This is a genomic window from Sinorhizobium numidicum, from assembly GCF_029892045.1.
In the GTDB taxonomy this organism is placed as follows: domain Bacteria; phylum Pseudomonadota; class Alphaproteobacteria; order Rhizobiales; family Rhizobiaceae; genus Sinorhizobium; species Sinorhizobium numidicum.
Window position 1 is genome coordinate 2,544,839 of sequence record NZ_CP120368.1, and the last position, 115,343, is coordinate 2,660,181.

Sequence of the window (115,343 nt, forward strand, 5' to 3'; positions counted from 1 at the left end):
GCCACTGGCTAACGAGGATAGCGAGATAGAGGATATCCTTGATGAATGGGTTGACCTGCGAGTCCATCGCCCAGAAGAAGACGTTCCAGCCCTGCTTGGCGGCCTCGTCCATGTTCGGGATCATCAGCACGAAGGCGCAGAGCATGATGTAGCCGAAGAGTGCCGACCAGAGCACGGAGGATACCATGCCCCGCGGTACCGACTCGGCGGCCTTCACCGTTTCTTCCGAAGTATGGGCGGAGGCGTCGTAACCGGTGATCGTATAGATCGGCAGCAGCAGGCCGAGCAGGAAGACCCAGGTTCCGGAGGTCTGCGGCCAGACACTGCCGCCCGCTTCGCCCGAATAGTTCGAGAAGGTGAACAGCCGGCCGATTTCGTAGCTGTCCGCAGCCGCAAGGCAGACGATTGCGAGCAGGATAGCGGTTGCGAAGATCAGGTAGCCCGAGAAGTCGGTGAGCTTCGCCGTGAGCGCGATGCCCATATGATTTACGAGGGCCTGCGCGCCGGTGATGGTCGCCAGGAAGACGATACGGGTGGTCGTCGTATCTTCCAGGCCGAAATACGGCACACCGAACGAACCCATGAAGAAATAATAGGTGCCGACGTTGATGGCGCCGAGAACGGTCACCAGACCGAGCAGGTTGAACCATGCAGTCAGCCAGCCGGTGAAGCGATTGCCGAGAATTGAACCCCAATGATAGAGGCCGCCGGCAGTCGGATAGGCGGAGCTGATCTGCGCCATCGCGATGGCGAAGACCAGCGAGATGAAGCAGCCGAGCGGCCAGCCGATACCGATCGCAGCACCGCCGGCGCCGGACGTCGCCTGCGCCAACGAGTTGATGCCGCCGGACAGAATGCAAATGATCGAGAAGGACACGGCGAAATTCGAGAACTGACTCATTCGCCGCTCAAGTTCCTGGGCATAGCCCATAGAATGCAGGATGTGTAAATCCTGCTTCTTATCGACTTCGGTATAGTCTGACATCTTCTTCCCCTGTTTCTCCAGACCCGCCGCGCGATTGCGAAAGGTCACCATCACCCCTGTTTCCGAACTCGGAGCAGGACCCGCGGCTTCGCCGCTCCCCAGGTCTTTTATTTTGCCGGAAGGGCGGCTACGCCTTTGGCGAGCAGGCCTTCCAGATAATCAGCCATGACCCTTTGGCTGACCTCATCCCGAATGAGATCGTTTCTGATCTCGATCATCACGTTCGGCAATCCATAGCGGATGCCATATTCAATCAGGCTATGCGTCACCCCGTCGGCAGGCCCGTAGGGCTCGTTGCGGCGGATGTCATAAGCGACCTCTCCGGTCGTCGCGACCGCAAGCATGCGATCGGCGAGCCGGCTGTCGGCATCGTGCAGGATGCCGATTTCAACCGCGCGCGGCTTGCCGAAATAGACCGGCGTGAAGCTGTGCATGGTCACGAGCACGGGCCGCCTGCCCGCGGCCTTGCGGTCGCTGACGAACTGCGCCACGGCATCGTGAAACGGTAGATAGAGTTCATCCACGCGCGCCTGGCGCTCGGCGGCGGACATCGTTCTGTTGCCCGGCACCTCGTAGACTTCGCTCATGGCAGGCGTCGCCGCATCGGACTCCGGCGGCCTGTTGCAATCATAGGCGAGGCGTGAAAAGCGCTGATGGATGAGTGTGCCGTCGAGTTTCTCGGTGAGACGCTTGGCGACCGCAAGCGCGCCCGGATCCCAGGCGATGTGGCTCTCCAGTGCCTCCGGCGAAAGCCCCAGCGTTCCCAGTCGCTCCGGCAAGCGGCGCGACGCATGCTCGCAGACGAAAACGAACGGCCCCTTCGCGTCCGCATTCTCGATGGCGACCGGATCACCTTCCGCCTGCGTCAAAAGTCCCGTCAAAACCGGCTCCCTGCTGCCTCGGCAGACGACATTGTGAAAAGAATTCTTCAGGAATCAGCAGGTGTCAATCAGAATCTGAAACGATCTCTTCAAAATTGCGATTGACTCCAATTGTGACAGCGATGTTTAATTCGTTACAAGCTGGCGAAGACCAGCTAAGGGGCGCGACATTGAGCAGCAACACGGCATCGATGACAGTGTCGGATGTGATCAACGCACATTTCGCCGCGTTGACGCGCGCCGAAAAGCAATTGGCGGAGACACTTCTCGACAACTACCCGGTCTCCGGCCTCGGCTCCATCACCACAGTCGCCGAGAATGCCGGCGTTTCGACGCCGACAGTCGCGCGGATGGTGCAGAAGCTGGGCTTCCGCGGATTTCCGGACTTTCAGGCGAGGCTCCACCAGGAACTCGAGGCGACGCTTTCCAACCCGATCGCCAAGCATGACCGCTGGGCGGCAAGCGCGCCCGGCACGCATACGCTCAATCGCTTCGCCGACGCGGTGATGGGCAATATGCGCGCGACGCTGGCGCAGATCGAACCGCGCGAATTCGATGCGGCGGCGGCCCTCATCGCCGATCGCAGGCGCAACATCTATCTCGTTGGCGGGCGCATCACCCGCTCGATGGCCGATTATCTCTTCACCCATCTGCAGGTCATCCGCACCGGCGTCACGCAGATCGCCGCCAATCCGAGTTCCTGGCCGCATTACGTGCTCGACATGAAGCAGGGCGATGTCCTGATCCTGTTCGATATCCGCCGCTACGAGCAGGAGATGGAAACGCTCGCCCGCTTCGCCCGCAATCGCGGCGTCGAAATCATCCTCTTCACCGACCAATGGGGCTCGCCCGTCGCCAAGTCCTCTTCCAAGGTTTTTCGCGCGCAGATCGAAGTGCCCTCCGCCTGGGACAGTTCGGTCGTGCTGCTCTTCCTGGTCGAGGCGCTGATCGAAGCCGTGCAGAGCTCGAATTGGGATGAAACCCGGGATCGAATGAAGACGCTCGAAGGTCTGTTCGATTCGACGCGCATATTCCGCAAGCCGGTCTAGGAGGATCCGGCCGGAACTCGAGTGCAAATAGAGACTGTTAGGAGGCGCAAAATCCGGACCGCGCGTGCCTTGGAAGACGGACCATCCCGAAGCCGACATCTCGGCCGCGAACGGGACATGGCCTGTCACACAAGTTTCATCGCATCTCTTTAACAGCATCGCCGAAATTGACTGAAAACCCACAAGGAGAACACCAGTGATTTCAAAGACTCAACGCCTGCTCTCGCTCTCGACCGCCATGCTGCTGACAACGACGGCCCTCGCCGCTGCCGAGCCGAGCGAAGAGCTCATCGCAGCCGCCAAGAAGGAAGGCACGCTGACCACGATCGCGCTGCCGCACAGCTGGTGCGGCTATGGCGACGTGATCGCCGGCTTCAAGGCGAAGTACGGCCTCGAAGTCAACGAGCTGAACCCGGACGCAGGCTCCGGTGACGAGATCGAGGCGATCAAGGCCAACAAGGGCAATACCGGCCCGCAGGCGCCGGACGTGATCGACGTCGGCCTCTCCTTCGGCCCCTCGGCCAAGGCCGAGGGGCTGATCCAGCCCTACAAGGTCTCGACCTGGGACACGATCCCGGATAGCGCCAAGGATGCCGATGGCTATTGGTACGGCGATTACTACGGTGTTCTTTCCTTCGTCGTGAACACCGACATCGTCAAAGAAGTGCCGAAGGACTGGGCCGACCTCAAGAAGTCGGACTATGCGAACTCGGTCGCGCTCGCGGGCGATCCGCGCGCCTCGAACCAGGCTGTGCAGGCCGTCTATGCCGCCGGGCTTGCAGCCGGCGAAAAGGATCCGGTCAAGGCCGGCGAAGCGGGCCTCGCCTTCTTTGCCGAAGTCAACAAGGCCGGTAACTTCGTCCCGGTCATCGGCAAGTCCGCCTCGCTCGCCCAGGGCTCGACGCCGATCATCATCGCCTGGGATTACAACGGCCTCTCCTGGCGCGACAGCTTGAACGGCAACCCGCCGGTCGAAGTCGTCGTTCCGGCCTCCGGCGTCGTCGCCGGCGTCTACGTCCAGGCGATCTCGGCCTTTGCCCCGCATCCGAACGCCGCCAAGCTCTGGATGGAATATCTCTATTCGGACGAAGGCCAGCTTGGCTGGCTGAAGGGCTATTGCCACCCGATCCGCTTCAACGATCTCGTCAAGAACGGCAAGGTTCCGCAGGAAATGCTCGACAAGCTGCCGCCTGCCGCATCCTATGAGAAGGCCGTTTTCCCGACGCTCGAAGAGCAGGCCGCCGGCAAGGAGGCGATCACCACCAAGTGGGATAGCGTCGTCGGCGCCAACGTACAGTAGCCTCGCCATCGCCTCCCCGCCCGCCGTCCGGGCGGGGAGGCTCAGCCTTCTCGACGCTGGGACAGCCGAAAGCCTTCATGACAACGACGACAGCAACAGCACCTCTGATCAGCAAACGAACGATCATCGACTGGCTCGGCATCGCACCTTTCATGATTTTCGCGCTGATGTTCCTGGTCGTTCCGACGCTCTATCTCGTCACCGGCGCCTTTCTGACACCCGAGGGTGAGTTCACCTTCAAGAACATCGGCGATCTCTTCACGCCCTCGATCATCAGTGCCTATTGGATCTCGATCCGGGTATCGGTCGCCTCCTCGCTCGGCGGCGCGGTGATCGGCTTCTTTCTCGCCTGGGCGATCGTGCTCGGCGGCGTGCCGAGTTGGGTCCGTTCCGGCCTCCTCACCTTCTCCGGCGTCGCATCGAACTTCGCCGGCGTACCGCTCGCCTTCGCCTTTTTGGCAACGCTCGGCCGCACCGGTCTCGTCACCGTTTTCCTGCGCGAGTGGTTCGGCTTCAATCTCTATTCGACCGGCTTCAATCTCCTAAGCTTTTTCGGCCTCACCATTACCTACATGTATTTCCAGATACCGCTGATGGTGCTGATCCTGACGCCGGCGCTCGACGGCATGAAAAAGGAATGGCGCGAGGCCGCCGAAATCCTCGGCGCCTCGACCTGGCAGTACTGGCGTATGGTGGCGCTGCCGATTCTCTGGCCAAGCCTGCTCGGCACGACGCTCCTGCTTTTCGCCAACGCCTTCGGCGCGATCGCGACTGCCTATGCATTGACCGGCAGTTCGCTCAACATCGTTCCGATCCTCCTCTATGCGCAGATCCGCGGCGACGTCCTGCACAATCCGAACCTCGGTTATGCACTTGCGCTCGGGATGATCGTCATCACCGGCATTTCCAATATTCTCTACATCTGGCTGCGGATGCGCGCCGAACGGTGGCAGAAATGAAAGCACAACGCCTCGGCGCCTGGATCGCCATCGCCATCGGAGCGAGCTACTTCATCGTCCCGCTGCTCGGTACGCTGGAATTCTCGCTGCGCATGCGCCGTGGTGAATATTCCTTCGACGCCTACCGTTCCGTCTTCTCCGACATTCAGTTCCGAGAGACGTTCGGCTATTCGATAGTGATGGCGCTGCTGACGATCGTCTTCGGCATGCTGCTCGTGGTACCGACGGCATACTGGGTGCGGCTGCGCCTGCCACAGGTGCGTCCCGTCGTCGAATTCATCACGCTTCTGCCGCTCGTCATCCCGGCAATCGTCATCGTCTTCGGCTATCTGCGGCTCTATAATTCCTCATCGCTGCTGCCGCTGACCGGCTCGACCTCCGGCACCAACGCGCTTCTGATGTTTTCCTACATGACGCTGTCGCTTCCCTACATGTACCGCGCCGTCGATACCGCGATGCGGGCTATCGATGTCAGAACGTTGACGGAGGCCGCCGAGAGCCTCGGCGCCAAATGGCCGACGATCCTCTTCCGCTGCATCTTCCCCAACGTGATGAGCGGCGTTCTTTCCGGCTCCTTCATCACCTTCGCGATCGTCATGGGCGAGTTCACCATGGCGGCGCTGCTCAACCGACCGGCCTTCGGCCCCTATCTGCAGCTCGTCGGCGCCAACAAGGCCTACGAGCCTTCGGCGCTTGCCGTGATCGCATTTGCCATCACTTGGCTCAGCATGGGACTGATCCAGCTTGTCTCCCGCATCCAGAAATCCGCTCCGGCCAAGGCTTGATCACATGGCGTTCCTGAAACTGACGAGTATCCAGAAATCCTTCGGGCCGGTTCAGGTCGTGCATAATTTCGACATGGGCATCGACAAAGGCGAGTTCGTTTCCTTTCTCGGGCCGTCCGGCTGCGGCAAGACCACCATCCTGCGGATGATCGCCGGTTTCGAGACGCCCTCCGGCGGGTCGATCATCATCGACGGCAAGGACCAGGGTAGGCTGAAACCGAATCAGCGCAACATCGGCATGGTGTTCCAGGCCTATGCGCTTTTCCCGAACATGAACGTGCATGACAATGTTGCTTTCGGCCTCAAGGTCGCGGGCAATTCCAAAACGGAGATTGATAAACGGGTGAAGCAGATGCTCGGGCTCATCAAGCTCGCGCATTTGGCGGACCGCTTCCCCTATCAATTGTCCGGCGGCCAGCAGCAACGCGTGGCGCTTGCCCGCGCGCTTGCGGTCAAGCCGCAAGTGCTGCTGCTAGACGAGCCACTCTCCGCACTTGACGCGAAGATACGCGTTTCGCTGCGTGAAGAGATCCGGCAGATCCAGCAGCAGCTCGGCATCACCACCGTCTTCGTGACGCACGACCAGGAGGAGGCACTGTCGATCTCCGACCGAATCGTCGTCATGAATGCTGGCCGCGCCGACCAGATCGGCACTCCCTTCGAGATCTACAACACGCCGGCAAACCGCTTCGTCGCCTCTTTCGTCGGCACCCTCAACATCATCGAAGGCAAGGTGGCGGACCCCGCCACCGGCGCAGTCACGATCGGCGGCCACCGCATTTCGCTGAAAGAGCCTATCGCCGGTTTCAAGGGCGGCGACAGCATTTCGCTGGCGCTGCGGCCGGAGGCGGGCTCAATCGCCGAGGGCGCCAGGGGCGATACCGCGCTCCCAGGCGAAGTCGTCTCGAGGAGCTTCCTCGGCTCCGTCATACGCACCAAGCTGCGGATCGGCGACGACATCATCTCGTTCGACATGTTCAACGACCCAGGCATGACCCCGCCCGTTGCCGGCGAGACCGTCACGCTCCGCTTCGCCGCCAAGGACCTGCTCGTCATCCGCGAATAGACGTGGTCCGTCGCCGGAACGATTTGTCCCGGATCACGCCTTTTCCTGGAAAAATCTGTCGTGATTTCTCGCTTTTCCGTCGCTGCGCGCGTTTGACCGCGCGGGCGCGATCTATATAGTCGCACGCGTTCTCAGGGCGGGGTGAAATTCCCCACCGGCGGTAGCGAACACAGGGTCGAAAATGGTCCGTGGTCGAAGCCCGCGAGCGCTTCGCATTTCGTGCGAAGGTCAGCAGATCCGGTCGAAATCCGGAGCCGACGGTCACAGTCCGGATGGAAGAGAGCAAGCAGCAACGACGCCCTGCCCGGGGCTTTCGCGCATGCATGTTCGCCCGACGGGATCATTGGAAAAACGCCAACCCTGAAAGGCTTGAGACCATGACCATTCTTTCCCACCCCTCCACCAGGATCGCCGTTATTCGCGCCCGGTGGCACGCCGATATCGTCGACCAGTGCGTCGATGCTTTCGTTGCACAATGGATAAAACTCGGCGGCAATGCGGCCGATGTCGAAATCTTCGACGTTCCCGGTGCGCTCGAAATTCCGCTTCACGCACAGAGCCTCGCCAGGAGCGGCCGCTATTCGGCGATCCTCGGAACGGCCTTCGTCGTCAATGGCGGCATCTATCGCCATGACTTCGTCGCTGGCACGGTGCTCGATGGCATGATGCGCGTGCAACTCGACAGCGGCGTGCCGGTGCTCTCCGCTGTGCTGACGCCACACAACTTTCAGGAAAGCGAACCGCTGATCGCCTTCTTCCGCGATCATTTCGTCGTCAAGGGTGAGGAAGCCGCAAACGCCTGTGCCCAGCTCCTCGATGCGCGCGCCAAGCTGGCGCTGATCGACGCCTAAGCACATTTTTATAAGCAGAACATGCAGGAGGGCACGGCCGGCACCGGCCGTGCCCTCCTGCATTGGTTTCCCTTGTTGAAAATTCACGGGGGCTGCGGTAATAAACTTGACTATAAACTGAAAGATTTACGGCTGCATCCGGGCGCCCGAGAACGGCGCCCTCCCGGGAACGCGACAATGACATTTCAGCCGCGCATGCAAAACAAGATCAGCGGTTTTTCTGTCATAGGCGGCCTGCATCGCCGTGAGTGGAACGGCATCATCGCAGATGTGTGGGACGTTAAATGCGATCCGCACGCCGGCGGCTATTATGTTTCAGAAGACCCGCGCATGTTCATCGTGCTTGACGCCAAGGGTGCAGGCCATTGTGACATCAGACTTGCAGCGAAGGGCAAAGCCGAAGTTCAAAATGAGCATCGGCGCGCCCTCTCCTACATACCCGGTGGAACCGAAATCTGGGCTGACCTCGTGGGCGTCCAATATATCCGCCATCTCGATCTGCATTTTAACCTCGACGCGCTCAGCCGCCGTCTGATGGAAGATCTTGAGCCTAGCCGGTTCGCAACACCCCGACTCATGTTTCAGGATCAGCGTTTTCTCGGGCTCGCCGAGCTGATCGCCGCCGAATGCCTCAATCCTCAGCCGCGCCATGATCTCTATGGCGACGGGCTGACGCAGGCGTTCTTTATCGACCTGATGAAGATCGGCAAGAGCAAGCCGCGCAAACGCAGCCAATTGGCGGGCTGGCAATTGCGCCGCGCGGTCGACTTCATCGAGGAAAACAGCGCCCGGAACGTCCGGCTCGAGGAACTCGCGGGCCTCACCGGCCTCTCGCAATCCCACTTCAGCCATGCCTTCAAGGCCTCCACAGGAGTCGCGCCGCATCAATGGCAGATGAATGCGCGGGTCGTTCGCGCCAAGCAGCTCTTGCGCCAGAACGGCATGTCGCTGACGGCCGTTGCGGCGGAGACGGGTTTTTCCGACCAGGCGCATTTCACCCGTGTCTTCCGCAAGATCGTCGGCATCACGCCGGCACTGTGGAGAAAGAGCCGAGTGTCCTGACGAACCCCGAGGGAATATTGCCGTGTTGCAACGCGCAACTTTGCCCAGGATCGTTCAATTTCCACCGATCCCGACAAGCGATGCCGGAATAGTTGATATAAGCACTCATCTTATCGAAGTGGATAGCCGGTTGCGTTCCGCGGGGAGAAGAACGCGCGGCTGGATCGGGGCAACGATAAGATGCGATGCAGTGGAAATGGACCATGCTTGAAGGATCATCTACAGCGCCGTGCGTCTTTTCAGACGCACAAAGGTCGCTGTAGCACTTTGCATGGCTGCATGTTTTTATCCTTAAATCGGTTCCGATTAAGCAAACATACCGTAGCAAGCGGCGTGGCCCTCGCGGCGTTGATCCTGTCTGGAGCGGCACTCGCTCAAGATGGCGGCGCGACCGAACTTGACACGCTGGTGGTCGAGGGCGGCAGTGCGGCAAGCGCCACCGGGCCTATAGACGGCTATGTCGCCGAGGCAACCGGGACCGGATCGAAAACGGCTACGCCTCTCACCGACATTCCCCAATCGGTGTCGGTGATCGGCCGCCAGGAACTGGAAGACCGTGGCGTCGTCAACAAGATCGATGAAGCGCTACGCTATACGCCCGGCGTAACGACGGAGCCCTTCGGGACTGATCCCGACACGGACTGGTTTTACATCCGTGGTTTCGACGCGACGCAGACCGGCGTCTTCCTCGATGGCCTGACGCTCTTCAGCCAGGGCTTCGGCAACTTTCAGATCGACCCCTTCATGCTGGAGCGGGTAGAAGTGCTGAAGGGCCCCGCCTCCGTGCTCTACGGCGGCGCCAATCCGGGCGGAATCGTCAACCTGATCAGCAAGCGGCCGCTGGACGAGCCTCTCTATTATACGGAGATCGGCATCAACAGCGACGGCAACGCCTTTACCGGCTTCGATGTCAACGACACGCTGACTGATGATGGCACGGTGCGCTATCGTCTGACCGGCAAGATCGCCGGCGGCGACAATTACTCGGATTTTTCCGAAGACCTGCGTGGCTTTATCCTGCCGCAGGTGACCTACGCGCCCCACGACGCAACCAGCCTCACCGTCTATGGCCTGCTGCAGGGGCTTGACCAAGTGCGGGTCGGCAACGGCTTCCTGCCTTATGTCGGAACGGTGGTCGACGCCCCGTTCGGCAAGATCGATCGCGACGCTTTCTACGGCGAACCCGATCTCGACGAGGGAACCTACGCCCAACAGATGATCGGTTACGAAGCTAAACACGAGTTTGAAAGCGGCTGGACCTTCACTCAGAACGCCCGTTATGCCCACCTCCACAAGCATGAGCAGGGCCCCTATACCTACGGCTACGTTGGCGGCACGCCGACGGGACCCGACTACCTGCTGAACCGCATCGGTTTCGAGGCGACGTCGAAGGTCGATACCTTTTCGATCGACAATCGCGCGGAGAAAGAGTTCGACCTCGGCGGCACGAGCCACGCGTTCCTCACGGGCCTCGACTATAAGTATTACAGGCTCGATCACATACAGGCCTGCTGCGGCGCGACGCCGATCAGCGCGACAAATCCCGCCTATGGCGTGCCGCAGGGCGCGAACTTCGTTTATCTCGATCAGATCCTCACGCAACAGCAGCTCGGTGTCTACGTTCAGGACCAGATCCGCTTCGGTGGCGGCTGGCTCGTCACGCTCAATGGCCGCTACGACTACGTCGACACAGATTCCGACGCTGCTGTCGGAACGAGCTACAAATCGCACGACGGTGCCTTGAGCGGGCGCGCCGGCCTTGCTTACGAATTCGAGAACGGGGTGACGCCCTATGTCAGCGCCGCCACCTTCTTCAATCCGCTTGTCGGCACGCGGACGACCGATCCCGCGGACCCCACGAACCCGGCGAAGATGGCCGGGTTCGAACCCGAAGAGGGCTACCAGTACGAAGCCGGCGTGAAATACGCACCGTCCTTTATCGATGGCCTGTTCACCGCATCCCTCTTCCAGATTACCAAACAGAACGTCTCGGTTGCCGTGCCCGGTTCATTCGTCAATGCGCAGCTCGGCGAAGTCCGCTCCACCGGTATCGAGCTCGAAGGCAAGGTCAACATAAGCGCGGACTGGACGGTGATCGGCGCCTTCGCCCATACGGATCTCGAAGTCACGAAAGATCTCGACCGAAGCCTGATCGGCAAGTCGCCGGTCATCGTTCCCGAAACGCAGGCGTCGCTGTGGCTCGACTATACCGTTCCGAGCGGAGCATTCGAAGGCGTGAGCCTCGGCGCCGGCGTCAGATACCAGGGCGAGTCCTGGGCCGACGCGGCGAACACGGAGAAAGTGCCGGCCGCGACGCTGGTGGATGCCGCCGTCCGCTATGAAAGGAACGACTGGAGCGCGTCGCTCAACGTCGCCAACCTCTTCGACAAGGAATATGTCAAGGGATGCCAGGGCCTGTCGACCTGCGGCTACGGTGAAAGCCGGACGGTCACACTGAAGCTCAGCAGGAAGTGGTGACAGCGCGCGCCGAAGAACTGAATCACCTTGTGAAGAAGCTGAATCGGATTACCGGAAAGACCGGCCAAGCGCCTGATCCGATGCAACAATCAACGAGCAGAGACGGGACGCTGATCCGCTCACTGCTTCTCCCCGAGCGCATGCTCCAAAGCCCGCGCCCGGTGCCGGTGGCCCGCAACTTCATAGCCGACGATCGTCACGACCGGCGCCAGCATCAGGATGATGAGGCATACCGCCATGGGAATGCCCGCCATGGCCGCGGCAACGGATGCGGCCAGCACGAACGCCGTCCCAGCCAGAAGCCAGATATGGAGGCGGTCCGCACGGCGCAACAGATAGGCGTACATCACGTAGATCAGCGCTATGTAGGTCGCTGCGGGAAGGGCAACCGTCACCACCGTTGCCACCGAGGAAATATGCGCCTTGTGCTCGATGTAGTAGGCGGCAACATGCAGACCCGCACCGGTCGCAACGATCGCGGCGAAGATCGGTATGTGCCCATAGCCCCAGACAAAGCAGCGTTCGCGAAACCGGTGGAGGATCTCCGCGCTCGGAAGCATGAAATAGATCCACCACATGCCGAAGGTCAGTCCCGTTCCGGCGATGCAGACAAGAGCCACGTCAAGGTTCCAGCCGTGCCCTTCGACAACGGCCGTAACCGAGGCAACCGTCCCGACCACGCCTTCGCCGAGAGCGATAATGGCGAGCAGGCTGTAGCGCTCGGCGATATGGTGGGCATGCCAGGGTGTTCCTCCCTGCAATGATTCGGCGATCACCGGCCCCGTCATTTCCACCGCCGTCAGCACCACGACGAAAGCAAGGGTCACGAGCAGCGAGAAATCGATGAAGATCAGGATGATCCAACCAACCTGGGCGATGGAGACAGCCGTCGCATAGGTCGTGCAGGCCTTGCGGCGCAGCGGGTCTTGCCGTGCTGCTCGCAACCATTGAAATACCATGGCGACGCGCATCACCACATAGCCGAGCACCATGATAGCGGTGTTGAGATGTTCGCCTTTATCGATCGATTCAAACATCGGCGGCAGGCCGATTGCGAGGATCAGCACCCCTGCCATTTGCACCATCGTCACGCAGCGAAATACCCAATCGTCCGTATCGTAGGCGGATGCGAACCAGGAGAAATTTACCCAGGCCCAGCAGATCGCAAAGCTGGCAAAGCCGAAGCCGATCAGCCCGGCCTTAAAATGCCCCTCCGCCAGAAGGTGCGCGAGTTGCGCAGCAGCCAGGCTGAAGGCAATGACGAACGTCAGATCGAAAAGCAATTCGAGCGGCGTCGCTGCGCGGTGTCCCTCGTGCGGATCGCGCCCGCTCATCCTGGACAGGTGGTGGGCTCCCGATTGCGGCTTTGGTTGTGTGGTTTCGGACATGAGGTGATCCCGCTTGAAAGACGATTATCTTCAAATGTTTGCCGAAACTCCGTCAAGATGCGGTTTCCGGTCACCCGACAAACGAAAACACCCGGCATTGCTGCCGGGCGTCTCGCCGCAAACGCGCGAGGGAGGATCAACGTGCGCCGCGGAAACGGGTCTCCTTACTTGCCCGTGTCCAGCCGATCGATCGCCTGCACATTGGCGGCCGATGGGCCGTTCGGATCGAACTCGGAGGCGAGCCAGGTATCGACGATCGACTTCGCCAGTTCCGGCCCGATCACACGCGCGCCCATGGTGATGATCTGCGCATTGTTGGACTTTGCCGCCCGCTCGGCAGAATAGGTGTCATGCGTCAGCGCCGCACGTATGCCTGGCACTTTGTTGGCCGAGATGCAGACGCCGATGCCGGTGCCGCAGATGAGGATGCCGCGGTCGTTCTCGCCGGCGGTGATCGTCTGCGCCAGGTTTTGCGACAGGTCGGCATAATAGCCGGCTTGGCTCAGATCCCTCACTTCGAGGTCGCTTCTGGTGGCAAGATGCGCGGCAATGACGTCGAGCAAGGGCTTGCCTGCACTGTCAGCTCCGATGGCGATTTTCATGAGTTTTTCCTTCCGCTCTTGTTCAAAACCTTGGCCGCTAACAGGTCAGATCGCCCCGGCGACACGCTGCAAAATGTCGAGGTAGCCGCTGACGTCCCATGCGGAACGGCCGATGAAGAGGCCGTCGATATGGGGCTGGACGATCAGTTCCTCGCAGTTCTGAGGATTGACGCTGCCGCCGTAGAGCACAGGCACGGTCACGCCGACCGTCTCCTTGGCGACTTCGCCAATCAGCTTGTGCCGGGCATCGGCATAGTCAGCCGTCGCCGGAATTCCATTGACGCCGATCGCCCAGACCGGCTCGTAGGCGAGCAGGATCGGCGCGGTCTTGGCCGCCCCTTCGAGAAAGGCGAACGCCCCCTCGACCTGGCGCCGCAACACTGCGTCCGCCTCCCCCGCTTCCCGTTCGGCGAGCGTCTCACCGATGCAAATCAGCGGAACGAGACCGTGCTGCACCGCTGCCGCCGTTTTCAGCCCGACGGTCCGGTCTGTCTCGCCGAAATGTTCGCGACGCTCGCTGTGGCCGAGTTCGACGAGATCGACATTGCAGTCCTTGAGCATCACCGGCGAAATCTCGCCGGTCCAGGCGCCGGCATCTTCCCAATGCATGTTCTGTGCGCCGACCCTGACGCTCGTCGCCTTCAATCTCTCCTTCACCTGCCGGACCGCCGTGAACGGCGGAATGACGAAGCGCTGGATGCGGGCATCACGCTCAGCATCCGCCGCGGCGAGGCCCTCTGCGAAAGCCATCGCCTCGGCGAGCGTCTTATTCATTTTCCAGCTCGTGCCGACCCAGAGCCCAGAGTTGCTCATGCGTTCTCCGATATCTTTTCTTTGTTGACCCTGACCAGCTTGACGCCGGCTTCGCTAAGCGCCGCCGCGTGCTCGTCCGAAACCTCACTGCCGGTCAGGACCGCATCGAAAGCATCGAGATCCGTCAGGAAATGCAGTGCTGCTCGCCCGAATTTCTCGTGATCCACGAGCAAGTATTTGCGCGTGGCGGCTTTCACCATCTGCCGTTTGGTCTGGACGACCTCCTGGTCCTGGTGAAAGGCCGTCGTACCCTGGATCGCCGAGCTCGAGAGGAAAGCCACGTCGGCGCGAAGCGACCGCAGCGCCTCCTCGGTGATGATCCCGAAGAAGCCGTTGAACTTCTTGCTGTATTGGCCGCCGAGGGCGATGACGTTGATGCCCGGCGCACCTGAAAGCTCGGTGACGACGCCGAGATTATTGGTAATCACGGTGAGCGGGCGAATATCCTTGAGAAAGGCGGCAATCGCGCCGGCAGTCGAACTGTCATCGATGATAAGGCTCCCGCCAGGCTCGACGAGCGTCGCGGCATATTCGGCAATGCGGCGCTTTTCGCCCGCCGCGATCTTTTCGCGGTACCGAAAGTCGCTTTCGAATTGCGGGCTGGACTGGATCGATGCTCCACCATGGACTTTGCGCAGCAACCCAGCCTGCTCGAGATCATCGAGATCCCGGTGAACCGTCATCTTGCTGACGCCGAAGCGAAGCGCGAGATCCTCGATGGAGGCCGTGCCAGCCTCCATCAGCACGTCCATGATCGCCTCTCGCCTGTCTTCCGGTTTCATCGCCGTCCTTGGTCCGGTGCGGCTGGCCTCCGCACTCCTGCAGAGAAGATAACATATCGGTGTGATATTTCAACTCAACCATGATGTTTTGTTATGTTGTCATGTGATTTTCTGAACGTGATTGAAACCCGTGTCGATGTGCGGCTCCCAGAACTCCACCGATTCGCGGATCATTTCGACCACCAGATGATCAGTCGGCTCGCGCTCGCGGAACGAGAGTTCGAGGCAGATCTCGTTGTCAGTTCCGCCGCCCCGCCCGATGGCGTCGATAAGGCGTTCCGGGGTGATCCGGCCTTCCTTGTTGTAGGCAGCGGTGAAGGGCCAGTGGCCACCCTTGTTCATCGATGACTGTTTGATGTGGATGATCGGCGACTGCTTCGGAAAGGCCTCGGCCCAGGCGTAGGGATCGATATCGGCCGCATTCGGCGACGTGACGTCGCCATGGTCGATATCGACCATCATCTTCATCGGAACCGGCAGTTCGGCCGCCGCCAGCCGGCGGTCGAGCGCCCTGCACGCCTCGATCGTGTGGCCGAACTCGCGGCCGACCGACATCGGCTCCCAGAAGAGATAGGAAAGACCGGCGGCCCTCGCGTGCTCGGCGACCTCCCGCCAGCATTCGATGGCGATCGCCACCAGCTCTTCGCGGCGCACCGGATCGTCATAATCTCTGAGCGTGAGAATCGCGAATTGCGTGCCGATGCCGGATGCGCCGAGTTCGGCTGAGATGTCGGCGAAGGTCTTGAACCAGTCGATATAGTAGCGACGGACATCCTGGTCCGGATGGCCGAAATGGTTGAGCCGGCCATAGGGTCCGGTCATCCCGGAGGTGATCTTCACGCCTGTCCGGGCAAGCGCCGTGCGGAACTGCCGGATCGTCTTGTTGATCGTCGCCGCCGGCCAGCCGGGATTGACGAATTCATGGGTGAGTTGCACGTGGCCGATACGGATCTTCTCCGCGATCGTGTCGATCAGGTCATCCGGCTCGGCAAAACGATTGACGAGAGGATTGGTGTTGAGCGACAGCGTGAAGGCCATGGCCTGAGTTCCTTGTTACCAGAGAAATTTCGGGAGGATGAAATCCGGCGTGGCACCGTGTTTGACGAAGAGCTGCCGGCGTTCCTCTTCCGACTGCCGCTCCAGAATGCCCGTCGTCACCAGCACCGAGCCAAGCCCCGCCGCGGCCGCTCCGGCAACATCATGCTCGACGCTGTCGCCGATGGCGCAGACGCGCGACGGATCGGGTCGGCCGAGAAAATCCAGAGCGAAGTCGTAGATGTCTGGAAACGGCTTGCCGATCCAGCGCACGCTTCCGCCGAGTTCCTCATAGAGCTCGCCAATCCGCCCGGCCCCAAAGGCATGGCCCGTCTTCGTCAGCATCACCTTGTCCGGATTGGTGCAGAGGCACGGAACGCCGCGCCGGGCGGCCGGGCCGAGCAGATTTTCGTAATGGGCAAGCGAATGGACATCGCCTTCGCTCGCCGCCAGAAGCACGATTTCGGCATCCTCGCCGCTCTCGGTCCGAGTGAGATTCAGACCCGTGAGCGGCGAGAGATCGCCGTCCCGGCTGATCAGCAGGCATTTGCGTGGCGCGCCGCGCTGCTGTTCGTCTTCCCGGCTGAGCATCCGCCAGGCGACCTCGCCCGAGGTCAGTACCCAATCCCAGCTTCCGACCTCGAAGCCGAGCTCTGCGAGACGGCGGTTGTTTTCCGCCGAGCGTTTGCCCGAATTGGAAAGAATGATGATCCGCTTGCCTGCCTGCTTCAGGCGGACCAGCGTCTCAGGAGCAGCGGGATACGGTTCGCGCCCGTCCCTGAGCACACCGAACTGGTCGACGAGAAACGCATCATAGGCGTCAGCGATCGCCGAGATGCCGGATATCGCCCGGTAACCGCTCATAAGACACCCGCCTCCCTCGCCCCGGAAAGAGCAAGGCGCGCCGCGCCGGCTGCCGCCTCCTCCGAAAGGACGGGCAGGAACGGGACCGCGAGCTTCCGCGCGCGGATGGCCGCCCAGCCCGGGTTCTTCGCGCCGCCGCCGACGGTGCGGACCGAACGAAGAGCGGGACCGCCGAGCGATACCAGCCGTTGATAGGCGAGATGTTCGACACTCGCGATCCCCTCGAAGATCGCTTTCAGGAATTCCGCGTCGTCCGCCGGGCGCGGCTTCATGCGCGGCATGAGCTCAGGATCGGCGATAGGGAAGCGCTCGCCCGGCTTCGTCAGCGGATAATAATCGAGCCCGGTAGCTGTCTCCGGATCGATCCGAAGCGAGAGTTCAGCTATCCGCTCGGCAGTGAAATGCGCCGCAAGTACAGCGCCACCGGTATTGGAGGCGCCGCCCGCAAGCCACATGTCGCCGATCCGGTGACTGTAGAGCCCGTATTCCGGGGCAAACAGCGGCCGGTCGGACAGCATCTTCACCGTCAATGTCGTGCCAAGCGCGCTGACGCCATCGCCCGGCCTGTCGGCCCCCGTTGCAAGAAACGAGGCGCAACCGTCCGTCGTACCCGCGACGACGACAACATCGCTCGACAGGCCGAAGGCGTCGGCAGCAGCGGGCGAAATCGTTGCGACAGGCGCACCCGCCGCCAGAACGTCCGGCAGCAGATCGACGCGCGCGCCCGTCCGCTCGATCCAGTCAGGCCAGGAACGGGACACCGGGTCATAGCCGGTCTTCAGCGTGTTGTTCTCGTCGGAAACGTCATAAAGACCGGTGAAATGCCCGGCCAGCCAATCCGCCTGGTGGATGACACGGAAGACGCCCGGCAGCGCCTGGAACGTGAGAAGCTTTGCGAGGCCCGAGGTCGCGCCATGCGCGGCGCTCTCCTTCGGGGCATGCGTAGCGATGCCGTCCAGGACAGCGCGGTCCGCGACCGGATCGTTATACATCAGCGGCGTGGCGAGCGGCGCGCCGTCGGCGGCAACCGGCAGCATGGTACCGGACGTACCGTCGATGCTGATCGCCCGCACCCGAATGGGATCGATTGCCACAAGCACATCGCCAAGCGTCGCCTGCAGCGCCTTCCACCAGGCGAGCGGATCGCGATGATCATCGGAAAAGGCGCTAAGCTTGGCAGCACCGGACGCGACGATCTCGCCGGCCTCGTTCATCGCGACCGCGCGGGCACCCGACGTGCCGATATCGATACCGATAACGAGCGCGCTTTCCCCGCTCATTGCAGCACCTGCCCGGCGAGATTCAACTGCTGGCGATATTTCTCCGCATCCCAACCAAGGAGCTCGGCGTTTTCCGCATCAGTGAGATAGCGTAGCCGTGCGCCCGCCGGAATGCGCGCCGTCACGTCCGAAAGGCAGCGCGCCATGGCAAGCGCGCCGGCGGTAATCTCCTTGAGCACCAGAACCCCCTTGCCCGGGAAGAGAAGAACCGGCGGAAGGTTCTGGCCGGCATCGCGAAATCCCTTCTCCAGCGAGAGAGCGCTGTCCCCCGGAGCGCCGATGACGGAGCCCTTGCCGAGAAAGATCACATGGTCCGGGTAGAGACTTCCGCCCGCGGCGATCTTGCAGCTTTCGAGATCCGTGGCGGCATCATGCAGCCTTCCGTCATCAGGCAGCCGATAGGCGCTGTTGAGCGCAAGGCGCCCGAGCGCGGCAAGATCGGGAGCCGCTGCCTTGCGCGCAGGCGACGCAAAGCGGCGGGACACCTCAGCGAGAAGCCACGCCGCGTCCTCGACCGTCTCGGCGGCAACGGCAAGCCCATGATTGCCTAGGACCAGCACCGATGTATCCTCATCGATCCGCTCGGCTATCGCTTTGGCGAGCGGCAGACCGGGCCTGGCATAGGGCACGAAAGCATAGGGGATGCCCTGAAGCCTTTCCGCGGCGATCGCCGCAGCATCGGTCTGCACCGCAGACGCGATCGTCTCGACGCAATGCACATGGATCACCACCTTTTGCGGCATCAGCGCATGAACCGTCGTCTCGATCGACGGCCGCAAGCCGGAAGGATTGAGCTCCGTGATCACGAAATCCTGGGCCTTCTCGGTTGCGGGATCGTCCCGTTCCAGGGCGTCGAGCAACGGATCGAGCGCGACCGGCACCATGACGTCGCGCGTGCGGGCATGGGCAAGCCAGAGGCCCGAGGCCTTGATCCAGAGCGTGCCGCCTTCCTTGATCGAGGTGTTGCCGCCCGCCCCCTGGACAAGCTCTGGATCTGCGCCGACGCGCGCCGAGAGATCCAGAAGCGCTTCGAATTCGGAGCTTCGCAACATCGCCTGCTCCTTTCTCACGCGGCCGCCTGCTGGCGTTCGATCCAGCCGGTGAATGCCCGCTTCTCCGCCGCACTCATATGCAGGCCGTGCTTCGTGCGGCGTTCGATCAGGTCTTCCGCCGTGCGCGCCCATTCGTTCTCGATGAGAAAGCGGGCTTCCCGTTCATAGAAGAGCCGACTGAAACTCACGCCCAGATCCTCGAGCGACGTCGCGGCGCCAATCAGCTCATACGTCCGGGTGCCGTAGAGCCGCGCATAATGCTTGGCGAGATCGGCGGGCAGCCAGTGGCAACGGGCGCGCATATCCGCGAGGAATTGGTCGAAATCGGCGTCGGCCATGTCGCCGCCCGGCAGCTGGGCACGCGCCGTCCAGGCGCTCCCCATCTTCGGGAAGAAGGGTTTTAGCCGCTCCAGCGCATGTTCGGAAAGCTTGCGGAACGTGGTGATCTTTCCGCCGAACACGGATAGCAGCGGCGCCTCTCCATTCGCGGCATCCAGCTCGAAAATATAGTCGCGCGTCACCGCCGAGGGATTTTCGGCGTTGTCGTCATAGAGCGGGCGCACACCGGAGAAGCTGTGAAGGATGTCGTCTTCGGTGAGCTGCTGCTTGAAATAGCGGTTCACCGATTTCAGCAAATAGCTGATTTCGTTGCCGTCGGCCGCCACGTCCTCCGGCCGTCCCTCATAGGGGATGTCGGTGGTGCCGATCAGCGCCAGATCGTTCTGGTAGGGATTGATGAAGATCACGCGCTTGTCGGGATTCTGGACGAGATAGGCGTGCCTTCCCTCCCAGAATTTCGGCACGACGATATGGCTGCCCTTGACGAGGCGAACGCTGCGGTGCGAGTTCAGCCCGGCGATGCGGCCGATCACGTCATTGACCCAGGGGCCGGCCGTGTTCACCACGCAGCGCGCCTTGACCTCCGTCCTGGTCCCGGTTTGCGTGTCCGTCATCTCGACGTGCCAGAGACCCCCGCGGCGGCGAATGCTGCTGCAGGCGGTGCGGGTCAGGACCCGGGCACCCTTGTTCGCTGCATCGAGCGCGTTCAGCACCACGAGCCGGGCATCATCCACCCAACAATCGGAATATTCGAAAGCCTTGCCATAGCCCGGCTTGATCGCAGCGCCTTCAGGCGCCGTGCGTAAGTTGAGCGTCCGCGTCCCCGGCAGGCGCTTGCGGCCACCAAGGTGATCGTAGAGAAAGAGGCCGAGGCGGACCAGCCAGGCTGGCCGGTCGGCCGGATTGTGCGGCAGCACGAAGCGCATCGGCCAGATGATGTGCGGAGCGGTTTCAAGCAGCACTTCACGCTCGATCAGCGCCTCGCGCACCAGCCGGAACTCGTAATATTCAAGATAGCGCAGGCCCCCATGCACCAGCTTTCCCGAGCGCGAACTGGTGCCCTGCGCCAGGTCGTCCTTCTCGCAAAGAAGAACCGATAGCCCTCGCCCCGCCGCGTCGCGCGCAATGCCCGCACCGTTGATGCCGCCGCCGATGACGAAAAGATCGTATGTCCCGGTTTCGGTACTCACATGCTTGTCTCCTGTCCTCCTTGTCATGCGGCTGCGGCGCCCTCGGGCTTGCTCTGCAGGCCGTAGCTGGCAAAGCCCTCGATGACGCCGGCGATCTCCTGGTCCGGCAGGATCACCGGCCCGCCGATCAAGAGCGTGTGGTAATATTGCTTGGCGATCGTCTCGAGCTCGACCGCCGCCCACATTGCCTTTTCGAGGCTGGGGCCCGTCGCGATCATGCCGTGGTTCGCCATCAAACAGGCCGATCGGTCTTCGATCGCCTTCAGCACATTTTCGGAAAGCGTCGTGGTGCCATAGCGGGCGTAGTCCGCCACCCGGACATCGTGACCGCCGAAGGCGGCAATCATGTAATGGCAAGCCGGGATCGGCTTCCGCGCGATGGCGAGAATCGTCGAGAACATCGCGTGCGTATGCACGACCGCACCCACCTCCGGCCGCGCTCGCATGATGTCAAGGTGGAAGGGCCACTCGACCGAGGGCTTCTTCGGCCCGGACCAGGCGCCGTATTCGCCGCTGATCGGCATGGCGACAATCATGTCCGGCGTCATTTGGCCATAGGGAATGGCCGAGGGCGTGACCAGCATCGTGTCGCCATGGCGCACGCTGATATTGCCGGAGGTTCCCTGGTTAAGGCCGATGGCGTTCATGTGAAGGCAATGGTCGATGATCGACTGGCGCAACTGAAGCTCGCTCATAATCGTAACCTCAGCACGGATGGACCGGCGGCAGGCCGGCGATGAAGCGGCGCACTTCCTCCGCGGCCATTTCGGCGGCATAGGTGACGGTGCGCACCGAGGCGCCGGCGATATGCGGCGTCAGCGTCACGTTCGGAAGCTTCAAGAGCGGCCAGTCCTCCGGCACCGGCTCGACCGCAAAGGTTTCGAGCATGGCGCTCGAAAGATGGCCGCTGACGAGATTTTCGTAGAGAGCGTCATAATCGCAAAGCGGACCGCGCGCCGTGTTCACGAAGATCGCGCCCGGCTTCATCTTCGCGAAGGTCTCCGCATTCATCATGTTCCTCGTCTCTTCCGTCACCCGCGGATGCAGTGTCACAACATCGGCGCGCGCCAGGAGATCGTCGAAGGAGACGTGCTCGACGCCGGCGTTCCGGTCCTCGGCGCTGAGTTGCACATAGGGATCGTGAACGAGCACGTTGGTGCCGAAAGCGCGCAAAAGGCGCACCACCTTGGTGCCGATGTTGCCGTAGCCGACGACGCCGACGGTCATTTCCGACAGCTCACGCCCCGCGCGATCGGCACGATAGAGATCGCCGCGCCACTCACCCCTGCGCAGCGCCTCGTGACCGGTGCGGATCAGCCGGGTTTCGGCCAGAATGGCGCCGATCGTGAACTCGGCGACCGCACTTGCATTGCGGCCGGGCGTATTGACGACGCGTACCCCTGCATCCCGCGCGGCGTTCACATCGATATTGACCGGCCCGCCGCGCGAAACCGCGACAAGCTTCAGGTCCGGAAGCGCTGCCAGCATTTCTCGCGACAGCGGCGCAAGCTGCGTCACCAGGATTTCCGCGTCCCCAATGAAATCAACGATCTCCGCCGGCTTGCCGAGATATTCCTTGAGGCCGTCCATGCCTTCGATCGCATAACCGTGCTCCATCGGAACGTCCGGCCAGGGCTGTTCGAGCATCCGGATCTCGTGCCCATCGCCGCAGGCGTCGATGATCTTGTCGCGAAATACATCCGGCAGCATGAACCGGTCGCCGATGATGGCTATCTTCTTCATTTCGATCTTTCCTGTTGATCCGCCCCTGCGGCACCTTGGGAGAGTGCGTGCCAGACCGGCCTGAGCGCGAGGCGCGACTGCTGATAAGAGGGGAAGAGTCTGTCATAGCGACGGACGAGCCGCTCATCCGGCGCCTCTGCCGCGCGCTGATAGGGCGTTGCCCAGTCGCGAACACAGTCGGCCATGGAAGGGTAGATGCCGAGCGAAACGGCGGCGATCATTGCCGCTCCGGCAGCGCCCGCCTCTTCGCGTTCGCTGGTCTGGACGCTCGCGCCAAGCGCGCCCCCGAGGATTTGGCGCAATGCGGCGCTCCGGGCCGCACCGCCCGTCAGGCGGATGCGTCGCGGCAGCGGTCCCATCTCGGAGTAGCAATCCCGGGCGGCGAGCGCGAGGCCGTCGAAGACGGCGCGCACCATGTCGCCGAACCCGTGCGTCATCGAAAGCCCGACGAAGGACGCGCGCGCCGAAGCATCGACGAAGGGACCGCGCTCGCCGGCATCCGAGATATAGGGCTGAAAGAGAAGCGGCGTATCCTTGGCCTCCGCAAGCCAGCCGTCCACATGCGCGAGCAACTCGCCCTTGCTCTTTTCGATCCCCATGCCTTTGAGCACGCTAGCCGCGACCGAAAGAATCCAGTCGATATTGAGTGTTGCCGCCAGGTTCGACTGCATCTGCGTATAGGTGTTCGGGATCGGCATGCACATTGTGTAGCCTGTAAGATCGCTATTGAGCCGCACATCCTCGGCGCTCGTCGCAAGACGCATATGCATCCCCGTCGAGCCGATTATCGAGCAGCCGGTATCGGTTCCGGGGTCATAGAGACCGGCGCCGAGCGCCGTGCAGACCACGTCCACATAGCCGAGCACAACGGGCGTCCCGGCCGGTATTCCCGTAACAGCCGCGGCAGCCTTGGACAGAGCGTGATGCGAGGTGGCTCCATCGACGATTTCCGGCAGCAGGTGCTTCAGGCTTTCCAGGCCGAGAAAGGAGATGACTTCGTCGGAATACTGGCGCGTGCGGAAATCGCCGAAGGTGAAGTTCGCCTCCGAGGGATCGGTCGCGCGCTTTCCGGTGAGATTGAAATAGAGCCAATCCTTGCAGTGAAAGGCGGTCGCCGCGCCTTCGAGCATCTCGGGCGCCTTGTCCATCATCCAGCGCAGTTGCGGGCCTTGCTGGCAGGCGGCAAGCCCCGACCCCGTGCGCGAGAAACGCTCCGCGTCGCCGCTCTCGCCGCGCAGCCGCTCGACCGTTTCGCTCGCGCGCGCATCGAGCCAGAGCCAGCCCTTGCCGACCGGTTCGCCGTCGCGGTCGATCATCCAGGTGCCGTCTCCCTGACCGGTCACCGCGATGGCGGCAACACGGCCAGGGAGGTTCTCGATCCTGGCCGCAAGGTCGACCAAGGTTTTTACTGCATCCGTCCAGGTCCGCCGAAGGTCCTGAACGCTGCCGGTGCGGCCGGCCGCCTCATAGCTGTTGGGCACCGTCGCCATCGCGAGCTGCCGGCCGCCGAGGTCGAAGGCGACCGACTTGATGACCGACGTCCCCGCGTCAATGCCGATGAGGATGTCGCGCATCAGGCGAGCTCCTCTCCGTGCGAAATCGCCATGCCGCTATCGCCGTCGAAGACATGCAGGCTGGCGGGTTCGAGACGGATGCCGATCGGTTGTCCGATCTCGAGCTTCGTCCGGTCGTGTTCGACCAGAACCAACGTCCCGCCGGCGAAGTCCGCCGCGATATGCGTCTGGTCGCCCAGCCACTGATTGACCGCGACACGGCCGGTAACGCCATCGGCGCTGCGTCTGACAGCATAGGGCCGGACGCCCAGCACCACTTTCTGACGCTTCATCAGGGCATCGCGCACCGAGCGCGAGAAGTCGGAGGCCTGATATTCCAGCCGCACACCATCCTTGAGGCCGAAGGTTAGACGGCTGTCGGAGCCGCTGACGCTCGCCTCGAAGACATTCATTGGCGGCTCGCCGACAAAGGTGCCGGTGAAAAGGTTTGCCGGCCGTTCCTTGATCTTTCGCGGCGTGTCGAACTGCTGCAGCACGCCGCCCTCCATCACTGCGATCCGGTCGGCGAGTGCATTCGCCTCGGTCTGGTCGTGGGTGACGAGGATGGCCGTCAGCCCGCGTTCCTTGATGAAGTGCTTGATGCGGCCGCGCAGCACCGCGCGTAGCTGCGGCTCGAGCTGACCCATCGGCTCGTCGAGAAGGTGCAGGCTGGCATCGCGGATCAGCGCCCGCCCGAGCGAGGCCCGCTGCTGCTGGCCGCCGGAAATCGAGCTCGGATAGCGACCGAGAATGTCCTCGATCTCGAGCAGCTTGGCGATGCTCGCCACCTTCTCGTCGACGATATGCTGCGAGAGCCTCGAAGCCTTCAGCGCAAAGGCGATGTTCTCGCGCACCGTCAGCGGCGGGTAGAGCGAATAGCCCTCGAAGGCCATCGCGACGTTGCGGCGTACGGGTGCGAAGGTCTGCACCTGTCGACCCCCGAGCGAAATCGTGCCGCGCGACACCGGCTCGAAACCGGCGATCATGCGGAGAGTCGAGGTCTTGCCGCAGCCCGAGGAGCCGAGAAGCGCGATGATCTCGCCCTTCTGCACATCCAGGCTCAGTTTCTTCACGGCTTGAACGCCGTAGTCAATGGGACCGTAGAACTTGTCGACGTCCTTTAGCGAAAGAGCGGTGTCGGTCATGCCGCTTCTCCATTGCGCTTGGAGGTAAGCTCTGCCGGCCGCATGAGCCGGCCGCTTTCCTTATCGAACAGAAGTGCCGCGCGGCCATTGACTGCGATGTGAGCCGGCCCGGCGACTGGCCCCGGCGTTCCGGCCGGGCGAGAGACGAGAATTTCGCGGCCGCGCGCGGTAAGCGTCAGCGTCACAGTTTTTTCGTTGAGCGGCGTTTCGGCCTCCACCGTCACGGGAATAGCGCCCAGCGCAGAGGCTTCGGTGAAGGCGATGGTCTCGGGCCTAAGCCCGAGCACGCACGACTTTCCGACGATTTCGGCCCCGAAATTCGGAAGCCGGAAGCGGACGTTGGAAAGCTCTACAAAGGCGCCGTCCGGTCCCCGCTGCGGCACGACATCGAGCAGGTTGATGGTCGGATCGCCGAAAAGGCGGGCGATCTCGATGTCGGCCGGCGCGTTGTAGATGTCGCCCGGCGTGCCGATCTGGTGGATGCTGCCCTGCGACATGACCGCGATGCGGTCGCCGAGCGCCATCGCCTCCTTGTAGTCCTGCGTGACGTAGACGACAGTCGCGCCTTCGGAGGCCAGGAGCCGCGGCAGTTCCAGTCGCATTTCGAAGCGAAGCTTGGCGTCGACGTTGCGAAGCGGATCGTCGAGCAAAAGCAGCGGCGGCGAGCCGACCAGCGCGCGGGCAAGCGCCGTGCGCTGCTTCTGACCATTGGAGAGCGCTTTCGGATGATGGCTCAGCACGTGGTCGATCTTCAGGAGCTTCGCCACCTTCTGAACACCGGCGGCGATCGACTCCTTGGACGACTTCCGAGAGGTCAAGGCGCTCGCGATATTGTCGAAGGCGCTCATGTGCGGAAAGAGGGCGAAGTTCTGGAACGCCATGCCGACGCCGCGGTGTTCCGCGTCGACCTCCGTCATGTCCTCGCCGCCAATCAGCACCCTGCCCTCGTCCGGATCGATGACGCCGGCGACGAGCCGGAGGAGCACGGTCTTGCCCGCGCCCGAGGGTCCGAACAGCACCAGCCGTTCGCCGTCGGCGACATCGAGCGAGAGGTCGTCGAGAACCGTCTGACTCTTGTAGCGCTTGACGATGTTTTTCAGTTGCAGCGTGGTCATTACGATTATCCCTTCACCGCGCCGAGCGACAGGCCCTCGACGAGGTAGCGCTGGGCGTAGAGTGCAAGTGCAAGCGTCGGCGTAATCGACAGCACGATGGCCGCGGCGATCTGGCCGTACTGGATGCCGGAAGCCGTGACGAAGGCGAGCGCCCCGACCGTCACCGGCTGCTTGTCGGCGGACGCCAGCACCAGCGCGAAGACGAAGTTGTTCCAGGCGAAGATGAAGGCGAGCAGGCCGGCCGCTGCGATCCCTGGCCCCGCGAGCGGCAGGGCGATCTTGCGGAACGTCGCAAACCAGGAATGGCCGGCGATGCGATAGGCGTATTCGACGTCCGCCGAGATATCCTCGAAGTAACCGCGGACGATCCAGAGGATCAGCGGCAGGCAGATCAACTGGTAGATCCAGATGAGGCCGAAATAGGTATTCGAGAGGCCGAGCCACTGGAAGTACTGCGTCAGCGGGAGAAGCACGAGGAGCGGCGGCGCGAAACGGAACGAAAGCAGCGTGAAGGCGATATCTTCCGACCCTCTGAACTTGTGTCGCGCGAACGCGTAAGCCGCCGGGACGCCGAGCAGCAACGCCACCGCGACGGAGACGACCGACAGGAACACCGAGTTGCCGAGATTGCGCATGAAGGCGATGTCGAGCGTGCCGGCGGCGGTCTGCAGCCGGCCGGTGATCAGCGCCGCATAGTTTTCCAGCGTCGGCGTGAAGATCACCGACGGCGGAATCCTGAGGATCGTCTCGTTCGTCTGGAAGGACATGAGGAATATCCAGACGATCGGGAACATGAAGAAGACGACGACCAGCGTCAGAGCGATGCCGCGCAGGAGTCTTTCGATCGGAGACATGGTTTCCATGGGTGATCCTCCTTACGCTTCGCCACGGGCGCGTTCGCGCAGCCGGAGCCAGTTCTTGATGAAGACGTTCGAGAGAATGTAGGTGATCGCCCACAGGATGATCAGCAGCGCGGCGGAGCGGCCCACATTGGTCGACTGGAAGAAGTTGAGATAGGCCTCGACCTGGAAGACGGTCAGTGTGTCGCCGGGTCCGCCCTGCGTCATCGCATAGATGATGTCGAACTGCTGGATCGAGTCGAGTAGCCGGAAGAGCGTCGCCGTCAGGATATAGGGCGTCAGCATCGGCAGCGTGATCCGGAAGAAGACGAAGGTGCGCGGCACGCCGTCGAGTGCGGCCGCTTCGAACGGCTGGGTCGGCAGGGATCTGAGGCCGGCGAGCAGCAGGATCATGATGAACGGCGTGTAGACCCAGATATCGACGAGCACGACCGTCAGCAGCGCGGTGTCGGGAGACGATGCCCAGCGGAAATTCTCAAGACCGATGAGGCTCGCGAAGTAGCTCAGGATGCCGAAGCCGGGATTGGTCATGAGCTTCCACATCAGCGCTGCCAGCGCCGGTGCCGTCATCAGCGGCAGAAGGAGCATGATCGAAATGAAATTGTTGATGGTCGAGCGGCGCTGCAGGAGGAGCGCGATGCCGAGCCCGAGCAGCAACTCGAGGCCCACGGTGACGCCCGCATAAAGCAGCGAGATCCTCAGCGTGTTCCAGAAGCCCGGATCGGTGAAGAAGTTCAGGTAGTTCTCACCCCAATTGAACTGGCGTGCCCAGGGCTGGCTTAGCCGGTAGCGCTGGAAAGAGTAGACCACCGCCGTGAAAAACGGGATCAGAATACCGATGCAGACAAGAAGTGCCGGCAGGGAAAGCACATAGGGAAGAACCCTCTTGCTGATCCTGAAACCGCCGGTCCTTGCACCCGGTTGCGTCACAGAAGCCATGGCCAGCTCCGTTCAAAATGCCTGTGTCGATGACAACAAAGGGGTCGGCCGCGGCCGGCGCAGCCAGACCCCCTCCTCGTTTGCTTGTTCACGCTATCGATGCGCCGACCGCCAGGGGCGAGCCGGCGCCACTACAGCGCCGTGCGTCTTTTCAGACGCACAAGGTCGATCAGCCGAGCCCGGCTTCCGCCAGCTGGCGGTTGATGCTTTCGGCGAGCTTGTCGAGCCCCTCGTCGACCGGCACTTCCTTCGCCACCATCTTCTGCAGCGTCGCCGCCCATTCGGTGGTGAGATCGAAGAACAGCGGCTGGGCCGTGAAGTGGATCTTGGCGCCCGGTGCGGAAATGTCGTGCATTTCCACATAACCCGGATAGCTCTTGTTCAGCCGCTCACGGAACATTTCGTCCTTCCAGACCGAAGCGCGGACCGGGTTGACGAAGTCCATCTTCGTTGCGCCGAAGATGGCGTGCTCGAGGCCCGTCGCCCACTGCAGGAAGTACCAGGTCGCGTCCTTGTCGGCGGAGAAGTTGGACATAGCGAGCGCCCAGATCCAGATGTTCGGCGTCGGTGCGGAAGCCGCCGGATTGGCGGCAAAGGGCGCATAGGCGAGCTTGCCGGCCATTTTGTTGTCGCCGCCGTTCATGAAATAGCCGAGAATATCGGCGTCGTAGATCATGGCGGAGGCGCCGGCGCCGAGGTCGGTGCCGACCTGGTACCAGGTATAGGTCGACCAATCCTTCGGGCCGCTTTCCTGGATCATCTGCACCCACTTGGCGTGGAATGCCTTGGACTCGGGCGTACTCATCGCGGCCGAAAGCTTGCCGTCTGCAGAAACGTTCAAATCCTTCTGACCGAAATTCGCGTATCCCGAGAGGAAGCCCGGATGGATGGTGGCCCAGGAACGCGAGCCGCGCACGCCGATACCGTAGACGCCGCCGCCGACGTCCTTGGTGAGCTTCGCCGCGACCACGAGGAGCTCGTCGAGGTTTTTCGGAACGCTGACGCCGACCTTGTCGAACATCTCCTTGTTGTACGAAAGGTTGTTCTGCTCGTAACCCCACGGAATGCACCATTGCTTGGCGTCTTCCGAACCAAGGGCTCCGCCTGGCTGCCCGTTCCAGGCGCAGGAGGCTTTGACGCCCGGCAGGAAGTCGTCCCAGCCATATTGCGGGTTAGTCTTCGCCGGATCCTTGATCCACTCGTTAAGGTCGGTGATCCAGCCGGCCGGACCATAGGTCCAGGTCATGTAGGCGCCGGTCATGAAGGCGTCGTATTCCGTCGAGCTTGACGACAGAGCTGCGGTCACCTTGTCGAAATAGACGTCTTCCGGGAAAACGTCATAGGTGACTTCGATGCCGGTCAGGTCCTTGAAGGTCTGGAGGTTGGCGATCATCGCGTCGGCATAGGGGTGCTTGTTCAAAAGCAGCTTCAGCGACTTTCCGGAATGCGCCTTCCAGTCGAAGTCGGCGGCGAGCGCCTGCGTCGACATCAGATTGAACAGAGTACCGGCGGTGCCCGCCGTCAGACCTGCCGCGCCCAGGCCTTTCAGCATGCCGCGGCGATCCACCTCCCCGCGCAGGAATGCGCTAATGAGGTCTTTCTCCTTTTCATACATCGGTTTTCTCCTCCGTTGCGGGTAAAACTGCTCGATTGAGCTTGACCGGCTACCCGACCGGTATTGCCTCCCCGAACCACGGCTCCGTTCCCTCCCGGCGCCGTTGCGGTCCGAAAACTCCAACTGTCAGGCGGCCAGCGCCTGCGCGGTACGCTCGTCCGTGATCAGCCCGTTCAAGTGCCCACTTTCCAGCACAGCGCGGATCGCTCGCGCCTTGATCTTGCCCCCCGCGACCGCGACCGTGCGGCGGTTCCTCAGGTCGTCCCGGCCGAGAGTGAACGTGCGGTCGGAAAGCGTCGTCTCGATCGGCCGACCTTTTTCATCGAAGAAGTGTCCGAGCAGTTCGCCCATGCCGCCGCCTCTCTGGATCTCCTCTATCTCGCTCATCTCGATCATGCCGGTCGCGACCAGTGAGGCCTCGCGCTCGGCCGTGCCAATGCCGACCATGAGCAGATCGGCCGACTTCGCGAGCTCGAAGACTTCGCGAACCCCACGCTGGCTGAAGAGCACGTCGCGGTCCTCTACCGTGTTGGCGAAGAACGGCACCGGCATCACATAGGCCTCGGCGCCCGTGCGCTCGGCCAGCCGGTGGATCACGTCATGCGGATTGGCCGAGAATTTGCGCGTGAGACCGCCAAGCAGAGAGACGAAGCGGGTGTTGTTGCTCGCGGTACGCGGCAGATATTCGACGCAGGCAGCCAAGGTGCGCCCATGGCCGACCCCGATCAGGGCCGTCTCGCCGCGTTCGATCTCGCGCCTCAGGAACTGCGCCCCGGATATGCCGAGCGCCTTCAGCGGCAGGTCGTCACTGTCGAAGTCCGGCACCACCTCGCAATAATCGAGCCCATAGCGGCTGGAAAGCTTCTGCTCGAGCTCGACGCATTCGGATACGTCGCCATCGATATAGACCTTCACCAGGCCTTCCTGGTTGGCCCTCATGATCAGGCGATGCGCTTTCAGCGAGGTGAGGCCCAGGCGTTTGGCGACTTCCGCCTGCGTCAACCCACCGGCGTAATGCAGCCACGCGGCACGCGTCGCCATGCTCGCCTCATCATCCCGATTGGCCGTCCAGCCGATGATCGCCATCGTCTCCACCCGATGCTGCACTGCATGATAATTTTCGCAGCGCATGATATTTTTATCCCTATTTGAAAGAAATTTCACGCCATGAAAAAATTGTCAAGCGCCACAAAGTTGCGTCACCCGCAGCGCAGCCGCAGAAAGACACGTCGGAGCCTGGCGAGCGACGCTCTCCGGGACTGAGGCTGAAGAAAACGAGAACGATCTCAAGTGGTTGGAGGGCCCCCGGTTGGGCGGAGGGGCGGGAGCCGCAGGAGGGGCACACGTTAAAAAAAGCAAAAAATTGAAACAGGTCCCCGCAACCGACCTGCTTTGCGCATCAGCGGCCGCATGCGGGCACTAGTCGGAATCACGGCGCGCGAGGATGCTCATGTCGCTGTCGTCGACCGCAACCTTAAGGCCGCGGAAGCGACGGTAGCGGCAAGACCGTCGCTTGGCCTTGCATAGCTTCTCACACCTTCACGTGGCCGATGCCCTTAGCGGCGATCTCCTCGAAGGACTCGTCGTATCCCGCATCCGCATAGCGGATCACGCCGAGCGCGGTGTCGTTGGTGAGCGCATGGTCCAGTCGCTCGTCGGCAGCATCGGTCCCATCGGCAACGATGGTAACGCCGCAGCTCGTCATATAGCCGGCGTAACCGCCGCCGCCGGAATGAATGACGACGAGATCGGCCATGGATGAGCAGAGCACCATCGCATCGATGAGCGGCCAGTCGGCAATGGCGTCGGAGCCGTCCTTCATCCGCTCCGTCATGATGTTCGGGTGCGCCATGGCGCCGGCGTCGAGATGGTCGCGCGAGAAGGCGACCGGCCCCTTGAGCTCGCCGCTTGCCACGAGTTCGTTGACGCGGCGGGCGAGCGCGGTGCGTTCGCCATGGCCGAGCCAGGCGATGCGCGCCGGCAGGCCCTCGAAGGGGATATGCATGCAGGCGAGCCGGATCCAGTTGGTGATGATACGGTTGTCCGGAAACATATCGAGCAGCAGGTCGTCGATCCGCGCGATGTCGATCTCTTCGCCGGAAAGCGCCATCCAGCGGAATGGGCCGATGGCGCGGGCGAAAAGCGGCCGCAGATAGGCCTCGGTGAAGATCGGGATGTCGAAGGCGTTTGCGACACCGCCCTCGCGCGCCTGCGTGCGGATCAGGTTGCCGTTGTCGAAAACCTCGGCACCTTTTTTCTGGAGGTCGAGCATCGCCTTCACCTGCTCGACGATCGAGGCGCGGCTCGCCGCCATCAACTGCCCCTGCCCGTCCTCGCGCAGTCCGCGCACCTGATCGAGGCTCATACCCTTCGGCACGTAACCATAGACGAGGTCATGCGCCGAAGTCTGGTCCGTCACCACATCCGGCACAATGCCGCGCCGTGCGATCTCCGGATAGATTTCGGCCGCATTGCCGACGAGGCCGACGGAGAGCGCCCGCTTCTCCTTGACCGCCGCGTCGATCATCGCGAGTGCGGCGTCGAGATCGGGCGCGATCTCCTGGAGGTAGCCGACCTGCTGGCGCTTCGTCGCCCGCTCGGGATCGATATCGACGCAGAGAATGGCAGCACCCGCCATGCGGCCGGCGAGCGGCTGCGCGCCGCCCATGCCGCCGAGTCCCGCAGTCAGCACGAAACGTCCCGACAGATCGCCACCAAAACGCCGTTCGGCAATGCGCATGAAAATCTCGTAGGTGCCCTGGATCACGCCCTGGCTGCCGATATATTGCCAGGCCCCGGCCGTCAGTCCGCCCCAGCAGATCAACCCCTTGCGCTGCAGCTCGTAGAAGATCTCGGCCTTTGCCCATTGCCCGACGATGTTGCAATTCGCCATGATGACGAGCGGCGCCTTGGCATGGGTCTTCAACAGCCCGACCGGCTTGCCGGACTGGATGATCAGCGTCTGGTCCTCGTCCATTTCGGTGAGCGCCTTGACGATCGCCCGATGCGAAGGCCAGTTGCGCGCTGCCTTGCCGAGGGCGGCGTAGACGACGAGGTTGTCCGGATCCTCGCCGACGGAAAGCACGTTTTCGAGCAGCCGCAGCAGCGCCTCCTGCCGCCACCCCTTGGCGCGCAGGTCAGGCCCGCCCGGAATGGGAAAGTTCGGATGGCGGGGATTGGCCTTCGGCATGGGGCGCCCTCCTGATCTTCGTTATTTCGGCGGCAGCGTTTCGACGAAAGCGAGCGCCGCACCGATCAGGCGCCGGCGAAGCGCATCGTCGCTATAGGCTGCCGCGCCGGCGCGCACCCAGCCCTGCATCCGACGCTCGCCCATGATCATCTGGACGACGCCGGGCAGCGCCAGCGCCCAGCCGTCATTGCCCTTGCCGAGGCGAACCAGCATTCCATCCTCCCGAGCGCCGCAAAGGAGATTGCCGTTGAGGAGAAAAGCCCATCCGCCGAACATCGGTTTCTCGGAAAGCCCGGGACGACCGCCGAGTTCCTGCTTAACCAGTTCCTCAAGCCCCTCATCGCGCATCGGACTTCCCCCTCCTCAACCCTTTCCGTTCAAGGCATAGCGGGCGATCTCGATTCCCATCGCCTTCTCGACCGGCGGATAGACCGAGGGGTCGAGCACGCTGGAGGAAAGCGGGATCACTGATTTCGGCACATGCAGCACGAAGATCTCCATGCCAACTGTGAGCTGCCCGACGCTCAAGGGTTCGCCTTCCGGCGAGAGCGTGGTGATGACATCCGGGAATGTCGCGAGCCGCCGGCCGTCCGGCGTCTCGACCGCCATATACTCGTTCATCACGTGGAGTACCGTTGAGTCATCGCCCTTCCCCAGCGTCACCGTGCCGATGTCGAAGGCTTCCTTTGTATAGACCACCGACTTTTCGGTGATGGTGCCCTCGGCCAGGATCAGGCCGTTGGTGATCATCACGATCGCATCGATGACCGCACTGCCGCCCTTGCCTTCCGCAGCGATGATCGCTTCACCGAGAGTCAGCGCCATGGAGATGCCGCCGAGCGCGGCATTCTCCTTCACATAGGAAGCGCGAACCGGGTTGCGGCAGGAAGCGATGAACCCGCCGGACATGTCCGCGGCGGTGCGCAGCACCGGCGAAACTCTGGCGGTGGCACCGCGCACGACGAGCTCGATATAGCGGTTCTCTTCGCGGTTTCCGCCGACTGCCGTCTGGATCGTCGGCTCGGGCGAGCTGGCGAGACCAATCGAACCCATGTCTCCCGTGGGGTGAGCGCGGATATCGCCGACCGCATCGACGACCTTGGTGCCGAGGATCGCCGAGGGCAGCCAGCCGTTGAGCGTCGAGGACTTGCCGTTCTGCCCGATGATCAGGCCCGAGAGCTTTTCGCCGAGCGCCTCCTCAAGCAGTTGCACCGCCTTCACATAGTCGACCCCGCGCATTTCCCACGGGGTCGTCGAGGCCGGTGCTCCGATTGCGGCGGCGGTCGCCACCCAGTCGTCGGGCTTGAGCTCATCGATCGAGACCAGTTCCGGCTTACCGATGGAGACCGCGGCGCGACCGAGCATGCGTCCGTGATCGGCCCAGCCGCCGCCGCCCGCCGCATAGACGGAACCGCCCTTGACCGCCGCCTCGACATCCTTTTCCGTCAAAATACGGCCCATCTAGTTCGTCTCCTGCAACTGTCCGTCGAGCCGACGCATCGCCTCGAAGAGCACCGCAGCGCCGAGCGCGATATCGTCGTTCTCCGCCCATTCCTCGGGCGCATGCGATCTGCCGTCGCGGCAGGGAATGAAGATCATCGCCGCCTTGGCAACCCGCGCCATCCAGGCGGTGTCGTGCCCCGCTCCCGAAGCCATCCGCCGGGAACGTGCCCCGACGCGCTCGCAGGCGGCTTCCAGCGTCGCAAGGATGAGCGGATCGCCGGGCGTCGGCTGATTGTCGGAGATCACCTTCGGCGGTGCAATCGCGACCCCTGTTTCCTCGGCGACCCGTGTTGCAAGCGCCGCGACCTCGACAATGAATTTCTCCATTTGCGGCCGCAACTCGGCCCGGGCATCGATCAAGAGCCGCGCCCGCGAGGGCACGACATTGGCGGCATTCGGCTCGATCTCGAATTCGCCAACCGTCGCCGTGAAATGGCCGTCGCGGGCGGCATACGCCAGGCCGAGCTCCTCGATCTCCAGCACGAGCCGCGACGCCGCGACCAGCGCATCGCGCCGCCGCCCCATCGGCGCGGTACCTGCGTGATCCGCCTGCCCCTCGACGATGACCTCGATACGGGTAATGCCGGAAATCGCCGTGACTACACCGATATCGAGGCGCTCCGTTTCCAAGACCGGCCCCTGCTCGATATGCAGTTCCAGGAAGGCCTTGATGTCGGGACGCTTCAACGCCGGCAGGCGGGAGGGATCGCCCCCTGCTTCGATAAGCCCATGCCTCAACGTCAGTTCGCCATGCTTGCGGCCCAGCCACTCGTCGGGAACGAGCCCGGCCATGCCGCGGCTGCCGATGCAGGAAACCCCGAAGATCGACACCTCTTCGGCAAGGAAATCCACGATCTCCAGATCATGATCGAGCTCGATGCCGGCATCGGCGAGCGACCGCGCGACTTCGAGCGCCGCCGCGACACCCGCAATCCCGTCGAAACGTCCACCATCCGGCACCGTGTCCGAATGCGACCCGAGCATGATCGTGCCGATCGCCGAGTTTCGCCCCTTGCGCCCCCCGATCAGATTGCCGGCAGCATCGATTCTCGTCTTAAGCCCGGCCGCTTTGAAGCGCTGCTCGAGGAAGGCGCGGCCTTCGAGAAAGAGCGGCGTGAAGGCGCGGCGGGTATAAGGCCGATCCGGTTCGGTGATGCGGGCAAGCCCCTCAACGATATCGGCGATGCGACCGGCGTCGACGGGCAGATTGCTCCTCGGCGCCGTCATCGCCGCGGGTCCGGCAGCGGCAACGTGGCAAGCGGCCGGACGAATGCGCCGCGTCCGGGCTCGGCGAGCACGCGGCTGCCATCGAAGGCGAGCCTGCCACGCGAATAGCTGGCGGAGACCCGCCACGGGAGGCGGATGCCGTTGTAGGGCGACCAGCCTACCACATTGTTGCCGCTCGCTGCCGCATCGTATGTATAAGGCTCCGGCGTCATCACGATCATGTCGGCGTCCTTGCCGATTTCAAGCGCTCCCTTGCGATGGTCGAGACGGAAGTGCCGCGCCGGGTTGAGCGCCGTCAGCTCGGCCGCACGCGTCAGCGGGATGCCGCGCTCCAATGCGCCCTTGACGAAAAGCGGCACCATCGCTTCAAGGCCGGGCACGCCCGAGGCATTCGCCAGCATGTCGGCATTGGTCTTGCGGTCCTCCGACCAGCTTACATGGTCGGTCGAGATAAGCGTGACGTTGCCGACCGCCACGTGCCGCCAGAGCTTTTCCACCTCCGCACGCGGGCGGATCGGCGGGTTGATCTTGGCCTTGCCGCCAAGACGCCTCACATCGTTTTCTTCATCGAGCGTCAGATAGTGGATGCAGCACTCGATGCTGGCTGCGTAGCCCTGCGCGCGGTAGGCAGCGGCAATCTCGTAGCCGCGCCCAAGCGAGCAATGAACCACATGCGCCGGGCATCCCGTCAGCGCGCCGGTCTCGTAGATCTGATTTATTGCCAGCAGCTCCGTCAGTGGCGGGCGCGACAATCCGTGCGCGCGATAATCGGTGATACCGGCCGCGCTAACCTCGTCGATCGCGGCGCGCACCGCCTCATCGTCCTCATTGTGGACGCCGGCGATCAATCCGGTCGGGGCGATCGCGCGAAAACACTCTTCCAGCAGCGCGGGCGGAATGCGAGGAAACCGCTTCGGGTCGGTGCCGAAGGTCGAAAACTTGAAGGCCGCGACGCCTGCCGCGACCATTCCCGCAATGCGCGCCGCGCCCTCTTCCGGATCAATGGTGCCATAAAGGGCGAAGTCGACGCGCGCCTGCGGGCCGGCATGGGCGATCTTGCGCCTCACCGCCTCAGCCGAGCAGACGAGATTGCCCTCGTCGTAGGGCATATCGACGATCGTCGTCACGCCGCCGGCGGCCGCCGACCGCGTCGACCAGACGAAATCCTCCTGGTTCTTTTGCGACAGCGAGTGCACTTGGGCATCGATCGCGCCCGGCAGGATCAGCGCTTCTCCGAGCTCATGCCTCTCGCGTGCGGCGGGCGCCGCTCCCTGCCCGACATGCACCACCTTGCCGTCGCGCACGGCCACATGCCCGCCTTCGACGATCCGGTGCGGCAGGACCACGGTGCCTTTCAGGACGAGGTCGAAGTCGGACATTCTCTTTTCCTTCCCGTCACTTGTCGAGAGCGAAGAAACCATCGAACTCCGGCATCGGCGCCATGTCGACGAAGGCGCGCAGCAGGTCGTGATCGGTGAATACCGCCTGCATGGCCTCGATCTCCTTCGAGAGCGGCCGATCTTTCAGATAGATCGGGCTGACCGCGCGGGTGCGCTCATAGGCGAGCTTGATCACCCCTTGCGGCTGGTCACCGACGAGATCGATCGCCTGCGCCGAAAGGATCGCCTCGATCGCCGCAAGTTGTCGGAGATCACGAACCTGCGCCTCCATGCGCTCGACAATGAGCGGCAGGAATGTCGCCTCTTCCTCAAGCCCGCCGGCAACGACGATCGATTGCGCCGACAGGGGCACGGCAAGCGACTGGACCCGCATGTAGAGCTCGACCGCGAGCTTCATCAGCGGCCCGAGCCCTGTCGCAACCTCGCCGGGCGCGACGAGATTGACGGAGAGATTGCGCCGTCCGCCGTTCGAAAGCAGGATGCAGCGGTTGAGAACGTTGCGCGCCATATGTGAAAAGGCGGTCTGTGCCGCCTCGATATAGAGCGTCGTCGTCAACGGCAGTGAGGCACCCGAAGAATGCACCTGGCCGCCGAGCACGACCGGGTTGTCATCCGACAGATAGGTCGCCTCCACGAGCCTGCCGGCGGCAACGAGCAAAGTATCGACCACCGCACCGAAGACCTGGGCGGTCATGCGCAGGCTCAGCGGATCATGGATCGATATCGGCAACGGCCAATCGGCAATGCCGGACTGGCCGTAGAGCCAAGAGCCGACGAGTGCCTCGCCGCGCGTCGAGAGCGTTGCAGCAACACGCCAGGGGTCGGCCGAAGCACCAAGCGCCAGCGACGACATGACACCGGTGACGAGCAACACCCTGATCGCGGCGGCCGCCTCGCGCAGCACGTCGGCCGCCGCCGCATAGGCGATCGCATTGACGCTGACCGCAGCGAGCGCATCGCGCGGCCGCATAACGAAGGGCTTCAGCCCAACCTCCTCAAGCGCGATAGCGGCCGGAACGAGCCTGCCGTTGAAATAAGCCTCGCCGATACCCGTCAGAACCGCCGCCACCTGCCCCATCAGACCAATATCAGCGCAGCCCATCGAGCCATGGCGGCGCACGGCCGGAATGATGCCGCGCTCCATCAGCGCAACGAAAGCATCGATCAGTTCGGTACTGCAGCCGGTATGCCCGCGCATGGCCGTATTGACGCGGATGGCGATCGCCTTGCGAATGACGCGGGCAGCGAAGAACTCGCCCGTGCCGAAGTGGTGGGCGCGAACCAGCGAATCGTTGAAGTCGGCGAGATCGTCGGCCGTCCAGAGCCGGTCCTTCATCGAGCCGACGCCAGTGTTGGTGCCGTAAACCGGTAATCCCATGGTGATGCGGTCGACAATCACCTTGTGCGCGGCGGCGACCCGCTCCATGCCGGCTTTGTCCGCGACGGGCCGCGCCATGCCAGAGCCTATCTCTTCGAGCACCCCGAAATCGAGCGGTTTCCCACATAAGACGATGGTCTTGACGGATTGGAGCATGCCGGGGACGAACCTCTTTTACGGGCATGCTATGCGCAATGTGCCGTTGCGTGATATATCCCAAATCCAGGACAAGTGATGCCGATATCCGAACGGCCCTATTTGTCTCTCGTTCGGCTTGCGTGTGAACCACCGTGGATATTGCAACGATCGTTCTTGTCGACATGACACTTCGCGAAGGCCGCATACGCCGGGCGGCGAAGCTGTGCGGCCGTCCGCCGTCAAGCGTCAGTGCAGCCGTGCGACGTTTCGAGCAGGCGATTTCCGTGCCGCTTCTCCGCCGCGACGGTGCCATGCTCATGCCGACCCTCGAGGCCCGCACACGAATTTCGGAGATTGCGCTCGCCGCTGAAACCGCGATGCTTCTCGCCGGCGGCGAAAGCTCTGGGGCCGATGCCGTCCCGCCGGTCAGGCTCGCCGCGCTCGACCGTTTCGTGAAGATCGCCCGCACGGGCAGCATCCGTTCCGTTGCCAGAACGCTCGGTCTCGGCCAACCGCAACTGACCCGGCAGATGGCGGATCTCGAACGGCATCTGTCGCGCCGCCTTTTCGAACGGGCCCATAGCGGCGTCATCTGCACCGAGGCCGCGCTCGCAGCGATACCGCTCGCGGAAAAGCTGCTTCAGTCCTGGGGCCGGCTCACCCGCGCCTCCGATGACCGTTTTCGCCGCGATGCCACGACCTGGCGCCTTGGCGCTGTCATGCCGCTCGGCCCGGAAAGCGAGATCGCGCGCATGTTGGCGGCGCTCACGGCTGCCTGGCACGCAGCCCATCCGCGCCAGCATCTCTTCATTTCGAGCACCACCGCCGACGAACTCGTCACCGGGCTCAAGAGCCGCCGCTTCGACGCGGTGCTGCTCGACGTTGCGGATTACCCGAGCGAATTCGATGGCCGGCTGGTGTCGCAAACGCCACTGGCGCTTGCCGGACCGGCCGCGAAACTCTCAGCAATGGGCGACCTCGCGCAGTTGCTGTGCTCTTCGCCGATCGCCGTGCCCAGCGTCAAGAGCGGGCTCAGACGAGAGGCGACGCGGTTCCTGGAAGATACCCTCAGCGAAAGCGAGCGCCGGCGGATCACACTGGTCGAAGTGGATTCGATTCCAGTGATCATCAATCTCGTCACGCATCACGGTTATCTGTCGGTGCTGCCGGAGAGCTCGCTCGCCCGCGTCCATCGGCCGCCGGCGATGATCCAGCTCGCACCCGCCTACAAACAGTCCCTGACGCTGGTCTGGCCGAGAAGGGCGCTCTGGGCGCAAGTCGGCGAGGCCCTGTTCCGGATGATGACGGCGGCGGCGGCGCGCTCCTGAATCATTTCGCGATGAGCGATCAGTAACTCGTTAATCCGGCTTGCAGAATCGAGCGATGCTGAATCACTGCGCGAAGTCGTTGATTCAGGTCTTGAGCTTCAGCCGTCGGCGCGTTTCGCTGGGGCTCTCGCGATAATGGGCGCGGTAGCTGCGCGAGAAGGATGAGGAGGAGTTGAAGCCCGCGATCGCCGCAATGTCGGCAAACTCCATGCGCGTCTCGATCACCTTGCGCCGCGCCGCATTGAGGCGAAGCGCGAGATAATGCTCGTGCGGTGCAACCCCCATCGTGTCCTTGAAAAGGTCCTGCAGATGCCGGGGGCTGACGCCGACCCGCCGCGCCAACCGTGCAAGCGTCAGCGGCACCTCGACCGTTTCCTCCATCAGCTTGACCGCCGCGCCGACACGGGCGTCGAGAATGCGCATGTTGCCGATCGCCGGCATTTGCAGCAGGTCGCCGCGCGTGCGCTCCTGCTCGTAGATGAAGAGCCGCGACACTTCGAGCGCTAGCGAATAGCCGTGCGCCCGCCGGATCAACTCCAGCATCAGGTCGAGCGTCGGCAGCGAGCCGCCGGTCGTGATCCGCTTGCGATCGATGACGAAACGCTCACGCACCATCGTGACCTGCGGATAGGCGGCGGCAAAATCCTCGAAATCCTCCCAATGGGTGGTGGCCGCAAAATTATCGAGCAGGCTCGTTTCGGCAAGCAGCCATGAACCGGATTCGATCCCCGCCATCATCTCCCGGTGCCGCGCCGTCTGCGAGAGCAGCATCTTGAGTTGCGATGTGGCGCTGCGCTGCCAGTTGTAGCTCGACAGGATGAAGAGCGGTGCCGTCTCACGTTGCGGCCGGAAGGGCCCGGCTACCGGAATCGGGATGCCGCTCTTCGTCTCGATCGCCTCACCGTCCGGGCTGAAGATCGTCCAGGTATAGAGCGTGCGGCCGGCGATGCGGTTGGCGGCGCGCAATGGCTCGACGACCGAGGCGACAAGGATCAAATTCGTCTCCGGGAGAACGAGCAAATCGACATGCTGCGCCTGCGAAACGGATTGATCCATCGTGAAACTTCCTCCCGGAGTTTCCGAGAATGTATAGAATGCCGCCGATGATGAAAAGCAGAGGCGGCTTTTCTGGCTCGTAATGACTCTCAAGAAAAAGGGAGACAACCATGCCGCTCAGCATGAACCGCGAGGTATTCATCACCTGCGCCGTCACCGGCGCCGGTGACACCGTTTCTAAGTCCAGCCATGTTCCGATCACGCCGAAGCAGATCGCCGATGCGGCGATCGAGGCCGCCAAGGCCGGCGCTGCCGTCGCCCACTGTCACGTCCGCGATCCTGACACCGGCGCACCGGCCCGCCGTCTCGACCTCTATAGGGAAGTGACCGACCGCGTTCGCTCGGCCGATGTCGACGTGGTCCTCAATCTCACCGCCGGCATGGGCGGCGATCTCCTTTTCGGCAATGTCGAAAGCCCCTTCCCAGTCAATGAAAAGGGTACGGACATGGCCGGCGCTACCGAGCGCGTGGAACATGTCGCGCAGTGCCTGCCGGAAATCTGCACGCTCGACTGCGGCACGATGAACTTCTCGCTCGGCGACTATGTGATGACCAACACGCCGTCGATGCTGCGCGAAATGGCGCGCCAGATGACCGCACTCGGCGTTCGCCCCGAGATCGAGGCGTTCGACACCGGCCATCTCTGGTTCGCCAAGCAGCTCGTCGAGGAAGGGCTGATCGAGGATCCAGTGCTGATCCAGCTCTGCATGGGCATTCCGTGGGGCGCGCCGGATGATCTCAACACCTTCATGGCGATGGTCAACAACGTGCCTCCGAGCTGGACCTTCTCGGCCTTCTCGATCGGCCGCAATGCCATGGCCTATCCGGCTGCAGCAATCCTCGCCGGCGGCAATGTCCGCGTCGGCCTCGAGGACAATCTCTATGTCGGCAAAGGCCAGCTCGCGACCAACGGCCAGCTCGTCGAAAAGGCGGTTTCCGTCGTCGAGGGCATGGGCGCCAAGATCATCGGACCGGAAGAGGTCCGCAAGAAACTGAAGCTGACGAAACGCTGAGTGGGGCCAGGATCATGAGCATCATCACCAAGGCCGCCTGCGTCGGCGGCGGCGTCATCGGTGGGGCCTGGGCCGCACGCTTCGCGCTCGCCGGCATCGACGTCAACATCTTCGATCCGCATCCGGAGGCGGAGCGCATCACCGGCGAAGTCATGGCCAATGCCGAAAAGGCCTATGGCATGCTGACCATGGCGCCGCTGCCGCCGCGCGGCAAATTCACCTTCTGCAAAAGCATTCGGGAAGCGGTCGAGGACGTTGACTGGATTCAGGAAAGCGTTCCCGAGCGGCTGGCCTTAAAGCGCGGCGTTATCACCGAGATCGACGCGGCCGCCCGACCGGATGCGCTGATCGGCTCGTCCACATCCGGCCTGCTGCCATCCGATCTGCAGACCGAAATGAAGCATCCCGAACGCATGTTCGTGGCGCATCCCTATAACCCGGTCTATCTGTTGCCGCTGGTCGAACTCGTCGGCGGCAAGAAGACCTCGCCGGAAACGATCAGGCGCGCCGAGGAAGGCGTAGGCGAAATCGGCATGAAAGGCGTCGTCATCGCCAAGGAGATCGAGGCTTTCGTCGGCGACCGGCTGCTCGAAGCGCTCTGGCGCGAGGCGCTCTGGCTGATCCAGGACGACATCTGCGACACCGAAACGCTCGACGACGTCATGCGCTATTCATTCGGCATGCGCTGGGCGCAGATGGGCCTCTTCGAGACCTATCGCATCGCTGGCGGCGAGGCCGGCATGCGCCACTTTCTCGCGCAATTCGGCCCGTGCCTCAAATGGCCGTGGACCAAGTTCACCGATGTGGTTGATCTCGACGATGCGCTGGTCGAAAAGATCGGCGCCCAATCGGACGCCCAGGCCGCTGGCCGCTCGATCCGCGAGCTTGAGCGCATCCGCGACGAAAACCTCGTCGGCATCATGCATGCGCTGAAAGCCGGCGACGGCGGTAAGGGCTGGGGTGCCGGCAAGCTCCTCGCCGATTTCGAAAAGCGCCTCTGGGCGAAGGGCGGCAACCCGGCGAAGACCTATGACGCGTCCGGGCCGTTGCGCCTCGTCGAGACTAAGGTCAACGCCGCCTGGGTCGACTACAACGGCCATATGACCGAACACCGTTACTTGCAGCTCTTCGGTGACACTTCCGACGCGCTGTTGCGGCTGATCGGCGTCGACTTCGCCTATGTCGAAGCCGGCCACAGCTACTACACCGTCGAGACGCACATCCGCCATCTCGGCGAGGCCAAGCTCGGCCAGGCGCTCTATACGACGCTCCAGCTTCTCGCCTCTGACGAAAGGCGGATCCATTTCTTCACGACGATCCACGACTCCGCCTCGGGCGAAGCCATCGCGACGGCCGAGCAGATGATGCTGCACGTCGATGCGAAGGCCGGCAAGTCGGTGGCGGCTCCGGTCGAGGTGTTGGCGAAATTGAAGCCGATCACCGAGGCGCATGCGAAGCTCGACGCGCCGGAAAGTGCCGGGCGGCACGTGGGACAGAAACGCTGATGGTCTCCCTCCCTCGTGGGAGGGTCGGGAGATGCCGGGCGAAAGCCTCTAATCCCGCTGCCGCGACCTTCTCCCCACGCGCGGGGAGACGGTTAGGGTGAGGGGCAGGTAGTGGAGGCTACTCCGGTCGGGCCGGCCGCGGAACGTCGATGAAAGTGACAAGGGGAGAACAATGAATTTCGCACTGACCGAAGAACAGCAGATGATCGTCGACACCGTCCGCAGCTTTGTCGAGACCGAGATCTATCCGCATGAAAACGACGTCGAGCGCACCGGCGTCGTGCCGCGGGAGCTTGGCGAGGAGATCGCCCGCAAATGCAGGGAGCTCGGCTTCTTCGCCTGCAACTTTCCTGAGGAAGTCGGCGGCGCCGGCCTTGACCATTTGACCTTCACGCTTGTCGAGCGCGAGCTCGGCCGCGGCTCGATGGGGCTCACCGTCTTCTTCGGCCGCCCCTCCGGCATCCTGATGGCCTGCAATGACGAGCAGCGCGAGCGATATCTGCTGCCGGCAGTCAAAGGAGAGAAATTCGATGCGCTCGCCATGACCGAGCCGGACGCCGGCTCCGACGTGCGCGGCATGAAATGCTTCGCCCGCCAGGATGGCGACGACTGGATCGTCAACGGCACGAAGCATTTCATCAGTCACGCCGATATCGCCGATTTCGTCATCGTCTTCATCGCCACGGGCGAGGAACAGACGCCGCGCGGGCCGAAGAAAAAGATCACCTGCTTCCTCGTCGATCGCGGCACGCCGGGCTTCGAAATCCGCGACGGCTACAATTCCGTTTCCCATCGTGGCTACAAAAACTGCATCCTTACCTTCGACGACTGCCGGCTCCCCTCCGCACAGATCCTCGGCGACGTGCACAAGGGATTCGATCTCGCCAATGACTGGCTCTATGCAACGCGACTGACGGTCGCCGCCACTTCAGTTGGTAGAGCGCGCCGCGCCTTCGACTATGCCCTTAGCTATGCGGCCGAGCGCAAGCAGTTCGGCAAGCCGATCGGCGCCAACCAGGGCGTCTCCTTCAAGCTCGCCGACATGATCACCGAGATTGATGCCGCCGACCTCTTGACGCTTTCGGCGGCCTGGCGGCTCGACCAGGGCCTTCCCGCCAACCGCGAGATCGCCTCCGCCAAGGTCTTTGCGACTGAAATGCTCGCCCGCGTCACCGACGAAGCGATCCAGATCTATGGCGGCATGGGCCTGATGGACGATCTGCCGCTCGCCCGCTTCTGGCGCGATGCCCGCGTCGAGCGCATCTGGGACGGCACCTCGGAAATCCAGCGGCATATCATAAGCCGCGACCTGCTTCGGCCGCTGGGAGCTTGAGCGATGGTGCGGCGCTCCGGCACACCCCTCACCCTGACCCTCTCCCCGCATGCGGGGAGAAGGGAAACCCTGCGGCTTGCACCTCCCCTCAAGGTAAGGCCTGGCGAGCGATGGCGGCAGGCTTCTTCTCCCGGCTCTACTGGGAGGAGGTTGCGGCAGCGAGATGAGGGGCTTCGCTCCGCAAAGCGGGAAGGCACGGCGCAATGACCTCCACTCCCCGTCCCCTCGACCGACTGATCCGGCCCCGCTCCATCGCCGTCTTCGGCGGCAAGGAAGCCCGTCGTGTGATCGAGCAATGCGACAAAATGGGCTTCGCCGGCAATATATGGCCGGTTCATCCTCGCGAAGAGGAAATTCTCGGCCGTCGCTGCTACCGCTCGGTAGCGGACCTGCCGGAAGCGCCGGACGCCTCCTTCGTCGGCGTCAACCGGGCGCTCACGATCGAGATCATTCGCGGTCTCTCGGTGCGGGGCGCCGGCGGCGCCATCTGCTATGCCTCCGGTTTCCGGGAGGCCGCAAGCGAGCTTGCCGATGGCAACGACTTGCAGGAGGCGCTGGTCGCCGCCGCCGGCGACATGCCGATCGTCGGCCCCAATTGCTATGGCTTTATCAACATGCTCGACGGCGCCCTGCTCTGGCCGGATCAGCACGGCATGCTGCGCGTCGAGCGCGGGGTGGCAATCCTGACGCAATCCTCCAACATCGCCTGCAACATCTCCATGCAGAAGCGCGGGCTTCCCCTCGCCTACGTCATGACCGCCGGCAACCAGGCCCAGACCGGCCTCTCGGACCTCGCCTGCGCCGTGATCGAAGACCCGCGTGTGACCGCAGTCGGCCTGCATATCGAAGGCTTCGACAGCATCGAGGCGCTGGAGCGGTTGGCGGCGCGAGCGCGTGAATTGCAGAAACCTGTCGTGACGCTGAAAGTCGGCAAGTCGGAGGCCGCGCGGCTCGCGACCGTCTCCCATACCGCATCGCTTGCCGGCAACGACCGTGTCTCCTCGGTCCTGCTCGCCCGCCTCGGCATTGGCCGGGTCGACACGCTGCCGGAGCTGCTCGAAACGCTGAAGCTGCTGCACCTCAACGGCCCGCTCCTCAGCGCTGAAATCTCCTCGATGAGCTGTTCCGGCGGCGAAGCCTCGCTGATGGCGGACGCCGGCGTCCGCCGCAAGATCGACTTCCGCCCGCTCAGGGAGGAACAGCGCCAACCTCTGCGGGAAAGTCTCGGCGACATGGTGACGATCGCCAATCCGCTCGACTATCACACCTTCGTCTGGGGCAATCGCGATAAACAGACCGCCGCCTTCACCGCCATGATGCAGGGCGGCTACGCGCTGAACCTGATCGTGCTCGATTTCCCGCGCCTCGACCGCTGCAGCGCCGAAGATTGGGTGACGACCTGCGAAGCGGTCATTGCCTCGGCGAAGGCCACGGGAGCGGCTGCGGGCATCGTCGCAAGCCTCGGCGAGAACATGCCGGAAGAAACCGCTCTTTCGCTGATGGCGGCAGGCGTCGTGCCCCTCTTCGGCATCGATGAGGCGCTCGCGGCGGCCGAAACCGCCGCCGAAATCGGTGCTGCCTGGGCAAGGCCAGTTCCTCCGCCCCTCCTCAAGATCGCAGCCGCAAACGGCGACGTCGTCACGTTGACCGAGTTCGAAGCCAAGGCCGAACTCTCCGCGGCCGGCGTCATGGTGCCCCAGGGCAAGGCCGCCGCCACGGCCATCGAAGCGGCAGACGCCGCTGACGCTCTCGGCTTCCCCGTCGTGCTCAAGGGTCTCGGTGTCTCTCACAAGACCGAAGCTGGGGCAGTCAGGCTTGATCTCGCATGCCGCGAAGACGTGCTGACGGCGGCAAAAGGCATGGCCTCCGTTGCTTCCGGATACCTCGTGGAGAGGATGATCGCCGAACCCGTCGCGGAACTGATCATCGGCGCTATGCGCGATCCCGTCGCCGGCCCGGTGCTGACCATCGGCGCCGGTGGAATCCTTGTCGAACTGCTGGACGATGCCGCAATCCTGACGCTGCCTGCATCCGATGACGCGATCCACCAGGCGATCAACAGCCTGAAGATAAGCAAACTGCTGGGCGGCTATCGCGGGAGTCCCAAGGGCGATGTCGCGGCGCTCGCCAAAATTGTCGCTGCCGTGGCATCCTATGTCGTTGCAAACGCTTCCAAACTCGAAGAACTCGATATCAATCCTATAATGGTGTTGCCGGAGGGCCATGGAGCCATCGCCGCTGATGCCTTGATCCGCCGGAGGAAATGACGCCTATGACCGGACCGATCCTCACCCGTCGCGAAGGCGGTATTCTCGAAGTCACGATCGACCGGCCGAAGGCCAACGCCATCGACCTGAAGACCAGCAGGATCATGGGCGAAATCTTCCGCGACTTCCGTGACGATCCTGCCCTCCGCGTCGCGATCCTCACCGGCGCCGGCGAAAAATTCTTCTGCCCCGGCTGGGATCTGAAAGCTGCGGCTGAAGGCGACGCCGTCGACGGCGACTATGGTGTCGGCGGCTTCGGCGGCATTCAGGAACTGCGCGATCTCAACAAGCCCATCATCGCGGCCGTCAACGGCATCTGCTGCGGCGGCGGGCTGGAAATCGCGCTTTCGACCGACCTTATCCTCGCGGCTGAACACGCGACCTTCGCCCTTCCGGAAATCCGCTCGGGCACCCTTGCCGATGCCGCTTCGATCAAGCTGCCGAAGCGCATTCCCTACCACATCGCCATGGATATGCTGCTGACCGGGCGTTGGCTCGACGCTGCCGAGGCGAACCGCTGGGGCTTCGTCAACGAGATCCTGCCGGCAAGCCGATTGATGGACCGCGCCTGGGAACTTGCCCGCCTGCTCGAAAGCGGGCCGCCGCTGGTCTATGCGGCGATCAAGGACGTGGTGCGCGAAGCCGAAGGCCGCGATTTCCAGACCACGATGAACAAGATCACCCGTCGGCAGTTCAAGACGGTCGACATCCTCTATTCGAGCGAAGACCAACTGGAGGGCGCGCGTGCCTTTGCCGAAAAGCGCGATCCAGTTTGGAAGGGACGTTGAGATAAGCCGCCGCGAGGCCGCAGAGTGGCTCTTGCAGCCGGGGATAACACCGGCATTTCAGCGTGGCGCGCCGCGAACAGCGGTGCGCGCGAAGGGTTCGTCTTTCCATAAAGGCATCTTATGGAAAAGATTTATTATTTAGGACGTTACAAGCCTCATCCAAGCGGTTAGCCTTATGGATGAGACGGCTGTACCGCCCGTAAGCACCAAGAAAACGGAGGGACAAGCAGGCAAGATCACCGGTAGGCCCACGGGCCGACCTGCTGCATGCTTCCTTAGATCGGAGCCGATTTAAGGATAAAAACATGCAGCAACTCAAAGTATTACAGCGACCTTTGTGCATCTGAAAAGACGCACGGCGCTGTAGAGCCATCCAAACGATGGCAGCACGCGAACACTCTACCAATCACAATGAACGGCGAATGCCGACAACGAAGGGAACAGGGGAATGAGCGATTACAAAGACTATCTCACACGACAGGTCATGCTGGGCAAAATGAACCGGCGCGAGTTTCTCGGACGCGCGGCGGCTTTCGGCATTGCCGCATCGATGGCAAACACACTCTTTGCGACCAGCGCTGCTGCGCAGGAGCCGAAGCGCGGCGGCCATCTGAAGCTCGGTCTCGAGGGTGCCGCAGCGACGGACTCGAAGGACCCGGCAAAGGCCCTCTCGCAGTTCATGTTCGTTGTCGGCCGCAACTGGGGCGACATGCTCGTCGAAAGCCATCCGACCACCGGCGCGCCGGTGCCGGCGCTTGCCGAATCCTGGGAACCTTCCGCGGACGCAGCGACCTGGACCTTTACGATCCGCAAAGGGGTCAAGTTCCATGACGGCAAGGAACTGACAGTCGACGACGTCATCAAGACCCTGCAGCGCCACACCGATGATAAGTCGGAATCGGGCGCGCTCGGCGTGATGAAGTCGATCAAGGAAATCAAGGCGGACGGCGACAAGCTCGTGCTGACGCTGACGGAAGGCAATGCCGACCTGCCGCTGCTCTTGACCGACTACCACCTCATCATCCAGCCGAACGGCGGCATCGACAATCCCGATGCGATGATCGGCACCGGCCCTTACAAGGTTGCGAGCTTCGAGCCGGGCGTACGCGCGACCTTCGAGAAGAATCCGGACGATTGGCGGACGGACCGGGGTTACGTGGATTCGATCGAACTGATCGCCATGAACGACGCGACGGCGCGTATCGCGGCGCTGTCGTCCGGTCAGGTGCATTATATCAACCGCGTCGATCCGAAGACCGTCAGCCTCCTGAAGCGGGCGCCGACGGTGGAAATCCTCAATACGCCCGGGCGTGGCCACTACGTCTTCATCATGCATTGCAACACGGCGCCCTTCGACAACAACGACCTGCGGATGGCGCTGAAACTGGCGATGGATCGCGAGACCATGGTCCAGCGCATCCTCGGTGGCTACGGCAAGGTCGGCAATGATTTTCCGATCAACGACACCTATGCCCTCTTCCCGGAAGGGATCGAGCAACGCGTCTATGATCCCGACAAGGCCGCTTTCCACTATAAGAAGTCCGGCCATAGCGGTTCGGTGCTGCTGCGCACCTCCGACGTCGCCTTCCCGGGTGCGGTAGATGCGGCGGTTCTCTATCAGGAGAGCGCCAGGAAGGCCGGCATCGAGATCGAGGTCAAGCGCGAGCCAGGCGACGGCTACTGGACCAACGTCTGGAACGTCCAGCCCTTCTCGACCTCCTATTGGGGCGGGCGGCCGACGCAGGACCAGATGTATTCGACCGCCTACCTGTCGAACGCCGACTGGAACGACACCCGCTTCCACCGCGCCGACTTTGACAAGATCCTGCTCGAGGCCCGCTCCGAACTGGACGAGACCAAGCGCAAGGAGATGTACCGCACCATGGCGATGATGGTGCGCGATGAAGGCGGCCTGATCCTGCCGATGTTCAACGACTTCGTGAACGCCGCCGGCAAGCAGGTGAAGGGCTACGTCCACGACATCGGCAACGACATGTCGAACGGCTATGTCGCGACCCGGGTGTGGCTGGACGCCTGATGATGGAAAGCGGACCGATCACTGGTCCGGTGGTGACGGACGGGATCGCAGGGGAGGCAAACCTGCGGTCCGCCGACCTTTCCGGAGTACCAGCAAAACCCAGCCCCACCGCCGCCAGCGGCGGGATCGGTGGCACTTTCTGGCGGCGGTTCGCCTTTCGCCGTCCCCTCGCGGCGCTGATCCTTCAGCGCCTCGGTCTCAGCGTCGGGCTTCTCTTCGCGGTATCGCTGATGATTTTCGGCGGCATCGAAGCACTGCCCGGAGATTTCGCGACCACCTATCTCGGCCAGTCGGCGACGCCGCAGGCGGTCGAGAACATCCGCAAGGACCTCGGCCTTGACCGGCCGTGGAGCGAGCGCTATCTCACGTGGCTCGGCGGGGCCGTCCAGGGTGACTTCGGCACCTCCTGGGCGAGCAAGAACTCCGTCAGCGAGCAGATCGGCAATCGCCTCGGCAATTCGCTGTTCCTCGCCTTCTTCGCGGCGCTCATCTCCGTACCGCTCGCCGTCGGGCTCGGCATGCTCGCGGTGCAATTCCGCAACCGAATGCCCGACAAGATCATCAACGTGATATCGCTTGCGGCGATCTCGCTGCCTGAATTCTTCATTGGCTACCTGCTGATCATGTTCTTCGCCGTCCAATGGGGAGTGGCGACGTTCCCGGCGACCGTCTACGACAGCATGTCCTTGGGCGAGCGGCTGTCTGCGATCGCCCTTCCGGTCGCAACCCTCGTGCTTGTCGTCCTCGCGCACATGATGCGCATGACGCGGGCGGCGATCCTCAACGTCATGTCGTCGGCCTATGTCGAGACCGCCGAGCTCAAGGGCCTCGGCACCTTCCGCATTATCGCTCGCCACGCTGCTCCCAATGCCGTGGCGCCGGTCATCAACGTCATCGCGCTGAACCTCGCCTATCTGGTCGTCGGCGTCGTCGTCGTCGAAGTCGTCTTCGTCTATCCCGGCATGGGGCAATACATGGTGGACGCCGTGACGGTGCGCGACATGCCCGTCGTTCAGGCCTGCGGACTGATCTTTGCAGCCTTCTACATCTTCCTCAACATGGCGGCCGATATTCTCGCCATTCTCGCCAACCCGAGACTGAGGCACCCGCGATGAATCTGAGATCCATCCCCATAAGCGCCTGGGTCGGCATCGTCGGCATCGCCATCGCCATTCTCTGCGCGATCTTCGCCCCCTTGATCGCCCCCTATGGCGAAAGGGACGTTGTCGGCGAGATCTGGCTGCCGGCGGGCGGCGATTTCCTGCTCGGCACCGACAATCTCGGGCGCGACCTGCTCTCGCGCCTGATCTATGGCGCGCGCACCACCATCCTCGTGGCGCTGGCGGCAACCGTCCTCTCCTTCTGCCTCGGCATGATCTTGAGCTTCGCAGCCGCGGTGATGGGCGGCTTCGTCGACCAGCTCTTTTCGCGTTTCAACGACCTGATGATGGCGATCCCGACGCTGATCTTCGCCCTGGTCGTCCTCGCCGTGCTGCCGCAGCATCTGTGGATCCTGATCCTCGTCATGGCCGTGCTCGACTCCACCCGTGTCTTTCGCATCGGCCGCGCCGTCGCGCTCGATGTGGCGGTGATGGAATTCGTCGAGGCGGCGCGGCTGCGCGGCGAAGGCAGCCTCTGGATCATCTTCCGTGAAATCCTGCCGAACACGCTGTCGCCGCTGCTCGCCGAATTCGGCCTGCGCTTTGCCTTCTCGATCCTGTTCCTCTCCACCCTCTCCTTCCTCGGCCTTGGTATCCAGCCGCCGGCCGCCGACTGGGGCGGCATGGTGAAGGACAACAAGGACGGCATCATCTTCGGCATTTCGGCCGCTCTCGTGCCGGGCGCCGCGATCGCGACGCTCGCCATCTGCGTCAACCTTGTCGTCGACTGGCTGATGAAGCGAACCTCGAGCCTTAAGGGAGGACGCGGCGATGCCTGAGCTGCTTTCCGTCAAGAACCTGAAGATCGAGGCGACCAGCTATCCGCCGGGCGAACCGCCGAAGGTCGTGACGCTGGTCGAAGGCGTCTCCTTCGACCTGCAGAAGGGCAAGGTGCTGGGCCTCATCGGTGAATCCGGCGCCGGCAAGTCGACGATCGGCCTCTCTGCGCTCGCCTATGGCCGCGGCGGCGTCCGGATTACCGGCGGCGAGGTGCTGCTCAACGGCAAGGACACCCTCAAGCTCGACCGCGCCGGCATCAACATGGTTCGCGGCGCTCATGTCTGCTACGTCGCGCAATCCGCCGCGGCCGCCTTCAACCCGGCCCACAAGCTCGGCGATCAGGTGATCGAGGCATCGGTGCGGCATGGCCTCATGACCCGGGAGGAGGCAAAGAATCGCGCGCTCTATCTCTTCCGGGTGCTCGGCCTGCCCAATCCCGAAACTTTCGGCGACCGCTACCCCCATCAGGTTTCCGGCGGTCAGTTGCAGCGCGCGATGACCGCGATGGCACTCTGCCCGAACCCTGAATTGATCGTCTTCGACGAGCCGACCACGGCGCTCGATGTGACGACGCAGATCGATGTGCTTGCCGCGATCAAGCATGCGATCGAGGAGACCAACACTGCAGCCCTCTACATTACCCACGATCTCGCGGTGGTTGCCCAGATCTCCGACGACATCATGGTGCTCCGTCACGGCAAGACCGTCGAATACGGTACGACCAAGCAGGTGATCGAGGCGCCGCGGGAAGACTACACCCGCGCACTCGTCAGCGTTCGACAGACGAAGCGCGACGAGGCGCCGGACCAATCGGGTGCGCTCCTCCGGATCGAGCATGTCCATGCAGGCTATGCCAATGGTTTCAAGGTGCTGCACGATGTCTCCATGCACCTGCCGAAGGGTCAGACGCTGGCGATCGTCGGCGAATCCGGTTCCGGCAAGTCGACGCTCGCGCGTGTCATCACCGGACTGCTGCCGCCAAGCGAGGGCCGGATCACCTTCGAAGGCAAGGAACTTCCGAGAGCGCTCAAGGGCCGGACGAACGACGAACTGCGTCGGATCCAGATGATCTATCAGATGGCGGACACGGCGATGAACCCGCGCCAGACCGTGCGCGACATCGTCGGTCGGCCGCTCTCCTTTTACTTCGGTATGCGAGGCGCGAAGAAGACGGAGCGGGTCAGGGAATTGCTCGACCAGATCGAGATGGGGCCACGCTTCCTCGATCGCTATCCGGCCGAGCTTTCCGGCGGCCAGAAGCAGCGCGTTGCCATCGCCCGGGCACTTGCGGCGGAGCCCGAACTTATCCTCTGTGACGAGCCGACCTCGGCGCTCGATCCGCTGGTGGCGGAAGGCATCCTGAATCTGCTTATGAAGCTTCAGGAGGAAACCGCTGTTTCCTATGTCTTCATCACTCATGACATCGCCATCGTCCGCGCCATCGCCGACAGCGTCGCCGTCATGCATCGCGGCCGCCTGGTGCGGTTCGGACCGAAGTCGAAGGTGCTCTCGCCGCCCTTCGACGACTATACCGACCTGCTGCTTAAATCGGTGCCGGAGATGGAAATCGGTTGGCTTGAAAAGGTGCTCAAGACACGGCGCATGGCGAGTGCGGGGAACTGACACCGAAATTCCGTCGGTGCTCAGAATTCCGCCGTTACGGTCAGTACGTCCGCCGACGGCCTCTGGAGAAAGTCGCGCACGGTCGCAGGCAACTGCCGCGAACTGAAGGAGAGCACGCCGCAACGCGATAGCATCTGGCGCTTTTCCGGATTCTGTCCGATATGGCGCCAGATCATGCGCGACGCGTAGGGCAGGTTCTCCTTTCGCCAGGAAACCCCCATGGTCGTCCCGCGCAAATAAACGCGCTGATGCACCTCGAATGGCATCAGGATTGTTTGCGACATCATCGGTTCGCGGCCGACACTGCGCTCGGTGATGAAGATCCGGTTTCGCCAGAAGGCCGCCAGCCCCACGTATTTGGAGAATTGACGGATTTCGTTCGTCGCATCGTCGATGCGCTCGATCGATTTGACGTGGACGGAGCCGTTTTCTTCGGAGAGCCTGGCGCAGGAGCAGACGACAAGTCCCCGCCAGGACGGCGAAATATGATAGGTCTGGTAAAAACCGAGGTGCCGGCGAAGCGCCGCCAGATCACCCGGCAATCCGTCCAGCAAAAGCCCTCCATTTGAAGACCGCCGGTTAGGTCGCTTCATCCGCGCCTGAAACGCATGTGGCGCCAGCACGAAATCCTCGGCATCAAGTCCGAAGAAGGCGGCGATCCGGGCGACATTGTGCGCCGACGGCCGCGCCTCGCCGTTTATATAGCGGTTGAACTGCTGCCGATTGATGCCGATCTCGCGACAGATCTGCGAGATCGAGCGCCGTGTTGCGCAGGCGAAGCGCAGATTGGCGACGAATGTCTGGTCGTGCTGCACGTCCGGTTCCCGAAACATGAATTCGGGTAGCGTAAACTAGCGAAAGATAGCGTCAAGTCGCGAAATTGCGTCGTGCCGGGCAAGCTCTAGGTTTTCACTCGAAACAACACACAAAGGGAACCTTGAAATGACCGAATTCACGAAGCGTCCCGACGGCCTGATCGTTCCAGCCGGCATCAACCGCCGCGGCTTCCTGGCGGGCACGGCAGCACTCGGCCTCACCGCCGGTTTCGGCGGAACGATGGCGGCAGGCGAAGCACGGGCGCAGGCGCCAAAGCGCGGCGGCCATCTGAAGCTCGGCCTCAAGGGTGGCGCGACGACCGATTCCCTCGATCCCGCCGCTTACAGTGGCTCGGTCTCCTTCGTGATCGGCCACCTCTGGGGCGACAAGCTCGTCGAATCCGATCCGGTGACCGGAGCGCCCCTGCCCTCGATCGCCTCCTCCTGGGAACCGTCCGCCGACGCTTCCGTGTGGACGCTCAAAATACGCAACGACATCTCCTTCCATGACGGCAGCAAGCTGACCGCCGCAGACGTAGTCGCAACGCTGAAGCGGCATTCGGACGAGGGTTCCAAGTCAGGCGCCCTCGGTCTCATGCGCTCGATCAAGGCGATCGAGGAAAAAGCCGGCGATCTGGTGCTGACCTTGACGGAAGGCAATGCGGACCTGCCGCTGCTGCTCACCGATTACCACCTGATCATCCAGCCCGGCGGCGGCATCGGCAATCCCGCCTCGCCGATCGGTACCGGTCCATACAAGCTCGCAAGCTACGAGGCCGGCATCCGAGCGACATTCGAGAAAAACACCGCCGACTGGCGCTCTGACCGCGGCTATGTCGATAGCGTCGAGGTCATCGTCATGAACGATACCACGGCACGCGTGGCAGCGCTTTCCTCCGGCCAGGTGCATTTCATCAACAACGTCGACCCGAAAACTGTGCCGCTTCTGAAGCGCGCTCCGCGCGTCCAGATACTTCAGACCGCGGGCAAGGGCTTTTACAGCTTCCTGATGCATTGCGACACGGCCCCCTTCGACAACAACGATCTGAGGCATGCACTGAAATATGCGATCGACCGTGAGACCATTCTTGACCGGGTACTTGGCGGCTACGGCAAGCTTGGCAACGATTATCCGGTCAACGAAAACTACGCGCTGGCGCCGGAAGGCATCGAGCAACGCGCCTATGATCCGGAGAAGGCCGCCTTTCACTACAAGAAGTCCGGCCATGACCGGCCGATCCTGCTGCGCACCTCAGATGCCGCATTCCCGGGTGCGGTCGACGCCGCCGTCCTCTTTCAGGAAAGTGCCCGCAAGGCCGGCATCGAGCTCGAGATCAGGCGCGAACCCGAGGATGGCTACTGGACCAACGTCTGGAACGTCCAGCCGTTCTGCGCCTCCTATTGGGGCGGTCGGCCGACGCAGGATTCGCGCTATTCGACCTCCTATCTTTCGAGCGCCGAATGGAACGATACGCGCTTCAAGCGTGAAGATTTCGACAAACTGCTGCTGAAAGCGCGCTCCGAACTTGACGAGGGGAAGCGTAAGGACCTCTATCATACCATGGCTCTGATGGTGCGCGACGAAGGCGGCCTTATCCTGCCGGTCTTCAACGACTATGTGAACGCCGCCTCCGCTTCACTGAAGGGCTTCGTGCACGATATCGGCAACGACCTTTCGAACGGTTACGTGGCAAGCCGCGTCTGGTTCGACAGTTGAGAATGGATGGGGAGGCGGGCAAAATGGCCGATCGCAACTTCACCGTCATCGAAAACGAATGGATCACCCTCAAGGATGGGACGCGGCTTGCCGCGCGCATCTGGATGCCCGAGGGCACCGAGCAGAGCCCGGTACCGGCGGTGCTCGAATACCTGCCCTATCGCAAGCGCGACGGCACCTGCGCCCGCGATGAGTCCACCTACCCCGTTTTTGCCGCTGCCGGTATCGCCGGCGTTCGCGTCGATATCCGCGGCTCCGGCGAATCCGAAGGCGTGATCGACGGCGAATATACGCCGCGCGAACTGTCCGATGGCTGCGAGATCATCGAATGGATCGCGGCGCAGCCCTGGTCCAACGGCAAAGTCGGCATGATGGGGATTTCCTGGGGCGGCTTCAACTGCCTGCAGGTGGCCGCCCTCAAGCCGCCGGCGCTGAAGGCCGTGGTCTCGATCGCCTCGACCGTCGATCGCTACAATGACGACATCCATTACAAGAACGGCTGCCACCTCTCGGCGCAACTCTCCTGGGCGGCGACCATGCTCGCCTACCAGTCGCGCTCGCCCGATCCCGAACTCGTCGGCGACCGCTGGCGGGAGATGTGGCTGGAGCGGTTGGAGAACGAGCCTTTCTTCCTGGAGAAATGGCTCGAACATCAGCGCCGCGATGATTTCTGGCGCCACGGCTCGATATGCGAGGATTTCGACGGCTTTCCGATCCCCGCGCTGGTCATAGCCGGCTGGGCGGACGGCTATCGCAATACGCCGATCAAGGCGCTCGAAGGCTTGCGCAGCAAGGCCAAGGCGCTGATCGGCCCCTGGGTTCACAAATACCCGCATTTTGCCTGGCCGAAGCCGCGGGCGGATTTCCACAACGAAGCGATCCGCTGGTGGAACCGCTGGCTGCGCGACGAGAAAACCGATGCGGACCAGCTGCCGCAGATGCGCGCCTATATTCTCGACGGGCCAAGACCCGCGCTCCGGCGCGAGGCAGACCCCGGCCGGTGGATCGCCAAGGATGTCTGGTCGGCGCCCGAGATGCGCAGCTTCTCGGTCACGGGCGATGGCCACCTCAGCGCCGCCGCTTCTTTCGCGAAAGGGACCGGCGACGTCTATCTGCGGTCGCCGCTCGACACCGGCACCGCCGCCGGCGAATACTTCACGCTGAAGCCTGATGCGGAAATGGCGGGCGACCAGCGCATCGACGACGCGGGCTCGCTCACGTTCGAGACGCATCCCTTGCTTGAAGCAGAGGATTATCTCGGACAGCCGGCCGTCAGCCTCGACGTGTCCTGCAGTGCTGACACGGCCAACCTCGTCGCACGGCTCGTCGATATCCACCCCGACGGCACGGCGACGCGCGTCGCCTTCGGCGTCCTCAACCTCGCCCATCGCAACGGCAATGCGAAACCGCTGCCGATGGAGAAAAACCGGAAGACGCGCGTCACGCTGGTGCTCGACGCCTGCGGCTATCGCTTCCGCCCGGGTCACCGTATCCGGCTGTCGCTGTCGACCTCCTACTGGCCGATGATCCTGCCGCCGCCGACCGATCCCGGCCTGACGATCGACACCGCCAGCCTATCGCTGTCGCTGCCGCTCCTCGGCGACCACCGCGAAATCGTCGTGCCGCAGCCGGCAAATCCCGATCCGCTGCCCCACTATATCGAGCATTCGCCGCCGGTGACGCACCGGACGGTCGAACGCGATATGACGAAGGGCGTGACCCACTATCGGATCTACGAAGACACCGGGCTCGTAGAACATCCCGGCACCGGCAATGCGACTCAGGATATCCGCGACGAAACCTGGTCGATCGCGCCTGGCGATCCGCATTCGATGGCGGGCCTTTCCACCTGGACCTGCATCGCGCGCCGCGGCCGCCAGTCGGTCAAGACCGTCTCGACCTCGCGGTTGGCCTGCACGGCAGCCGAATGGATCACCTCGGCAAAAGTCGAGGCTTTCGAGGGCGAAGAGAAGATTTTCGAGAAGTCCTTCGAAAAGCGCATCAGGCGCGATCTGATGTAGGCGATCAGATGGCGCGGATCGCTCATCCCGCTCACCCAACTGCCCCTCACCTCAACCCTCTCCCAAACGGGGGAGAGGAGACGAGGTCGCCGGTGAAGAGTGGAGTTGAAGGAGCGGGTCCGGCCGCTACAGTGTCCCCTCTCCCCGCCTATAGGGAGAGGGCTACTGCATGTATCTTTAAATCGGAGCCGATTTAAGGACAAAAACATGCAGCAATTCAAAGTGCTACAGCGACCTTTGTGCGTCTGAAAAGACGCACGGCGCTGTAGGGTGAGGGCAATCCGAACAAGTCCACCGTGCCTCATTCCCACCTACACGGGGCTCAGCGTCTTCAGCGCTTCAAGCGCCCGCTCGGCATCTGCCGCTGGCACGAAAATGTGGTCGTGGTAAAAGGCGGCGACGACATTGGCGCTGACGCTGGCGCTGGTCAGCGCTTCCGAAACTGCCGCTGTCAGGCCGACGGCCTCGAGCGCTGAATGAACGCTGAGCGTGATAAGCCGCAGGACCGGCCCATAAGGAAGCCCGGCCTCATCCGCCCGCCATCTTTCGAGGATAAGCGTCAGGCCTTCAGCTTCACGGAAAGTGCCGATCGGCTCAAGTGCAAGCCAGGGCGCGGCGTCGCCCTCTACCGTGCAGTAGACGTATTCGCCTTCGCGCAGAATCGGGTTCATCTCCGCCAGCAGGCGGGCGAGATCGGTTTCTCCACTCATTTCTTGCCGCTCCTCATGCTGTCCCTACCAGTCGCGCCACGCCATGGACGAGATGATAGAATCCTTCCCTTGCGCCGGGACTCATATGCCGCGCCCTCAGCCAGGCATGGATCATCTGCGGTTCCTCGCGAAAGGTGACGTCGACCCCCGCTTGCGCGAGCCGCGCGGCGTAGGTACGCGCGTCGTCCCGCAAGGGATCAAAATGCGCGCCGGTGATGTAGGCCGGTGGCAGTCCGGAAAGATCGTCGGCTTTCAAGGGACAGGCGAACACGTTGCCCGCGGGCGCCTTCAGCACCTCACGGTAGTAGCCGACATCACCCGTCGAAAGTCCCGGCGCTTCCGCCATCTCCACATAAGAGCCGCCGACGAGATCGCCGCCGAGGCCGGGATAGATCAGCACTTGGCCGACGACGCCGGAAAGCCCCTCGGCCCTCGCCTTGAGCACCGCGCCGGCAGCGAGATTGCCGCCGGCACTGTCGCCAGCGACAACCACCTGCCGGCCATCGGAGAGAAGCGCTTCGAGCACCGCGTAACAATCGTCAAAAGCCGCGGGCCAGACATGCTCCGGCGCCAATCGATAATCGACCGACACCAGTTCGGCGCGCGCCCCATCGGCAAGCTCGGCACAGATTGCGTCATGGCTTTCGAGCGAGCCGACGACGAAGCCGCCGCCATGGATATAGAAGATGCGCGTGTCGGTCGCGACCGCCGCCGGCCGATAGTGCCTGACCGGAATGCGCCCAGCCAGCCGATCGTCCCGCCGCGTCAAACCTTCCGGCGACGGCGCATCGAACTCGGCGCAAAGCGCGTCGTACCAGCGGCGTTGCTGATTGACGGAGGCGTAGACCGCGTCAGCGGGATAGAACGCCTTGCAGCGCTCATGAAAGGCGAGAATACCGGCCTCGGTCGGCATCGGTCTTGATACTTTCGAATCCATCCTGCTCTCCTGGTAAAAAGCTTACCATCGGCACGGCCGCACGCACTACAAAATGCGCCAAGCCATGGCGCTCCACGTCACTTCGCTTGCCATCGGCTTCGACCCCGGTGTTAACTCTCGCCATGGCATTCACACTCCGGCAGTTGCAGTACTTCATCGCCGTCGCAGAACAGGGCTCGGTCACACGCGCGGCGCAGAATCTTTCGATTTCGCAGTCTTCGATCACGGAAGCGATCAAAGAGCTGGAAACCGATCTCGGCGTCGAACTCTTCGATCGTCATCCGCGCGGGCTGTCGATCACTCACAACGGCCACCAGTTCCTGCGCCATGCGACGAAGATCCTCGCCGATGTTTCCGATGCACGGCGCAGCTTTTCCGACAGCCGCGAGGAACGCGGCGGCAGGCTCAATCTCGGCGTTACTTCGCTCGTCGCCGGCTACGTGCTCTCCGACCTCCTCGCCCGCTATCGCCGCGCCTGCCCCGGCGTCGAAGTGAGCGCCATCGAGGATAACGGCTCCTATCTCGAACATCTGCTGATCGGCGGCGAGCTCGACGTCGCGGTCATGGTCATCTCCAACCTGCGCGACCGCATGGCGCTGCAGGCGGAAATTCTCGAGACCTCGCCCTACCGCCTCTGGCTGCCGATCGGCCATCCACTCGTGAGCGCCGATATCATCTCGGTCGAGGATATCGCCAAGGAGCCGCTGATCATGCTGACGGTGGACGAAATCGAGGAAAACACCGGCAAGCTGCTGACGGCCTTGGGTGCACGCCCCCATGTCGCCTTCCGCACCCGATCGGTCGAAGCGGTCCGAAGCCTGGTGGCGACCGGCGCCGGCATCGCGCTCCTTCCGGACCTCGTCTACCGCCCCTGGTCGCTCGAAGGCGACCGTATCGAAAGCCGCGATGTCTCCGGCGCGCTGCCTGTCGTGCAGGTCGGCATGGTCTGGCGCAAGGGTTCGAGCCTGCCGCAATCCGCACGCGATTTCGTCGGCATCGCCGAGGCCCTGCGCAGCGCCCGCCCCCGCTAAATGCCACCCTGAACTGCTTCAGGTCACACCCATCGGAAAAACCGATAACGCCATTCTGATTAATGAATTTGCGAATACGGAGAAACCAAGGCACGCTTCATCCTGGGAACAAAGCCGCTCGAGCGGCATAAACTGGGGAGACTTCAGATGAAGCAGATCTTGAAATCCTGCACCGCGCTTACCCTTTCGCTCGGCCTCGCCGCTCCTAGCCTTGCGCAGGAGCCGCTGAAGGAGCTCGGCAAAGGTGAAGGCGAACTCTCGATCGTCGCTTGGGCCGGCTATATCGAACGCGGCGAAACCGACAAGAACTACGACTGGGTTACGGACTTCGAGAAGAAAACGGGCTGCAAGGTCAGCGTCAAGACCGCCGCAACGTCGGATGAAATGGTCGCATTGATGAACGAAGGAGGCTTTGATCTCGTCACCGCCTCCGGTGATGCCTCGCTCCGCCTCGTCGCCGGAAAGCGCGTCCAGCCGATCAACACCGACCTCATCCCAAGCTGGAAGACGATCGACGAGCGCATGCAGAACGCGCCCTGGCATACGGTCAACGGCGTCCACTACGGCACGCCCTACGTCTGGGGCCCGAATGTGCTGATGTACAACCGGGAGGTCTTCAAGGATCAGCCGCCGAAGAGCTGGAACGTCGTCTTCGAGGAAATGAAGCTGCCCGACGGAAAGTCGAACAAGGGCCGGATACAAGCCTATGACGGTCCGATCCACGTCGCCGACGCCGCCAACTACCTGATGGCGCACAAGCCCGAGCTCGGCATCAAGGACCCCTACGAGCTCAACGAAGCGCAGTACAAGGCCGCTCTTGACCTGCTTCGCACCCAGCGCACCCTCGTCGGCCGCTACTGGCACGACGCGATGATCCAGATCGACGACTTCAAGAACGAGGGCGTCGTCGCCTCCGGCTCCTGGCCCTTCCAGGTCAATCTGATGCAGGCGGAGAAGCTGCCGATCGATTCGGTGATCCCGGAAGAAGGCGTGACGGGCTGGGCCGATACGACCATGCTGCATGCCGAAAGCGAACATCCGAACTGCGCCTATATGTGGATGGAGCATTCGCTCTCGCCGAAGGTCCAGGGCGATGTTTCCGCCTGGTTTGGAGCGAACCCCTCCGTCGGCGCTGCCTGCAAGGGCAACGAGCTTCTGACCGATGAGGGCTGCAAGACCAACGGCTACGATGACTTCGAGAAGGTCAAGTTCTGGAAGACGCCGGTGACGAAATGCGAGAGCCAGGGCGAGTGCGTGCCCTATCACCGCTGGGTCTCGGACTATATCGGCGTGATCGGCGGGCGGTAGGCCCAGCCGCATCGCAAGCACGCCCCTCACCCTAATCCTCTCCCCGCTTGCCGGGAGGAGCAAAGCCTCCGCCAAGGCGCTCGTGTCGCGTGGCTTTTTAGTGAGGCGCCGCCGCTAGTCCCCTTCTTCCCGCCTGCGGGGAGAAGGTGCATGGCAGCGCGGAGGAGGGGCAATCCATCTGGAGTATTTCTATGACCACCGCCGTCCTCTTCGACAATGTTTCCCGCCATTTCGGCGCCGTGCGCGCCGTCGACCGCGTGAACCTGCAGATCGCCGAGGGCGAATTCTTCGCGATGCTCGGTCCCTCCGGCTCCGGCAAGACGACCTGCCTCAGGCTGATGGCCGGTTTCGAGCAACCCACCCACGGCCATATCGAAATCTTCGGCGAGACGGCGGAAGGCGTGCCGCCCTATCGCCGCAGCGTCAACACCGTATTCCAGGACTACGCCCTCTTCCCGCACCTCTCCATTCTCGAAAACGTCGCCTACGGCCTGATGGTCAAGGGTATCGGCCGCGAGGAAAGGCGGAGGGCGGCCGAGGACGCGCTCGCCATGGTCAAGCTGCCGGGCTACGGCACGCGCCGGCCGGGCCAGCTTTCCGGCGGCCAGCGCCAGCGCGTCGCGCTCGCCCGCGCGCTCGTAAACAAACCAAAGGTCTTGCTCCTCGACGAACCCTTGGGCGCGCTCGATCTCAAGCTGCGCGAACAGATGCAGGAAGAATTGAAGAGCCTGCAGAAATCACTCGGCATCACTTTCGTCTTCGTCACCCACGACCAGGGCGAGGCACTCTCGATGGCCGACCGGATTGCCGTCTTCAATGAGGGACGCATCCAGCAGCTCGGCAGTCCGGAAGAGGTCTACAATCAGCCGAAGACCCGCTTCGTTGCCGATTTCGTCGGCTCGTCCAACGTGCTCTCGGCGAAACTCTGCCAAAAGCTCGGCCTCAAGGCGCCCTTCGCCAGTCTGCGGCCGGAGGCGATCGCTATCGCCGCGCCGCATGATGGCGCCATCGCCCTCTCCGGCACCGTCGCTGCGCAAAGCTTCCTTGGCGCGACCAACCGCATCGTTGTCGATGTCGAGGGTGCGCGCATCGCCGTCGCAAGTCCCGCCGCGCACGCGGTCCCCGCCGTCGGCAGTCCGGTGACGATTAGCTTCGCACCGCGCGACCTTCACCCGATGGAGGACGCATGACGATCGTCGCCGAAAGCTTCGTCCTTCCGGAACGCCGCGGCACGGCCGGTCGCCTGTCGGACTTTTTCTGGCGGCATCCACATGTGCTCCTGGCGGTGCTGCTCGGGCCGCCGCTGCTCTGGCTCGGGATCGTCTATCTGGGATCACTCTTCGCACTCCTCCTGCAGAGCTTCTTTTCGATCGACGATTTTTCCGGCCTCATCAACTACGAATTCACGCTCGCCACGTATCGGCAGCTCCTCAGCGAAACCAATCTCGACATCATCATCCGTACGGTGGCGATGGCGGCCATCGTGACGCTCGCTTCGGCGCTTATCGCCTTTCCCATCGCCTACTACGCCGCCCGCTACGCTCGTGGGAAATGGAAGGCGCTGTTCTATCTCGGCGTCATGCTGCCGCTCTGGTCGAGCTATCTCGTCAAGGTCTACGCCTGGAAGCTGATCCTCGCCAAGGAAGGCATTCTCACCTGGTTCCTCGAGAAGCTGAACCTTCTATGGCTACTCGAGGCCTGGCTGGCGCTCCCCGTCGTCGGCGGCAATTCGCTGTCGATCAGCTATACCGGCACCTTCATCGTCTTCGTCTATGTCTGGATGCCGTTCATGATCCTGCCGATCCAGGCGGCGCTGGAGCGCGTGCCGACCAACCTGATCGAGGCCTCCTCGGATCTCGGCGGCACGCCGGCCCAGACCTTCCGCTATGTCGTTTTCCCGCTGGCGCTGCCCGGCATCGTCGCAGGCTCGATCTTCACCTTCTCGCTGACGCTCGGCGACTACATCATTCCGCAGATCATCGGCTCGTCGCGGCTCTTCATCGGGCAGGCCGTCTATGCCCAGCAGGGTACCGCCGGCAATATTCCGCTTGCCGCCGCCTTCACGGTCGTGCCGATCGTCATCATGGGCGCCTATCTCTGGATGGCCAAACGAATGGGAGCCTTCGATGCGCTCTGAGAAATCATATCGCGCTCCCTTCGGCCTGAAGATCGCCGCCGCCTCCGGCCTCGCTTTCATGCATCTGCCGATCCTCCTGATATTCCTCTATGCCTTCACGACGGAGGAAAAGAGCTACCAGTTCCCGCCGCCCGGCCTGACCACACAATGGTTCGCGGCCGCTTGGAACCGGCCGGACGTCTGGGCGGCGCTCACCTTCTCGGTCAGGGTCGCCTCGATCGCCACGGCCGTCTCGCTCGTGCTCGGCACGCTCTGCGCCGCCGCGGTCAGCCAGACCCGCTTCTTCGGCCGCGAAACGATCTCGCTGCTCGTCATCCTGCCGATCGCGCTGCCCGGCATCATCACCGGCATCGCGCTTCGCTCTGCCTTCTCGATGGCGGACATCCCGTTCTCCTTCTGGACGATCGTCCTTGGCCACGCGACCTTCTGCATCGTCGTCGTCTACAACAATGCGGTCGCACGCTTCCGGCGGATTTCCGGCTCGCTGATCGAAGCCTCGATGGATCTCGGCGCCGATGGCTTCCAGACCTTCCGCTATGTGATCCTGCCGAACATCGGCACGGCGCTCCTTGCCGGCGGCATGCTCGCCTTCGCGCTCTCCTTCGACGAGGTGATCGTCACGACCTTCACCGCCGGCCAACAATCGACACTGCCGATCTGGATGCTGGAAGAACTGATCCGACCGCGCCAGCGCCCCGTCACAAATGTCGTCGCGATGATCGTCGTGCTCGTCACCTTTTTGCCGATCCTCGGCGCCTACTACCTCACCCGCGACGGCAACCAGATCGCCGGCGCCGGCAAATGATATGGAACATGAAGGGAGAACAGATATGGACACCCAACTCTTGATCGGATCCCGCTTCGAGGCCGGGACCGAGGCCGAGGAGCACATCCTGAACCCAAGGACGGGCGCCAAGATCATCGATCTCGCCGAAGCCTCCCACGCACAGATCGACGCCGCCGTGGACGCCGCGGAGCAGGCGTTCGTCACCTGGTCACAGACGACGCCCGCCGAACGCTCCGGCCATCTGCTTAAGATCGCCGATGCGATCGAGAAAAACGCCGACGCCTTCGCGGCGCTCGAAGCGCTGAATTGCGGGAAGCCTATCAACGCGGTGAAGAACGACGAACTGCCGGCGATCATCGATTGCTGGCGCTTCTTCGCCGGCGCGGTGCGCAACCTTCATGCGCCGACGGCCGGCGAGTACCTGCCGGGCCACACCTCGATGATCCGCCGCGACGCGATCGGCATCGTCGGGTCGATCGCCCCGTGGAACTATCCGCTGATGATGATGGCCTGGAAACTGGCGCCGGCGATCGCCGGCGGCAACACGGTCGTCTTCAAGCCGTCGGAACAGACGCCGCTGACGGCGCTTAAACTCGCGCGGCTGCTCGCCGATATTCTGCCGGAAGGCGTCGTCAACGTCATCACCGGCCGCGGCGAGACGGTCGGCAACGCGCTGATAAACCACCCCAAGGTCTCAATGGTCTCGATCACCGGCGACATCGCCACGGGCAAGAAGGTGCTCACCGCCGCCGCCAAGACGGTAAAGCGCACCCATCTCGAACTCGGCGGCAAGGCACCGGTCATCGTTCATGACGACGCCGATCTCGAGGCGGTCGTCAACGGCATCCGCACCTTCGGCTACTACAATGCCGGCCAGGATTGCACCGCCGCCTGCCGGATCTATGCCGAGGCCGGCATCTATGACAAACTGGTCGCCGATCTCACCGCCGCCGTTTCGACGATTCGCTACAATCTCGCCGAGGACACCGAGAACGAGATCGGTCCACTGATCTCCAGCCGCCAGCGCGATCGCGTCGCAAGCTTTGTCGAGAGGGCTGCCGATCAGAAGCATATAGAGATCACTACCGGCGGCGCGCTCGGCAGCACAGACGGCTTCTTCTTCCAGCCGACGGTCGTTGCCGGTGCCACGCAGGAAGACGAGATCGTCCGCCGCGAGGTCTTCGGCCCCGTGGTCTCGGTGACGCGCTTTACCGACAAGGACGATGCCGTCGCCTGGGCGAACGACAGCGACTATGGCCTCGCCTCCTCGGTCTGGACGAAGGACATCTCCAAGGCGATGAAGGCGGCGTCACGCCTGCAATACGGCTGCACCTGGATCAACACCCATTTCATGCTGACCAACGAAATGCCGCATGGCGGCGTCAAGCAGTCGGGCTACGGCAAGGACATGTCGGTCTACGCGCTGGAGGACTACACCGCCGTTCGCCACATCATGATCAACCACGGCTGACGGGCACCGATCGTCGCTCTTCCCGCCCTTCTCCCCGCACGCGGGGCGAAGGGGACGCGCGGCAACCCTTCAGTCCCCACTCCCGCAAGCTCGGCATAGGGGTGAGTTCTCCCCCTTCTCCGCGTAGCCGCACGCGGTGAAAGGAAATGGCGAGCTGGCGGCGAGTCATCTTCTCCCCATCAGAACGGGAGAAGGTGCCGGCAGGGCGGATGAGGAGCATATCGCCTGCTTCGCCCTTCGACGGACGAAACCTGCCGAAGGCTTGATTTTTCCAGCCGCCGCCGATGGCCCGACGCCCTGTTGCCCATTTCCCACAAATTTTAAAACATGAGTCTTGGACTCATAAAAACCTTGCACGCACAATAATCATGAGTGAATAGCTCATCTTATTCGCTTTTCGCTTATCGATCAGAAAGTTGCGTCGCATGCCTACCAACACCACCCGTCTCCTGCCGCTGATCCGCGCGGTCCTCGCCGCCACGTCCGCCCTCGCCCTCGTCGCCACCGCGCAGGCGCAAGAGGCCGAACAGGAGACCTCCAGCGATGGAGATTCGACTACTCTCGAAACCTTGGTTGTGAACGGCGGCAGCGGCGGCGTCATCACGGCGGAAGGCTATGTCGGCATCAGCAGCGCGACCGGAGCCAAGACAGACACGCCCTTCCTGGAAACGCCGCAATCGATCTCCTCCGTCACCGAGCAGCAGTTGAAGGATCGCAATCCGCAGACGCTGCTTGAAACGCTCGCCTATACGCCGGGGACGCGCGTCGGAGCCTACGGCTTCGATCCTCGCTTCGACGCCTTCTTTGTGCGCGGCTTCGATGTAACCTATACCGGCGTCTTCCGCGACAACCTCCGGCAGCCGGCTGCCGTGGACTCGATCTTCAAGAATGAGCCCTACGGACTCGAAGGAGTTTCGATCCTGCGCGGCCCCTCCTCGGCCCTCTACGGCGCAACCGGTGCCGGCGGTCTTTACAATCTCGTCACCAAGCGGCCGACGGAAGACACGTTACGAGAGGTGCAGGTTCAATATGGCAGTCACGACCGTTATCAGGGCCAATTCGACTTCTCAGGCCCGGTGAATGAGGCCGATCCCGTCTATTACCGCCTAACCGGCTTGCTGCGCGATGCTGACACGGAGCAGGTCGGCGTCCCCGACGACCGCGCCTACATCGCGCCGGCCTTCACCTGGAAACCGGACGAAGGCACCAAACTAACCATTCTCGGAGAGTATTCGCGCACCAAGACCGGAGGCACGGCGACCTACTACAACGACCCAGCCACGGGTAGGGCGACCGACATCTTTGCCGGCAATCCTGCCTTCAACGACTCAGTACAGAAGCAGGCGCGTATCGGCTATGAATTCGAGCACCGGCTCAATGATACGTTTGTTTTCCGCCAGAATGCACGAGTGTCCACTCTGAACATCGACGCAGACTGGGACTTCGCCTATGGGCCGAATGCTGACGATCCAACGTTGCTTGACAGCGTGGCCGGCACATACGACGAACGGTTGGCGGCGTTCGTCATTGATAGCCAGTTGGAAGCCAAGTTCGACACGGGCGCGCTCGAGCATACGCTGCTTGCCGGCATCGACTACACTAAGCTGCGTTTCCGCGCGCTCGACGGACGTGGCGTGTCGCCGCCGCTCGACACAAAAAATCCGACACAAGGTCGCCCGGTAGATCCAATCGATTTCAATACCCGCACAGTACAGGATCAGTGGCAACTCGGTACCTACCTGCAAGACCAGATCCGCTACGACGCCTGGACCTTGACCGTAGGCGGTCGCTACGACTGGGTCTCGACCGACACGGATACGACAGATCTCGCCACCGACTCGCTCACGACGATTTCGCAAAAGGACAAAGAGTTCTCTGGCCGCGTAGGGCTCACATATCAGACTGACTTTGGCCTCGCCCCCTATATCAGCTACTCAACCGCATTTTTGCCCAACGCCGGCTTCAACAAAGAAACGAACCAACCTTTCAAGCCGACCGAAAGCGAACAGGAAGAAATCGGCGTCAAATACCTCTTGCCCAACAGCAATACGCTGATCACCGCCGCTCTCTTCAACATCGATCAGAAGAATGGCCTCTATCTCGAGGCCGTCGGGAGCAGCAACATTCAGGTTCAGCGCGGCAAACTGCGTTCGCGTGGTTTCGAGGTCGAAGCGAATACCAGCCTCGACAACGGCCTCTCGCTAACAGCGTCTTATGCCTATACCGACGTGAAGATCATCCAAGGGCCTGTCGGCACGGTTGGAAACTATGTCTCTTCCGCGCCACACCACATCGCATCGGTATGGGCCTACTACACACTGCCGGAAGATGGTCCAGGTGCCGGACTCAGCATAGGCGGCGGCGCGCGCTTTGTCGGCTCCAGTTACGGCAATGACCAGAACACCTTCAGAAACAGTTCGCGTATCCTGTTCGATGCATCTGTTGGCTATGACTTTGCAGCGATCGACAAAAAGTATGAGGGTCTGCAACTGCAGGTAAATGCCACCAATCTCTTTGATCGCCGCGAAGCGGTATGCACTGCCGGGTACTGCCATCGCGACCAGGGCCGTACCGTCATCGGCTCGCTGCGTTACAACTGGTAACGTCATGGCGACGGGCGGTCATGAAAACATGACGCATGCCGGCGGGCCGAGGGTTCTCTCGGCCGCTTTCGCCGGCCCGCATGCCTGGTGCAATGAGAAGATGATGCTGTCGGAAGCACTCGCCGACGGCATCGCTCTGCCGGAGTTTTTCGGCTCCGGCGCGTTCGATCGGGCGCTCACCACTTACGCCGAGGCTTCCGGCGGCACCGACCGGCGCGCCGTCGCCTCCATGTGGTCGCTCTATTATTTCTCCTGTCTCACAATCCCCTATGTCGTCGCGCGCGTGCTCGATCGTCAGGCGCTACCGGTCGCCTTCGACAAGATGACCGTGGCGCTTTCCGCCGACGGGCTCCCGCGCGCCTTCGGAGTCTCGACGGCTGGCGACTGGCGGGACGACGGCGAGGAAGAAATCTTCTCCGTCCTCACACCCCTGATGGAAGAGCACCTCGCCAAGGTGGTCGGTCATCTCAAGGCGTTCGGCGGCATCTCGCCGAAGCTCGCCTGGAACAATGCCGCGGTCTATATCGATTACGCCCTTCGCACCGCCGGAACCGAACCCTTGAGCAAGCACGCCGACACCATGATCGGCCTCAAGTCGATGCCGAATGGCGCGCCCAATCCCTTCTTCGACTGTCTGCGTCACGAGGAAGAGGATGGGACGCGCGTCTGCCGGCGCAAGATCTGCTGTCTCAGATATCTCCTCCCGGGAATCCCGAGCTGTGGCAGCCTCTGCGCCCTCCCCAGCCAAAGGAAACAGTAGTTTGTCTCGCCTACTTCTTTGCCGCCGCGCCTTCGTTCGCGCCGTCGCATTTCTCCTGATCGCCTTCTCCCCGCTTTCCGCGCTGGCCGAGGTGCAGTGGCCGATGACCGTCACCGATGCGGTGGGCCGAGAGGTGACGATACCTGCCGCGCCCAAAGCCGTCCTGCTCGGCAGCGGTTTCAATCTCTTGGCGCTCTCACTCATTCATCCGGATCCGGTTGCTCTCCTCGCCGGCTGGTCCGGCGACATGAAGAACGACAATCCCGAGATCTACCAAAGCTTCCTGCGCAAATTCCCGAAGCTTGCCGACGTTCCGCTGATCGACGACGGCAGCGGACCGGGCCTTTCCTTTGAGACGATCCTGACGCTGAGAGCCGATCTCGCAATCCTCGCCAACTGGCAGGCGGATACGGAACAGGGCCAGCGCGCGATCGACTATCTCTCGGGGATCGGCGTGCCGGTGATCGTGGTAGATTTCAACGGCGACCCGCTCAAGAACACGCCCGGCAACATGCGGCTGCTCGGCAAGATCTTCGAACAGGAGGAAAAGGCCGAAGAATTCGCGCGCTTCTACGAGGAGCGCCTCGCCCGAATCCGCGACCGCGTCGCGAAGCATCCGGAATCCGGACCGACCGTTCTCATGGAGGCTTTCCCGGGCGCAGACAGTTGCTGCTGGGCCTATGGCACCGGCGGTCTCGGCGAATTCATCGGCATCACCGGCAGCCGCAATATCGCCGCTGGCAAGCTTCCCCGCCCGGGCGGCATGGTCAATGCGGAAGCAGTGATGGCCGAGAACCCGGATGTCTATATCGCCACGTCCTCGCCGGGCGGAAAATACAGCGGCTTCTCGATCGGTCCCGGCGTTAACGCCGATGAGGCAGAGCAGACGTTGGCCAACGCCCTCGAAACACCCGTGAGAGCGAGCATAGCGGCGGTCCGCAACGGGCGTGTTCACGGCCTTTGGAATTTCTTCAACGCCATTCCGCTGAACATCGTCGCGGCGGAAGCCTTTGCCTCGTGGCTGCGTCCGGACCTCTTTCCCGACATCGATCCGGCCGCGACGCTTGCGGAGATCAACCGACGCTTCGCCGCCGTTCCCTTCGAAGGCAGCTATTGGATCAGCTTGAAGAAATAAGCAGGGTCAGCCTGGCGAAGAAGCTATGGACGGCGGCTCTAGCCCGTTGATTTCAGGGCACCTTGTCCGCTCAGCCGATGGCCAGAGCTGCGGTGATTGCCAGCCGTGCGCCACCCTATATAAGGTTCTCGGAGGAGGATCTTCATGCTGTGGCTGATTGCGTTGCCCCTGGGCGTGGCGCTCGTGTATCTCGCGGCCCGCTACGGCCGTTTTCGCAGTTGGCTGGAGCCGGTCCTGTCGATTGCAGTTGCACTGGGGCTTAGTGCTGCCTTCCTGATCTGGCTGAGCGAAAGCACCCCGGATGAGGTTCCGGCACCCGAGCCGACGCGTCCGGCCACCGGACTGACCGCTGCCGACATCATGCTCGAAAATCTGACATTCGAGCGTAATCAGTCCCAGCGCAGCTACCGTGTTCAGGGGACAGTCAGCAATACCTCCGGCTTCACGCTGGAATACTTCCGCCTGACCGTCACGCTCGAAGACTGCCCCAAGGCCCCATGTGAGCAGATCGGCGACGACACGGCGCTCATCCTCCTGCGTGTGCCGGGCGGTGAAGCCCGTCCGTTCGAGACTTTCCTAACTTTCCCCTTCAGAAACGGAGAAGCTCCGACCGCACCGAAGTGGACCTATCGGGTGAGCGAGGTCAGGGGCGCGGCGGCCCGGTGATTTGGATGGCGCCAGGCGAGCAGTTTCGCGCATTTTTGTCCCTCATCCGCCTGCCAGCACCTTCTCACCCTTTCGAGAGGGGAGAAGGGACTTGCGGCAGCCTCTCAGTTCCCTCTCCCCGCTGGCGGAGAGAGGGTCAACATGGGGGCGAATCGTCATCGGACGCGTGGCGAGACGCATCAGCAATAGATACTGAACTTCTCCCGAATCGCCCGGTCGATCTCCGGCGCAATCACCGAAGGTGCGGCCTCCGCGAGAATGCGGTTCTTTCTCTCAATCGCGCGCGCGATGAGGTCCGGACGGCCGATTTCCACCCATTCCTTCGGGCTCGTCCGGTCGGCCACCGCCGGATAGATATATTCCGTCTGCATCAGACCGAGCGTCTGCGGATGACCGAGATAGTGGCCGGGGCCATCGAGGCAGACGGAGCGCATGGTTTCGAGCGAAACCGAGTCCTCCGTCACATCGATGCCGCGGATGCAGCGCTGAACTTGTCCGAGCAGGTCGTCGCCGAGCACCAGCGATTCCAGGCAGAAGCCGAGCAGCGAGGCATGCATGCCGACGGCCTCATAGACCATGTTGAGCCCGGAAAGTCCCGCCATGACATTGGAGATCGCCTGCTCCCAGCCGGCCTGCATGTCCGGCAGCTTGGCATCCGCAATGCCGGCGGCGGCGCCGCCCGGCAGGCGATAGAATTGATGCATCTGCGCACAGCCCGCCGTCAGCAGCGCCTGCTCGCCGGAGCCACCGGACATCGCCCCTGTCCTCAGATCTGAAACAAAAGGCCAGGTGCCAAAGATCGCCGGATGTCCCGGCGCCATGGCGTTGACATAGACGACGCCCGCCAAGCATTCGGCGACGGCCTGCACGATCGCAGCGGCAAGCGGCGCCGGCGCGGTTGCGCCTGCCTGCCCCGCCGAAAGCAGCAGGATCGGCATGCCGCCGCGGATGCACTTCTCCATGGTGATGCAGCTTTCCTCGGCGAATTTCATTGGCGGAACGACGAAGCAGTTCGAATTCGAAACGAATGGCCGAGGCCGCCACTTGTCGTCACCGCCTGCGATCATGTGCAGAAGATCAAAGCAGCCCTCGACATGCGACGGATCGGAGAAGCTGGTGCCGACATGTTTGGTCGTACCGGCGCAGCAGGCATAGAGTGTGTTGATGTCCATCAGGAAATTATCAGGGATATCCCGGCAGACCATCGCCCTCTGGAAGAAATGGACGTTGTCGAGGTAATGAACGAGCTGCGCCGCATTCAAGAGATCCTTGGCCGTCGATTCGCGATATTCGCGTTTCTCGACATCGACCACGTGGACCGCCGCGCCGGCCGTGCCGTAATAGACGCGGGTTCCGCTGAGTTCGAGGTCCTGTTTCGGGTCGCGAGCATAAAGGGTAATGTCGCGCGCGGCGACAGCCAGCATGTCCTCGACCAGCGCACGGGGGAAGCGAATGCGCCCGTCGTCGCCGAGGATCGCGCCGGCTCCGGTCATGATCTCGATGCCGGACTTCGGCGCATTGGCGAGGCCGATCTGCTCAAGCGCATCGAGCGCCGCCTCATGGATCCGTTTGACGCTCGCTTCCGTCAACGGTTTGTACTGACCACCCGGCAGCCCTGGGCGCACCGGCCGGATGTTTTCAGCAAGCGGCGCGGAGCGGAGCGCCACACGCGCCGCCCGTCCCCCGGACCGTCTCGAACCAGCAACTGCGCATTCGTCAGTCATCGTCATATCTCTCCCAATCGTGCTCTAGAGCGCCGTGCGTTCAAGTGAACGCACAAGGGACGCTCTAGCACTCTAGATTCTAGAGCATCTTGTCCGCTTTCAGCGGTTCCGCTTGAAAGCGGGATGCTCTAGACGTTTGTTTTATCGCGTGATTTATCCGAAAACTGGTTCCCACTTTTCAGATCACGCTTACGCCCGCACGCGCTCAGCTTTCGGGTCATACATCGGCTTCAGCGAAGCCTCAGCCTTGACCCGGGTTCCGGCGATTTCGATCTCGTAGCTCGACGCAAGCACATCCGCGTCGCGTTCGCCTTCGGAGGGCACGTAGCCCAGGCCTATCGCAGCGCCGAGGTGATGGCCGTAATTGCCCGAGGTGATCGTGCCGACGATTTCCCCGTCGCGGACGATCGCCTCGTTGTGGAACAGCAGCGGCTCCGAATCCGCGAGCCGGAACTGCACCAACCGGCGCGAAAGACCCCGCTCATGTCTAGCAAGCACCGCCTCGCGGCCGATGAAATCTCCCTTGTCGGGCTTCACCGCAAATCCGAGCCCGGCTTCGAGCACATGATCCTCGTCGGTGATGTCATGGCCAAAGTGACGGAAGGCCTTCTCGATACGGCAGCTATCGAGCGTGTGAAGACCGCAGAGCTTGAGCCCGACATCCTGTCCTGCCGCCTCCAGCGTCTCGAACACATGCGCCGCCTGATCGGTCGAGACATAAAGCTCCCAGCCGAGTTCGCCCACATAGGTGACGCGGTGCGCACGCGCGAGGCCCATGCCGATCTCGATCTCGCGTGCCGTACCGAAGGGATGGGCAAGGTTGGAGAAATCGTTCGGGCTCACCTTTCGCATCAGCTCCCGCGACTTCGGCCCCATGACGCAGAGCACGCTTTCGGCGGCGGTGACATCCGTGATCACCACGAACTCGTCGCGAAGATGTTTTCGCAGCCAAGCAAGATCCCGCTGCAAGGTCGCGCCCGGCACGACAAGAAAGAAGGCGGTCTCCGAGAGCCGCGTAACGGTTAGATCGCTCTCGATGCCGCCGCGCGCATTCAGCATCTGCGTATAGACGATCCGCCCCGGCGCAACGTTCATATCGTTGGCGCATAGGCGCTGCAGAAAAGCTAGCGCATCGCGCCCCTCGACCCGGATCTTGCCAAAGGAGGTCATGTCGAAGAGACCGACACCGCCGCGAACCGCCAGATGCTCTTCCCGCTGGTTCTCGAACCAGTTTTGCCGCTTCCAGGAATAGCGGTATTCGCGTTCCTGGCCGTCGCTCGCGAACCAGTTGGCGCGCTCCCATCCCGCCACTTCGCCAAAAACGGCGCCGCGGGCCTTCAGATGCTCATGCAGCGGCGAGCGGCGGACGCCGCGCGCCGTCGCCATCTGGCGATAGGGGAAATGATCCGCATAGAGCAGGCCGAGTGTTTCGGATACGCGCTCCTGGAGATAGGCGCGGTTCTTCTGGAAAGGTTGCGCCCTGCGGATATCGACCTCCCAGAGATCGAAGGGTGGCTCGCCGTCGTTCATCCATTGCGCCAGCGCCATGCCGGCGCCGCCGGAAGATACGATGCCGATCGAGTTGTATCCAGCTGCAACCCAATAGCCTTTGAGCTCTGGCGCCTCGCCGAGATAGTAGCGATCGTCCGGCGTGAAGCTTTCCGGCCCGTTGAAGAAGGTATGGATGCCCGCCGTCTCCAGCATCGGCATGCGGTTGACGGCCATCTCGAGGATCGGCGCAAAGTGGTCGAAATCTTCCGGCAATTGGTCGAAGCAGAAATCCTCGCGGATGCCCTCCATCCCCCAGGGCTTTGCCTTCAGTTCGAAGGCGCCGATCAGCATCTTGCCGGCATCTTCCTTGTAGTAGGTGCATTCGTCCGGCACGCGCAGCACCGGCAGGCGGCTCAAGCCCGGGATTGCCTCGGTCACGATATAGAAATGCTCGCAGGCATGAAGCGGCACCGTCACGCCGGATTGGCGAGCGAATTCCCTGCCCCACATGCCGGCGCAGTTGACGACGTTTTCCGTCTCGATGGTGAAGCTCTCGCCGTTCTGCTCGCAGGTAACGCCGGTGACGCGGCCGTCCTTTTTCAGAACTGACGTGACCTTGACGCCCTCGATGATCGTCGCGCCGTTCTGCCGCGCGCCTTTGGCAAGCGCCATGGCGATATTGGCCGGGTCGCACTGGCCATCAAGCGGCAGATGTACCGCCGCCTTGACGTCCGAGACGTTGAGGTGCGGATACATCGCCTTCACCTCTTCCGGCGTGATCTCGCGCACATCGACGTTGAAGGCGCGCGCGAGCGAGGCCTGCCGGTAGATTTCCTCCTTGCGCTCTTCCGTCAAGGCAACTGTGATCGAGCCATTCTGGCGCATGCCTGTGGCAATACCGGTCTCCGCCTCGAGCTTGACGTAGAGGTCGGCCGAGTATTTTGCGAGCCGCGTCATGTTCTGCGAGGCGCGAAGCTGACCGATGAGGCCCGCGGCATGCCAGGTCGTACCGCAGGTCAGTTGCTTGCGCTCGAGCAGCACCACATCGGTCCAGCCGAGCTTCGACAGATGATAGGCGACCGAGCAGCCGGAAACGCCGCCCCCGATGATGACGGCACGCGCTTTTGCAGGAACGGGTTTCATCATGCCTTCAGTCTTTCATTCGAGGGATCCCAGAGCGGCTGGTCCGGCTGCACCGTGGCCTTGACGCGGTCGCCGAAAACTTCGACTTCGATCTCCTGCCCAGGCACGGCGAGATCGGCGCGCAGCATGCCGAGCGCGATCGACTTGCCGACGCGATAGCCCCAGTTGCCGGAGGTCGTTTCGCCGACGACCTGACCGCCCGACCAGAGCGTCGACATATAAGGCGCGTCGCAATCGCCAGCCTCGACTGTCAGCGTCACGAAGCGTTTCGCGATGCCTTGCTGCTTCTCGCGCTCCAGCGCCGCCTTGCCCTTGAAGGCCGGCTTCGACCAATCGACGAAGCGCTCGAGCCCGCCTTGCAGGATCGTGTAGTCCGTCGACAGATCGCCCTTCCAGGCGCGATAGCCCTTCTCGATGCGCAGGCTATCGAGCGCTTCCATGCCGAAGGGTTTCAGCCCGCGCTTCTGCCCGGCCTCCCACACGGCATCGAAGATTGCCGCGGTATCATCGACCTTCGTATGGATTTCCCAGCCGAGCTCGCCGGCGAAGGAGACCCGAACCAACTGGCAATAGCGCCCGGCGATCTTCGCCGTCTGGTGCGTGAGCCACCCCTTCGAAAGATCGGCGTCCGCGACTTCTGCAAGAATCGCGCGTGATTTCGGCCCCGTCAGGATTTGGCAGCAGCAATTCGCCGTCACGTCTTCAAGCGTGAAGGCCGCATCCGCCGGGCGGTGCTTTTGCAGCCATTCGAAATCGTGCCATTGCGCTGCCGCCGCGGTGATCAGGAAGAAGAAATCTTCCTCGATCGCCATCACAGACATTTCCGTGACGATGCGGCCCTTGTTATCGGCGAAATAGGCCAAACCGATGCGTCCAGGCTTCGGCACGCGACCGGTGATGAGGCCGGAGAGCCATTCCCGCGCGCCCTCGCCATTCACCCGGAAGCGCGAGAATCCCGGCAGGTCCAAAATGCCGGCGGCGTCGCGCACGGCGAGGCATTCCTCTGCGATGCGTTTCGCCCAAGGCCCTTCGCGACCCCAGGTCTGCGTCGCCTCTTCCGACGTATCGTCGCCGGGCTTGGCGTACCACATGGCGCGCTCCCAGCCGTTATAGGGCTTGAATTGCGCGCCGAGCGCGGCGATGCGGTCGTGGATCGGCGACAGCTTCCTATTGCGCCCGGCAGGCCAATAGTGCTTCGGGAAATGCATTGCATATTCATGGCCGTAGACTTCCATGCCCTTAGCGATGCAATAATCCTGGTCGGTATAGTCGGTGTAGCGGCGCGGATCGCATGACCACATGTCCCATTCCGTCTGGCCTTCGGTGACCCATTCGGCGAGCACCTTGCCGGCGCCGCCCGCCTGGCAGATGCCGAAGGTGAAGACGCAGGCCTCGAAGGCATTCGGCACGCCCGGCATCGGCCCGATCAGCGGATTGCCGTCCGGCGCATAGGGGATCGGCCCGTTGATGACGCGCGAAAGGCCTGCCGTTCCGAGGATTGGTACACGCTCGACCGCGTCGTTCAGATACCATTCCAACCTTTCGAGATCGTCGGGGAAGAGCTGGAAGGAGAAATCCGCCGGCATCGGATCGTCCGGTGTGGTCCAATGCGCCCGGCAGTTCTTCTCGTAGGGTCCGAGATTCATGCCGTATTTCTCCTGCCGGAGATAATAGGAAGAATCGACATCGCGTAAGAGCGGCAGCTTGTGGCCCGCCTCCTTCGACCAGGCGGCAAGCTCCGGGATCTCGTCGAAGAGAATGTATTGATGGCTCATCACCATCATCGGGACGTCGCGGCCGAACATCTTGCCGACTTCGCGGGCATAATAGCCGGCGGCATTGACGACGTACTCGCAGCGGATTTCGCCCTGCGGCGTGGTGATGACCCACTCGTCGTTCTCGCGGCGTGCGCCCGTTACAGGACAGAAGCGGATGATCTTCGCGCCCATGTCGCGCGCGCCCTTGGCTAGCGCCTGGGTGAGCTGCGCCGGGTCGATGTCGCCGTCATAGGGATCGTAGAGCGCGCCGCTCAGATCATGCGTTTCGAGGAAAGGATAGCGGCCGCGCATCTCGTTCGGCGTGAGTATATCGAGGTCCATGCCCTGGTAGCGGCCCATGCCGACGACACGCTTGAACTCCTGCAGCCGTTCCTTGGAATGGCCGAGGCGGACGGACCCCGTCACGTGATAGTTCATCGGATAATCGACGAGCGTCCCCAACTCGCGGTAGAGCGACGCCGAATAGCGCTGCATGTTCATGATCGACCAGGATGAGGAGAAGGTCGGCACATTACCCGCCGCATGCCATGTCGAGCCGGCCGTCAACTCGTTCTTTTCCAGAAGCACACAATCGGTCCAGCCGGCCTTGGCCAGATGAAAGAGCGAGGAAGCGCCAACCGCTCCCCCGCCGATGATCACGACCCGCGCGTGAGACGGCAAAATCGACATGCGTAGTTCCCTCGTTTTGTCGCGATATTTGACGAGGAGCCAAGAACCATCAAGCACAGAAAGGAGGCTTTTTTGATCGAAGAATTCGATTAGATTCCTCTGGCGGAACTGAGGAGCGTCGCAAATGCAAGTTGACCTGATCGAGACCTTTCTGGACCTGATGGAGACGCGAAGCTTCAACCGCACCGCCGAACGGCTGAACATCACCCAATCGACCGTTTCTCATCGTGTGAAGGCGCTGGAGGCGCAATTCAACCGCAAGCTCTTCACCCGCAACAAGGGCGGCACCGTTCCGACCGCCTCAGGCCTTCGCTTTCTGGATTACGCCAAAGCCCTGCAAAATCAGTGGCATGAAGCGACTCGCGCTGTCGCCAGCGCTGGTGCCTTGGAGCGTTCGATGCGGCTCGGCATCCAGCATGACCTAGCAGAGACCCTTGCCGGCCGCTGGGTAGCGGCCATTCGGCGCGAGCTGCCGACAACGGAGATCTATATGGAAGCCGATTATTCGAACCAGATGAACCGCGATCTCGCCGCCGGAGAACTCGATCTTGCGATCCTCTACACGCCGCATTACCTGCCCGATCTTCATTATGAACGGATCGGCGAACTGCATTACCTTATGGTCAGCACCGATGCGCATGAGATCGGCGAGGTGAAGCCTGAGACCTATATCCGCTCAAGTTATTCGCCCGCCTTCGACCGCGCGCACCGGCTGGCCCTGCCGCATCTTTCGGCTGCTTCGCTCGCCGCCGGGCAGAACATGGCGATCACCGGCCTGCTGCAGGCGCTGGGGGGCGCTGCCTATGTGACAAGCGCTGCTGCGCTGCGGCTCTCCGAACTCGGCGTCGCAAGTCGCGTCACCGACGCGCCAGTGATCCCGCAGGCCGTCTACGCGGCGACGAGCCTTCGCACACGCCACGCCCACCAGCACCGCAAGATCATCGCCTCCATGGATGGCTTGCTCCTGCCATCAGAGAGCCTCTAAAACCTGTCCTTGAAATGCGCCTTCAGCCGCGTCACGTCCTCCGGCGTCACGCCCTGCGGATCGGTGACCGCCATCCAGGCATCGATATAATGCTCTGGCGCATAGACGTGGCCGTAGCCGATCGGCGAGGTCGTCGCGAGTGCCATATCTGCCAGAAGCTGCAGCATCGTCACCACCGGGAACCAGCGGAAAGCCGGCGAAACGTCCGGACCGCGCGGCGCCTTCATCCATTCCGGCTCCCTGTAGACGGAATAGGGATCGAAGAAAGTGACCGGATCGCTCGCATATTGCAGATAGACGATCCGCATTGCACCCCAGTGTGCGCCCGGAATATCGAGGGCGTTCTGCTGACTGGTGAAGCGAATGATGGAGCTATCCTGATAGCGCGGCAGCCAGGCGGGAGAGCCGGCATTGCGGTCGGCGGTGACCGAGAGCCACGTCTGGCTCGGAAAGGGCGGTCCGCTCCAGAGAGCCCCCTGAAAAGGATCGCTGATAATGTTAAAGAGATTGACGGAAGCTTGCGAGTTCATCGCCCCGAGACTCAAACCGTGCAGATAAAGCTTCGGCCGCCGTTCCTTCGGCAACGTTGTCCAATAGCCATAGACCTCATCGAAGAGCGCGTCGGCGGCGTCGGCTCCATAACCGGGCTCGACCAGCAGGGAAAGCCAGCTCGTGAGGTAGGAATATTGCACGGCGACGCTCGCCACATCGCCATGGAGCAGATATTCGAGCGGGTCGAGTGCCGCCGGGTCGACCCAGCCGGTGCCGGTCGGGACGACGATGATCAGCGATTTGCGATCGAAACCGCCGGCGCGCTTTAGTTCCTCTAGTGCCAGTTTGGCACGCTCCGCAGCCGTCTCGGCGGAATTCAGGCCGACATAGACGCGGACCGGGTCGGGGACGCGCACCGGATCGGGAGCCTCACCGCCGAAGAAAGCGCCGATCTCCGCGCCGGTCGGGCCCGAGGCGATGAACTGTCGGCCTTGCCGCCCGAGATCATCCCAGCGCAGCAGCGAAGCGTCGCTGCCTGTTTTCACGGGATCTTTGGGGGGCGCAACATCGGGATCGATAAGAGCATCGAGCGTCTGGAAAGAACTGTCGGCGGCGTGGAGCGCGAACTTGAAGATCACACCGTTTGCCACCGACCAGAAGAGCGCGATGGCCGCGAGCCCGCCAAGGGCTCGTGCGATGGGGCGTGTCAGGAAATACTCCAGCCATCGGGAAAGAACGCGGAACGTCGCCCGGAAAAGGCGGGCCAAAAGCACGAGCACGATGAAGATAGCGGCGGCAAGAACGCCGAGTTTCACGGGCTCCGCGCTTTCGATCGGCTCCAGGCCCATGACGTCCCGGACGGTGTTTTGCCAGCCCGCCGTCTGCCACAGGAAGACCGCGGCGGCGGCAATGCAGACGATTCCCGCGGCGATCTTCAGCGTGCGTGCCCGCCGTGCGGTCGGCTCTGGAAGTTCGAAAAAGGACCAGAGCCAGCGCAGGGATACGCCGATCGCATAACCGGCGGCGAGCGAAAAGCCGGAGATCACCGCCTGAATGAGATACGGCCGCGGAATGAGGCTCGGCGTCAGCGATACGGCGAAGAAGAGCACGCCGACGAGCAGCCCCGCCGCGGAGAACGAGCCCCAATGTCTTGCACGGTACCCTGTCGACAGCGACTGCGAACTCGGCGCGCTGGACCGGCGGCTGTAATCCATCGACGAACTCCACTGCTTTTTCGCGCCCCAACGCAGGCGGCAATGTCGCCCCGCACTCGTCTTCAGTCAATTGGAGCAACCGGGGGCGTGCGGCGGCACAGCAGGTCCGTGCCAGTTAGCCGCGGTCAGGCGAGACTAGATCCTCCGCTCCTTGATCGTGTTCATCACGAAGCTCGTTTCGATCGAGGCGACGCATTTGAGCCGCGCAATCTTTTCCTTGATGAAGCGCTCGTACTGCTCGAGTCCGGCGCTCATGACCTTCAACACATAGTCGCGCGAACCGGTGACGAGATGGCATTCGAGCACCTCGTCCCAGCCGCGGATCGCCTCTTCGAACATGACGATCTCGTCCTCGTGCTGGCGGCTCAGCCGCACGGTGGCGATCGCCGTCATCGTCCAGCCTTCGACCGCCGGGTCGACGAGCGCGGTGTAGCCGCGGATGACTCCGGCTTCTTCGAGCCGCCGCAAGCGCCTGAGACAGGGCGACGGCGACAGGCCGACACGTTCGGCAAGCTCGTTGTTGGTGATCCTGGCGTCGGCGAGCAGTTCCTTCAGAATCCGGCGGTCCGTTTCATCGGCAATTTTCTGCGTCATATCTTCTCGTTTCCGGCAAATATTTGCGTCCATCAAAGCGAAGTGATTGCAAATAGCAAGGATCGGTCCAAGCGTCTGATATAATTTAGCCGTCAGTCGAGTCCTTCGTCTTGAGGAGAGAAGCCATGACCGCGCCGCACCCGTCCAAGACCCATATCGGTAACCACAAGCTGCATCCCGAAACCCTGATGCTGAACTATGGTTACGATCCGGAGCTTTCGGAAGGGGCCGTCAAGCCGCCGGTGTTTCTGACTTCGACCTTCGTCTTCCGCTCGGCCGAGGAGGGCCGCGATTTCTTCGATTTCGTCGCCGGCCGGCGCGAGCCGCCGGCAGGCGTCGGTGCCGGCCTTGTCTATTCGCGTTTCAATCACCCGAACAGCGAGATCGTCGAGGATCGCCTCGCGGTCTTCGAAGGGACGGAGAGCGGTGCGCTCTTTTCCTCCGGCATGGCGGCGATCGCGACGACGCTGCTTGCCTTCGTGCGTCCGGGTGATGCCATCCTGCATTCGCAGCCGCTTTACGGCGGCACCGAAACGCTGCTTGCAAAGACCTTCCTCAATCTCGGCGTTTCTGCCATCGGCTTTTCCGATGGGGTCGACGAGGCGGCCGTCAGCGCAGCCGCAGAGGAAGCGATGAAGAAGGGACGGATCGCCATTATCCTCATCGAGACGCCGGCGAACCCCACAAACAGCCTCGTCGATGTTGCGATGATCCGTCGTATCGCCGACGCCATCGGAGAAAGACAGGCCTATAGGCCGATCATCGTCTGTGACAACACACTGCTTGGTCCAGTCTTCCAGCGTCCGATCGAATATGGCGCCGACATCTCGCTCTATTCGCTAACCAAATATGTCGGCGGGCACTCCGACCTTATTGCCGGCGCGGTGCTCGGCTCGAAGGCGATCATCAAACAGGTGAAGGCGCTTCGCGGCGCGATCGGCACGCAGCTCGATCCGCATTCCTGCTGGATGATCGGCCGGTCGTTGGAAACGCTAGCGGTGCGCATGCACAAGGCGAACGAAAACGCCCGCGTGGTCGCTGAATTCCTGCGCGACCACCCCAAGGTCGAGCTTATTCATTACCTGCCCTTCCATGACGAGGCCTCGCCGGTCGGCCGCACCTTTGCGGCACAGTGCACCGGCGCCGGCTCGACCTTCTCCTTCGACATCGTCGGCGGCCAGGAAGCAGCCTTCCGCTTTCTCAACGCACTGCAGATTTTTAAACTTGCCGTCAGCCTCGGCGGCACCGAGTCCCTTGCGAGCCACCCCGCCGCGATGACCCATTCCGGCGTGCCGATCGAGGTGCGTCACCGGATTGGCGTGCTCGAATCCACCATCCGCCTGTCGATCGGCATCGAGCATCCGGACGATCTCGTCGCGGATCTCGCAAACGCGCTCACCGTCGCCTGATGTGCGATTGGGCCGCCTTCGATTTGCGGCCCGATCGGTCGCGTTTCAGTGCGATAGGATGTTGATCGTGTTGCCGAACGGATCGCGCAGATAGAAGCGCCGCACGCCCCAAGGCTCGTCGGTGATGTCGTAGGTTACTTCGACACCGGCGGCCTTCGCGCGCCGATAAATCTCATCCACGTCGTCCACCTCGATCGAGACCGCCGGCACCGGCGTTCCCGACCCGCCCTCGCTGGCGACGCTCACCTGCGGCACGGCTGAGCCGCCTTCTGCCGCGAAGGTGACGAGCCAGCCGTGATCCATCACGATATCAAGGCCCAACAGATCCATGTAAAAGGCACGCGCACTTTGCGGATCGGAAGCCTGAAGATTGGGCACGATGCGTCGAACAGCCATTTTACCCTCCCGACTTTGATACGGCGCGGCGCGCGGACAGCGCCAACTCGACCAGCGACGCTGCGGCCACGCCCGCCGTCTCCATATAGCTCGGATCGCGGTGGAGCAAAACGACAGCGAAGCTGCCATCAAGCAAAAGCCGTATCTGCCGCGCAAGCGCGGCTGCGTCGTCGACCAGCTCCGCCTCGAACACCTGCCGCAGCCAGTCCTCAAACTTCTTCTTGTGGGCGGCGCCGATCCGGATCGCCGGGTGCCCGGGCATGTTCGCAAGTTCGGCGGAGGTGCGCAGAAAACCGCAGCCTTTCCATTTCGGGTGGCGGGCAGCACGGGCGAGATTGCGGAATATCCCCTCGATCTTCGCCGCCACGTCGCCGTCGGTCTCGGTGAACCATTTCTGGAAGAGTTTGAGGTTCGGCTGGTCGCGCGCCTCAAGGTAGGCTGCAATTAGGTCGTCCTTGCTTTCGAAATGGTAATAGAGCGTGCGTTTCGTCACGCCGGCCGCTTCCGCCACGGCGTCGACGCTGACGGCGCGGATGCCTTCCGCATAGAAGAGCTTGGCGGCGGCGGAAACGATGCGATCACGCGTAGGCAATACGGTCATCATTGTCTTGTATACCGACTAGTGAATATACAATCCATTATCGCGCGCCTAGCCTTCCCCCGTCAACACACGATGGGGAGACAGACATGTCCGATACAGTGCTATTTGAAATTTCAGCCGGCATCGCGCTCGTGACGCTCAACCGGCCGGAGAAGCTGAACGCGCTCAATTACGAGCTGATAGATCGGCTTCTGTCTCACCTCGATCAGATCGAGGCGGACGACGCGGTTCAGGCGGTGATCCTCACCGGTGCGGGCGAGCGCGCCTTTTCCGCCGGCGGCGACATTCACGAATTTTCAGACAGCGTCGCATCGGGCGTGAATGCCGCCGTTCGCGATTTCGTTCGGCGCGGGCAAAGGCTGACAGCCCGACTTGAGGCCTTTCCAAAGCCGGTGATCGCCGCCGTCAATGGTCTTGCCTATGGCGGCGGCTGCGAGATCACCGAAGCCGTCCATCTCGCAATCGCCAGCGAACGGGCGCGCTTTTCCAAGCCCGAGATCAAGCTCGCCATGCCGCCGACCTTCGGCGGTACGCAGCGTCTACCGCGCCTTGCCGGACGCAAGCGCGCGCTCGAACTGCTTTTGACTGGTGACGATTTCTCACCGCAGCGCGCGCTCGAGATGGGACTCATCAACAGGATCGTGCCGCATCACGACCTGATGAATGCCGCATGGACGCTCGCCGCCCGCATCATCCACCACTCGCCTCTTGCGACCGGCGCCATCATCACCGCCGTCACAAGGGGCCTCAACATGACGATCGGCGAAGGCCTGCTGAACGAAAGCGAGCAGTTTGCACGCCTCGTGCCAAGCCACGACCTGACCGAGGGCTTGTCCGCCTGGAAGGAACGGCGCGAACCTCGCTACGCCGGGCGCTGAAATCTTGCACTACGCCGCCTTCGTCGCTCCGATCGTGCCGGCGCAATGACCGGCGCGATCGCCAATCTCACTGCGGCTCGCTGTGGAATGAAGTGTCGTCAACTGCGCGCGAGGCCGAGAACGAAAAGCGCCAGCGCGCCGATGGAGGCGATCGTGCGGACGTGGTTCCACCAGACCCAGTCGGTCAAGTAGCGCTGCTGCCAGAGATCGGTCGCCGCCTGTCCCGGTGCGGCGGCGGCAAGGGCGTTGTTCAGCGGTACGTTGAAGATAATGGTCACCGCCAGCGTACCGATGAGATAGACGAGACCGCCGGCGGCCAGCAGGTAGCTCCCCTGCCCGCCCCAACGACGGCGGTGAGGACAAGAACCAGTCCAAGGAGCGCCGTTCCCATGAAGGCGGTGAGAAACAGCGGATTCTGGATCACCACATTGATGGCGTTCATCGCGGCGATGCCCTGCTCGGGCGGCAACCGCGACAGCGCCTGCATGATGCAGACGGAGAAGACAAAGAAGAGTCCGGCCATCAGGCCGGAGCCGATGACGGCAGCGAAAGACAAGGCGGGGATAAGAGCAACCATCACGCGACACTCCGGATACCGTTTGCAGCCGTCTTCAGGGCTTCGCCGGCAAGATCTTGCAGCTTGCTCTCACCGCCCGGTAGCAACGTGAACTTCCCAGACATCTCATCCTCCTCATCTCCACCGCAAAAATATGAGTGTTGCTCACATTACAAAATGTGATAAATCCTCATGTCTCAGCAGTCAAGTCAAAATGTGAGTGAGGCTCATGATTTCAGAAGCAACGCCGGCCACTGCTGCCAATGACGAAGCGCCAGCCCTCCGCCGCACGCCGAGCCAAAGGCGTAGCCGCGAACGGGTTGAACACATCCTCTCCTGCGCCACGGCGCTGATCGAGCAAAAAGGAAGCGATGCCATGCGCATGAGTGAGGTGGCCGAGATGGCCGGAATTTCCATCGGCTCGCTCTACCAGTACTTTCCCGACAAGGCGGCGATCATCCGCACGCTCGCCGAGCGCTACAACACGGCCTCCCGGGATTGTATCGCAACGGAACTCGCCAAGGTCACGAGCATCGCCGAACTGCGCGATGCCTTTGCCGCCCTTTTTGACATTTATTACGAGATGTTCCGGGCCGAGCCGGTGATGCGCGACATCTGGTCGGCGATGCAAGCTGACAAGATCCTGCGCGAGATCGAGCTCGCCGAGAGCCGGGCGAATGGGCGATTGCTCGCCGACGTCTGGGAACGGGTGGCACCCGGCACGCCGCGGGAGAAAATCGAAGATGCCGCTTTCCTCATCATGCATCTTGGCGAATGTACCATGCGGCTCGCCGTCTCGGTCGATCGTGCCGAAGGTGACCGCATCGTCGAAGCCTACAAGCGCATGGTTCTGCACAATTTTGCCTCGGGCGACATGCCCGACGATAAAAGCGTGGCATGAATTCGGGCGAGCAATGTCGGTAGAACCGGCTAGGCGCTTTTCCATAGCGGCTCGATTGACATGGATGAAAAGCAAACCTAATCATCGAAGATCGATTGGTTCCCGGGATGCGAACGCGTTTCGGGAGTAAACGGGAACGTGACGGATGGACCCAAGCTGGGCATCTCAATCACGGCCGACCCCGCGACTGTAGAGCGGCGTGAATTGCCGTTCCGGAGCGATCCGGAAGAAGCCACTGGGAGGAGAACCGCGAGACGTGGTTCGAACCTGGGAAGGCGAGGCAAGTTCCCTGGTGACTAGAGCGCCGCGCGTTCAAATGAACGCGCAAAGGACGCTCTAGCGCTCTGAATCTAGAGCATCTTTTCTGCCTTCAGTGGTTTCACTTGAAAGCAGGACACTCTAGGCACCTTACGCCGCGAGCCAGGAAACCTGCCAAGCGATGCGGGCATAAGCCCAAACCCGGGAAACATCCCATTGCCATCACGGAGGTTGTCATGGCTACGTCTACAGTTTCGAGCATTCCGCTGTCCCTCAGCGATCGTCTGACCGCAGGCCTCATCGCTCTGATGATCGGTGCCTTCCTCGTCTTCGGCGCCGGCTTGGCGAATTCGGCCGTCCTGCACGATACCGCGCACGACACCCGACATTCCTACGGCTTCCCCTGCCACTAAATGATGGCTTGGAACGCTCACGCGTTCCGCATCGAAGTGGACGACCGCCCGGCGGACGGAGTACGCGTGCGTGCCATCTGGCACGTCCGCGGCCGCAGCGCATATTCCACGTCCATGGAATGCTCCGGCCGCCCCGCGGCGCGCCGTGCGCCGAACTGAGGGATATAGACAATGATCGTCAAAACACTTCTGGCCGCCATCGTGGCCGGGCTGATCGCCGGCGTCTTCATGACCGCCGCGCAGGAACTGCGCGTTACGCCATTGATCCTGCATGCGGAGCAATATGAGGGTGAGGCTCCGGCGGCGACTGACCAGCCGGTGGGCGAGCAGCCTGCCGCCGCCGCCCACGATCAGCATTCTTTCCTGAACCTGGAGCGGGACGCGGTCGGAAAACAGCCTAACGCTTCTCCTCATGCTACTCCGAACGGCACCTCGCCGCTCGGCACGATCTTCTCGGCACTCTCGCCTATTTCGCCGGCCTATGCCCATGAGCATGGGGGCGAACACGAGGAAGGCGGCATCATGTTCGGCATGAGCCGCTTCTCCGGCACGCTGCTTGCCAATCTGGTGACCGGTGCGGGCTTTTCGCTGCTTCTTGCCGGCATCAGCCTCGTCATCGGCTACCCGATAACGCTCGCGAACGGTGCGCTCTGGGGCGCCTTCGGCTGGCTTGCCGTCCACATGCTGCCGGCGGTCGGCCTGCCGCCGGAATTGCCCGGCTTCCCCGCCGCCGAACTTGGCGACCGCCAGCTCTGGTGGGCGGCGACCGTGCTGCTTTCAGCGGCAGGGCTCTATCTGCTGGCACTGCGCCCCGGAATCCTCGCCAAGGTCGTAGGGCTCGTCCTGATCGCAGCGCCGCAGGCCTATGGTGCGCCGCAGCCGCTCGACATTTCCAGCAACGTTCCGGCCGTCCTCGGCGCCGAATTTGCCGTCGCCGCACTGGCGACCACGCTCGCCTTCTGGATCGTGCTCGGTGTTGTCTCCGGTTTTATCAACGATTGGTTCCTTAAGACGCGTTAAGCGCCCTCTCCCGCTCGCGGGCGAGGGGTCAGGAACTCGCCGCTTGTCCTTCTCCCGCAGGCGGGAGAAGGTCTCGGCAGCGGATGAAGGGCAATCCACGGGTGGAGAACGCTTCGTTCACCCGCTATTCCCGTGCCGTTTCACGCAAATGCGCCCGCAGCCGCTCGCGTCGTATTTCCGGCCTGAGCAACACGCAGCTATCGCAATAGCTGCCGGCATCAGTGCGATAGTACAGGCAGCAGCCGCCCCGCATTCTGTAGGTCTGGGAAAGCGCCCTCTCACCGTCATTGCAAGGCACGGCGGCATCGATCTCTTCATAATGGAGTTCCCGCGTAAACAACGGCGAGCCTTGGTGCTTGACGATCGCGAGGGCGTGAGCAATAGCCTCCGCCTCTTTCCCCTGACGTCGCCCAATCTCCAGAAAAGCACCCGCCAGACTGTCTGCCGCAAGCCGCCACTGCGCGCGGACTGATAGGCCGCAGCGCCGGCTCAACAGCGTAATCACCGGTTTCAACTGCGCAACGAAAACATCCCGGAAACGGCTGCCGGCCTCCTCCGGCCGGGCACCGGCCGCAATCTGCGGCAGTTCGACAAGAAAATGAAATCGGCTCGCCTCGAGCGTCCGCTCGCCCACGGGGCGCAAATAGCTTTCAAAGCGCAGCCCCGCCAATTCAGGCACCAGACCCGTGGCGAGAAAGACCGTTACAGTCACCAGGCTGAGCTGGTGACTGTAAAAAGCGATCAGATGCGCCGCCCGCACTTTGTCGTCCATGCCGGAGGCGAAACGGTTCTGATAGGCGAGGCAAGCCTCCACGCTGGCGGACGCATCCCTCCAGAACGCCGTTGCTGGAATGAATTTGGCAGCGGAAGCATCCGATGAACAGGCGACCTCCGGAAATGCAGCGGCAAGCCATTCGATGGCCGCCGCGGCGTCCTCGCCGCTTGCCGCGCTGCTCGCCCTCCCTTGCCGTTGCTGCACGTGTCGGACCCCTCGGCTATCAGAAAACGCTGGCGGAGAGCCAGCCGCCCTCGAAGCCTGCCTTGCGCAGCCCATAGCGGAAAGCCGGAATGCTGGATGTGAGGTCCCAAAGCAAGCCGCTTCGCCAGTTTTCGATCATTATCACCGAGAGCCCCTGGTCAAGCCCGACGACGCTGTCGTCCACCCATCCCTCGGCGCCTTCACTCGGCAGGCTCGGATTGAAGCCTCCGGGGAGACGGTCGTCATTGAGCAACGCCGGATAGTGCGCCAGGAGATGGGAAAGGCCGCTCAGGCAGGCATCCGGATCGAACGGCAAGCCGGCGAGCGATGCCCAGGGAACGAGCGTTCCGTCGTCGGCGCCGAAGGGCGCACCGCGGGCCGCATAGCCCAGCAATTTTTGCCATCGTCCGTCGCGAAGCTGCAACCAGCCCTTCGGCGCATGGCAGGCGCTGAAGCCCCAGAGATCGCGGCAATAGCCGGCGAAACCGTGGGGGTTCTCCTGCGCATATGCGCGCTGAAGGGCGATCGCCCGGCGCGTGTTCTCGAAATAGTCGCTCGCCACCCTGCGCATCCCGGCATCGCGAAGAGCGCGGAAATCGATCCATGCGTGGGGGAAAAGATGGATGAACAGCGCGCCGGCGTGAAGGTGCGGCATGCCGTCGAGCGTCAGCCATTCATGGGCGGCCGTAGAGGCTTCATAGGTCTCCGGCTCGATCGGATAGCTCGGCGAGCCGAGCGCCAGCACATAGAGTAGCAGCGCCTCGCTATAGCCGCACCACCGGTGCTTCAGGAAGCGGCCGGGCGGCCTCCATCCCATCGTCAGCGTATCGCCGCGATTGAGCGCCCAGGACCAATCCGCCCTTCCGTAGAGCCGCTCTGCAAGGCTCCGGATCTCCGCCTCGGCCTTCCCGCTTCCCGCAAAGTAGGCCGCAGCCGTCAGGACGCCGGCGAAGAGGAGCGCGCTGTCGATGGTCGAAAGCTCGCTGCGCCAAGTCCGCTCTCCGGTTCGCATATCGAGGAAATGATAGTAGAAGCCGCGATAGCCGGTTGCACGCGCGTCGCTCGCCTGCCTGCTGCTCTCGAAGAAACGCAGGGTCGTCAGCACCCGCCGTGCCGCTTCGGCTCGTCCGATCCAGCCGCGCTCCACCGCGACCGGATAACAGGAGAGACCGAAGCCCGTCGCGGCGATGCTCGACGGCGAAGCTCGCCGCGACGTATCGGCCACGAGCCCGGTCCTCTGGTCTGAATATCGAAGGAAATAGCCGAACGCGGCGCGTTGCAGCCGGTCTACACGTGCGAAATACGAATTCGGCGTGGCGTGAACCATATCGGCGTTCTGTTCGGTGACCGTGGTCACATTGGGGCGGCACCCGCCCTACAGCGCCGTGCGTCCTTTCAGACGCACGAAGATCGTGTAGCACTTTGAATTGCTGCATGGAACGCATTGGCTTGGGTGATCACCGAATATTGTAAGTTTGCTCCGCCGCAACAGTCGCCGATTGCTGATCCTGTGGTACATTCCTCTATGGCACTGATCCCAACGCCAAGTTCGATTTTCGCGAAGCGATACTCGGTAAGAGGGACAGAGCGTCCTGACGCTAAATCATGATGATTGGCTGACGCGATGTTGAACACGCTGGCATTGATCCTGGCTCTCAGTGGAAGCCCTATACAATCGGCGTTGCCCGCGGATGTCGACGTGGAACTGGTGCTGGCGGTCGACATGTCCGGATCGATGGACATGGAAGAGGCGCGCGTGCAGCGCTCCGGCTATCTGCAGGCGCTGAGGCACCCGGATTTCATCAACGCCGTCAAGGGCGGGTATCTCGGACGCATCGCCATCGGCTATTTCGAGTGGGCAGGGCTGGTAAACGAAGCCTCCGTCGTCACCTGGCAAGTGATCGACAAAGCCGCCGACGCCGAAGCTTTTGCCGCCAAGCTCGAGGCCCGGCCGATCGGCACGCGGCGCGGCACCTCCATCTCGAATGCGATCCTCTTCGGCACGAACCTCATCGAATCCAACGCCTTTTCAGGAGCCCGGCGCGTCATCGACATTTCCGGCGACGGGCCGAACAATACAGGCCCGCCCGTGAACCCCGCCCGCAATGACGCGGTGGAGCGCGGCATCGTGATCAACGGGCTCGCAATCCTCATCCGCCCATCAGTGTCGACGGGCCCCCTGGACCAATATTACGCGGAATGCGTCATAGGCGGCCCGGGCTCGTTCGTGCTCCCGGTACACGAGCCTGAGGATTTTGCGACCGCGATCCGCCAGAAACTGATCCTCGAGGTAAGCGGTGCGACACCTGCGCCCATCCTTCGCCTCGCCGCGGTCGCGCCCACGGCAGACTGCCTGATTGGCGAAAAACTGCGACCTGGATTTCTCGATAGGGTTTATCCGGAACTCGATCGGTAACGTGTTGCCGGGACAAATGCAAAGTCGCCGCACGGATCATCCGAGGCGGCGACTTCCATGATTATTGCTGGCGACTGCCCCTCTTTTGCTGCTCACTGCAGGATGCGAGTGCGGGACTCGAAATCCGCCCCCGCAACGGTCAGCTCCCGTCGATCACGGAGTTCATTGGAGACGGCTTGCAGCGCCATTTCGACGCAATATTCCAGAGCCTGCGCATCCAGCGCCCGGGCACTATCGCGGATATAGGCCAGCATTCTCGCGATGCTGGCAAGTTCCGTCTCATGGTCAGTCGAAGTCGTAGCAAGATTGTTCATTTGAACCCCCATTACGTGCTCTCGTTGGGGTGGAATATAAACGAATTTGGCGGTTCCGCGCGTTGCACGAGCGTTGCACACGTCATGGTCGTATTGCGTGTCGCTTTTCGCTTGCGGGGAATCAAAATTGCTGATCGTTTCGCGCGAAAATGGCCCTTCGTCCGGCCTGTCGACCAGCCCGCAAGCGGGGAGAAGGACACGCTTGGCAGGGCGCGGCTTGCCCCCTCTCCCTTCTTAATCCCGCATCATGAGAAGATCGCCTTCGAAAGCGCACGCGGTCCGAAACGGCGCGCCCTCTCGCCTTCCGGGTTCTCGAGATCCGGAACGAAAACCTTGACGACGGAAAACGGCAGACGCTCGCAAGACAATCGCACGGTAATAACGGATTGCGCTCCCGCTCCCTTGACGCAATCGAGGACATGGCCCAACAGGCCGCCGAGATCCATCCCGCCGTCCCGGGGTTCGGCCGCAACCGGTCGCGGCTCAGCGAGGAAGGCGCGTCGCGTAGATTCCGGCAAAGGCCGGTTGAAGGTTTCGGGATAGACGTCGTCCCGGGCGCCGCTGATATAGGTGAGCCGCGATTGCGCCGCCTCCGTCACCGCCCTGATCGCCGCCCGCACCGCCGAGAGATGCGCGCCGCTGCCGCTTGTCACCTCGACGAAGCGAACATGGCTGCGGATAGCCGTGTCACGTGGTCCCAGGAGAGCGAGAAAGCAGGGGATGTCCGTGTCGCAGCTTATATCGAAAAGTCGGAGATCCAGTTCCGCAGTTTTTATGCGCTCAATCAAAGCGTTTAGCGCCGGATCGCCAAGTGTTTCAGGGGCGACACAAGCCTGATGACGAGCGTCCGAACCGGACACGCGCCACAGGGCATGCGCATCACGCTCGACCCGCTCCAGCAAGCCGTGCAGTATCGCCTCCTCGACTACATTTCCAGACGCTAGGCCATCCGACGACATCCAGAAACGTGAGGCCCGTGTACGGTCGAGCATGGCCGCTTCCAGCGGGACAAGCGTTTCACGGCCGGAAATCAGATCGACGCCGGCAACCCACTCGACTTCGTCATCCGGCCGGATGTCTTCCTGGCCTGCGGCGATCAACCCGTCCAGCGTATTGAACATCCGTCCGGAGACCTGCAAATTGCGGGCCGTACCCACGATGGTTGCGACCGACGGCGCGCCGGCAACCGTACGTTCGAGGGCCTCCATCGTTGCGGAAGTTCTGGCATCCGCGTCCGACAGCCCTTTGCCTTGGGCGACCACGATCGACCGGGAGTTCGGCGTATAGGCGCACCAGACCGGGATCCCGACCTTGTCGAGCCCCGTATGCCGGGCGACGCGCGTCACGCCAAAGTCACCAAGCAAGGGTCGAACGCGGGCGAGCGTTTCCTCAGGGTTGCACGCCCGGTCGGAATAAACACCGTCCCCGTTCGCCCGTCTTTGGATCTCCAGGCTGATCACCCGTCAAAATGGCCCGAGAACACCTCGTCAGCGGACGACACCGCCACCGCGAAGTCGACGCTTTTGATGACGGCGCCGCCCTTAGCGCGAAGACTGTTCGCGGTCGCCAGATCGCCCGTCACCGAATCGAGCGGCCTTACCGTCCCGTTGCCCAAGTCCGCCAGCCACAGGCCGGGTTCGCCGGGAATCCCAATCACAACAACTTTTGCCATATCGCCCCTCATGCCTCTGATCAAAACCCCGCTTTTTTCAGTCCCTCGCGATAGAGGTCCTTCTGCCACTGCTCTTTCATCGGAACGACGGCAAGCCACTTGTCGACATCGAAGCTCGGATTGATCTTCAAAGCCCGCATCCTATGCGCTCGAGCTTTCTTGCGGTTCCCGAGCATCGCCCAGCTCGCCGCAACGATCCTGTCCCCCGGCGTCTTGTCTTTCATCCTTTGCGCAAAGCCGATTGCCTCCTCGTATTGCCCGAGGAAATAGCTGGCACCCGCCGCGCTCCAGAGATAGGCGTCCGGCGCCAGCGGATTGAGCGAAAGCGCCTTGCCGAGCTTCTCGAGGGCCTCGGCCGGGCGGGCGGCGTGAACGAGGGTATCGGCGTGGCTATAGAGCACGTCGGCGTAATGCGGGCTTAGCTGTTCGGCCAGATCCAAGGCAGCGAGGCTTTCGTCCAAATCGCCCTGATAGAGCTTCACCACACCCAATTCGCGGTGTGCGGCAGGAAGCTGTTCGTTGCTTTGCATCGCCCCCCTCGCATGGCGCTCGGCAAGCGACAGAAGATCGTTGTTACCCTGCGCGGTCAAAAGCCATTCGGTCGCATAGGTTCGCGATATTCCGCTCAAGGCCGGCGCGAAATCCGGCTTGAGCCTGATTGCGTCGCGGAAGTCACGACGGGCCCTGCGAACGTCCGGCAAGCCGAGACCGGACAGATGGCGCAACCCGCCGAGATAGGCGTAGTAGGCCTCCGGATGCGCCGCGTAATCCAGGTGCTCCGCCTGCCCCCTCTCGACCTGCTCCGTCACCGCACGCGCGACATGATAGGCGATTTCCTGGCGCTGCTGTATCAGCCCCACAGGCGAGATCGTGAAGCGGTCCGCCCATATGATTTCGTCGGAGGGAAGAAAGATAAGCTGCGTGAAAAGCCCCTGGTCCGAAAGGCGACAATCGAGCGCGTAGGTGACGCCATGTTTCTGAAGGAACGCGGCCTTGTCCGCCGCGTCGCGAATTCGCTCGGCGGTGTAGGGCGCGACAACCGACATCGAACGCAGCGAACAGAGCCCGATCGTGATGTCCTCGATCACCGCGACGCTGACGGTGTGAAGCGTTGGGTCGCCGCCGAGCGCGGCAGGCGGAAGCAATGCGACGCGCGGCAACGGCGGGGCGGCGGGCGAAGCGCCTTCCACCGTCTCCCCGACGAATGCGGTCGGCTGCAGCAACACTCTGGCTGGCGTGCGGCCACCGTTCAGCAGTTGGCCGTGGCCGACGCGTTCCAGGATTTCCAGAACGGCCGTGTCGGCCGGGTCGAGTTCGAGGAGATGCGCGCAGGCTGAGCGCAGCATCGACCTGTCGGCGAAGCGCTCTTCTGCATCGATGAGCGCCTTGCGCAGCATTTCTGTGAAACCCTGCCGCTTCCGCATGATCCAGTCCGTGTACCGGCCAGCCGGCAGGTCCGCCGAAGCCAGAAAAGACTCCCGCCAAAGCGCCAGGGCTTTGCGGAAGGTCTCCTCGGAGCCGCCCAGCGCGTCGAACCCAGACACGTCGCAAGACAATGTCCCCAGCGCCACCTCGCTCTCTATCGAGGCAAGCAGCGGTCCGTCGGCTGTCGCAAGGTGCCGCATGCGCCAGAGGGTGGAACGCAGGTTCTTGAAGGCGACGCTCTTTTCCCGGTCGGGCCAGATCAGCGTCGCGAGCTTCTCGCGAGAGGCCGTTTTCTGTTCCGACACACACAGGTAAGCGAGGATCAGCAGGCCCCGCTCCGGACACGCCGCAACCCCGCCGCTGGAGTCGACCAGCCGCAGTTCCCCGAATGTCTGTAGGTGATAGCCCCCGCCTACCATGGAAGCCTCAGCCGCTCGAAGGGCCTGGAGCCCCGCCCCTGGCGGCCAGTCGAACGACCGGCTGCCGGTTAGCGCTCTGCGATTTGAACATCACCACTTTGTCTATGCCCCCTCTTTCCCTCAAGCGAATGTCGAAAGATCGGTCACATCACGCAATCCGCCGCCGGTCGATGGCGGTGAATTTTTGAAGAAGAAGGAAAAGTGTACGTCGAGAACGTCCGCAATATCATGCAGCCGGCTCGCGGACACCCGATCGACACCCTCTTCGTATTTCCGGATCTGCCCAGGCGCGACACCCAGCGCACCGGCAAGCCCGTCCTCGCTCATTCCCAACATGGTGCGGCGAAACCGAATGCGACCACCGACAAAAATGTCGATGGGATTGGGCGAGGTAAAACCCATCTGCGCCTCCGCATGATCCGATGGCTGCCCCTTCTTTGAGGATGCTTGAAAAACGGAGACGTTGCAACTCGCAGCTTTGGGCGATGCACAGGGTTCTCGTCATGGAGGGCGTCCATGGCTAGAGGCACAGCACATCGTCTTGGGGATCCGGCCGGCTCAATGCGCGTGGGGCTCGAGGCAATATCGTTCGAGAGAGAGAGAGAGAGAGAGAGAGAGAGAGAGAGAGAGAGAGAGAGAGAGAGAGAGACTCTGTCGCAGGTTTCCCGGCGGATAGCCACCGCTCCCCGCAGCCGTTCTATCCGCCGGGTCGATCGTTCGGGGACCGCCCGGTTACCATGACCTCCAACCACTCGACCAGTAACGCCCCTTGAGATCGCTGAGGCGGTCTTCAAGGTCCGCAATGATGTCCTCGAGACGCGAGGATCGCCGCATCGGCCAATATGAATATGAACGGCTGGTACTTGCAATGAGCAGCCCGGCCACGGCCATTAACGCGAGTGCGGTCCAAGCCGGATGTTCCCTCGCCATTTCGCCTGTCCTGCGGCCCGTGTCCATGACCCTGGTGGCGACGGCTCTACCGGACGGAATCTCCAGGTCGGAGAGCATGTCTTTGAGCGAGTCGACCTGCTCGCGAAGCCACTGAACCTGCTCCTCGATCGGCTGCTCCGGAACACCGACCTTGCCGGTCTTCGTATCGACCACCCCACGGGGCACCGCGGCACCGAGTTCATTCTTATCTGCCATTATCCTGATCCTCCAAATCGAGCCCATTCCAAAGGTCTGGGCGACTACCGAGGAAAACGACTGCCGGGGCGAGGAGTTCCTTGGGCGGTGGGAAGTGGTGGAAGATGTCGGGAATGGTGGGCCCGGAGGGCCAGCAAAATCGCAATCTTTTCAATGGGGTTTGCCAAATTTTCGGCGGATGAATTCCCTATCCGTTCCATAGTTTGCCAAATTGCCAAATCGCCCTCGATGATACGTTCATGGGCTTCCGGGAACCTTTGCTTCTTCCTTTCGGGAAATCGCGACCTCGGCTTTGGCTCCTTTGGTCGCGTCACTTGCTCAAGCATCGAGCGCCTTATGCGGATCGGCGGGTCGCCGCCGAAGATGTGAATGCGCGGCGTCCCGTCATCATCAATCCAGATGATCTCGCTCCGGACGACCACCTCGTCGCCCACCTGAATTTCCTCCCTTGCCGTCACCGCCGGTGTCAAACGGTGATCGGCGGCGGCCGTCGGGTCGCGGCGCTCAAGACGCGCACCAACGAAATCTCTGCTTAGGGTTTAGCTCGTGACCTCTCAAGGTTGCTGTGATAACGTCAGACTTCCTTGACGACATTGTTTCTGGGGCTGCTCCGGGTGCAGGACTGATCCCGCAAACTACCCTGGGCGCAAAACGAGAAGGGGTGGACGGATGGCATGGAGTTTAGGTGAAGTGTGGCTTCAACCCGGCCAGTCTGAGAGGCGGTGGTATACCTTTGGGGATCCTCCAAGCTGGATCGGGCCGCAAGTTCTCTTTCCTAGAGCCCTAAATGCTCGGGGAGTGCTGGCCGTTCGGGACCCGGGCACTGAGGCCCTCCCCATTAGCTTGGGAACCCGTTACTGGGCGACAATCGTAAATGTGAGCCCCCCAGGCGAGTGGGTTAATTATTCTCTAACGGGGGGCGAACTAAAATGACGTTCAAGAGAGCCGCCAACTTATTTGTACGGACCAACGCGTCCGGTGACATCCTCAGCATTTTTTGGCCTTTTGAGACCGTGGAACAAGGTGGCCCGGATCAAACAGGTGTTGCCCTTTCGGATGGCGAAAAGTTACACAATGTCGCCGTTCCTCCTGATTTGTATGATGCTGTTTCGGTACGGGACTTACCTGCAGACTTGTTTGGCAATTACGATCTCCAAGTCGACGAAAAGGGCAACGCCCTACTTGTGAGACGCGGGCTCGAAGGGCACTAGGTCGCCGACTCATAAAGCGCATCCAGATTTTGGCTGAAGCGAGTTTGACGAGAGCAAGGTAGTTTTCGCTTCGACGGCAACTACATGTTCCCGATCGTCGACCGGTTCGGCACCATGGATCAGGTGCGCCAGCACTACGCCGATCCCGGAACGGCTACGTCTGACGCGCCGAAGCCCCTACCCTCCAACGATTTCGCTGATCTGCACGATGGGCGCGATGTCCGTATAGTTGGCGACGTCCGCGGCGATCTCCGCGCGGTGGGGACCTAACGCCTCCTGGAATATCGCCAGGGTCGGCGAGTAGACGTGGCACGCCGCGACGAACTCCGGCGCGCTTCCAGGTTCGCGACCCGCAAGGCCCTTATCGATCTCGTAGCGCAGGCAGGCATCGCCGAGCCGTTCCTGGATCAGTGGCATGTGGCGGGTGCGGTAGTAGTCGTGATCGAACTTCGAGCCGCCATCGGCCGGATAGTAGACGCTCATCTTGATCATGGTCGGGCTCCTGCCTGAACGCCTCTCCGAGCGTCCGAGGGGCCTTTCTAGCTCACCGGCTCGTAAAGCCGCAACCAGATTTTGGCTGAAGCGAGTTTGACGAGAGCAAGGTAGTTTTCGCTGTGCTTTTCGAAGCGGGTGGCGATGGCACGGAAGTGCTTGAGTTTGCTGAAGAAGCGTTCGACGAGGTTGCGGTAGCGATAGAGAAAGGCGCTGAACGGCGGGCGGCGTTTGCGGCCGGGCATCGGCTTGATGTTGGCCCATACGCCGCGCGCGGCCATCTCGAGGCGCAAGGCATCACTGTCGTAGGCGCGATCGGCGAGCAGCACGTCGCCGCCGCCGAGCGTATCGAGCATGTCGGCGGCGCTCCTGCCATCGTGTGCTTGTCCGGGCGTCAGCTTGAGCGCGATCGGCAGGCCGCGCGCATCGACCAGCGCGTGGATCTTAGTGGTCACTCCACCGCGCGAGCGCCCCATGCATCTGTCGTCAGGCTCACGCCCCGGGGGCGGTATCCGGCGCGTCCCCTTTTTACCGTTGGCACCATGCTGATGAACCCGGATCGACGAGCTGTCGATCATCTGCACATCGCCATCGTAAGCCATTGACACAGCATCGAAGAGCCGGTCCCATACGCCCGCCTTGCGCCATCTGACGAAGCGGTTGTAGCAGGTCGTATACGGGCCGTAGCGCTCGGGAATGTCCGCCCACGGCGAGCCGGTCCGAAGACGCCAGTAAATCCCATTCAGAACACGCCGGTCGTCAACCCGAAGCCTTGGAGCCTCTGCGCCGCGACAAGGAATTCGTGCTTTTGAACGGCTATGGCGTACCTTTTTCGGAGAAGTCCTTGACCGGAATGATGGCGCATTGGACGCACCAAGCGGGCATGCCGAAGGGCTATACCTTGCACGGCTTGCGGAAATCCTATGGCGGCGATCTGACCGAAGCGGGCGCCTCCGAAATGCAGCAGAAAGACATGCTCGGGCACACCACCCTCGATGAGGTGGTCAACTATGCAAAGGGAGCAAGCAAGCTCAGATTGACGGTCGAGGGAACCCGGCGGCTGGAGGAATACCATGAAAAGCGGGCCAAAAAGCCTCGCCTGCGGGTGGTCGGCGGCGGCGAATGATTTGAGCAAGAACCGGCGAATCAAAAGAGGGCGGCGCTTCAGCCGCCTTTTTTGTTGCCAATTGTTTGCCAAGCTTGCCAAAATCCAGTTGGCAAACCGCCCCTTAACTAATTGATTTTAAAGGAAAATGGTGGGCCCGGAGGGACTCGAACCCCCAACCAAGCGGTTATGAGCCGCCGGCTCTAACCATTGAGCTACAGGCCCTGTCGACTGTCGCAGTCGCCGCGAACCAATGGTAATTCGCGTATGGCAATGGCTCTAACCGAAAACCTTTTTGACGACAAGCCATTGCCGCAATGCCTACACAATCGATAAGCATGGAATCGAGGGACAAAACAACCGGAGAGAAACAATCATGATGTCTACACGCGTTGCCCGCACGATTCATGTCGTTGCCATGGCCGCCGCTTTTGCCGGGGCGTTCGCTGCGGTCGCGGCGGCGCAGGATAATGCCGATGGCCAGGGGGGCGGCCAGCGGGACGGCAAGGGACGCCCGGATGGCATCAGGGGCCGTCAGGCGGTTATCAAGGTCTCCGGTGAGGGCCGCTCGACCACGGCGCCCGACATGGCGATCCTGCAATTGAGCGTCGTCAAGGATGCGAAAACCGCGCGCGAGGCGCTCGACGCCAACAACAAGGCGATGGCGGAGGTGCTTACGGCGCTGAAGGAAGGCGGCATCGCCGAGCGCGACCTGCAGACCAGCGGCTTCTCGATCAATCCGCAGTATAATTACCCGCCGAACAATGACGGCGGCAACCGGCCGCCGGAACTGGTCGGCTACCAGGTGGTCAACGGCGTTACCGTGCGCGTCCGCGATCTCGGCAAGCTCGGCGAAATCCTCGACAAGTCGGTGTCTCTCGGCGTCAACCAGGGCGGCGGCATCGAATTTACCAATGACAAGCCGGAGGATGTGATCACCGAGGCGCGCAAGAAGGCCGTCGCGGACGCCATCGCCAAGGCCAGGGTGCTCGCCGAAGCGGCCGGCGTCTCGCTCGGCCGGCTGATCGAGCTCGCTGAGCAGCCGTCGCGGCCCGAGCCGCTCCCGGTGGTGCGCAGCATGGCCAAGGAATTTGCCGCCGATGCGGTGCCGGTGGCGACGGGGGAGACTGCCTATACCGTCACCGTCAACGTGACCTTCGCGGTCAACCAGTAAGCGCCGGTTTGGCCCTGAGCCTGCAAGGTTCAGGGCAATTCTGACATCTTCAGACCGGCAAAAGATGGGCCTGGGCCGAAAAACAATGAGCCCCTCACGCTGCTGCATGTTCCTTAATCGGAACCGATTAACGGACAAAACATGCAGCAAATTCAAAGTGCTACAGCGATCTTTGTGCGTCTGAAAAGACGCACGGCGCTGTAGGCGTGAGGGGCTCATTTCCGTCGGCCGGGGGAGACAAGACGGAAATTCGAGAATTTACCAGCGACCGATGAATGGGCATCCGCGCACATTGGCGAAGACGATCGTTTGGTTGGAGCCGCGACGGCGGCCTTCGACGACGACGCGCCGACGCGAGACATCGGCTACATAGGCCCGGCGCAGGCCGCGATCACGTGCCTTCTCGACGGCGATCCACGGAGCGCAGCGGCCGCGGCGTTCGCCAAAGCCCGGGCGATAGCGGTCACGGCGCCAGTCGCGCTCATCGCCGTAGCGGTCGTAATCACGATACTGGACATCGACGCCGCGCGGAGAGCCGAATTCGAAGACGAACGATTCAGCGGAAGCTGTGGAGGCCGCACCGGCAAGACCGGTCAAGCCGAGAACGGCTGCTACGGCGGCATTGACGAGGAATTTTCTCATGGCGATTCTCCGGTGTAACGAGGGTTCATTGGCGGTTATCGTTTTTCAGCGATTGAGCCAAACATAGACCGGATAAACTGAACGCTACCGGAACCCTCCGTTCATGTGCTGTTCAGGTTGATGAATCCCTTCCTCGAGGGAACGAAGCGCGAAAGGATTCGTTCCCGCGCTAAAGCGCGCCGCGCGCGCCGGCGGTTGCGCAAAGTCGTTGAATTGCAGCGCAATTCTGGAGATTGCAGGGAGGAAGAGCGGCTTCAGCCAGCCAGCTCCTGTTCAAAAATGCGAATGTTGCGATAGTGGCTCAAGCGGGTGATGGCACCATCCTCGATCTCGAAAATGAAGACGCTCGGAATGGAGTAGGACTGACCCGAGGCCTCGGGAAAGCCGGTCATGGTTTCGCGATAAGTGCCGCGCGCGGTCATGTCCGCGGCCACGCGCTGCCCGAAAGCATCATGCATCAGCACGACGTCGCTGAAAGTCTCGTCGAAATGGCGCAGATAGCTCATTACCCAGGCTCGCAGCGGACCGACGCCAACGGTTCGCTGACCGGTAACGGAATCGAGCGCAACGTCTTCGTCGACAAGCGTGGAGAGGGCATCGAAATCGCGATCGTTGAGGGCTTCGATGAAGCGGCTGGCGATCGTCTGGGCGTCTGTCATTATCTCCCCCTGAACTCGAAGGCGCAGTTACTCTACTGCGTCGTCCCTTCAAAAAACGGAACCGATTTAGGGATAAAACCACGCAGCAACGCAAAGTGCCACAGCGACCTCAGTTGCCGAGATGCAAGATCACCTCGCGACGGTGTGGGCTGTCGCGATGCTCGAAAAGATAGATCCCCTGCCACGTACCGAGCGACAGGCGCTGGCCGGCGACCGGGACACCGATCGAGACCTGCGTCAGCGCCGCCTTGATATGCGCGGGCATATCGTCCGGCCCCTCCTGCGTGTGGATGATCCACCGCATGGACGGGTCGGAGGACGGCGGCACCAGGCGGCGAAAGAACTCGTTGAGATCGCGTTTTACGTCCGGATCGGCGTTTTCCTGGATGAGCAGCGACGCCGACGTATGACGGACGAATACCGTCAGGAGTCCCTCCGTCACGCCGGAAAGCCGCACGAACTCGGCGGCTTCATCAGTAAACTCGTAGAGACCCTGGCCGTTTGTAGCGATAGTGATGGCGGTTTGCGGCATGTCTTCCCGTTTGCCCTGCTCGATCTCGCGACTGCATGGTTCACCCATTCGAACCGATGAAGGCGGTCGGCAATTATTCAATGTAGCACGATCGACAGAAACGCGCATGGCCGGAACGCCACGCGATCCGGCCATGCGAGCGGCAGTTGCCTAGATGGGAGCCGAAGTTGTTACAGTCACCTTGTCCGTCTGAAAGGACGCGCGGTGCTGTAAGTTACAACTCCAGGAAGGGCTTGAAGCCGCCGTAGATCATCCGCTTGCCATCGAAAATGGATTTCCACTCGTCTCCCTGGAGCCGCGGGTCCGCCATCACCTTGGCGACGATCGCATCGCGGTCCTCGCGCGACTTGTAGAGCACCCAGGAGAAAACGACCGTCTCGTCATCCTTGGCCTGTACCGCGCGCGGAAAGGACGTAACTTCGCCATAGGGCACGTCGTCACCCAGGCACTCGACATAGCCGAGCGCGCCATGTTCCTTCCAGACGTCGCCGGCCTTTCGCGCCAGGTTCTTATAGGCCTCGACATTTTCCTTCGGCACCGCGATGAGAAAACCATCGACATAGGACATGTCCACCTCCTCTGCTTGAAAGACAACAAAGGACGATCGAGGCGGAAAGGTTCCGACAGTTTGCAAATATTCGACGCGGCTGTCGGGAGAGCATCTTTCCGATCGTCCTCGGTTCGCAAGAGCTATCCCAAGGGAGAAACGCCATGCAGAAGATCACGCCATTCCTCTGGTTCGACAATCAGTTGGAAGACGCCATCGAATTCTACACCTCGATTTTCCGCAATGCCCGCGTCGAGGGCATCAAGCGAGGGCCGGACGGCAAGGCCTTCACCGCCAGCTTCGAGCTTGAGGGCCAGCACTTCATGGGTCTTAACGGCGGGCCGCATTTCAAGTTCACCGAGGCGATCTCGTTTTTCGTCCGATGCGCGGGTCAGGCCGAGGTCGATTACTATTGGGACCGCCTGATCGAAGGCGGGATGCCGCAGCGATGCGGCTGGCTGAAGGATCGCTACGGCCTATCCTGGCAGATCATTCCGGATGCGCTGATGCGCTATCTCAGCGACCCCGACAGTGCGAAGGCTGGCCGGGTGCAGCAGGCGATGATGGGCATGGTCAAGATTGACGTTGCGGGTCTGGATGCAGCAGCGGGAGATACGACATGTTTCCTTAAATCGGCACCGATTTGAGGATGAAAACATACAGCAATTCTAAGGTGCCACAGCGACCTTTGTGCGTCTGAGAAGGCGCACGGCGCTGTGGGCAAGAAGCTCCTCACCCGCCGCAGGTCTGCAGCTGACGCGCGTAGAGTGCGGCCATATTCGCCGCCCTCTTGGCGCCGGTTTTGGCCGTGTCGCTCCAATTGCCGCGCGCGTAGCCGCCTTGGCCATGGTAGTAGGCAACATAGAGCCGATAGGGATCGTTAAGCGCAATGCCGTTCTGCTGGTGGCTTTGATTGTGGTACCACGCAATGAAGCGGATGGCGTCGCCGAAGTCCGATCGGCGTGCGGTCCAGCGCCCGGTCTCGCTTTGGTAGCGCGCCCAGGTGCCGTCGAGTGCCTGGGAATAGCCGTAGGCCGAGGAAACCCGCGTCCAGGGAATGAATCCGAAGAGCTTGGTGCGCGGCGGCTTGGCGTTGTGACGGAAGCCGGACTCCGTATAGATCGTTGCCATCAGCACCGGCACGGGCACGCCATATTCGCGCTCCGCCTGATAGGCGGCGCGGCGCCAATTGTTGAAAAGGCCATCTCGCTGCTCGAAAACCGCGCAGGCGTTCCGGGTCTCTCTCGGTACCGTTCCGCAGCCGGCCAGCAACAGGAGGACGACGACAAATACGCAACGCATCGTGGAACCTCTCGTTTGCGAGAGATTGATAAAACGTAAATGTTAAGGATCGGTTTTGAAGCGAAGTTGAACGATTTTAAGGATCGCAACTTCACGACGAACGAAGTCCATGCAGCAGTTCAAAGTGTGACAGCGATCTTTGTGCGTCAGATAAAGACGCACTGCGCTGTAATATTTTGCACTGTAGCATTGGCCGCCGATCGCGAAGACAACTGGAGGCGGCAGACCGATGGTGGTGGGGAAGAGAGCGGTTGTAATGCTGCTGGCGATGTTTGCCGGCGCGGCCGCCGCCGACAGCGTCCGCGATCTCTACACGAGCGACGCGATCGTCACAGGCACCGCCGAGGAAAACCGGCAGATCGGCTTTCGCGAATGCCTCGGCGAAGTTCTGATAAAAGCGTCGGGCGACCAACGGATCCTGGAGCTTCCGGCATTGGCGCCGCTCATGCAGCGCGCGGGCAGTTTCGTTGCAAGCTTTTCCTACCGCGATCGACTGGAAGGTATTCCGATCCATGACGAACAGGGCACGCACGACCGCCCGCATGACCTGACCTGCGCTATGAGCCGGCGACCATCGATCCGCTGCTCCATACTCTCGGGCGCAAGCCTTGGCTCGCACCGCGCCCTCGGCTGGCCGTCTTCCTTGCCGTTAAAGACCAGCAGCGCAGCTTCGTGCTGGCGAGCGACGGCCAGGAGAGCCCCTATATGGCGCAGTCGCTCGAAGCTGCGACCGTACCCCTCGCCCTTGCGATAAAGCTGCCGGAGAGCGCTGTTGTTGCAGCCGAACGGCTTGACGCCGCCGCCTTGGCAAGGGCGGAACCGGCGCGGTTGAACGCATTGGCAAGGATGATCGGCGGCGAGGTGCCGCTCGCCGGTACGCTCGCATGGAGCGATGCGGCGCTCGGCTGGATTGCCGACTGGCAATTGCTCGCAGCCGGAAAAACCCATCGCTGGCAGGTGAGCGGCGTCAGCTTCGACGACGCGTTCCGCAACGCTCTCCGCGGCGCGGCGCAAGTCCTCTCAGGAAACGGCGCGCCTCCTGACGACAGCCGCTGACGCTTTCCTAATCGCCAGAGCAGGATGGGAAAAAGCGTTCCGCATCCCGCTCCAACTTATCTTAGCTGAGCGTGCCGATCAGTTCACGATAGGCAGCCTCGGGAAAAGCTTTCAACGTGCGGGTCCGCACATTGCCGTTCATGCCGAGGGTGAGCGCAAACCGCGCGGCCACCGCATCGTCCGGCGCCTCGCAAATTGCGACCATGTCGTATTCGCCCATGGTGAGGTAAAAGTCCTTGAAGGAGCCGCCCATCTCTTGGAGCAGCTTCCTGGCGGCATCCAGCCGCTTCGGAGACTCGCGAACGTTCTTGATGCCCTGCTCGGTCCAATTGAGAAGCACGACGTAAGTGGTCATCTGACACCTCCCCTTAGAGCACCTGCTTTCGGCCGAAAGCTGGGAAAGCAGATAAGATGCTCCGGATGCAAAGTGCTGGAGCGTTGTTGTGCGTTAATCACAACGCGCGGCGCTCCAGAGCACGGGTTTACGCCTTGCGGTGCAATACTCCTCTCGCACTGCCAAGAGTGCCCTTTCGGTGCAAGCCGGAAAGTATAGTCCCAGGCACAGAGGCGAACAAGCGCGCATGAAAAAAGCCGGGCACAGGGCCCGGCTCTTTGTAACGCGTCTCAGAACGTTCAGCTGTCGAGGAACGAGCGCAGCTTGCGCGACCGGCTCGGATGCTTGAGCTTGCGCAGTGCCTTCGCTTCGATCTGGCGGATACGCTCGCGGGTGACCGAGAACTGCTGCCCGACCTCCTCAAGCGTATGGTCGGTATTCATGCCGATGCCGAAGCGCATGCGCAGCACGCGCTCTTCACGCGGCGTCAGTGAAGCGAGGACACGGGTCGTCGTTTCGCGCAGGTTCGCCTGAATGGCGGCATCGATCGGCAGCAGCGCGTTCTTGTCCTCGATGAAATCGCCGAGATGCGAATCCTCTTCGTCACCGACCGGCGTTTCGAGCGAGATCGGCTCCTTGGCGATCTTCAAGACCTTGCGCACCTTCTCGAGCGGCATGGCGAGTTTTTCCGCCAGTTCCTCCGGCGTCGGCTCGCGGCCGATCTCGTGCAGCATCTGGCGCGAGGTGCGGACGATCTTGTTGATCGTCTCGATCATATGCACCGGAATGCGGATCGTGCGGGCCTGGTCGGCGATCGAACGGGTGATCGCCTGCCGGATCCACCAGGTCGCGTAGGTCGAGAACTTGTAGCCCCGACGGTACTCGAACTTATCAACCGCTTTCATCAGGCCGATATTGCCTTCCTGAATGAGATCGAGGAACTGCAAGCCCCGGTTCGTGTATTTCTTGGCGATGGAAATCACCAGGCGCAGGTTGGCCTCGACCATTTCCTTCTTGGCGATGCGCGCTTCACGCTCGCCCTTCTGCACCATCGACACGATGCGGCGGAACTCGGCGATGGAGATGCCGGTCTCGGTCGCAAGATTCTGGATCTCCTGGCGGATATCGCGGATCGTCTGGTTCTCGGCCCTGGCGAATTCCTTCCAGCCCTTGCCGGCGAGATTGCTGATCGACTTCATCCAGTTCGGGTCGAGCTCGGCGCCAGAATATTGCTCCAGGAACGAGTCGCGCTTGACGCCGTAGGATTCGGCAAGACGCAGCAGCCGGCCTTCGTTCTGCATGAGCCGCTTGGAAATGTCATAGAGCTGCTCGACCAGCGCGTCGATGCGGTTCTGGTTGAGCGACAGCGACTTCACCGCCTTGATCAGCTCATCCTTCAGCTCCTTGTAGCGGCGCTCCTGCGCCGGCGAGAGCGTGCCGGTCGCAGCAAGACGCGCTTCGACCTGCTGGTCCTGGAGCTTCCTGAGCTTCTTATAGGTCTCGGCGATGATGTCGAGCGTCTCCATCACCTGCGGACGCAGTTCGGCTTCCATCGCGGCGAGCGAGAGGTTCGATTCATCATCGTCCTCCTCCTCTTCCTCGACCGGCTGACTGTCGCCGCCGACATTGGTGATGTCGTCGTCATTGGCCGCCGCACGCGTCTTGCGCACCTTTTCCTTCTCTTCGGCAGCCTTGCGGTCCGCCTCGATCTTTTCCGCGCTCTGGAACTGCGGGGCAGCCTTGGCCTCGGGACCGGAATAGGTGGTTTCGAGATCGATGATCTCGCGCAGAAGCGTCTGGCCTTCGTTCAGTTCGTCGCGCCAGATGATCAGTGCCTGGAAAGTAAGCGGGCTTTCGCAGAGACCCGCGATCATCGTCTCGCGGCCGGCCTCGATACGCTTGGCGATCGCGATTTCGCCTTCGCGGGAGAGAAGCTCCACCGAGCCCATTTCGCGCAGATACATGCGCACGGGGTCGTCGGTACGGTCGGTCGGCTCTTTCTTCTTTCCGGCCGCAAGCGCGGTGCCGGTGGAGGTGGCCAGTTCGCCGCCCTCGCTCTCGCCCTCGTCGCTGCTGTCCTCGTCGTCGCCGCCGGCCGCTTCCTCGGCTTCCTCGTCCTCGATGACGTTGATGCCCATGTCCGAAAGCATGGACATCGTGTCTTCGATCTGCTCGGAGGTAACCTCCTCGGAGGGAAGAACGGAGTTGAGCTCGTCCATCGTCACATAGCCGCGCTTCTTGGCGGCCTTGATCATCTTCTTGACAGCGTCGTCGGAAAGATCGAGAAGCGGGCCGTCCGGAGCGCCTTCGCGTTCAACGTCTGCTTCTTCGTTTTCTTTGACTTTGGTTGCCATTTATTCGTCGCTTTCCTTGTCGCAACCGGCGTAAGCCCGGTGCCAATACTGCTCGGAGGTCCGGGTACGCCGCGTACCCGCCACCGAATCATTTCCCCTGACGTAACGGGATGAAGTTTAATTCCTGATTAACCACGATAGCGATCGCGATTGAACGGGCAAGCTCCGACAGTCCTGCCACTGACTCGTCCCTGGCATGATTTCCTATCCGCCGTACCATATCGCCATTTCTGCTTGAAATGGTGATTCCCAGAATTTTCGGTCCCGTCAAGCATTTCCGGTGAAAAACCGCGTAAATCGGCAAAAAACGCTTCTCCGCGGGTTTCTGCGCTGTTTATCAGCTTTCGCTCAAGATGTAGGAACGGCCTTTAAAAAGACAAGGGTTGCGGCCTTTTTCCCCGACAAGGCGCTGTTGCCGCGATGAAGCCGCACCAGCCGAATGGTGCGCGCCCGCTAAAATTATAGAGATCGCCGTCGGAACCGTGGGCGCGTCGGTTACATCCAATCCATCACCACCTTGCCCGAGTTGCCGGAGCGCATCGCCTCGAAGCCCTCGCGGAAATCGTCGATGCCGATCCGATGGGTAATGACCGGCGATAGGTCCAATCCGCCCTGGACGAAGGCGATCATCTTGTACCAGGTCTCGAACATTTCGCGCCCGTAAATGCCCTTGAGATTGAGCATCTTGAAGATGACCTTATTCCAATCGATCTCGAAACCGGCGGGCGCGATGCCGAGAATGGCGATCTTGCCGCCATTGTTCATCTTGTCGATCATGTCGCGGAAGGCAGATGCGGCGCCCGACATTTCGAGGCCGACGTCGAAACCCTCGGTCATGCCGATCGACCGCATCACGTCCGCCAGGTTCTCCTTGGACGCGTCGACGACGTAATCGATGCCGACCTTGCGCGCGAGATCGAGCCGAACGGGATTGATGTCGGTGATCACCACCTTGCGGGCGCCGGACCGCTTGGCGACCATCGCGCCCATGATCCCGATCGGTCCGGCACCGGTGACGAGCACGTCTTCGCCGACAAGATCGAAGGAGAGCGCCGTATGCACTGCATTGCCGAAGGGATCGAAGATCGCGGCGATCTCATCCGGCACGTCGTCGGGCATCGACACGACATTATACTCCGGAAGGCAGACGAACTCGGCGAAGGCACCCGGGCGGTTGACGCCGACGCCGAGCGTGTTGCGGCAGAGATGCCCCCTGCCCGCCCGGCAGTTGCGGCACTTGCCGCAGACGATATGGCCCTCGCCGGAGACACGCTCGCCGACATGATGTTTGGTGACAGCGGAGCCGACTTCAGCGATCTCGCCCATGAATTCGTGGCCGACCACCATCGGCACCGGAATCGTCTTCTGCGCCCACTGATCCCAGTTCCAAATATGCACGTCGGTGCCGCAGATCGCCGATTTCTTGACACGGATCAGAACGTCGTTCGGCCCGACCTCCGGCACCGGCACGCGCTCCATCCAGAGGCCAACCTCAGGTCTCGTCTTGACCAGCGCCTTCATCATGTTGGTCATCGCAATGTCCTCACTTGTCCGCAGCGCGCGGCTCCCTCATCGCTTGTGTTGCCCCTCAAATCACACTCAGTTCGCGTCCCACCTCCTCGAACGCGTCAATCGCGCGCCGGACGTCCTGTTCGCTATGCGCAGCCGACATCTGCGTGCGGATGCGCGCCTGTCCCTTCGGCACCACCGGGAAGGAAAAGCCGATGACATAGACGCGCTTGTCGAGCATGCGTGCCGCCATTTCCTGCGCCAGCGCCGCATCACCGAGCATGACCGGGATGATCGGATGACCTTCGCCCGCAAGCGTGAAGCCGAGCTTCGACATTTCCGCGCGGAAGAGCGCCGCATTCGCATAGAGCCGCTGGCGCAGGTGATCGCCGTTCTCGATCAGTTCGAAAACTTTGAGGGATGTAGCCGCGATCACCGGTGCAAGCGTGTTGGAGAAGAGATAGGGCCGCGATCGCTGGCGCAGCCACTCGACGACGTCTGCCTTGGCCGACGTGTAGCCGCCCGATGCCCCGCCAAGCGCCTTGCCGAGCGTGCCGGTGATAATGTCCACCCGGCCTTCGACGCCGCAATGTTCGGCCGAACCACGCCCATGCTTACCGACGAAGCCGACCGCGTGGCTATCGTCCACCATCACCATCGCGCCGTATTTTTCCGCAAGATCGCAGACGCCCCGCAGGTTGGCGACGATACCGTCCATCGAGAAGACGCCATCCGTGGCGATCAGCTTGAAGCGGCTGCCTTCTGCCTTTTTCAGTTCCTCTTCCAGCGCCGCCATGTCGTTATTGGCGTAACGGAACCGCTTCGCCTTGGAAAGGCGCACGCCATCAATGATCGAAGCGTGGTTTAACGCATCCGAAATGACCGCGTCTTCCTCTCCGAGCAGCGTCTCGAACAGCCCGCCATTGGCGTCGAAGCAGGAGGAATAGAGGATCGTGTCTTCCATGCGCAGGAAAGAAGAGATCCGGGCTTCGAGCTGTTTGTGTTCTTCCTGCGTGCCGCAGATGAAGCGCACCGACGCCATGCCGTAGCCGTATCGGTCGAGCGCCTTCTTGGCGGCCTCGGCAAGCTCCTCGTTATCGGCGAGGCCGAGGTAATTGTTGGCGCAGAAATTCAGAACCCGATCACCGGAAGCGACCTCGATTTCACCCGATTGTTTGGAGGTGATGACGCGCTCGGATTTGTAAAGCCCGGCCGCCTTGAGACCGTCGAGTTCCGAGCGGAGGTGAGTAAGAAAGGCAGAGGTCATGAGAGGCCGCTTTCGAACAAAGGAGTTTGTCTAGACAAATAGCACGATGGCTAGCGACGCACAGCAAATTCTCGCTGCATTGTCGAGGTGAAACGCGCGGGATTCAAGCGTCTTCCGCGCCGCCGACGCGGCGCTGCTGGATCCCTGTGACAATCCCTGTGCTCGTTACAGGGATCCAGCCACGGCGCGTCTGCGTCGTGAATGAGCACAGCGCACCTTGGCCGAACCGGATCAACCACCGCCTTCTTCAAACGCATCGATCACCGCCAGGAAAGCTTCGCCATACTTCTCCCGCTTGCTCTCGCCGATGCCGGGAACATCAAGGAGATCCTCGAAGCCGCGCGGCCGCTGCTTGGCGAGTGCAATCAGTGTCGTATCCGGGAACACGACATAGGGCGGCACGTCCATGTCGCGGGCAATCGCGAGGCGCTGCGACCGTAGCTTTTCGAAGAGCTCGAGATCGGAGCCGGCCAGGTCCGAACGCTCGCGCGCCGTCGCAGATTTCGTCCCGCGCGCGGCCTTGCCGGAACTCGGACGGTCTTTGCGGAAAAGAACCTGTCGTTCGCGACGAAAGACGCTGCGCGCCTCGGGTTCGAGCTGCAGCGCGCCGAAGGCGGAATGGTCGACCTTGATCAGCCCGGCGGCAAGCAACTGCCGGAAAACCGATTGCCAGGTGCGTGGCGGCAGATCCTTGCCGGCGCCGAACACCGGCATATCGACATGGCCAAATCGTTCGGTCTTCTCGTTGATCGTTCCCATCAGCACGTCGATCACGTGACCAGCACCGAAACGCTCGCCGGTCCGGTAGACGGCGGCAAGCGCCTTGATCGCGGCTTCCGTTCCGTCCCAGGTCTCGACTGGTTTCAGGCAGGTGTCGCAGTGGCCGCAGCGGCCGGGATGCGCCTCGCCGAAATGCGCGAGGATTGCCTGCCGCCGGCAACCGGCCGTCTCGCAGATCGCGAGCAGCGTGTTGAGCTTGCCCCGTTCGATGCGCTTGATCTCCTCGGGCGAGCCGCCCTCATCGATCATTCTTCGGCGCTGAATGACGTCGGCCATGCCATAGGCCATCCAGACCTCGGAAGGCAGCCCGTCGCGCCCCGCCCTGCCGGTCTCCTGATAATAGGCCTCGACCGAGCCCGGCAGGTCGAGATGGGCGACATAGCGCACGTCCGGCTTGTCGATTCCCATGCCGAACGCCACCGTCGCGACGAGGCACAGCCTTTCTTCCTTTAGGAATGCGTCCTGATGGGCATCGCGCAACGCCCGATCCATACCGGCATGATAGGGAAGCGCGCGTATCCCTTGCGTGTTCAACCATTCCGCCGTGTCATCAACCTTGGCGCGCGACAGACAATAGACGATGCCGCTCGCATCCTTGAAGCGGGACAGGAAACGCAGGAGCTGCTGGCGCGGCTGGTCGCGTTCGACGATCTCGTAGGCGATGTTCGGCCGGTCGAAGCTGGTGGTGAAAACCCGCGCGCGGTCGAGCCCCAGCCGCTTGATGATGTCGTCCCGCGTGTGCGGGTCGGCCGTCGCCGTGAGCGCGATGCGCGGGACGCCGGGAAAACGGGATGCGAGACAGCCGAGGCCGCGATATTCCGGCCGGAAGTCATGTCCCCATTGGGAAACGCAATGGGCCTCGTCGATCGCAAAAAGCGCTATGTCCGTATCGGCGACCATGTCGGCGAAGGCATCCGTGACGGCGCGCTCAGGCGTGACATAGAGTAGATCAAGCGCGCCTGCGGCAAGCGAATGGCGGACCGCAATCGCCTCGTCGCGTGTCAGCGAGGAATTGAGCGCGGCGGCACGAACGCCGAGTTGCTTCAGCGCTTCCACCTGGTCGCGCATCAGCGCGATCAGCGGAGAGACGACGATGCCGACGCCGTTGCGGCAGAGTGCTGGAACCTGGAAGCACAGCGATTTGCCGGCACCCGTCGGGAAAAGAACGACCGCATCGCCGCCTGCCACCACATGCTCGACGACATCCTGCTGTTTGCCGCGGAAGGCCGAATAGCCGTAGACGCGTTTGAGAACGTCGAGAGGATTGCCGGTGCCTTCCGTTTCGAACAGGCGCGCGGCAGTGCTGTTGTGGCTATCGTGCATGGAATCGCTTTCGTCGGGCGGGGCAGTATGGCGTCTCGGTAGGTCGGATGCAAACTGGCGGAGGATTACCCCTGGCCCTGCCCTCTTCCCGCAGTCGGGCGAGGGTGTGTCGCGCCTGCGGCTCGATAGTGCCCGCGTGATCCTTCTCACCGCGCCCGCGAAAAGGTGCCGGCAGGCGGATGAGGGCAGCCTCAACATTCGGAAAAAAACCTACCGCGCAGCTGGACCCTTCACGCGCCCGGAGAGCACGCCAAAACCCTCGATGATCGCCTCGAGCTTGTCCATGCGGTGAAGTTCGAGCTGCACCTCCTCCATGGCCCGCACGAGGCGCTGGCCCTGTTCGATATCCTGGGCCGCGGCCGCCTCGGCGATCTCGCGTTCCAGCTCCCGCTTCTGCCAGAGGAGTGCTTTCGTCCGGCGGTGGAGCGTGAGGGCCTGGAGATAGCCTTCGCGCGCGTCCTCGGTCGCCGCCGCGATCGTCGCCGTCCACAGCCGGGCGTAGCGGACTTGCTGGTCGAGCGCGCCGATGAGCGCACCAAATCCCTCGGCCTCCAGTTGCTCCACGAGACTTTCCCGCGTCAGTCGCGGCCCGTTAGTCGCCGCGGCATTGAGGACCGCGGCCCAGCAGCGCTGCAGGTCGCGGTGATCGAATTCGATGGTCGATATTTCATCATATTCATCGAACAGCAGTTGCGGGTGATTGACAATGGTGAGTGCAAGCACGCTTTCGCGCAGCACTGGCGGCCGCACGGAACGAGCCGCCTTCATCATCTGGTTAAGCTTCGAACTACCCGCGGTCCCGGCTTCAACAACTGCGCCCATCACAGGATCGGTAGGCGGCATCGACCTTCTGCCGCCTTGGCGCCCACCCCGGTCGAACGACCGTCGTTGGCTCCTGAACGGCGGCGCGCTGCCTTGCAGGAAGGCATTCAACCGGTCGCGCATATCCTGGCCGTAATGGCGGCGCACGCTCTCGTCGGCAATGACGGAGGTCACCTGCCTCAGACGCGCTTCCAGTTCGGCGCGCTTTTCCGGCGTGTCGAAGTCACCGCCCTGAACTTCGCGCAGCCATACCATTTCGGCGAGCGAGCGAGCGTTGGCGAGCACCTTGTCGAACGGCTCGCGTCCCTCGTGGCGCACGAGGTCGTCGGGGTCCTTGCCATCCGGCAGCATGGCGAAGCGGACGGAACGTCCAGGCTTCAGATGCGGCAGCGCCAGATCGACCGCGCGATTGGCCGCGCGAATGCCTGCACCGTCACCGTCGAAGCAAAGCACCGGCTGCGGCGTCATCTTCCAGAGAAGGTCGAGCTGGTTTTCGGTGAGCGCCGTGCCGAGCGGCGCCACTGCATTCTCGATGCCGGCCTGATGGAGCGCGATCACGTCCATATAGCCTTCGACGGCTATGATCGTTCCCGCCCCGTCCGCGCCTTGCGAAGCGCGTCGGGCGCGCGTGAAATTGAAGAGCACATTGCCCTTGTGGAAGAGCTCGGTCTCGTTCGAATTCAGATATTTGGCCGGCGCATCCGGCGACATGGCGCGGCCGCCGAAAGCGATCACTTTCTCGCGCGAGGAGAGGATCGGAAACATGATGCGGTCGCGGAAGCGGTCATAGGAGACCGGTATATCCGGCCCGTGCACCACAAGGCCGCAATCCTCGATCTGCTCCTTGCCGACGCCCTTGCCGGCAAGAAACTCCTTCAGCGCATTGCGGCTGTCAGGCGCAAAGCCCAGTCGAAATGTCTCGATCGTGCGACCGTTCAAACCGCGCTCGCGCAGATAGGCGCGCGCCTTCGCGCCGTTTGCCGTCTGGAGCTGATCCTGGAAGAACTGCGTCGCCAGTTCCATCACGTCGAGCAGGCTCGTGCGTTCCTTCTCCCGCCGCTCGGCCTGAGGGTCCGGCTGCGGCATGGCGACACCTGCCAAGTCGGCGATCTGCTGCACGGCTTCGGGGAAGCTCAGGCCTTCGAGATCGGTCAGGAATCGGAAATGGTCGCCGGAAACGCCGCAGCCGAAGCAATGATAGCGGCCCTTGCGATCCTCGCAGTGGAAGCTCGGCGACTTCTCCCCATGGAAGGGGCAGCAGGCCCAGTAGTCGCCGCGCGGGACATTGGTCTTGCGCCGGTCCCAGGTGACGCGCTTGCCGATCACGTCCGAAATCGGAACGCGGTCGCGTATCTCGTCGAGGAAGGACTGTGAAAAGCGCATGGACAACGGATACCTCTAGCCGATCTTCATATAAGCGGCATGGCTGACGGAAGCCACCGCCGTGATCCGCGGGTACCCGCTATTCACAGGCGGCCGGCATGCGCGGTGGGGCGCAGTCGGGCTGTCCAAGCAAGCATGTCGCGCGACCAAGCGTCGCGTCTGGTGAGGATAAGTCGGAGCGAAGGGCGCCCGCCAAACCGCGGCGGGCGCGCCAGCTTACTTCAGCAGCTCCTTGACGACGCCGGAGGCCTTGGCGAAATCCATCTGGCCGGGATAGCGCTCCTTCAGCGCGTTCATGCACTTGCCCATGTCGCGAAGGCCATGGGCTCCCGTCTCGGCGACGATTGCGGCACAGGCCTGCTTCACCTTCTCTTCGGAGAGCTGCGCGGGCAGGAATTGGTT

General features: G+C 62.3%; 102 protein-coding genes, 1 tRNA gene, 2 pseudogenes and 2 riboswitches (2 of these 107 running past the window's edge). Of the genes and pseudogenes, 43 read left to right on the forward strand and 62 right to left on the reverse strand.

Annotated elements, in window-relative coordinates; all coding sequences use genetic code 11:
- Both PYH37_RS23430 and PYH37_RS23435 read right to left on the reverse strand, forming a co-directional pair.
- Positions 1-985: the 5' portion of an amino acid permease gene (locus PYH37_RS23430; protein WP_280733828.1), read on the reverse strand. It extends 563 nt beyond the left edge of the window; only the first 985 of its 1,548 coding nucleotides appear in the window; it begins with the start codon at positions 983-985; the stop codon falls past the left edge of the window.
- Between the two features lie 107 nt (positions 986-1,092).
- Entirely contained in the window at positions 1,093-1,866 is a 774-nt protein-coding gene (locus tag PYH37_RS23435) for an N-formylglutamate amidohydrolase (RefSeq protein ID WP_280733829.1), read from the reverse strand.
- 170 nt (positions 1,867-2,036) lie between these two features.
- On the opposite strand from PYH37_RS23435, the gene PYH37_RS23440 reads away from it, so the two are divergent.
- The 8 genes from PYH37_RS23440 (at position 2,037) to PYH37_RS23475 (ending at position 11,416) form a co-directional block, all read left to right on the forward strand.
- Entirely contained in the window at positions 2,037-2,915 is an 879-nt protein-coding gene (locus PYH37_RS23440) for a MurR/RpiR family transcriptional regulator (RefSeq protein WP_280733830.1), read from the forward strand.
- Between the two features lie 196 nt (positions 2,916-3,111).
- Complete coding sequence (locus PYH37_RS23445) at positions 3,112-4,215, forward strand: ABC transporter substrate-binding protein (protein WP_280733831.1); 1,104 nt, start codon at positions 3,112-3,114, stop codon at positions 4,213-4,215.
- A 77-nt stretch (positions 4,216-4,292) separates the two neighbouring features.
- Positions 4,293-5,174, forward strand: a complete 882-nt coding sequence (locus tag PYH37_RS23450; RefSeq protein WP_280733832.1) for an ABC transporter permease — start codon at positions 4,293-4,295, stop codon at positions 5,172-5,174.
- Positions 5,171-5,959, forward strand: coding sequence for an ABC transporter permease (locus PYH37_RS23455; protein WP_280733833.1), 789 nt, complete (start codon positions 5,171-5,173; stop codon positions 5,957-5,959). Before PYH37_RS23450 ends, PYH37_RS23455 begins: the two co-directional genes overlap by 4 nt.
- A gap of 4 nt (positions 5,960-5,963) precedes the next feature.
- Positions 5,964-7,025, forward strand: coding sequence for an ABC transporter ATP-binding protein (locus PYH37_RS23460; protein WP_280733834.1), 1,062 nt, complete (start codon positions 5,964-5,966; stop codon positions 7,023-7,025).
- A gap of 123 nt (positions 7,026-7,148) precedes the next feature.
- Positions 7,149-7,313: riboswitch (FMN riboswitch) on the forward strand.
- Positions 7,314-7,402: 89 nt separating this feature from the next.
- Positions 7,403-7,876 carry a 6,7-dimethyl-8-ribityllumazine synthase gene (locus PYH37_RS23465; protein ID WP_280733835.1) on the forward strand — a complete coding sequence of 158 codons (474 nt, stop codon included), beginning with the start codon at positions 7,403-7,405 and terminating at the stop codon, positions 7,874-7,876.
- Positions 7,877-8,053: 177 nt separating this feature from the next.
- Positions 8,054-8,938: a helix-turn-helix domain-containing protein gene (locus tag PYH37_RS23470; RefSeq protein WP_280733836.1), complete on the forward strand. Its 885-nt coding sequence runs from the start codon at positions 8,054-8,056 to the stop codon at positions 8,936-8,938.
- 279 nt (positions 8,939-9,217) lie between these two features.
- Entirely contained in the window at positions 9,218-11,416 is a 2,199-nt protein-coding gene (locus tag PYH37_RS23475; protein WP_280733837.1) for a TonB-dependent siderophore receptor, read from the forward strand.
- Between the two features lie 119 nt (positions 11,417-11,535).
- Here the strand turns inward: PYH37_RS23475 and PYH37_RS23480 are convergent, their stop codons facing one another.
- The 24 genes from PYH37_RS23480 to PYH37_RS23595 form a co-directional block, all read right to left on the reverse strand.
- Positions 11,536-12,804: a low temperature requirement protein A gene (locus tag PYH37_RS23480; RefSeq protein WP_280733839.1), complete on the reverse strand. Its 1,269-nt coding sequence runs from the start codon at positions 12,802-12,804 to the stop codon at positions 11,536-11,538.
- Between the two features lie 164 nt (positions 12,805-12,968).
- Positions 12,969-13,406 (reverse strand): D-erythrulose-4-phosphate isomerase, encoded by a 438-nt coding sequence (gene derI, locus PYH37_RS23485; RefSeq protein WP_280733840.1) that lies wholly within the window; start codon positions 13,404-13,406, stop codon positions 12,969-12,971.
- Between the two features lie 45 nt (positions 13,407-13,451).
- Positions 13,452-14,219: a triose-phosphate isomerase gene (locus tag PYH37_RS23490; RefSeq protein WP_280733842.1), complete on the reverse strand. Its 768-nt coding sequence runs from the start codon at positions 14,217-14,219 to the stop codon at positions 13,452-13,454.
- Positions 14,216-15,001: a DeoR/GlpR family DNA-binding transcription regulator gene (locus PYH37_RS23495; protein WP_280733844.1), complete on the reverse strand. Its 786-nt coding sequence runs from the start codon at positions 14,999-15,001 to the stop codon at positions 14,216-14,218. Before PYH37_RS23495 ends, PYH37_RS23490 begins: the two co-directional genes overlap by 4 nt.
- 99 nt (positions 15,002-15,100) lie before the next feature.
- Positions 15,101-16,039, reverse strand: coding sequence for a sugar phosphate isomerase/epimerase family protein (locus PYH37_RS23500; RefSeq protein ID WP_280733845.1), 939 nt, complete (start codon positions 16,037-16,039; stop codon positions 15,101-15,103).
- Between the two features lie 15 nt (positions 16,040-16,054).
- On the reverse strand, positions 16,055-16,900 hold the full coding sequence (locus tag PYH37_RS23505; RefSeq protein ID WP_280733846.1) for a TIGR01459 family HAD-type hydrolase: 846 nt from the start codon (positions 16,898-16,900) through the stop codon (positions 16,055-16,057).
- Positions 16,897-18,180 carry an FGGY-family carbohydrate kinase gene (locus PYH37_RS23510; protein WP_280733847.1) on the reverse strand — a complete coding sequence of 428 codons (1,284 nt, stop codon included), beginning with the start codon at positions 18,178-18,180 and terminating at the stop codon, positions 16,897-16,899. The genes PYH37_RS23505 and PYH37_RS23510 overlap by 4 nt, the downstream gene beginning before the upstream one ends.
- Positions 18,177-19,232 carry a class II aldolase/adducin family protein gene (locus tag PYH37_RS23515; RefSeq protein ID WP_280733848.1) on the reverse strand — a complete coding sequence of 352 codons (1,056 nt, stop codon included), beginning with the start codon at positions 19,230-19,232 and terminating at the stop codon, positions 18,177-18,179. The genes PYH37_RS23510 and PYH37_RS23515 overlap by 4 nt, the downstream gene beginning before the upstream one ends.
- Positions 19,233-19,246: 14 nt before the next feature.
- A complete protein-coding gene (locus PYH37_RS23520) occupies positions 19,247-20,788 on the reverse strand; it encodes a glycerol-3-phosphate dehydrogenase (protein ID WP_280733849.1) in 1,542 nt (513 codons plus the stop codon).
- A complete protein-coding gene (locus PYH37_RS23525) occupies positions 20,785-21,456 on the reverse strand; it encodes a class II aldolase/adducin family protein (protein WP_280733851.1) in 672 nt (223 codons plus the stop codon). The genes PYH37_RS23520 and PYH37_RS23525 overlap by 4 nt, the downstream gene beginning before the upstream one ends.
- Before the next feature lie 10 nt (positions 21,457-21,466).
- On the reverse strand, positions 21,467-22,504 hold the full coding sequence (locus PYH37_RS23530) for a 2-hydroxyacid dehydrogenase (protein ID WP_280733852.1): 1,038 nt from the start codon (positions 22,502-22,504) through the stop codon (positions 21,467-21,469).
- Positions 22,501-24,078 (reverse strand): FGGY-family carbohydrate kinase, encoded by a 1,578-nt coding sequence (locus PYH37_RS23535; protein ID WP_280733853.1) that lies wholly within the window; start codon positions 24,076-24,078, stop codon positions 22,501-22,503. The genes PYH37_RS23530 and PYH37_RS23535 overlap by 4 nt, the downstream gene beginning before the upstream one ends.
- On the reverse strand, positions 24,078-25,202 hold the full coding sequence (locus PYH37_RS23540; RefSeq protein WP_280733854.1) for an ABC transporter ATP-binding protein: 1,125 nt from the start codon (positions 25,200-25,202) through the stop codon (positions 24,078-24,080). Before PYH37_RS23540 ends, PYH37_RS23535 begins: the two co-directional genes overlap by 1 nt.
- Positions 25,199-26,317 (reverse strand): ABC transporter ATP-binding protein, encoded by a 1,119-nt coding sequence (locus tag PYH37_RS23545; RefSeq protein WP_280733855.1) that lies wholly within the window; start codon positions 26,315-26,317, stop codon positions 25,199-25,201. The genes PYH37_RS23540 and PYH37_RS23545 overlap by 4 nt, the downstream gene beginning before the upstream one ends.
- Positions 26,318-26,322: 5 nt before the next feature.
- A complete protein-coding gene (locus tag PYH37_RS23550; RefSeq protein ID WP_280733856.1) occupies positions 26,323-27,180 on the reverse strand; it encodes a carbohydrate ABC transporter permease in 858 nt (285 codons plus the stop codon).
- A gap of 12 nt (positions 27,181-27,192) precedes the next feature.
- Positions 27,193-28,116: a carbohydrate ABC transporter permease gene (locus PYH37_RS23555; protein WP_280733857.1), complete on the reverse strand. Its 924-nt coding sequence runs from the start codon at positions 28,114-28,116 to the stop codon at positions 27,193-27,195.
- 169 nt (positions 28,117-28,285) lie between these two features.
- Positions 28,286-29,731, reverse strand: a complete 1,446-nt coding sequence (locus PYH37_RS23560; protein WP_280733858.1) for an ABC transporter substrate-binding protein — start codon at positions 29,729-29,731, stop codon at positions 28,286-28,288.
- 126 nt (positions 29,732-29,857) lie between these two features.
- A complete protein-coding gene (locus PYH37_RS23565) occupies positions 29,858-30,817 on the reverse strand; it encodes a sugar-binding transcriptional regulator (RefSeq protein ID WP_280736145.1) in 960 nt (319 codons plus the stop codon).
- 445 nt (positions 30,818-31,262) lie between these two features.
- Positions 31,263-32,921 (reverse strand): thiourocanate hydratase, encoded by a 1,659-nt coding sequence (locus PYH37_RS23570; RefSeq protein WP_280733859.1) that lies wholly within the window; start codon positions 32,919-32,921, stop codon positions 31,263-31,265.
- A gap of 21 nt (positions 32,922-32,942) precedes the next feature.
- Positions 32,943-33,269, reverse strand: a complete 327-nt coding sequence (locus PYH37_RS23575; protein ID WP_280733861.1) for a TfoX/Sxy family protein — start codon at positions 33,267-33,269, stop codon at positions 32,943-32,945.
- A gap of 15 nt (positions 33,270-33,284) precedes the next feature.
- Positions 33,285-34,382, reverse strand: a complete 1,098-nt coding sequence (locus PYH37_RS23580; protein WP_280733862.1) for a thiohydantoin desulfurase — start codon at positions 34,380-34,382, stop codon at positions 33,285-33,287.
- The gene (locus PYH37_RS23585) at positions 34,383-35,651 is read right to left on the reverse strand and encodes a Zn-dependent hydrolase (RefSeq protein WP_280733863.1); all 1,269 of its coding nucleotides are present in this window, start codon (positions 35,649-35,651) and stop codon (positions 34,383-34,385) included.
- Positions 35,648-37,030, reverse strand: coding sequence for a dihydroorotase (locus PYH37_RS23590; protein ID WP_280733864.1), 1,383 nt, complete (start codon positions 37,028-37,030; stop codon positions 35,648-35,650). The genes PYH37_RS23585 and PYH37_RS23590 overlap by 4 nt, the downstream gene beginning before the upstream one ends.
- Positions 37,031-37,046: 16 nt before the next feature.
- Entirely contained in the window at positions 37,047-38,585 is a 1,539-nt protein-coding gene (locus PYH37_RS23595; RefSeq protein WP_280733865.1) for an aromatic amino acid lyase, read from the reverse strand.
- 134 nt (positions 38,586-38,719) lie between these two features.
- Between PYH37_RS23595 and PYH37_RS23600 the strand changes: the two genes are divergently transcribed.
- Positions 38,720-39,895, forward strand: a complete 1,176-nt coding sequence (locus tag PYH37_RS23600) for a LysR family transcriptional regulator (protein ID WP_280733867.1) — start codon at positions 38,720-38,722, stop codon at positions 39,893-39,895.
- Positions 39,896-39,979: 84 nt separating this feature from the next.
- Here PYH37_RS23600 and PYH37_RS23605 read toward each other — a convergent pair whose 3' ends face one another.
- Positions 39,980-40,951 carry a GlxA family transcriptional regulator gene (locus PYH37_RS23605; RefSeq protein WP_280733868.1) on the reverse strand — a complete coding sequence of 324 codons (972 nt, stop codon included), beginning with the start codon at positions 40,949-40,951 and terminating at the stop codon, positions 39,980-39,982.
- Between the two features lie 110 nt (positions 40,952-41,061).
- Here PYH37_RS23605 and bcoG point away from each other — a divergent pair, with 110 nt between their 5' ends.
- The 9 genes from bcoG (at position 41,062) to PYH37_RS23650 (ending at position 53,458) form a co-directional block, all read left to right on the forward strand.
- On the forward strand, positions 41,062-41,964 hold the full coding sequence (gene bcoG, locus PYH37_RS23610; protein ID WP_280733869.1) for a 3-dehydrocarnitine:acetyl-CoA trimethylamine transferase BcoG: 903 nt from the start codon (positions 41,062-41,064) through the stop codon (positions 41,962-41,964).
- Between the two features lie 14 nt (positions 41,965-41,978).
- On the forward strand, positions 41,979-43,469 hold the full coding sequence (locus PYH37_RS23615) for a carnitine 3-dehydrogenase (protein ID WP_280733870.1): 1,491 nt from the start codon (positions 41,979-41,981) through the stop codon (positions 43,467-43,469).
- A 172-nt stretch (positions 43,470-43,641) separates the two neighbouring features.
- Positions 43,642-44,802 (forward strand): acyl-CoA dehydrogenase family protein, encoded by a 1,161-nt coding sequence (locus tag PYH37_RS23620; RefSeq protein WP_280733871.1) that lies wholly within the window; start codon positions 43,642-43,644, stop codon positions 44,800-44,802.
- Between the two features lie 203 nt (positions 44,803-45,005).
- Positions 45,006-47,069, forward strand: coding sequence for an acetate--CoA ligase family protein (locus PYH37_RS23625; protein WP_280733872.1), 2,064 nt, complete (start codon positions 45,006-45,008; stop codon positions 47,067-47,069).
- Positions 47,070-47,074: 5 nt separating this feature from the next.
- Positions 47,075-47,857, forward strand: coding sequence for a carnitinyl-CoA dehydratase (locus PYH37_RS23630; RefSeq protein ID WP_280733873.1), 783 nt, complete (start codon positions 47,075-47,077; stop codon positions 47,855-47,857).
- A gap of 448 nt (positions 47,858-48,305) precedes the next feature.
- Positions 48,306-49,895, forward strand: a complete 1,590-nt coding sequence (locus PYH37_RS23635; RefSeq protein WP_280733874.1) for an ABC transporter substrate-binding protein — start codon at positions 48,306-48,308, stop codon at positions 49,893-49,895.
- On the forward strand, positions 49,895-51,010 hold the full coding sequence (locus tag PYH37_RS23640; protein WP_280733876.1) for an ABC transporter permease: 1,116 nt from the start codon (positions 49,895-49,897) through the stop codon (positions 51,008-51,010). The genes PYH37_RS23635 and PYH37_RS23640 overlap by 1 nt, the downstream gene beginning before the upstream one ends.
- On the forward strand, positions 51,007-51,834 hold the full coding sequence (locus tag PYH37_RS23645; RefSeq protein ID WP_280733877.1) for an ABC transporter permease: 828 nt from the start codon (positions 51,007-51,009) through the stop codon (positions 51,832-51,834). The genes PYH37_RS23640 and PYH37_RS23645 overlap by 4 nt, the downstream gene beginning before the upstream one ends.
- Positions 51,827-53,458 carry an ABC transporter ATP-binding protein gene (locus PYH37_RS23650; protein WP_280733878.1) on the forward strand — a complete coding sequence of 544 codons (1,632 nt, stop codon included), beginning with the start codon at positions 51,827-51,829 and terminating at the stop codon, positions 53,456-53,458. The genes PYH37_RS23645 and PYH37_RS23650 overlap by 8 nt, the downstream gene beginning before the upstream one ends.
- A gap of 20 nt (positions 53,459-53,478) precedes the next feature.
- On the opposite strand, the gene PYH37_RS23655 is transcribed toward PYH37_RS23650, so the two are convergent.
- Positions 53,479-54,273 carry a helix-turn-helix domain-containing protein gene (locus PYH37_RS23655; protein ID WP_280733879.1) on the reverse strand — a complete coding sequence of 265 codons (795 nt, stop codon included), beginning with the start codon at positions 54,271-54,273 and terminating at the stop codon, positions 53,479-53,481.
- 127 nt (positions 54,274-54,400) lie between these two features.
- Between PYH37_RS23655 and PYH37_RS23660 the strand changes: the two genes are divergently transcribed.
- On the forward strand, positions 54,401-55,990 hold the full coding sequence (locus PYH37_RS23660) for an ABC transporter substrate-binding protein (protein ID WP_280733881.1): 1,590 nt from the start codon (positions 54,401-54,403) through the stop codon (positions 55,988-55,990).
- 23 nt (positions 55,991-56,013) lie between these two features.
- Positions 56,014-58,011: a CocE/NonD family hydrolase gene (locus PYH37_RS23665; RefSeq protein ID WP_280733882.1), complete on the forward strand. Its 1,998-nt coding sequence runs from the start codon at positions 56,014-56,016 to the stop codon at positions 58,009-58,011.
- Positions 58,012-58,322: 311 nt separating this feature from the next.
- Here the strand turns inward: PYH37_RS23665 and PYH37_RS23670 are convergent, their stop codons facing one another.
- Positions 58,323-58,721, reverse strand: a complete 399-nt coding sequence (locus PYH37_RS23670) for an ACT domain-containing protein (protein ID WP_280733883.1) — start codon at positions 58,719-58,721, stop codon at positions 58,323-58,325.
- A gap of 13 nt (positions 58,722-58,734) precedes the next feature.
- A complete protein-coding gene (locus PYH37_RS23675; protein ID WP_280733884.1) occupies positions 58,735-59,658 on the reverse strand; it encodes an alpha/beta hydrolase in 924 nt (307 codons plus the stop codon).
- A 122-nt stretch (positions 59,659-59,780) separates the two neighbouring features.
- Here PYH37_RS23675 and PYH37_RS23680 point away from each other — a divergent pair, with 122 nt between their 5' ends.
- The 10 genes from PYH37_RS23680 (at position 59,781) to PYH37_RS23725 (ending at position 71,556) form a co-directional block, all read left to right on the forward strand.
- The gene (locus PYH37_RS23680; protein WP_280733885.1) at positions 59,781-60,689 is read left to right on the forward strand and encodes a LysR family transcriptional regulator; all 909 of its coding nucleotides are present in this window, start codon (positions 59,781-59,783) and stop codon (positions 60,687-60,689) included.
- 147 nt (positions 60,690-60,836) lie between these two features.
- Positions 60,837-61,997: an ABC transporter substrate-binding protein gene (locus tag PYH37_RS23685; RefSeq protein ID WP_280733886.1), complete on the forward strand. Its 1,161-nt coding sequence runs from the start codon at positions 60,837-60,839 to the stop codon at positions 61,995-61,997.
- A gap of 191 nt (positions 61,998-62,188) precedes the next feature.
- Positions 62,189-63,187: an ABC transporter ATP-binding protein gene (locus PYH37_RS23690; RefSeq protein WP_280733887.1), complete on the forward strand. Its 999-nt coding sequence runs from the start codon at positions 62,189-62,191 to the stop codon at positions 63,185-63,187.
- A complete protein-coding gene (locus tag PYH37_RS23695; RefSeq protein WP_280733888.1) occupies positions 63,184-64,134 on the forward strand; it encodes an ABC transporter permease in 951 nt (316 codons plus the stop codon). The genes PYH37_RS23690 and PYH37_RS23695 overlap by 4 nt, the downstream gene beginning before the upstream one ends.
- On the forward strand, positions 64,124-64,939 hold the full coding sequence (locus PYH37_RS23700) for an ABC transporter permease (protein WP_280733889.1): 816 nt from the start codon (positions 64,124-64,126) through the stop codon (positions 64,937-64,939). Before PYH37_RS23695 ends, PYH37_RS23700 begins: the two co-directional genes overlap by 11 nt.
- A gap of 25 nt (positions 64,940-64,964) precedes the next feature.
- The gene (locus PYH37_RS23705; protein WP_280733891.1) at positions 64,965-66,392 is read left to right on the forward strand and encodes a gamma-aminobutyraldehyde dehydrogenase; all 1,428 of its coding nucleotides are present in this window, start codon (positions 64,965-64,967) and stop codon (positions 66,390-66,392) included.
- A gap of 425 nt (positions 66,393-66,817) precedes the next feature.
- The gene (locus PYH37_RS23710; protein WP_280733893.1) at positions 66,818-68,995 is read left to right on the forward strand and encodes a TonB-dependent siderophore receptor; all 2,178 of its coding nucleotides are present in this window, start codon (positions 66,818-66,820) and stop codon (positions 68,993-68,995) included.
- A 4-nt stretch (positions 68,996-68,999) separates the two neighbouring features.
- The gene (gene fhuF / locus PYH37_RS23715; protein WP_280733894.1) at positions 69,000-69,755 is read left to right on the forward strand and encodes a siderophore-iron reductase FhuF; all 756 of its coding nucleotides are present in this window, start codon (positions 69,000-69,002) and stop codon (positions 69,753-69,755) included.
- Between the two features lies 1 nt (position 69,756).
- Positions 69,757-70,890: an ABC transporter substrate-binding protein gene (locus PYH37_RS23720; RefSeq protein ID WP_280733895.1), complete on the forward strand. Its 1,134-nt coding sequence runs from the start codon at positions 69,757-69,759 to the stop codon at positions 70,888-70,890.
- 144 nt (positions 70,891-71,034) lie between these two features.
- A complete protein-coding gene (locus PYH37_RS23725) occupies positions 71,035-71,556 on the forward strand; it encodes a hypothetical protein (protein WP_280733896.1) in 522 nt (173 codons plus the stop codon).
- 179 nt (positions 71,557-71,735) lie between these two features.
- Here the strand turns inward: PYH37_RS23725 and PYH37_RS23730 are convergent, their stop codons facing one another.
- From PYH37_RS23730 to PYH37_RS23740, 3 genes are all read right to left on the reverse strand, one after another.
- Positions 71,736-73,280 (reverse strand): trimethylamine methyltransferase family protein, encoded by a 1,545-nt coding sequence (locus tag PYH37_RS23730; protein ID WP_280733898.1) that lies wholly within the window; start codon positions 73,278-73,280, stop codon positions 71,736-71,738.
- Between the two features lie 189 nt (positions 73,281-73,469).
- Positions 73,470-75,917: a GcvT family protein gene (locus PYH37_RS23735; protein WP_280733899.1), complete on the reverse strand. Its 2,448-nt coding sequence runs from the start codon at positions 75,915-75,917 to the stop codon at positions 73,470-73,472.
- Positions 75,914-78,361 carry a GcvT family protein gene (locus tag PYH37_RS23740; RefSeq protein ID WP_280733900.1) on the reverse strand — a complete coding sequence of 816 codons (2,448 nt, stop codon included), beginning with the start codon at positions 78,359-78,361 and terminating at the stop codon, positions 75,914-75,916. The genes PYH37_RS23735 and PYH37_RS23740 overlap by 4 nt, the downstream gene beginning before the upstream one ends.
- Positions 78,362-78,485: 124 nt before the next feature.
- On the opposite strand from PYH37_RS23740, the gene PYH37_RS23745 reads away from it, so the two are divergent.
- The gene (locus PYH37_RS23745) at positions 78,486-79,346 is read left to right on the forward strand and encodes a LysR family transcriptional regulator (protein WP_280733901.1); all 861 of its coding nucleotides are present in this window, start codon (positions 78,486-78,488) and stop codon (positions 79,344-79,346) included.
- Here PYH37_RS23745 and PYH37_RS23750 read toward each other — a convergent pair.
- Together PYH37_RS23750 and PYH37_RS23755 are read right to left on the reverse strand one after the other, a co-directional pair.
- On the reverse strand, positions 79,343-81,052 hold the full coding sequence (locus PYH37_RS23750; RefSeq protein WP_280733902.1) for an alpha/beta hydrolase: 1,710 nt from the start codon (positions 81,050-81,052) through the stop codon (positions 79,343-79,345). The two genes, PYH37_RS23745 and PYH37_RS23750, sit on opposite strands and share 4 nt — an antisense overlap.
- Before the next feature lie 135 nt (positions 81,053-81,187).
- A complete protein-coding gene (locus PYH37_RS23755) occupies positions 81,188-81,646 on the reverse strand; it encodes an Lrp/AsnC family transcriptional regulator (RefSeq protein WP_280733903.1) in 459 nt (152 codons plus the stop codon).
- Between the two features lie 125 nt (positions 81,647-81,771).
- Here PYH37_RS23755 and PYH37_RS23760 point away from each other — a divergent pair, with 125 nt between their 5' ends.
- On the forward strand, positions 81,772-83,055 hold the full coding sequence (locus tag PYH37_RS23760; RefSeq protein WP_280733904.1) for a cystathionine gamma-synthase family protein: 1,284 nt from the start codon (positions 81,772-81,774) through the stop codon (positions 83,053-83,055).
- A gap of 45 nt (positions 83,056-83,100) precedes the next feature.
- Here the strand turns inward: PYH37_RS23760 and PYH37_RS23765 are convergent, their stop codons facing one another.
- Both PYH37_RS23765 and PYH37_RS23770 read right to left on the reverse strand, forming a co-directional pair.
- Entirely contained in the window at positions 83,101-83,451 is a 351-nt protein-coding gene (locus PYH37_RS23765; protein ID WP_280733905.1) for a glyoxalase superfamily protein, read from the reverse strand.
- Between the two features lies 1 nt (position 83,452).
- The gene (locus PYH37_RS23770) at positions 83,453-84,052 is read right to left on the reverse strand and encodes a TetR/AcrR family transcriptional regulator (RefSeq protein WP_280736146.1); all 600 of its coding nucleotides are present in this window, start codon (positions 84,050-84,052) and stop codon (positions 83,453-83,455) included.
- A gap of 86 nt (positions 84,053-84,138) precedes the next feature.
- Between PYH37_RS23770 and PYH37_RS23775 the strand changes: the two genes are divergently transcribed.
- Positions 84,139-84,930 carry a crotonase/enoyl-CoA hydratase family protein gene (locus tag PYH37_RS23775; protein ID WP_280733906.1) on the forward strand — a complete coding sequence of 264 codons (792 nt, stop codon included), beginning with the start codon at positions 84,139-84,141 and terminating at the stop codon, positions 84,928-84,930.
- A 98-nt stretch (positions 84,931-85,028) separates the two neighbouring features.
- Here PYH37_RS23775 and PYH37_RS23780 read toward each other — a convergent pair.
- A pseudogene (locus PYH37_RS23780) lies at positions 85,029-85,507 on the reverse strand (anthrone oxygenase family protein).
- A 208-nt stretch (positions 85,508-85,715) separates the two neighbouring features.
- Between PYH37_RS23780 and PYH37_RS23785 the strand changes: the two are divergent.
- From PYH37_RS23785 to PYH37_RS23795, 3 genes are all read left to right on the forward strand, one after another.
- Positions 85,716-86,387: a TetR/AcrR family transcriptional regulator gene (locus tag PYH37_RS23785; RefSeq protein WP_280733907.1), complete on the forward strand. Its 672-nt coding sequence runs from the start codon at positions 85,716-85,718 to the stop codon at positions 86,385-86,387.
- Between the two features lie 79 nt (positions 86,388-86,466).
- Positions 86,467-86,838: riboswitch (cobalamin riboswitch) on the forward strand.
- Positions 86,839-86,881: 43 nt separating this feature from the next.
- A complete protein-coding gene (locus tag PYH37_RS23790; RefSeq protein WP_280733909.1) occupies positions 86,882-87,058 on the forward strand; it encodes a CbtB domain-containing protein in 177 nt (58 codons plus the stop codon).
- Positions 87,059-87,229: 171 nt separating this feature from the next.
- Positions 87,230-88,078: a CbtA family protein gene (locus PYH37_RS23795; RefSeq protein WP_280733910.1), complete on the forward strand. Its 849-nt coding sequence runs from the start codon at positions 87,230-87,232 to the stop codon at positions 88,076-88,078.
- A 124-nt stretch (positions 88,079-88,202) separates the two neighbouring features.
- Here the strand turns inward: PYH37_RS23795 and PYH37_RS23800 are convergent, their stop codons facing one another.
- Together PYH37_RS23800 and PYH37_RS23805 are read right to left on the reverse strand one after the other, a co-directional pair.
- On the reverse strand, positions 88,203-89,057 hold the full coding sequence (locus tag PYH37_RS23800; RefSeq protein WP_280733911.1) for a ferric iron reductase: 855 nt from the start codon (positions 89,055-89,057) through the stop codon (positions 88,203-88,205).
- 19 nt (positions 89,058-89,076) lie between these two features.
- Complete coding sequence (locus PYH37_RS23805; protein WP_280736147.1) at positions 89,077-90,384, reverse strand: glucoamylase family protein; 1,308 nt, start codon at positions 90,382-90,384, stop codon at positions 89,077-89,079.
- 297 nt (positions 90,385-90,681) lie between these two features.
- Between PYH37_RS23805 and PYH37_RS23810 the strand changes: the two genes are divergently transcribed.
- Positions 90,682-91,473: a DUF1194 domain-containing protein gene (locus PYH37_RS23810; protein WP_280733912.1), complete on the forward strand. Its 792-nt coding sequence runs from the start codon at positions 90,682-90,684 to the stop codon at positions 91,471-91,473.
- 92 nt (positions 91,474-91,565) lie between these two features.
- Here PYH37_RS23810 and PYH37_RS23815 read toward each other — a convergent pair whose 3' ends face one another.
- From PYH37_RS23815 to PYH37_RS23845, 7 genes are all read right to left on the reverse strand, one after another.
- The gene (locus PYH37_RS23815) at positions 91,566-91,799 is read right to left on the reverse strand and encodes a hypothetical protein (protein ID WP_280733913.1); all 234 of its coding nucleotides are present in this window, start codon (positions 91,797-91,799) and stop codon (positions 91,566-91,568) included.
- 233 nt (positions 91,800-92,032) lie between these two features.
- The gene (locus tag PYH37_RS23820; RefSeq protein ID WP_280736148.1) at positions 92,033-93,244 is read right to left on the reverse strand and encodes a YcaO-like family protein; all 1,212 of its coding nucleotides are present in this window, start codon (positions 93,242-93,244) and stop codon (positions 92,033-92,035) included.
- Complete coding sequence (locus PYH37_RS23825; protein ID WP_280733914.1) at positions 93,244-93,459, reverse strand: hypothetical protein; 216 nt, start codon at positions 93,457-93,459, stop codon at positions 93,244-93,246. Before PYH37_RS23825 ends, PYH37_RS23820 begins: the two co-directional genes overlap by 1 nt.
- 20 nt (positions 93,460-93,479) lie before the next feature.
- Positions 93,480-95,303, reverse strand: coding sequence for an AfsR/SARP family transcriptional regulator (locus tag PYH37_RS23830; RefSeq protein WP_280733916.1), 1,824 nt, complete (start codon positions 95,301-95,303; stop codon positions 93,480-93,482).
- Between the two features lie 120 nt (positions 95,304-95,423).
- Positions 95,424-95,705, reverse strand: a complete 282-nt coding sequence (locus PYH37_RS23835; RefSeq protein WP_280733917.1) for a helix-turn-helix domain-containing protein — start codon at positions 95,703-95,705, stop codon at positions 95,424-95,426.
- 330 nt (positions 95,706-96,035) lie between these two features.
- Positions 96,036-96,449 carry a hypothetical protein gene (locus PYH37_RS23840; RefSeq protein ID WP_280733918.1) on the reverse strand — a complete coding sequence of 138 codons (414 nt, stop codon included), beginning with the start codon at positions 96,447-96,449 and terminating at the stop codon, positions 96,036-96,038.
- Between the two features lie 44 nt (positions 96,450-96,493).
- Positions 96,494-96,883: a hypothetical protein gene (locus PYH37_RS23845; protein WP_280733919.1), complete on the reverse strand. Its 390-nt coding sequence runs from the start codon at positions 96,881-96,883 to the stop codon at positions 96,494-96,496.
- 495 nt (positions 96,884-97,378) lie between these two features.
- Between PYH37_RS23845 and PYH37_RS23850 the strand changes: the two genes are divergently transcribed.
- On the forward strand, positions 97,379-97,660 hold the full coding sequence (locus tag PYH37_RS23850) for a hypothetical protein (protein WP_280733920.1): 282 nt from the start codon (positions 97,379-97,381) through the stop codon (positions 97,658-97,660).
- 177 nt (positions 97,661-97,837) lie between these two features.
- On the opposite strand, the gene PYH37_RS23855 is transcribed toward PYH37_RS23850, so the two are convergent.
- Complete coding sequence (locus PYH37_RS23855) at positions 97,838-98,152, reverse strand: EthD family reductase (RefSeq protein ID WP_280733921.1); 315 nt, start codon at positions 98,150-98,152, stop codon at positions 97,838-97,840.
- 47 nt (positions 98,153-98,199) lie between these two features.
- A complete protein-coding gene (locus tag PYH37_RS23860) occupies positions 98,200-98,952 on the reverse strand; it encodes an IS5 family transposase (RefSeq protein WP_425336165.1) in 753 nt (250 codons plus the stop codon).
- Between the two features lie 44 nt (positions 98,953-98,996).
- On the opposite strand from PYH37_RS23860, the gene PYH37_RS23865 reads away from it, so the two are divergent.
- Complete coding sequence (locus PYH37_RS23865) at positions 98,997-99,278, forward strand: hypothetical protein (RefSeq protein WP_280733923.1); 282 nt, start codon at positions 98,997-98,999, stop codon at positions 99,276-99,278.
- Between the two features lie 128 nt (positions 99,279-99,406).
- On the opposite strand, the gene PYH37_RS23870 is transcribed toward PYH37_RS23865, so the two are convergent.
- Positions 99,407-99,482, reverse strand: a tRNA-Ile gene (locus tag PYH37_RS23870).
- A 151-nt stretch (positions 99,483-99,633) separates the two neighbouring features.
- Here PYH37_RS23870 and PYH37_RS23875 point away from each other — a divergent pair.
- Positions 99,634-100,431 carry an SIMPL domain-containing protein gene (locus PYH37_RS23875; RefSeq protein ID WP_280733924.1) on the forward strand — a complete coding sequence of 266 codons (798 nt, stop codon included), beginning with the start codon at positions 99,634-99,636 and terminating at the stop codon, positions 100,429-100,431.
- A 258-nt stretch (positions 100,432-100,689) separates the two neighbouring features.
- Here the strand turns inward: PYH37_RS23875 and PYH37_RS23880 are convergent, their stop codons facing one another.
- From PYH37_RS23880 to PYH37_RS23895, 4 genes are all read right to left on the reverse strand, one after another.
- Entirely contained in the window at positions 100,690-101,073 is a 384-nt protein-coding gene (locus PYH37_RS23880; protein WP_280733926.1) for a hypothetical protein, read from the reverse strand.
- Between the two features lie 254 nt (positions 101,074-101,327).
- Positions 101,328-101,732, reverse strand: a complete 405-nt coding sequence (locus PYH37_RS23885; RefSeq protein ID WP_280733927.1) for a ketosteroid isomerase-related protein — start codon at positions 101,730-101,732, stop codon at positions 101,328-101,330.
- A gap of 109 nt (positions 101,733-101,841) precedes the next feature.
- The gene (locus tag PYH37_RS23890) at positions 101,842-102,264 is read right to left on the reverse strand and encodes a secondary thiamine-phosphate synthase enzyme YjbQ (RefSeq protein WP_280733928.1); all 423 of its coding nucleotides are present in this window, start codon (positions 102,262-102,264) and stop codon (positions 101,842-101,844) included.
- A gap of 214 nt (positions 102,265-102,478) precedes the next feature.
- Positions 102,479-102,832 (reverse strand): DUF1428 domain-containing protein, encoded by a 354-nt coding sequence (locus tag PYH37_RS23895; protein WP_280733929.1) that lies wholly within the window; start codon positions 102,830-102,832, stop codon positions 102,479-102,481.
- A 143-nt stretch (positions 102,833-102,975) separates the two neighbouring features.
- On the opposite strand from PYH37_RS23895, the gene PYH37_RS23900 reads away from it, so the two are divergent.
- The gene (locus PYH37_RS23900; RefSeq protein WP_280733930.1) at positions 102,976-103,458 is read left to right on the forward strand and encodes a VOC family protein; all 483 of its coding nucleotides are present in this window, start codon (positions 102,976-102,978) and stop codon (positions 103,456-103,458) included.
- 85 nt (positions 103,459-103,543) lie between these two features.
- Here the strand turns inward: PYH37_RS23900 and PYH37_RS23905 are convergent, their stop codons facing one another.
- Positions 103,544-104,113, reverse strand: a complete 570-nt coding sequence (locus PYH37_RS23905) for a transglycosylase SLT domain-containing protein (protein WP_280733931.1) — start codon at positions 104,111-104,113, stop codon at positions 103,544-103,546.
- A gap of 268 nt (positions 104,114-104,381) precedes the next feature.
- On the opposite strand from PYH37_RS23905, the pseudogene PYH37_RS32505 reads away from it, so the two are divergent.
- A pseudogene (locus PYH37_RS32505) lies at positions 104,382-104,546 on the forward strand (DUF2066 domain-containing protein); the annotation flags it as partial.
- 149 nt (positions 104,547-104,695) lie between these two features.
- Positions 104,696-105,169, forward strand: a complete 474-nt coding sequence (locus PYH37_RS23915; RefSeq protein ID WP_280736149.1) for a DUF2066 domain-containing protein — start codon at positions 104,696-104,698, stop codon at positions 105,167-105,169.
- A gap of 61 nt (positions 105,170-105,230) precedes the next feature.
- Here the strand turns inward: PYH37_RS23915 and PYH37_RS23920 are convergent, their stop codons facing one another.
- The 7 genes from PYH37_RS23920 to PYH37_RS23950 all read right to left on the reverse strand — a co-directional run.
- Positions 105,231-105,524, reverse strand: coding sequence for a GYD domain-containing protein (locus PYH37_RS23920; RefSeq protein WP_280733933.1), 294 nt, complete (start codon positions 105,522-105,524; stop codon positions 105,231-105,233).
- 278 nt (positions 105,525-105,802) lie between these two features.
- A complete protein-coding gene (gene rpoD, locus PYH37_RS23925; protein ID WP_280733934.1) occupies positions 105,803-107,857 on the reverse strand; it encodes an RNA polymerase sigma factor RpoD in 2,055 nt (684 codons plus the stop codon).
- 495 nt (positions 107,858-108,352) lie between these two features.
- Positions 108,353-109,390 carry an L-threonine 3-dehydrogenase gene (tdh, locus tag PYH37_RS23930; protein WP_280733935.1) on the reverse strand — a complete coding sequence of 346 codons (1,038 nt, stop codon included), beginning with the start codon at positions 109,388-109,390 and terminating at the stop codon, positions 108,353-108,355.
- Between the two features lie 55 nt (positions 109,391-109,445).
- Positions 109,446-110,633, reverse strand: coding sequence for a glycine C-acetyltransferase (locus tag PYH37_RS23935; RefSeq protein WP_280733936.1), 1,188 nt, complete (start codon positions 110,631-110,633; stop codon positions 109,446-109,448).
- Positions 110,634-110,864: 231 nt separating this feature from the next.
- Entirely contained in the window at positions 110,865-112,736 is a 1,872-nt protein-coding gene (recQ, locus tag PYH37_RS23940) for a DNA helicase RecQ (protein ID WP_280733938.1), read from the reverse strand.
- Positions 112,737-112,946: 210 nt separating this feature from the next.
- Positions 112,947-114,941, reverse strand: a complete 1,995-nt coding sequence (gene dnaG / locus PYH37_RS23945) for a DNA primase (protein ID WP_280733939.1) — start codon at positions 114,939-114,941, stop codon at positions 112,947-112,949.
- 216 nt (positions 114,942-115,157) lie between these two features.
- Positions 115,158-115,343, reverse strand: partial view of a GatB/YqeY domain-containing protein gene (locus PYH37_RS23950; RefSeq protein ID WP_280733941.1) — the end only. The gene runs 264 nt beyond the window's last position; the window shows 186 of its 450 coding nt (coding positions 265-450); the start codon falls outside the window, past its right edge; it ends in the stop codon at positions 115,158-115,160.

Bases quoted from the DNA above. Each gene is read 5' to 3' on its own strand.
- PYH37_RS23815 (WP_280733913.1), bottom strand. From the start codon at position 91,799: ATGGGGGTTCAAATGAACAATCTTGCTACGACTTCGACTGACCATGAG.
- PYH37_RS23775 (WP_280733906.1), top strand. From the start codon at position 84,139: ATGTCCGATACAGTGCTATTTGAAATTTCAGCCGGCATCGCGCTCGTG.
- PYH37_RS23465 (WP_280733835.1), top strand. From the start codon at position 7,403: ATGACCATTCTTTCCCACCCCTCCACCAGGATCGCCGTTATTCGCGCC.
- PYH37_RS23840 (WP_280733918.1), bottom strand. From the start codon at position 96,449: ATGGCAGATAAGAATGAACTCGGTGCCGCGGTGCCCCGTGGGGTGGTC.
- PYH37_RS23700 (WP_280733889.1), top strand. From the start codon at position 64,124: ATGCGCTCTGAGAAATCATATCGCGCTCCCTTCGGCCTGAAGATCGCC.
- PYH37_RS23530 (WP_280733852.1), bottom strand. From the start codon at position 22,504: ATGAAGAAGATAGCCATCATCGGCGACCGGTTCATGCTGCCGGATGTA.
- PYH37_RS23620 (WP_280733871.1), top strand. From the start codon at position 43,642: ATGAATTTCGCACTGACCGAAGAACAGCAGATGATCGTCGACACCGTC.
- PYH37_RS23650 (WP_280733878.1), top strand. From the start codon at position 51,827: ATGCCTGAGCTGCTTTCCGTCAAGAACCTGAAGATCGAGGCGACCAGC.
- dnaG (WP_280733939.1), bottom strand. From the start codon at position 114,941: ATGCGCTTTTCACAGTCCTTCCTCGACGAGATACGCGACCGCGTTCCG.
- PYH37_RS23765 (WP_280733905.1), bottom strand. From the start codon at position 83,451: ATGGCTGTTCGACGCATCGTGCCCAATCTTCAGGCTTCCGATCCGCAA.
- PYH37_RS23935 (WP_280733936.1), bottom strand. From the start codon at position 110,633: ATGACCTCTGCCTTTCTTACTCACCTCCGCTCGGAACTCGACGGTCTC.
- PYH37_RS23490 (WP_280733842.1), bottom strand. From the start codon at position 14,219: ATGAGCAACTCTGGGCTCTGGGTCGGCACGAGCTGGAAAATGAATAAG.
- PYH37_RS23525 (WP_280733851.1), bottom strand. From the start codon at position 21,456: ATGAGCGAGCTTCAGTTGCGCCAGTCGATCATCGACCATTGCCTTCAC.
- derI (WP_280733840.1), bottom strand. From the start codon at position 13,406: ATGAAAATCGCCATCGGAGCTGACAGTGCAGGCAAGCCCTTGCTCGAC.
- PYH37_RS23735 (WP_280733899.1), bottom strand. From the start codon at position 75,917: ATGATGAAACCCGTTCCTGCAAAAGCGCGTGCCGTCATCATCGGGGGC.
- PYH37_RS23510 (WP_280733847.1), bottom strand. From the start codon at position 18,180: ATGAGCGGGGAAAGCGCGCTCGTTATCGGTATCGATATCGGCACGTCG.
- PYH37_RS23835 (WP_280733917.1), bottom strand. From the start codon at position 95,705: ATGGGTTTTACCTCGCCCAATCCCATCGACATTTTTGTCGGTGGTCGC.
- PYH37_RS23585 (WP_280733863.1), bottom strand. From the start codon at position 35,651: ATGACGGCGCCGAGGAGCAATCTGCCCGTCGACGCCGGTCGCATCGCC.
- PYH37_RS23755 (WP_280733903.1), bottom strand. From the start codon at position 81,646: ATGACGCAGAAAATTGCCGATGAAACGGACCGCCGGATTCTGAAGGAA.
- PYH37_RS23630 (WP_280733873.1), top strand. From the start codon at position 47,075: ATGACCGGACCGATCCTCACCCGTCGCGAAGGCGGTATTCTCGAAGTC.
- PYH37_RS23590 (WP_280733864.1), bottom strand. From the start codon at position 37,030: ATGTCCGACTTCGACCTCGTCCTGAAAGGCACCGTGGTCCTGCCGCAC.
- PYH37_RS23750 (WP_280733902.1), bottom strand. From the start codon at position 81,052: ATGGATTACAGCCGCCGGTCCAGCGCGCCGAGTTCGCAGTCGCTGTCG.
- PYH37_RS23505 (WP_280733846.1), bottom strand. From the start codon at position 16,900: ATGAGCGGTTACCGGGCGATATCCGGCATCTCGGCGATCGCTGACGCC.
- PYH37_RS23885 (WP_280733927.1), bottom strand. From the start codon at position 101,732: ATGACAGACGCCCAGACGATCGCCAGCCGCTTCATCGAAGCCCTCAAC.
- PYH37_RS23880 (WP_280733926.1), bottom strand. From the start codon at position 101,073: ATGAGAAAATTCCTCGTCAATGCCGCCGTAGCAGCCGTTCTCGGCTTG.
- PYH37_RS23595 (WP_280733865.1), bottom strand. From the start codon at position 38,585: ATGCTCCAATCCGTCAAGACCATCGTCTTATGTGGGAAACCGCTCGAT.
- PYH37_RS23515 (WP_280733848.1), bottom strand. From the start codon at position 19,232: ATGTTGCGAAGCTCCGAATTCGAAGCGCTTCTGGATCTCTCGGCGCGC.
- PYH37_RS23675 (WP_280733884.1), bottom strand. From the start codon at position 59,658: ATGGATTCGAAAGTATCAAGACCGATGCCGACCGAGGCCGGTATTCTC.
- PYH37_RS23455 (WP_280733833.1), top strand. From the start codon at position 5,171: ATGAAAGCACAACGCCTCGGCGCCTGGATCGCCATCGCCATCGGAGCG.
- PYH37_RS23905 (WP_280733931.1), bottom strand. From the start codon at position 104,113: ATGCGTTGCGTATTTGTCGTCGTCCTCCTGTTGCTGGCCGGCTGCGGA.
- PYH37_RS23705 (WP_280733891.1), top strand. From the start codon at position 64,965: ATGGACACCCAACTCTTGATCGGATCCCGCTTCGAGGCCGGGACCGAG.
- PYH37_RS23640 (WP_280733876.1), top strand. From the start codon at position 49,895: ATGATGGAAAGCGGACCGATCACTGGTCCGGTGGTGACGGACGGGATC.
- PYH37_RS23545 (WP_280733855.1), bottom strand. From the start codon at position 26,317: ATGACCACGCTGCAACTGAAAAACATCGTCAAGCGCTACAAGAGTCAG.
- PYH37_RS23470 (WP_280733836.1), top strand. From the start codon at position 8,054: ATGACATTTCAGCCGCGCATGCAAAACAAGATCAGCGGTTTTTCTGTC.
- PYH37_RS23645 (WP_280733877.1), top strand. From the start codon at position 51,007: ATGAATCTGAGATCCATCCCCATAAGCGCCTGGGTCGGCATCGTCGGC.
- PYH37_RS23550 (WP_280733856.1), bottom strand. From the start codon at position 27,180: ATGGAAACCATGTCTCCGATCGAAAGACTCCTGCGCGGCATCGCTCTG.
- PYH37_RS23580 (WP_280733862.1), bottom strand. From the start codon at position 34,382: ATGGGCCGTATTTTGACGGAAAAGGATGTCGAGGCGGCGGTCAAGGGC.
- PYH37_RS23740 (WP_280733900.1), bottom strand. From the start codon at position 78,361: ATGTCGATTTTGCCGTCTCACGCGCGGGTCGTGATCATCGGCGGGGGA.
- PYH37_RS23920 (WP_280733933.1), bottom strand. From the start codon at position 105,524: ATGACCACTTACGTCGTGCTTCTCAATTGGACCGAGCAGGGCATCAAG.
- PYH37_RS23605 (WP_280733868.1), bottom strand. From the start codon at position 40,951: ATGGATCAATCCGTTTCGCAGGCGCAGCATGTCGATTTGCTCGTTCTC.
- PYH37_RS23625 (WP_280733872.1), top strand. From the start codon at position 45,006: ATGACCTCCACTCCCCGTCCCCTCGACCGACTGATCCGGCCCCGCTCC.
- PYH37_RS23495 (WP_280733844.1), bottom strand. From the start codon at position 15,001: ATGAAACCGGAAGACAGGCGAGAGGCGATCATGGACGTGCTGATGGAG.
- rpoD (WP_280733934.1), bottom strand. From the start codon at position 107,857: ATGGCAACCAAAGTCAAAGAAAACGAAGAAGCAGACGTTGAACGCGAA.
- PYH37_RS23565 (WP_280736145.1), bottom strand. From the start codon at position 30,817: ATGGCGATCATCGGCTGGACGGCCAATCGGGATGATGAGGCGAGCATG.
- PYH37_RS23575 (WP_280733861.1), bottom strand. From the start codon at position 33,269: ATGCGCGATGAGGGGCTTGAGGAACTGGTTAAGCAGGAACTCGGCGGT.
- PYH37_RS23480 (WP_280733839.1), bottom strand. From the start codon at position 12,804: ATGTCCGAAACCACACAACCAAAGCCGCAATCGGGAGCCCACCACCTG.
- PYH37_RS23680 (WP_280733885.1), top strand. From the start codon at position 59,781: ATGGCATTCACACTCCGGCAGTTGCAGTACTTCATCGCCGTCGCAGAA.
- PYH37_RS23690 (WP_280733887.1), top strand. From the start codon at position 62,189: ATGACCACCGCCGTCCTCTTCGACAATGTTTCCCGCCATTTCGGCGCC.
- PYH37_RS23745 (WP_280733901.1), top strand. From the start codon at position 78,486: ATGCAAGTTGACCTGATCGAGACCTTTCTGGACCTGATGGAGACGCGA.
- PYH37_RS23450 (WP_280733832.1), top strand. From the start codon at position 4,293: ATGACAACGACGACAGCAACAGCACCTCTGATCAGCAAACGAACGATC.
- PYH37_RS23730 (WP_280733898.1), bottom strand. From the start codon at position 73,280: ATGACTGACGAATGCGCAGTTGCTGGTTCGAGACGGTCCGGGGGACGG.
- PYH37_RS23830 (WP_280733916.1), bottom strand. From the start codon at position 95,303: ATGGTAGGCGGGGGCTATCACCTACAGACATTCGGGGAACTGCGGCTG.
- PYH37_RS23770 (WP_280736146.1), bottom strand. From the start codon at position 84,052: ATGACCGTATTGCCTACGCGTGATCGCATCGTTTCCGCCGCCGCCAAG.
- PYH37_RS23665 (WP_280733882.1), top strand. From the start codon at position 56,014: ATGGCCGATCGCAACTTCACCGTCATCGAAAACGAATGGATCACCCTC.
- recQ (WP_280733938.1), bottom strand. From the start codon at position 112,736: ATGCACGATAGCCACAACAGCACTGCCGCGCGCCTGTTCGAAACGGAA.
- PYH37_RS23790 (WP_280733909.1), top strand. From the start codon at position 86,882: ATGGCTACGTCTACAGTTTCGAGCATTCCGCTGTCCCTCAGCGATCGT.
- PYH37_RS23520 (WP_280733849.1), bottom strand. From the start codon at position 20,788: ATGACAAGGAGGACAGGAGACAAGCATGTGAGTACCGAAACCGGGACA.
- PYH37_RS23805 (WP_280736147.1), bottom strand. From the start codon at position 90,384: ATGGTTCACGCCACGCCGAATTCGTATTTCGCACGTGTAGACCGGCTG.
- PYH37_RS23475 (WP_280733837.1), top strand. From the start codon at position 9,218: ATGTTTTTATCCTTAAATCGGTTCCGATTAAGCAAACATACCGTAGCA.
- PYH37_RS23785 (WP_280733907.1), top strand. From the start codon at position 85,716: ATGATTTCAGAAGCAACGCCGGCCACTGCTGCCAATGACGAAGCGCCA.
- PYH37_RS23825 (WP_280733914.1), bottom strand. From the start codon at position 93,459: ATGGCAAAAGTTGTTGTGATTGGGATTCCCGGCGAACCCGGCCTGTGG.
- PYH37_RS23890 (WP_280733928.1), bottom strand. From the start codon at position 102,264: ATGCCGCAAACCGCCATCACTATCGCTACAAACGGCCAGGGTCTCTAC.
- PYH37_RS23535 (WP_280733853.1), bottom strand. From the start codon at position 24,078: ATGCGCGACATCCTCATCGGCATTGACGCGGGGACGTCGGTCATCAAG.
- PYH37_RS23560 (WP_280733858.1), bottom strand. From the start codon at position 29,731: ATGTATGAAAAGGAGAAAGACCTCATTAGCGCATTCCTGCGCGGGGAG.
- PYH37_RS23670 (WP_280733883.1), bottom strand. From the start codon at position 58,721: ATGAGTGGAGAAACCGATCTCGCCCGCCTGCTGGCGGAGATGAACCCG.
- PYH37_RS23570 (WP_280733859.1), bottom strand. From the start codon at position 32,921: ATGCCGAAGGCCAATCCCCGCCATCCGAACTTTCCCATTCCGGGCGGG.
- PYH37_RS23795 (WP_280733910.1), top strand. From the start codon at position 87,230: ATGATCGTCAAAACACTTCTGGCCGCCATCGTGGCCGGGCTGATCGCC.
- PYH37_RS23615 (WP_280733870.1), top strand. From the start codon at position 41,979: ATGAGCATCATCACCAAGGCCGCCTGCGTCGGCGGCGGCGTCATCGGT.
- PYH37_RS23500 (WP_280733845.1), bottom strand. From the start codon at position 16,039: ATGGCCTTCACGCTGTCGCTCAACACCAATCCTCTCGTCAATCGTTTT.
- PYH37_RS23895 (WP_280733929.1), bottom strand. From the start codon at position 102,832: ATGTCCTATGTCGATGGTTTTCTCATCGCGGTGCCGAAGGAAAATGTC.
- fhuF (WP_280733894.1), top strand. From the start codon at position 69,000: ATGGCGACGGGCGGTCATGAAAACATGACGCATGCCGGCGGGCCGAGG.
- tdh (WP_280733935.1), bottom strand. From the start codon at position 109,390: ATGACCAACATGATGAAGGCGCTGGTCAAGACGAGACCTGAGGTTGGC.
- PYH37_RS23850 (WP_280733920.1), top strand. From the start codon at position 97,379: ATGACGTTCAAGAGAGCCGCCAACTTATTTGTACGGACCAACGCGTCC.
- PYH37_RS23695 (WP_280733888.1), top strand. From the start codon at position 63,184: ATGACGATCGTCGCCGAAAGCTTCGTCCTTCCGGAACGCCGCGGCACG.
- PYH37_RS23710 (WP_280733893.1), top strand. From the start codon at position 66,818: ATGCCTACCAACACCACCCGTCTCCTGCCGCTGATCCGCGCGGTCCTC.
- PYH37_RS23540 (WP_280733854.1), bottom strand. From the start codon at position 25,202: ATGACCGACACCGCTCTTTCGCTAAAGGACGTCGACAAGTTCTACGGT.
- PYH37_RS23855 (WP_280733921.1), bottom strand. From the start codon at position 98,152: ATGATCAAGATGAGCGTCTACTATCCGGCCGATGGCGGCTCGAAGTTC.
- PYH37_RS23635 (WP_280733874.1), top strand. From the start codon at position 48,306: ATGAGCGATTACAAAGACTATCTCACACGACAGGTCATGCTGGGCAAA.
- PYH37_RS23660 (WP_280733881.1), top strand. From the start codon at position 54,401: ATGACCGAATTCACGAAGCGTCCCGACGGCCTGATCGTTCCAGCCGGC.
- PYH37_RS23460 (WP_280733834.1), top strand. From the start codon at position 5,964: ATGGCGTTCCTGAAACTGACGAGTATCCAGAAATCCTTCGGGCCGGTT.
- PYH37_RS23810 (WP_280733912.1), top strand. From the start codon at position 90,682: ATGTTGAACACGCTGGCATTGATCCTGGCTCTCAGTGGAAGCCCTATA.
- PYH37_RS23875 (WP_280733924.1), top strand. From the start codon at position 99,634: ATGATGTCTACACGCGTTGCCCGCACGATTCATGTCGTTGCCATGGCC.
- PYH37_RS23555 (WP_280733857.1), bottom strand. From the start codon at position 28,116: ATGGCTTCTGTGACGCAACCGGGTGCAAGGACCGGCGGTTTCAGGATC.
- PYH37_RS23760 (WP_280733904.1), top strand. From the start codon at position 81,772: ATGACCGCGCCGCACCCGTCCAAGACCCATATCGGTAACCACAAGCTG.
- PYH37_RS23685 (WP_280733886.1), top strand. From the start codon at position 60,837: ATGAAGCAGATCTTGAAATCCTGCACCGCGCTTACCCTTTCGCTCGGC.
- PYH37_RS23900 (WP_280733930.1), top strand. From the start codon at position 102,976: ATGCAGAAGATCACGCCATTCCTCTGGTTCGACAATCAGTTGGAAGAC.
- bcoG (WP_280733869.1), top strand. From the start codon at position 41,062: ATGCCGCTCAGCATGAACCGCGAGGTATTCATCACCTGCGCCGTCACC.
- PYH37_RS23725 (WP_280733896.1), top strand. From the start codon at position 71,035: ATGCTGTGGCTGATTGCGTTGCCCCTGGGCGTGGCGCTCGTGTATCTC.